Genomic DNA, 115,343 nt, shown 5'->3' on the forward strand with positions numbered 1-115,343 from the left:
AATTCCTCATGCCTCCATTATCCAAGAGGCTCCTGTCCTGAGGGGGGGACATTCTCTCGGTCCCGCTAAGGGATGACATTATCACAGTCCGGCGACACCGAGCCTCGTCTCGGGCTTGACTTTTTTCTCCTTTTCCTGCAAAGTGGGCACGGATGGATTGGGTTTTCTTCTTCGATGTGGCGCTTCGAGGGCATATTTTTCGAGATCGGATTGCAGGGAGGTTGTTTTTGATGTCGCTCTTCGCTTCGGATAAGAATTTGGCGCTCGAGTTGGTCCGCGGGACGGAGGCTGCGGTCATGGCCAGCGGCCGCTGGTTTGGGCGAGGCAGCAAGAACGATGTGGACCGCGCTGCCGTCGAGGCCATGCGCTACATGCTCAACAGCGTCAGTATGAAGGGGACCGTCGTCATCGGGGAAGGAGAAAAGGACGAGGCTCCGATGCTCTTCAACGGGGAGGAACTGGGGCTGGGAGACGGGCCGGAGGTGGACATCGCCGTCGACCCCATCGATGGTACGCGGCTGATGGCCTGCGGCCTGGGCGGGGCCATTAGCGTCGTCGCCGCCGCGGACAGGAACAGCATGTTCAGCCCTCAGGATCTCTTCTATCTGGACAAGATTGTGACGGGGCCTGAGGCCGCCGATTTTATCGACATCGAGGCGCCGGTTCACGTCAACCTGCGCCGCGTCGCCAAGGCCAAGAACAAGGATGTCGAGGACGTCACGGTCGTGATGTTGGACCGTCCCCGAAACGATGCCATCCGCGAGGAGGTCTGTAAACTCGGCGCCCGCATTCGTCTGATCCCCGACGGAGACGTCAGCGGGGCTCTGACCACCTGTTGGACGGATGCCACGGCCGATCTGCTGCTGGGCTCCGGAGGTTCTCCGGAGGCCGTCATCACTGCCTGTGCGGTCAAGTGTCTGGGAGGCAACATGCAGTGCCGTCCCTACTTCCGCAATGAGGAGGACGAGGAGAAAGCCAAGGCTCGGGGCCTGACGCGGCACTCGGTCCTGGAGCTCGAGGATCTTGTGAAGGGCGACAACGTCTTCTTCGCCGCCACGGGGGCCTCGGATGGGGACATGCTGAGGGGCGTAAGGTATAAGGGAAAGCACATCCACACCTCCTCCATCTGTATGAGGGGCAAGAGCGGGACGGTGCGCCACATCTCCGCGGTTCACTCGCCCAAAAAGCTCTCCGAGTTGGGCAGTGCCATCGATTACAGCCCCAAGCATTGATCGGGGACTCGCGTTTTGGGGCGCCCGTCGGGAGGAAGGGGACGGGAGGATGTCGGTAGCTGGGCTCAAGGCCCGTGTGCGAAGGGACGACTGCACGGCTTGCGGCCGTTGCGTGAAGGCCTGTCCTGTGGGAGCGATCGGCCTTCCCGAGGGGGGTGCGGAGGTGAACGAATCCGCCTGCATCGGCTGTATGCGTTGCTACAGGGCTTGTCCTGCCCGAGCGATCGAGGCGGGATGATTCGAGGGGCGCCGCATCGGCGCCCCTCGATGTTAGGAGAAAAAATGTTCACATCCCGAAAGCTTTTATGCCTTGAGTCCCTTTCTGTATTCGGACTCCAACGAGACTCCGTCGAAGGTTCCCATGCGGTTCATCACGGCCAGCGCATCGTCCACAATCTGCATGGCGACGGGGCAGCCCGTGCCCTCGCCCAGCCTCATTCCGAGGTTCAGCAGCGGGGTCAACCCCAGGGATTCGGCGGCGACCGCGTAACCGGGCTCCTTGGAGAGGTGTGAGGCGATCATGTAGCCCTTGGCGAGAGGGCAGAGCTTCGTTGCCAGTACCGCACCCGCAATCGATATGACTCCGTCGATGATGACGGGAAGGCGATGGACGGCTGCACCGATGAAGACGCCGGTCATCGCGGCGATGTCCAGCCCCCCGACGCAGGAGAGGATCTCCAGCGGATTGTCCGGGGCCGGACGATGAAACGCCAGGGCCTCGACGATGACCTTTTTTTTCTTCTCGAACGCCTGATCCGTCAGCCCGCCCCCGCGCCCAACGGCTGCGGCGGGGTCCTTCAGATCCAAAGCTGCCATGATGCAGGCCGACGCCGGCGTGGTGTTGCCCATCCCGACCTCGCCCGTCCCGACGATCTCATACCCCTTGGCCCTTGCATCGCCCACCAGATCGATGCCCAGCTCGACGGCCCTTCGTGCCGTCTCGGGCGTCATCGCACGGCAGCGGGCGAAATTCTCCGTCCCATTCGGCATCAGACGGTGCGAGGCGTCGATTTTGGGATGCGGAGCCAGCTCCTTAACCCCGAGGTCGAGCAAACGGAGTTCGACGCCGACGTGTCCGCAGAGCACGTCGATGCCGCAACCGGACTCGTTGGCATAAAATTCCATCAGGGCCTTGGTGAAGTATTGTGGGGAGCCCGAGACTCCTTCGTCGTAGATGCCGTGGTCGGAGCCGAAGAGAAAATGAATTTTGCGCTGGGCCGTGTTGTGGAGCTGGCCGGTGATGCCGGCCATTCGGATGGCGATGGCCTCCAGTTCTCCCAGGCTGCCGGCGGGCTTGAGAAGGCGGTTTTGATGCTCTGCCGCCGCCTTCATCGCGTTTTCGTCGAGCGGGCGGACAAGGCCTAAAGCCTCGTCGAGGGACAACGCAATTTTCGTGCCGTTCATATCGATTTTCCGGGCTCCCTTCATTTTCCTGAAATTCCTGCCTGTAGTTGATTGTATAATAAAAAAAGAAAAACTGCGGATACGGAGAATAAACTTGATGAACTTCGTTTGTGTCCTGGGCGCGGCTCTGTTGTTGGACGTTCTTTTGGGGGACCCCAAAGGGTTGCCTCACCCCGTCGTCGGGATCGGCCGTTGTGTCCGATTTTGGGAAAAGTACCTCTATCCCAAGCCCGGGCAGGGGGGAGGCCGTCGGCGTGGAGCCCTGTTTTGTGCCGCGGTGCTGGTGACGGTGCTCGCGATCGCCGGACTGTCCATGTCGGTCGCCTCCCTGTTCCCGGGGGGGCCCCTCGTGGTGGAAGTCTACCTGCTTTATGCGGCTCTCGCCTGGCGTTCCCTGAAGGACGAGACCCTGCCGATCGCAACCGCGCTCTTCGGAGGGGACCTCGAAGCGGCCCGTTCGGCGCTGTCCCGCGTCGTCGGACGCGACACCGATCGGCTCGACATGCCCGGAGTGGTGCGTGCGGCCGTGGAGACCATTGCGGAGAACGCTGTGGATGGAGTCCTGTCCGTGTTGTTTTTTGTGGCCCTTGGCTACTTCCTCGGCGGCAGGGCAGGGGCCGTGTCCTGTGCCTGGGGGTTCAAGGCGGCCAGCACCCTGGACTCCATGGTGGGCTACGAAAACGCACGCTACAAGGATTTCGGATGGGCGAGCGCAAGGCTGGACGATGTCCTCAATTTCCTCCCGGCCCGTATGGGCGGCATCGTCACCGTACTTGCAGGCGGCTGTTTGGGCTACCCCCTTTTTCGGGGGGCGCGCATCTTTATGCGCGACAGGAAAAACCATAGAAGTCCCAACAGCGCGCACGGCGAAAGCGCTTTTGCCGGTTTGCTGGGACTCCGTCTGGGCGGCGGTGCCTTCTATGGCAACGTCTTTGCAGAAAAGCCCTGGATTGGAGATCCCCTTCGGGAACCCGTGCCGGAGGACATCCTTCGCTCCCACGTCCTGCTGGATGCGTCGGTCGCCCTGTTCATCCTGCTGACCGGTGCGGCCATGGTCGCCCTTGATGCTTGACTCCGTCATCGTGCATAACCTGGGCTTCCCCGCCGGAGGGACGAAATGACCGATTCGAGCTGGGGCTTCGCGATTCGGGCGCATGGGGCGAACCCGGAAAAACTTTACGCGGCGATGGGGATCCCCATGCCGGGTCGGGTCATCGATTTCAGCACCAACACGAATGCACTGCCCTGGCCGGAGGGGGTGGACATCGATCTGTCCCGTTGCCTTTCCGCCTATCCCGACGACGAGGTCCTCGAACTTCGCTCCCTCGTGGCGGAGCGCGAGGGGTGCGCCCTGGACGAGCTGCTCTTCACCAACGGCTCCAACGAGGCTCTTTATCTTTTGACCTCCCTCTTTTCCGGAAGGCAGGCTGCGGTGCTCCAGCCGACCTATGGAGAGTACCGGCGAGCTCTTGAGGCTTTCGGGGTGACGACGACCGATCTTTTCAATCTTGCGGATGTGGAGAACGTCTTTTTTGATCTGGTCGTCCTCTGCAATCCCTCCAATCCCACCGGAGCGTACATTCCCTTCGGCGAGCTGGAACGTCTTGCCCGAGAGAATCCACACACGCTCTTTGTGGTCGACCAGGCCTATATCGACTTCCTGCTTCCGGAAAGAGAGCGCGTTCTTCTCGATTTTCGTGCTTTTCCCAACCTTTTGCTTCTCCGGTCGTTGACGAAGCTCTACCACCTATGCGGGGCCCGAATCGGTTACGTCCTGGCGTCTTCGGACTGGATCGTACGGCTCAAGGCACGCCAGCCCACCTGGAGCGTCAATGCGGTCGCCCAGGCGGTCTGTTCGGCGTTTATGAGAAATGAGGCCATTCTTCGCGAGACGCGGGCCTTTTACGCGACGGAGACGCCGCGTTTCATGAACGCATTGAGCCGATCCGGGATCCGGGTGCGGCCCTCGCGCGTACATTTCTTTCTGATCGAGACGGACGACGACTCGCGGGTCATTCGCGGACTCCTGGAGCGGGGGCTCGTGGTGAGGCACACGCGCAGCTTTCCCGGCTTGGACGGAAGATGCATCCGCGTGGCGACGCGGCTTCCTGAGGAGAACGATCTGCTGGTCCGGGCGTTGTCCGAGCTTTGACGGCGTTTGCATGAACAAGGAGAGCGATCTTGATGAAGGGAATCATGATACAGGGCACCAGCAGCGATGCCGGAAAGAGCTTTTTGGTGACCGGACTTTGCCGTCTGCTTGCTGACCGGGGCATTCGGGTCTGCCCGTTCAAGTCTCAGAACATGTCCAACAACTCCTGCGTCACGTGGGACGGCCTGGAGATCAGCCGCGCGCAGGCCGTCCAGGCGGAGGCCGCACGGCTTCGGCCCGAGGCCTTCATGAACCCCATCCTTTTGAAGCCGCGCCGGGACACCTGTTCCGAGATCGTTCTGGAGGGACGGCCCTTCGAGGCCCCGGCGGATCGGGAGTATTACCGCACCTTCACGATGACCCGAGGAATCGAGGCGGTCCGGCGCGCGCTGGGGCACATCGCCGGCCACTTCGATGCCGTGGTGATCGAGGGGGCGGGCAGCCCGGCCGAGGTGAACCTGAACGCCACGGAAATCGTGAACATGCGCGTCGCCCGGGAGGCGGACGTGCCTGTCCTGCTGGTGACGGACGTCGACCGCGGTGGTTCCCTGGCCTCGGTCGTCGGAACGCTCGAGCTGCTGGGTTCGGACCGGTCCCGGGTGAAGGGCGTGGTCTTCAACAAGTTCCGGGGGGATCCCGCACTGTTCTCTCCCGCCATTCAATGGCTGGAGGCGCGTAACGGCGTTCGGGTCGCCGGAGTGATGCCGTGGGTTGGGGGGGCCTCCATAGCAGGCGAGGATTCCCTGAGCCTTCGCTGGGGGCGAGGAGGGGGCGGCGCGGATCTCATGGTCGGCGTGGTCCGATTCCCGGGGATTGCCAACTTCACGGACCTCGACCCCTTCGAGTTCGAGCCGGACGTCGAGCTGATCGGGCTGGATGAGGAGACCCCGGCCAAAGTCCTGCGGTCCCTGGACGCGATCGTCCTTCCCGGCTCCAGGAACGCCGCTTGGGATATGGCCTGGCTGCGCGAGACGGGACTGGCCGAGAGGCTGCGCGCGTTCGTGGACGGAGGAGGCTCCGTGTTCGGCCTCGGCGGCGGATTCCAGATGATGGGGCGCCGCTTGGAGCGGCCGGGGAGGGAGACGGGTAAAATCGGCGGCTTGGGCCTCCTTCCCGCGGTCACGGACTTGGGAGAGGAATCCGGCGTGGTCCGCATCTCGGGGAAGGTCAATCCGGAACTTGTTTTGGAGGTCATTCCCGTCGAGGGGTATCGGACTTGCGTCGGCCGGACGCAGGCCGAGGACGGCGTGCCCTGCGTCCCCCTTTTTCTCGCCGAGGGGCGCACGGAGGGACTGGCCTTGCCGGGGCTGCGGGTTGCGGGCACGTCCCTTTGCGGCGTCTTCGAAAACGATCGCTTTCGAGCCCTCTGGCTCAACGCTCTTCGCAACGGGCGCGGTTTGGAGGAACGTGCGGCCGTCGATACGGCGGGGATGAAGGAACGTGCCTACGATACGCTCGCCCGTGCGGTCGAGGAGCACCTTGACGTCGCTTGGATCCTGGAGCAGATGGGGCTTTGAGCGAGCGGCCTCAGCGCACGTTCCCCAGGTGGACGTGAAGCAGTTTTCTCCGTGCCCGGTCGGCCAGTGCGCGCAGCAGTCCGATATCGGTTGGGGGCGCGGCGTAACGCCAGGCGGGAAAATAACGCGAGAGGTGCAGCGGTATGGACGGAGACAGGGAGGCGATCCAGTCCGTCATGGCGTCGAAGCCCTCTTCCGTGTCGACGATTCCGGGGACGACGAGGTGGGTCAATTCCACGTGAACCCCGCCCCGAACCCAGGCGGCTATATTGGCTTTGACGGCCTCGAGGGAGCCCCCGAGACTTTTGTAATGCTGCGGGTCGAAGGACTTCAGGTCGATGTTGGCGGCGTCCGTCCAAGGCCGAAGTTCCGCGGCAACCTGTCCGCTCATGGCGCCGTTCGTGACGAGGACGAGGGCAATCCCGTTCTCCTTCAGCAGGGGGGCCGCCGTGAGAATGTATTCCGCCTGGAGGGTGGGCTCGTTGTAGGTGAATGCGACGGAGGGGATGCCCAGGTTCCGGACCTCGCGCGCCAGTTCCTCCGGCGGCAGGAGGAGCGTCCGTTGCAGCAGACCCTCCGGACTCTTGGGATGGGCGATCTCGTGATTCTGGCAGAAGGGGCAGGCCATCGTACAGCCCGCGCTCCCCAGCGAATAGATGAGCGTTCCGGGCCGCCAATGGACCAGAGGCTTCTTCTCGACAGGATCGACGGCGCGAGAGCAGAAACGCCCCAGCCAAGGAGAGACGAGCGTGCCGGACCGATTTGCCCGAACTCCGCAAAAACCGGCCGTGCCGGGGGGAAGCGTGCAGCCCCGAAAGCAAAGCCGGCAAAGTACCTTGCTTTCCTCGTCCCGGGCCCACCATCGCGGTACGATTCCATTTCTTTCCATAGTCCTTCCCCCCCTCGTTCGTGATGTCTCCGTGCCGCAGGATGCAAAAGACGCCGCTCGACGCGGCGTCTTTTGCGAAAAATTGCCTTCTTGAGCGTTCTATCGGGCGGCCAGCTTCATCTCCTGGATGGCTTGAGCCAGACGGGTCACGCCCTCTTCTATGACGTCGGGCTGCGAATAGGTATAGTTGACCCTTGCGGCATGGATGCCCGCCTCGGGATTGAGGCAGAACGAGGCTCCGGGGAGGATGGCTACCTTCTTCTCCAGTGCTTTTCTGGCAAGCTCATCGCTGTCGATGCCTCCGGTGTTCAGCCAGTAAAAGAAGCCCCCCTCGGGCTTTACCCAGGTGATGCCCTGAGGTGCCAGGTGCTTCCGGAAGCTCTCCTCCATGGCGTCCCGCTTCATCCGATAGTTTTTGATGATGTTCGGAAGATGGGCGTCCAGGTATCCCTTACGGCAGTATTCGTAGGTCAGTACCTGAGAGATGCTGCTGGAACAGAGATCGGTCGACTGTTTGAAGATAGCCATCTGGCGGATGATGCTTTTGGACCCGCTGACCCAGCCGAGACGGACGCCGGGGGAGAGGATCTTGGAGAAGGACCCCGCGTAGACGGTATTGCCCGCTTTGTCGAAGGAGAAGATGCTGGGGAGATGTTCTCCGTCGAAACGCACGTAGCCGTAGGGATCGTCCTCGAAGATGGCCAGGTCGTAACGGTCCGCGATCTCCGCCAGTTCCCTGCGCCGCTCAAGGGTCATGGTGGATCCCGCGGGGTTCTGGAAGTTGACGATCGTGTAGATGAACTTGGGCTTCTTGCCCTCTTTGAGCAGGCTCTCGATGAGGGCGGGCAGCTTGGAGACGTCCATGCCCTCGCCGTCGACGGGAACGCTGGCAAACTGTGCGCCATGGTTGTAGAAGGTCGTCAGGGCGGCCATATAGGAGGGGTCCTCGACGATGACCACATCGCCGGGGTCGATCATGACCCATGCAAAGAGATCCAGGACCTGCTGCGAACCGGTCGTGATCAGAATTTCATCCAGGGAGAGCTCTCGCCCCAGCCTTGGAGCCGTCCATTGGTTCAGAAAGTTGCGAAGCGGGTCGTAGCCCTCCGTCGTACCGTATTGGAGCATCGTTGCCCCATCGCTGACCAGCTTTTCCGCCCCCTCGGCAAACTGCTCGATGGGAAAGACCTCGGGTGCAGGCATTCCCCCCGCGAAGGAGATCATTCCCGGCTGCTTGATCACCTTAAGAAGCTCCCTGACCGGAGAGGGACGCGTCTTGCAAGCCGCCGTGCTGAATTTCTTTTTCCAATTGTCGTTCATTTTGACTCCTCCTTGACGGATAACGGGTTTTCCGGCACGCGCGCCGGAGCACTGCGCGAGGTCGGAGAAGACAAGGCTCCTCGGTGTCGTTGGGTTGAGTATATCATCCGAAGTGGTTTTTAAAAAGATTCACCCTTGCTATTGCCTTCCTTTTTCGATCCTTTCGGCCCTCTCCCGGAGATGTCTGAGGCGACGCTCGGTGGGTGGGTGCGAGTTGAAGCCGCTCCTTCCCGTAGCGTAGCCGTTGTCCTTGAAGCTCTTCATCGCATTGTAGAGGCCCCAGGGGCTGTAGCCCGCCTTGACCGCAAGGTCCATGCCGTAGTCATCGGCCTCGACCTCCTGTTCGCGGCTGAAGCCGCTCTCGGCCAGGTTCATCCCGACGGCCCCGACAATCTGGGCCGCGTCGCCGGCCTGACCGAGCAAAGCGCCAAGGATATTCCATCCGATGTTGCGCTGCATGCCCCGGCTGTAGTGTCCCCGTCGGACGTGCCCGACTTCGTGTCCCAAAATTCCGGCAATCTCGTCGGCTGTCGAGAGGATACGCATCAATCCATAGGTGACGTGAACGGTAAATCTCTTCTGAGATTCGAACTTCACCCAGGCGTTTGGGGCCTCGTCCTTTTCGTAGGTCAAGGCTACATCCTTGATATCGGCGGCTGCGGCGATGCGTCGCCACGCCGCCTCCACGGTCGCAGCGTCGATGGCGGCTACAGCCCTTCCCGGAGTAAGAAAAACTGTCAGGAAAAGCAGCATCGTGAGAAACGACGATACTCGTCTCATGGATACGACCTCCTTGTGTCGATGTTTCCCTTCGGCCCCCCGCGGCTGGGGGGATGTTGCCCCCATTTTATCGCATATCGGATGGCGAGAAGTAAGCTGAATTCGGCAAATTTGGCTCTCGATCCCTGCTGGAGTCCCCCGGTGAATTTTGTGTACGGCAGGAACAGTTTTTTGCTTTTTGGGGCGCATCCGTCACTTGCGGAAAAATATTGCCCCCAATGGACGATATGTTTTCTTTCGGCCCGCGGCACCTCACGGATTTGAGGTGCTCCCGAGCTTTTCAATAGGGGATTCCTGGGTTATACTCTAGGCTGAGTGACTCTCGCGCAGATCATTAACAAAAGCGTGCAGTTCATTTTTGGACGGTGATTGTGTTGGATAGACGTCATGTCGACGAACTCAGCATCCGCTATGTCGAGAAGCTTTCCCTCTACGAGGAATACGCCTCGCGAGTGCGCAATTTGGTTCAGGACCTGATCGAACGGGAGGATATCGAGGTTTACAGTATCGAGGGATGGGCGAAGCCCCCCGTGGATGTGGTCCGTGCTCCGGGCGCGCGAGGGGATGAGAGGGACGTGGAGTTGGGTTCCGTTCCGGACCTGGTTACGGTTCGGGTTCTTCTGCGTTTTCCCGAGGACGTCTATAAGGTGGAGGAGATCATTCAGAGCGAGTTTGATGTCGATCATTCCCGCTCCATCACATCGAGCGGACTGGAGGACCCTTTCCGTTTCGGGTATCCCGCCGTTGTCTATACCCTTGCACTCTCGACGAACCGATCCTCCTTACGGGAGTGGGGAAAGTACAGGGACATCAGCTTTCGGCTGGAACTGCGTACCATGCTGCAGCAGGCTTGGGCCACCATCGCTCCGCGAGTCAATCTAAACGTCGACTCGGTATCCGAGAAGAAACTCAAACGCAGGCTCGTCCGCCTGGCCGCGCTTCTCGAGGAGGCGGACGAGGGCTTCCTGTCCTTGTGGGAGGAGGCCAAGGAGGTTGCCGTCCTGGTCCCCCCGAGCTCGGATTCCGCAGAACTCCGGGAGACCACTTTGACGGCCGAACGGATTTTCGGGGAGGAGGAGCTTTACGCCTTCTTCAAGGCGGAGCCGAACCTGATGAGCCGATGGAACTCCCTGGCGGTGAAGGCCGGTTTTCCCATCTTCGTTCCGGCTCCCGATTACCTGAAGGAGAGTTTTGACTACCTTTATCTCATCCTTAGGACGGCGGGAATCGATACGATATCGGAGGTCCGTCGCTTCCTGGAGGAGATGGAGGAGAACGAACTGGGCTTGCAGCAGCTTCGGACCATACGCGAGGCCTTTGCCAAGGAAAGCTCGGCTTGGAGGGTAGATCCGTTTTCGGCGATCTTCCTCCTCGTTCTGAACCTCAAATGGGATGTGCTGAAGGATAAGGACCTCGTGCACCTGAACATCAAACGGGGCTCCGACCGTATCGGGGGTATCGATTAACCCCGGACAGGAGCGTTCGGGAGAGAGGCGTACGACGTTGATTGTTTGTCTGGGGAGGAATGGACGATGCGGGTCGCAATGCTCTGGATGATCGTCTCCTACTTTATCGGTTCTTTGCCGACGGGCTATTTGGCGGCCCGCATTTTCAGAGGAGTCGACATACGTACGGTCGGCTCCGGGGCTATTGGAGCAACCAACGTGCGTCGCCTGATGGGGCAAAGGTGGGCGGTCTGCGTTACCGTCATTGATATGCTCAAGGGGGCGCTGGCGTTGCTCCTCACCGCGAACTCGGCTTCCTCCGCTCCCTGGATGCTCTCGCTCTCGGCGTTTTGTGTCGTTCTGGGGCACAATTATCCGGTTTGGCTGAAGTTCAAAGGCGGCAAAGGCGTCGCGACGACGTACGGAACCATGTTCTTCCTTTGGCCTTACAACTCCTTCGCGATCGTCCTGATGTGCGGTGCCGTTTGGTATGCGGTCATGACGACCTCCCGTTACGTCTCCCTGGCCTCCATGACCTCTCTGCTGGCCATGCCTTTATTCTTTTGGATGCTGGACGCCCCCCTTTCCTTTATTCTCCTCGCCCTCTTCCTCGCCTTGCTGGCGGTGTTTCGGCACCGCTCTAATATCGGCAGGCTCTTACGGGGACGGGAAAATTCGCTCTGATCCGCTGAGTCTTTTCGTCGTGCTCCATGTGGGCGGGCCTGCAGCTTGCCGCCCCTCCCGTCGTTTTCTTTCGGTGTCCAAGGGCCATTCAATCACTCGAAAAGGCAGTTGTTGAATTTTTTCCGCTCTGTCGGCCTTCTGGCCGTATGGAGCGTTGTTTTGAGACAGGGGGCCTCGGGGTGAGGGAGTTTTGTTTTGCGGCCGTGGTGTTCGCCACCTATTGCATTCAGGGGGTTACGGGGTTCGGAGGAACGGTACTGGCCTTGCCGTTTGCCGTTCGGCTCGTTGCCGATCCGCGCGTGGTTGTCCCCGTCCTGACGCTTCAGTCCCTCATTTTTTGTGCGTGTTTTCTCCTGATGGATCGTTCCGGCGTCGTATGGCGGAAGGTTGGAATCATGGTTTTTTATCTCTCGCTGGGCGCTCCGGTCGGCGTGTTTTTTTTCAAGTCCATACCGCCCTCGACCTTCAAGCCCGTTCTGGGGGCCCTCATCGTCGCCATAGCCCTGTGGGGGATTGCGCGTGCACGGTGTGCCCGTTTGGCTCGTTTCGTTCCGGGGCCCATCCTGAGTCGACTCATGCTTGTCCTCGGGGGCGCCGTACAGGGTAGCTTCGGTTCGGGCGGTCCCTTTGTCATGCTCTACGCGGAGACCGCGTTCAAGGACAAGGGAGAGTTTCGCACCTCCCTGCTGGCCCTTTGGTTTCTCAGTAACCTGATCGTCGTGCCGCAGTATTTTCTGGCGGGAATCGACGTCCCTCAAGTCCTTTCCCTGACCGCCTGGAGCATTCCGGCGGTGCTTGTGGGGCTTATCTTGAGTCTTCCATTGCACAGGCGGCTTGGGCAGAGATCCTTCCTTCTGGTGCTCTACGCTTTCCTTTTCCTGGCGGGGCTGTTCACCCTCCTCGCGGCTTGATCGTGGCGGCCGGCGAAACGGAGGAACGGTTCGTCCTGGACCTGGGGCCGCTGGGGGGCGGGAGCTGTCTGTGCACCGTACGGAGAAGTGTACGCGCCAGGCGACTGCGCTTGATCGTCAACGGTACGGGGCTGACGTTGGTGGTGCCGATGGGGCATCCTCCCCTCCGGGAGGTCGATGCCCTTCTTGAGCCTCATAAAGCCTGGATCGTCAAAAGCCTCGAAAGGGTGCACATTTCATCCGTGGCTCGTCACGCCGGTGACGTGGAGGAAGCCCCGCCAAAGCGGATTCTTCTGAGGGCGCTGGGGGAGGAATGGCGCGTCGTTGCGGCGGATTCCCCCGAGGAACGCCTGTCCGCAAAGGACGGCTTTTTGCGTTTGCCGCAGGACTTCCGTAAGGAGGAGGCCTTCGCCGCCCTAAGGCGCTGGGTGCTCCTCCGGGCCCGCCGGGCTTTGCCCCCTCTCCTGATGGAGCTGGCCATGGAGCATGGGCTCGCCGTGGGAGGCGTCTCGGTCAAGGCAATGAGGAGCCGATGGGGGAGCTGTTCGTCCAAGGGCAATATCAGCCTGAACTCCCGCTTGCTGTTTCTTCCCCCCAATCTGGTGAGGCATGTCCTTCTGCACGAGCTCTGTCACATTACGGAGATGAATCATGCACGGACCTTTCACGACCGCCTGCGGGAGATGGACCCCGAGGCGGAACGCCACGCCGCCGAGCTCAAAGGAGGCTGGGGGTTGGTGCCGCGATGGGCGCGTTAATTTTTTTCCGGGTTCGTCTTCCTCGAGGACATGCAGCGGCCGCAACCGTGGCATCCCTTGGGGCAGGGCCTCGAGGTTCGGGTACGGCAATGGATGGCAAAAAAGATGCAGAACACGGTGACGCAGATCACGATCAAACCCCATGGCATGCGGTCGATCCCCTTCGCTTATTTTTCCAAGACGCGAAAGCAGCCGAAGAAAGTCCTGCTCCGTGCAACCTCGGAGGAGGGGGCTTCATCCCCGATTTCCGTCGCTATCTTGCTTTCAGCCGAGCACCCAGGCGCTCGATCGTTCGGAGCCAGCGGATGACCGGGCTTTCACGGAACTCGATGGCCTGGACGGGACACATCTCGTGGCAACAGTAGCAGCGAATGCATTTTCCGTAGTCGAAGCTCAGAGTGCGGTTGGAATGGATCAGAGCCCCGGCGGCACAGACGGCCTCGCAGCGGCCGCAACCGATACAGCGGGAGGGAACGTGGACCGGACGGGATGTCAGGGCACGCTCCCAAATCCGGGCAAAGGGCAGGCGGGGCAGGAGCCTCAGTCCGCGAGGGGTCGGGATGTCCACGTTCGGAAAGACGTGATCCGGGGCAAAGTCCCCCGCCAAATCGTCCTCGTTCAGGACGCACTGCGGGAGCCCCCTTTTTTTCGCCGCCAGCCACAGGGGAAAGTCCTCCGGAGCCGCTCCCATCATTCGGCCCAGCCAGAGGTCCAGCGCCAAAGCGTCCTTGGAAGCGGCCAGAACCCCGTAGGGTCGAGGCTTTCCGCTCGTCGGCCCCATACCGTCCATGCCGATGATGCCGTCCAGGATCGTCAGGGCCGGGGCGATTCCGTCATGGATGTCCAGAAGCAGGGCAGCAAAACGCTCGCAACTCAGGCCCACGTCGTAATGCCAGGAGGCCTTGCGCCGTCCGACGACGCAGCCAAAAAGGTTCTTCACGCCGAGCGTCAGAAGCATCTGGCCATGCGTCTTCATTTTGGGCAGATTGATGATTGCGTCGGCCTCCAGGACCTGACGGGAGATCTCGATCTTGCGGAATTCGGCGCCCTGTTTCGCGGGCATCGGGACCGGGTCCGTCAGTTCGACACAGGGGATCCCGAGTTCCCGGGCCACACTCATGAACCCGGCCCTCTCGGCTGCGGGCACGAAGGACTCGATTCCCGGACTGTCCGCGATGAAGGGACGACCTCCTGACTCCAGAACCTGCCGGGCTACCGCGCGGACGACCGACGGATCCGTCGTGACACGCCGTTCGGGCGCGTGTCCGGCCACGAGATTGACCTTCAGAAGAACCCTGTCCCCGCGTGCAACGAAACGGCCGATACCGCCGAAGTGCTCGAAGGCCGCCCGGACGGCCGAATCGACCTGGGAAAGATCGTAGCTCGATCGGCGGAGCAACAGAACCTTGCCGGACATCCCTGCCGTGGACACCCCTTTCAGGACTCTGCCCGGAGCTGTTCCCGAGTTTTTCGCTCGGTCTCCCGGTCGATCCGACTGTTGCGGAAATAAAGGGCCGTCTCTATGGCCACAAGCGTAAAGTTGATGGAGTAGGGGATGAGCAGGAAGGCTCGAAATCCGTCGACCAGATAGACCTTTGCTATTCCGGCCGAGTAGCCAAGCAGGATCACCGAGAGAAAACCCAGGCTCTTTCCCCTGGCTGTACGTGCCCTCCAGGATTTGAGGATGGACAGAGGCCAGGCGGCTCCAAAGCAGACCAACATCATCGTCTCCAGAAAATGAACCCAATTCACGAAGGGTGAGCTCCTTTCGGTTCCGCGCTCTCTTTCACGAGGCTGCGGGAGGTCGTTTCGTTCGAGGCCCCATCATAGCACATCGTTTCGTTGAGGTGGAGTGCAGACGCCTCGGCACCTTTTCTCATTTCAATTTCTGGTTTACACTATACAACCGGAGTTCGTCCATTCTACGATGGAAGCGGAGGCGTTGCCGTGCAAGCATTCGATTATTCTTTTGACCTCGACGGCTATATTTCCAAAGAGCGTTTCGCCCGGTTGAAGGCGTTCTCGGCAGACAAGGAAACTCCTTTTGTAGTGCTCTCCCTCGGGGTCGTCGCCGGAAAATACGACAGCCTGAGGAAGGCCATGCCCTATGCGGACATCTACTATGCGATCAAGGCGAATCCGGAAAAGGAGATCCTTAAGCTACTCATCGAACGGGGCAGTTGCTTCGATATAGCCTCTATCCATGAGCTGGATCTGATGCTGAATCTGGGGGCGGCTCCGGACCGGCTGAGCTATGGGAACACGATCAAGAAAGCGCGGGATATCCGTTACGCCTACGATAAGGGGGTTCGCCTCTTTGCCTCGGACTCCGAGGGCGATGTGCGCAAGCTGGCGGCCAACGCTCCGGGGAGTGACGTATTCTTCCGGATCCTGGCGGACGGGAGGGGAGCGGACTGGCCCCTGTCCCGAAAATTCGGAGCCCAACCCGAGGTGATCTTCGATAACATCCTGCTGGCGAAGACTTTAGGGCTGAATCCCAGAGGAATATCCTTCCACGTGGGATCCCAGCAGAAGGACGTGACCCAGTGGCGCATGGCCATCGAAACCTGCAAGGAGCTCTTCGAGGCCACGGCGGATCGGGGAATTGCACTGGATCTGATCAATATGGGGGGCGGGCTGCCGGCGCACTATCGGACCCCGATCGAGGAGACCTACGTCTATGCCGCCGAGATCACGGACTACCTGAGGGAGTTCTTCGGAGACGAGTTTCCCCGAATCATCATTGAGCCGGGGCGCTATATGGCCGGCGACGCCGGTGTGCTCGTCACGGAGGTCGTCCTGGTGTCCCATAAGGAGCGGGAGGGCGGGCTCCCCTGGATTTACCTGGACGTCGGAAAGTTCGGCGGGCTCATCGAGACCATCGGCGAGAGCCTGCGCTACCCCATCTACTCCGAGCGGACGGGGGAGAGCCGGGACTACATCCTGGCCGGGCCGACCTGCGACAGCATGGACGTGCTCTACGAGAAAAATCTGGTCCGTCTTCCCGTGAATGTGGATGAGGGAGACAGGCTTTACGTCTTTACGACGGGGGCCTATACCCAGACCTACAGCTCCGTCTTCTTCAACGGTTTTCCCCCCTTGAGGAGCTACGTCGTCGAGTGACGGACTCAGAGGTCGAGGCCCATCCATCGCACCAGCCAGGGGTAGACCTCCTTGATTGGGGCGGGATTGATGCTGTATACGATGAACGCTCCCATCGCCATGGTGAAGTGAAAAACGGAAAGGAAGAAGCCCCGATAACGATCGGCACGGGCTATCCGTGCCAAGGCGTATTCGCAGCAGACGAAGCCGGTGATGAAATAAAGGGCTTTTCCCGTGGCCGGGTTCTGGGCATAGGCCATGCAGCGCAGGACGCACCAGGCCGTCCAGCCGGTCAGGATCCAGGTGAGGATCAGGGAGATCAGGATTTGGACGAGCAGCGAGATGGGGGTGCCCAGACGTCCCATCGGGGAGGCTCCGTTTTCCATGTCCTCCAGTGCGTCGTAGACGGGATGGAGCAGGGGCATGACATAGCGTGGCACCAGATCCGATAGGGCCCATGTCGCAAATACGAGCCAGCCGGCAAAGTCGAGGTAGTGCACGATAGGCCTCCTTAATATAAAATGGGTCCGTTCCCCTGTCGGGACGGGGGGTTCAAGCCTTGAGGAGGTGAGCAACCTGGAAATATCCGAAAGCATTGCGCGCTATTCCATGGACATGGCCGCCGTACGGGTGAGCAGCGCCGTGCAGGCGTCGATGTTGAAGAACGTGATGGAGCTCGAGCGGGCGACCATGGCTCAACTCCTGCAGTCTATGGGGGTGGGCGGGGCGCTGGACGTCCAGGCGTAGGCGTCTCGCGAAGCTCTTTCGTGAGGGCATATCCCTTTTGGGGGGTGTGCCTTCATCGTTCTCGGTCGCTACGGCGAAATCTGCATCTTGCGTTTCCCGGTGGAACGGGATGAGTTGATGTTGCGTGTCGTTTGCGGAAAGATGTCGTGTACGGGATCGCTTGTGGGGTCTTCCGGATCCCTTGTCAACGGAGGCGATGGGCGGCGGCAGCGGGCCTTCATCTTGGCTCTCTGCCGTTTTTCGGCGTCCGTAGTATCGGGTGAGAGGATGTCGGCAAGCAGGCAAGCCACGTACATCTCGAGAAATTCGTGGAAGGATTGCAGGGATTTTCCGGTAAGCTTTCGGATCCGATTGAGCCGATAGCTCAGGGTGTTTCTGTGGATATGGAGCTCGTCGGCAGTGCTCTGATGATGAAAAAAGTTCTTGACGTAGGCCAGGATCGTCTTTCTCAGGTCCTTGTCGTCGGGGGACAGTTCGATCTGGGAAAGCCGATCGGATACGAAACGCCTTTGCCGATCAAGTGGAAGGCTGGAGAGGAGATACTCGAAACGCAGGTCCTGGATATCATAAACCCCGGGACGACGGAAGAGCGTCTTCCCAAGATGTACCGCCTCCCATGCGCTGCGGTAGGAAAAGGAGAGTTCGGGCACCCCTTCGAAGAAAAATCCGATCCCGATCACCGCAGACAGTTTCTTTTCCGTCAGCTTTTTAAGGACGAGAAGGGAGTTGTCGTTGACTCGCTGGTAGACTTTCTCCTTGTCGTTTCGGATCTGAGGGGAGATGGAGCAGAAAATGGCGTATTTGTCGCTTTTCAGGGAGATGGAAACGTCGTTGGGATGATTGAATATGCCCCTTATATCCATCAGAATGCGATTTTTCAGCGCCTGGATGAAGCTCTCGGCCTCTCCGCCGCTTTCCCAGGAGTTTTTGCCCCATTGTTCACGGGTGAATCGTTTGAAGTGATGGATGTCGAATACGATGGGAACGTAAAGAAAGTCCGGAGCAAAGCCGAGACAGCGGGCTCTTGTCTCGAGCATGCCGAGATCGCTGATGCCGGGGACGTAATTGACGAAGTCGGAGATAACGTCCTGAATGGCATTTTCCTTGAGGAAAGCGGTCTGCAACCGTTGCCGTTCTTTCAGGACCATCTCGATCTGCCGCTTTATGGCCAGGGCAAAAGGACGCACACAACCGGCCTCCCCCAGGACTTCCACGGAGCCCACCACCTCCATGCACGCATCGAACAGGGGAACGGCGATTCCTGAGCCGTCGATCTTCTCTGCATTGTGCTGCAGTGCAGCCCTTTTCCTTTCCTGGGCAGGTTTCTCCAGAAGTGCAAGGCATAGTTTTCGGGGTGTTCCCAGGAGAGACGCGGAGGAGGCGCTGATGACGAGCCCCAGAGCATTTGTGACGATCAGGGGAAAGGATACGATTTGCGTCATGGTGTTGACAACTTCCTGTGCGATGCCTTTGAAGGTATCGGAGTCGAGCATCAATCAAACCTCCTGTGCAAAACGCATAAAAAACGAATTGCAAAGCAATTCATGTCTGTGGATTTTCAACGGTGCAAGACCGTCTTAAATTGTATAACATGACTGCGTTGGGAAACAAGTGTCTCGCATTAATGCCACGATATTCAGATTTTAGGGAGCCTGTTTTCGTGGCCTTTTTGCACAAAAAAGGAGGATAAGCAGAATGGCAAAGGTAGTTAATTCGTGGAATGACTTCGATCCTCTGAAGCATGTCATCGTCGGGCGTGCGGACAATTGTTGCATCGCGCCGTCCGAGCCCGCATCGAAGGCGAAGGTTCCCCTGGACAGCCCCATGCGCGGCATGACCGGCCCCCGTCCTCTGGACACGGTCGAGAAGGCAAACGCCCAGCTCGATAATCTGGTCAAGATCCTCGAGAAGCACGGCGTCAAGGTTGACCGCCCGGAGCCCATCCAGTGGAACCAGGCCGTCGTGACGCCGCACTTCATGACCGGAAGCATGTTCGGATGCATGCCTCCGCGCGACGTCCTCCTCACGATCGGCAGCGACATCATCTGCGCCCCCATGTCCTTCCGTTCCCGCTTCTTCGAGTATCTGGCCTACTCCAAGAATCTGCGCACATACTTCGATCAGGATCCCGACTTCCGCTGGTTCTTCGCTCCGCGCCCCGAGCTGGGGGACGCCAGCTACGACATGCACTACTATGACGGCGACATCACCGAGGACGTGCTGCTCGAGCGCACGGCGAAACTCGAGATGGTCACCACGGAGCATGAGATTCTCTTCGACGCGGCGGATGTCCTGCGCCTGGGCAAGGACCTGTTCATCCAGCACGGCCTGACGACCAACCGCAAGGCCATGGAGTGGATTCGCCGCATGTACCCGGACTTCCGCATCCACGCGGTGAACTTCCCCGGGGATCCCTATCCCATCCATATCGACGCTACCTTCGTGCCGCTGCGTCCCGGTCTTATCCTGAACAACCCGCACCGCAAGCTGCCGGCCGACCAGAGGAAGATCTTCGAGGCGAACGGCTGGGAGATCGTGGAAGCGGCGATGCCCGCCCACAAGGAGCCCCCGGCGCTCTGCTACTCCAGCGTGTGGCTGTCCATGAACTGCCTCGTTCTCGACCACAAGACCGTTCTCGTGGAGGCGAGCGAGGTCCATCAGCTGGAGCAGATGGACAAGCTGGGAATGAACGTCATCCCCGTGCCCTTCCGCGACGCCTATCCCTTCGGCGGCGGTCTCCACTGCGCGACGGCGGACGTCTACCGCGAGGGCAAGTGCGAGGACTACTTCCCCAAGCAGGTGGCGGATCCCACGCTCGTCGAGTTCGGCAAGATGAGGAATGGTTAAAAAGCTGCGATCTGATCTAAAGAAGGTTTCGGTCTAGCATAACGTTTTTGGAGGTTTGCCTGGCTGCCATAGTCATTGAGCTCGACAAACCTCCTTTTTCGTCCGCCAGGCTTTTTAAAATATTTGCTGAATAAGGAGGATGCCATGCTGGGTTCATGGACCTTGGATGCATTCGCGATAGGCAGCGTTATCCTTTTTGCCGTTCCGATCATTGCCTGTATCCGCAGGCAAATTAAACAGGGAAAAGGGAAGTGTGACTGATGACCAGCGTAGCCATTTACAGATGGGCCATCTTTTTTCTGGCGTCGGCCATACTTATTGGAGTGGGCTGGTGGACCAACGTCAGGCTCAAGAAAAAAGCAGCGACGGCTCACCTGTCCAGTGAGGACGAGAAGGCGTTCCTGCTCGGCAGCAACGAGATGGGCCCCTTCATAGCGGCCGGCACCCTTATGGCAACGGGCTACAGCGGCTGGGGCTTTATAGGCTCGCCGGGGACGGCCTATGCCTACGGGACCATCGAGGTTCTTGCGAACTTCTTCTTCGCTCCGGCCATTACCTTCGGCTCGCTCTTCTTCGCGGGCTTCATGCGCAAACATGGCGAAAAATACGGGGCGCTGACCGTGCCGGAGTACCTTGCCAATACCCACAGGGGCTCGCACGGCATGCGCCGTCTCGTTCACTTCTTGGCAGCCATTGCTACCTTCATATTCATGTCGGTCTACATGATAGGCCAGATTCGCGCCGTCGCGAGCGTCGCGTCGGAATGGCTCGGGACGTCGGTCCATATCTCGGCCGTCATCTTCATGGCGGTCGTCATGATCTTCACCATGCAGGGCGGGCTTCTGGCCGTGGCGATCACCGACACGATCATGTGCTGCGGCATGGTCATCGCCTCGGCCATCGTCTACTACGTCATAATGCAGGATGTGTCGCTCACGGAGCTCATCGCCAAGGTCAGCGAGATCAATCCGGAGTTCATGAACCCCACCACGTCGAATCCCTACGGCAATCCCAAGTACAGCGTGTTCCTCGTCTTCGTGTACGCCATGCTCTTCACTACGGTTTTGCCCTACATGTCGGTTCGCTTTCTCGCCATGAAGAAGAATATGAATATCCCGCTCGTCGCGCTCTTCATGGCACCGATGGGGTTTGCCATGAGCTTTGTCCCCATGGTCGGTATCTACATGTTCTACAAGGATCCCACCTGGCCGCAGACCCTGGCGGCTGGTGCTCCGGCGGGCGCGCACGTTGCGGATCACGCGATGCCGGTCTTTTTGAACACCTACCTGTCGCCTGCCGTGGCCAGCATCATATCCCTGTTCATCATATTCGCGATGCTGTCCACCATAAGTTCCGTGCTTCAGGTGCAGGCATCGGCACTTTCGCACGACCTCTTCGTCTCGGCTGCGGGCAGGGAGTCGAAATATGCCAACACCCTCAACCGCGGCGCTGTCGTCGTCACGACGGTGTTGGGCATCGTGTTGACCTTCTTCGCCCCTCAGGGCATGTTGAACCGTATCGCCTACATAGGCACCGGAGGCCTCATCTCGATGCTGGTCGGGCCGACCATAATCAGGACGTTTATCGACGGCAACCTGTTGACCTGTCTGCTCTCGATGGCCACGGGGTTCTTTGCCAATGTCTACCTCGTTATCTACGGCGGGCTCGGATGGGTCGAGGCGCCGATCATTGCAGGCATCGGCGGCTCGCTGGTCTACATGATCGTCGGCTACATCACCAACGGGATGCGCCGCGAACCCTTACCCTTGCCGATCGCCGAATCGACGAACTGACGCCTGGCGTCGGATGGTACCGCGCCGGAAAATGCGCTGTGGGGAGGTATTCTTTCGTCCCCGGCTCTGAAGCGCATTTGCCGGCGTTTTTTAAGTAGTATCCTTATCAGGATTAGGAAAAAGGAGGACGGAGGCGGTATTTGCTGCTTTCATGCAGGCATATGGACCGCCACGAGAAAGAAGCGACATGAAAAAAATTCAGGTGTTCTCCGAAATAGGAAGGCTGAAACAGGTTATCCTCCACAGGCCTGGCAACGAGCTCTGCAACATCTCCCCCGATCTGATGACGGATTTCCTGTTCGATGAGGTTCCGTTCCTGCGGGGCGCGATTGCGGAGCACGACGCCTTTGCCGCCAAGCTCAGGGATTGCGGGGCCGAGGTGATCTACCTTGAGGATCTCGCTTCGGAGGCCATCGAGAACGGCGGGGTGCGCGAGGCGTTTGTGGACGAGTTCATCGGCGAGACCTATGTGACTTCCAAAGACGAAATCCGGATGCTCAAGGATTTCCTGCTGAGCATTCCCAAGACGCGGGATATGGTGCTGCAGATCATGGCCGGCAACCGCCGCACCAGTTTCCCGAAGCGTGAATACACGTCGCTCGTCGACTTCGTGGACACGGAATACCCATTCATCACAAACCCGATGCCCAACCTCTATTTCACGAGGGACTCCTTCTCCATTATTGGTTCCGGCGTTTCGTTGAACCATATGTGGAGCGTCATCCGCAACCGGGAAACGCTCTTTGGGAAGTATATCTTCAAATATCACCCGCGCTTTCAAAACTCCGCCATCCCCTTTTACTACGACAGGGACATTCCGTACAATATCGAGGGCGGCGATCAGTTGGTCCTGAGCGATAAGGTCCTGGCGATCGGTATCTCGCAGCGCACCGAAGCGAGGGCCATCGAGATCTTCGCCGAGAAGCTCTTTGCGGGCCCCGATGGATTCGAGACGATCCTGGCGTTCAAGTTTCCCGCCAAGCGCGCCTTCATGCATCTGGACACGGTCTTCACCATGGTGGACCGGGATCTTTTTACAATACACCCGGAGATCCAGAAGCACCTCGAGGTCATCGCGGTGACGATGAAGAACGGGGAACTGAAGTTCGAGCATCAGGGGCGCGTGCTTGAAGATGTGCTTCAGAAGTACCTGCACCTCGATAAAGTCAGACTGCTGCCTTGCGGAGGAGGCGACCCCGTCGACGCGCCCAGCGAGCAGTGGAGCGACGGATCCAACACCTTCGCCGTCGCTCCAGGCGAGATTATCGTCTATGACCGCAATGTGGTCACGAACAAGCTCCTCGAGGATGCGGGTGCCAAGCTGCACGTCATACCGTCCGCCGAGCTCTCTCGGGGACGCGGAGGGCCTCGATGTATGACCATGCCCTTGTTCCGGGAAGAGATTTAAGCACAAAGAGATTTATCGTAAAATGTAGAATGTCTTCGTGCGTTTCAGAGTTTTTTCATACTATTAACACAGCTCTTGGGTCACGCTCTTACATAAATCAAATTTTATTTGAGGAGGCAACACACGAAATGAGCAAGAATTTGAGAGGCAAAAGCTTTTTGAAGCTCCTGGACTTCACACCGGAGGACGTCCGCTACCTTCTGGATCTGGCCAGGGACTTCAAAAGCCTGAAACGTACCGGGACGCCCCACCGCTACTTGGAGGGCAAGAACATCGTCCTGCTTTTCGAGAAGACCTCCACGCGGACGCGCTGCTCCTTCGAGGTGGCCGGTCTGGATCTGGGGATGGGGGTCACCTATCTGGATCCCGGCAGTTCCCAGATGGGTAAGAAGGAGAGCATCAGGGACACGGCTCGTGTTCTCGGCAGGATGTACGACGGCATCGAGTACCGGGGCTTCAGCCAGGAAATCGTGGAGGAGTTGGCCAAGTTCTCCGGAGTCCCGGTGTGGAACGGCCTTACCGACGACTTCCATCCCACCCAGATGCTTGCGGACCTTATGACCATGGAGGAGCACTTCGGCCATCTCAAGGGGCTGAACTTCGTGTTCATGGGAGATGCCCGGAACAACGTCGCGAACTCCCTGATGATCGCGTGTGCTATGATGGGAGTCAACTTTACGGCCTGCGCCCCCAAGGATCTGTTCCCCAAGGCCGATCTGGTGGAAAAGGCGAAGGAGATCGCCAAGCGTCAGGGATGCACGATCCGCCTGGAGCCGGACGTCAAGACTGCGGTGACAGGAGCTCACGTGCTCTACACCGATATTTGGGTTTCCATGGGAGAGCCCGACGAGATTTGGGAGAGCCGGATCAAGTTGCTCTCGCCCTATCAGGTCAACAAGGCCGTGATGGATATGGCCGATCCGGAGGCGATCTTCCTGCACTGCCTGCCCTCCTTCCACGACAGGAAGACGTCCATCGGAGAGGACATCTACAAAAAATTTGGCCTGCCGGAGATGGAGGTCACGGACGAGGTTTTCGAGTCCGACCGCTCTAAGGTCTTCGATGAGGCCGAGAACAGGATGCACACCATCAAAGCCGTCGTCTACGCGACGCTGTGCTAGAGGAGGAAACGTAATTTTGAGCAGAGTTGTAGTGGCACTGGGAGGCAATGCCCTGGGGCATACTCCCGCAGCGCAGATCGAGGCGGTACGCAAGGCCGCTCCTTCCATCGTCGGGCTGATCGCGGCCGGACACCGTGTGGTCCTGGGGCATGGCAACGGCCCACAGGTGGGTATGATCGACAGCGCTCTGGACTATTCCGCCCACGGAACCCTTAAGACTCCGGAGATTCCGTTGGTGGAGTGCGGCGCCATGAGCCAGGGATATATCGGCTATCACCTGCAGCAGGCCCTGCAGGCGGAGCTCGAGAAGCAAAAAATTGCCAAGGACGTCGTAAGTGTTGTGACTCAGGTGGAGGTCAGTTCTGCAGATCCGTCTTTCAAGGATCCCTCCAAGCCCGTCGGCAATTTCTGCACCAAGGAAGAGGCCGAGCGGATCGGCAAGGAAAAGGGCTGGATCTTTATCGAAGATGCGGGCAGGGGCTACAGGCGGGTCGTTCCCTCCCCGGAGCCCATGCGCATTGTCGAGCTCGACGCCATCAAAAAGATGATGGACATGGATATGGTCGTCGTCGCCGTGGGCGGCGGGGGCATCCCCGTCGTTCGTGACGGCGAACGGCTCAAGGGCATCGATGCGGTTATCGACAAGGACAAGAGTTCCGCTCGGCTGGCTGCGGACCTCGATGCCGACGCCCTGGTGATCCTCACTGCGGTGGACAAGGTCGCCATCCGTTTCAACAAGCCCGATCAGAAGGACCTAGACCGGCTGACGGTCACGGAGGCGAAGGAGTACATCGAACGGGGCGAGTTCGCCAAGGGCAGCATGCTGCCCAAGGTACAGGCCTGTTTGGCTTTCGTGGAAGGCAAGCCCGGACGCAAGGCCGTCATCACCTCTCTGGCGCTTGCCGGAGAAGCCTTGAAGGGCGGCGTGGGCACCGTTATCGAGGGACTGTAGCAAAGCGGAGTCCCTTCCGTTTCTCCAAAGATAAAGCCGGGAACGAGCCTGAGCCTCGTTCCCGGCTTTATCTTTGGAGAAAACTCACGCGTCTTCGACCAAAGGTTTGCTGTAGGTGTACTCCGCATCCCAAGGGAAGAGGATCCAGGTATCCTGAGAAACCTCCATGATAAAGGTATCCACGAAAGGACGTCCCTCGGGTTTGGCGTAGACCGTGGCAAAGTAGGCGTTGGGCAGCAGGGAACGAACCACCTGGGAGGTCTTGCCGGTATCGACCAGGTCATCGATGATCAGCCAGTCTCTGCCGCCGCTGGGCGATTGGATGTCCTTCAAAATGTTGGGCTTTCCCTGGGTCCTGAGCGTGTAGCTCGAAATGCAGACCGTGTCCACAAGTTTGATGCTGAGCTCCCGTGCGATGATTGCCGAAGGGATGAGACCGCCCCTCGCGATCCCCACGATGCGCTCCCACTTCCTTATCCCGTGAAGCCGCGAAGCCAGAATCTTGCAATCCTGATGAATCTTTTCCCAGGATATGGAGCAGGTCTTGTGATAGCGCTCTTCGGAACCCATAACGATAACCTCCGTCAATGATTTGAAAAATTCCCCTCCATCTTTTGGGGAAAACAACGATCAGGAAAATAGCCGTTTGCCCGATGTTTAAGTTCGCTTGTGGAGAGGGACAACCCCCGAAACCTCTCCTGTGAAAGGTGAGGAAAGGCAAGGCATTCCATTTAAAAGGACACGATGCCGGTTCGAGAAGAAGCATAGCATAAGCCAAGGCTTTTGTGTGCTCCTTTTGTCGTTTTTTGGGTTTGTCCTTTGCTTCCGATTGCGATAAAATTATGAACAGCAGCTCATTTCGTTTTAAGGAGGGTTTTGGTTCCTATGAAAAAGCGAGGCCTGTTCATATTCATGTTGTGCGTTTTTCTGGCAGCGGGGGCCGCAGTGGCGGCCGAGCCTATCCCCCTTGAAAAAATCAACCCCAGTTACATCTATATCGGGCCGGTCGGAGACGGCGGCTGGACCTATATGCAGGATGCCGGGCGCGAGAAGACCGACAAGGACTTCCCCGGCCTGAAAAGCACGATAGTCGAGTCCGTCCCCGAGGGCCCGGCCGTCGTGCCGGTCCTGGAGAAGCTCGTTCGTCAGGGAAAATCCAAGCTGATCTTTGCCTGTTCTTTCGGATATATGGATTTTGTGATGGATGTCGCCAAAAAGTACCCGGACGTCACCTTCATGCACGTCTCCGGCTACAAGCGCGCCGACAACGTGGGAACGTTGTTCGGCCGCATGTATCAGCCCCGCTATCTTTCCGGGCTCGTTGCGGGAAGCATGAGCAAATCGGGCAACATCGGCTACGTCGCCGCGCACCCCATTCCCGAGGTCATCCGCATGATCAACGCTTTTACCTTGGGCGTCCGCAAGGTCAACCCCAAGGCTACGGTGAAGGTGATATGGCTGTTCTCCTGGTTCGATCCCGGCAAGGAGAAGGAGGCCGCAAAGGCCTTGATTGACGCCGGATGCGATGTCCTGGGCATGCATGCGGACACCGGCGCCGTAGCTCAGGCTTGCGAGGAGGCCAAGGTGTACGTCGTCGGCTACAACAACGACATGAGCAAGTACGCGCCCACGATGCACATCACCGCACCGATCTGGAATTGGGAGAAAATGTTTGCGCCCATCGTACAGCAGGTTGCGGATGGAACCTGGAAGTCCGAGGCGATCTGGGCGGGGATGAAGGAGGGGGCGGTGGAGCTCGCTCCGTTCGGCCCCGCGGTCCCCGAGGATGTCCGTAAGCAGGTGATGGACGATCAGGAGAAAATCGTAAAAGGGGAGTGGGACGTTTTCACGGGCCCGATCAAGGATCAGAAGGGCGAGGTTCGGGTCAAAGAGGGCGAGAGCATGTCCGATTCCGATATCTGGAGCATGAACTGGTTTGTGGAGGGAGTTTCCGGGGAAATTCCGAGGTGATTGTGCAAGCAAGGGCGCGCCCAAGGCGCGCCCTTGGCTTATGAATTGCGGGCTATAGCAAAAAGCAAAAAACGGAACCCCGAAGGATTCCGCCCGTTTTGCCCGCTCAGGCGACGCTGGCCGCTCTCCTGACAAATCCGGATTTCAGACACTTCGTGCAGACGCGAACCTTGAAGGTCGCTCCGTCGCCCGCGTCGATTCGGACGCTCTGAAGATTGACCAGCCAACGGCGGCGCGTGTGCCGATTCGAGTGGCTGACCGCATTCCCCGTTACGGGACCGCGCCCGCAGCACTGACAGACCTTTGCCATTGCAGTTCCCCTCCGTTTCTGTAACCTCGATCGACAAAGAGGGCTCTGCCCTCTCCCCGATTGATCGCTGCAGAATTTTGACCTCATGGATTTTACCATAACTTTGCCTGAAACGGGAAATGGACGAGGAATTTCTTGAAAAAATTTTTCGCCCTCTCCGCCTGTAAAACGGAGAATTTATCCATTTACAGCATGCCGTAAAAGCTCTATCCTTATCTTGAAAGATCCCCGTACCTGAAGCAGGGGAGTCGTGCCGTCGTGCGTGATGTGGAGGGAGGAGAGGCCATTGTCCTTCGGCAGAAATCTGGAGCGCCTGGATGAGGTGCTGAAACAGCTGGAGTCCGAACCGATGTCCCTGGATGAGGCGTTGGATGTTTTTGAACAGGGCGTATCTCTGGTTCGGGAAAATCGAGAGCTTCTGATGCGAGCGGAACAAAGGGTGAAGATCCTGACTCGCGAGGGGGAGGAGCCCTATGACGGGGCTCAAATCGCGGGTGAAAATGAAAACTAAAGATTGAAAACTAGACTTTTTTGAGCGTTTTTCTACGTTCTGTGCTATGCTTTAGCCACTTATGCAGGAATGTCTGGACAGGATGCTTTGTGCGATCGCTCGGGTGTTCTTTTGCAGTTCCTTTGCGACAAAATTGTGTGGAGGTGTCTGTAATGTCTGCAACGAGAAGGACGGCTACTAATGTGTTGCTGGATACCGCGCTGAAAAATTTTTATGGTGCGGCGGAGGAGATGGGCCTCAAAGATAAGCTGATTTCCATTTTAAGCCACTCCGAGCGCAGGCTTGAGGTCTCCGTTCCGGTCGAGATGGACGACGGTTCCGTTCAGGTGTTCAAGGGGTACAGGGTTCAACATTCCACGGCGCTTGGCCCGGCCAAGGGCGGAATTCGCTTCCATCCCGACGTTGACGCAGATGAATGCGAGGCGCTGGCTATGCTGATGACCTGGAAGTGCTCTTTGGCGGGCATTCCCTATGGCGGTGGCAAAGGAGGGATCAGCTGCGACCCTCTGGTCCTCTCCGTGAAGGAGAAGGAGCGTATGTCTCGGGCTTTTGCGGCTCGGATCGCTCCGATCGTGGGCACCTGGCAGGATGTTCCGGCCCCGGATGTCAACACCGGCGGTCAGGAAATGGTCTGGTTTATGGACACGATCGGCAAGATGCGTGGGCAGGTCGAGCCCGGTATCTTTACCGGCAAGCCGATTTTGTATTGGGGCTCGAAGGGGCGCAATGAGGCTACAGGGCGTGGAGTCGCCACCTGTGGACTGGAATTGATGAAGGTCCTGGGCAAGAATCCCGAGGATATGCGAGTGTCCATTCAGGGCTTCGGCAACGTCGGTAGCTATACGGCGAAGACGCTTGCGGATGCGGGCGCAAAAGTTGTTGCCATCAGTGATATCACGGGAACCTATTATTCTCCCAAGGGCATCGATCTCAAGAAGGCCTTCGCACAGATTCAGTCCCATCCCAAGAAGCTGCTGGAGGGTTTTACCTGCGAGGGCTGCGAGAAACTGGGAATCTCGGATGTTCTTTTCGTGGATTGCGACTTCCTGTTCCCCTGCGCGCTCGATGGCGTTCTGAACGACAAGACGGCGGACAAGGTGAAGGCCAAGTACGTGGTCGAGGGAGCCAATGGCCCTGTAACGCCCGATGGCGACAAAATCCTTGCGGACAAGGGCGTGATGCTCGTCCCTGACTTTCTGGCAAATTCCGGCGGCGTTATCGGCTCCTATTTCGAGTGGGCGCAGAACCTGCAGGGGTTCTTCTGGACGGAGGAGGAGTACAACAACCGCTTGATCCACATCATGAAGGGCAACTTCAAGCGAGTCTGGGACTATGCACAGGCCAAGAACGTCAAGATGCGTCGTGCCGCTTTTATGACCGCCATTCAGCGGGTGGCCGACGTGGAAGAGTTGCGCGGCATTTTCCTGTAGGGTCGGGCTGTAGGAGGGTAGGGCACGTTGAAAGGTAAAGTGTGGGCGGAGGTCGAACGTTTTCGGGACGATATGGTCGAGGCCCTCGGTCGTATTTGTCGGATTCCCGCCGTCTCTCCTCATAATGGGGGAGCGGGCGAGGAGGAAAAGGCCAGAGAGATCGAAAGGCTCGTCAAGGAGCTGGGACTTGGAGAGGTGCGCTGGCACCGGGTCGAGGACGATAAGTCCCCGACGGGCAATCGACCTTCCCTGTTTCTGGAGGTCCCCGGAAAACGGCGGCGTCGCCTCTGTATTCTGACTCACACCGATATCGTTCCGGAAGGGGACCGTTCCCTCTGGACGCTTGATCCCTACCAACCCGAGCTACGGGATTCACGTCTCTATGGCCGAGGGGTCAGCGACAACGGCATGACGCTCATTGCCTCGATCTATGCGCTCAAGGCACTTGCCGAAGCCGGAGTCAGCCCCGAGTTCTCCGTTTGCCTGGTGTTTGCGGCGGACGAGGAGATGGGGAGCAATTTTGGCCTCAAGCCCCTTCTTGATCGCGGACTCTTCCGGGAGGACGACCTCGTGATCGCGCCGGACGGCGGCAACGATGCAGGCGATTTCGTCGAGGTTTCCGAGAAGGCCAACCTGAAGCTTGCTTTTACGGTCACGGGACGTCAGGCTCATGCCAGTCTGCCCCATACGGGACTGAACGCCTGCAGGGCGGCAAATATCCTGGCCGTCGAGGTGGACGAGGCGCTGCACAAGGCATTTCCGGACGAGGATCCGCTCTTCGATCCGCCCGTCTCGACCTTCGAGCCGACCCGCCGCTTTGCCAACGTCCCCAACACGAACACGGTGCCCGGCAAGGAGCGCTTTGAGTTCGACTGTCGCGTTCTTCCCTCCGTCTCGCTGGACAAGGTGCTGGAGGTCGTGGAGCGGGTGCGAAAAGACGTAGAGATGCAGACCGGCGCGTCGATCGAGCTGAAAGTGGGACGAAGCGATGCGGCCCCCCCCACGTCGCCGGACAGCGACATCGTAAAACTGCTCTGCGGCAGCATTCGAGAGGTCCTCGGAATCGAGCCTAAGCTTGGGGGAATCGGAGGCGGTACCTTCGCTGCTCTCTTCCGCAGAAAAGGCATACCTGCGGTCGTGTGGCAACAGGAATGCGCCGGGGTCGCCCATCAACCGGACGAATATACGGAGATCGAGTACCTCGTCAACAATGCGAAGATCTTCGCGATGATGATGATGGGCGGAGCCTGACTCTCCGAGGCCCGGAAAATAAAAAACACTCAACATTCAAGGGGGCCGAAGATCAAGGGCCCCCTTCTTCAAATAGAAGAGTAGAGTCTCGAGCTCCGCTGAGTTATTGTGCGTGTCTCATGAGCGCGTTGTATTGTTCGTCGTTCAGGTCTATGGAATAGAACAGTTTGTAGAAGTCTTTGATCTCTCGTGCCGGATCGGACGTGTATCGGTCGGGGTGGAGCAGGCGTCCCAGCCACTGAATGCCCATCAGGCGATTGACCGATGGAGGATTGGAGACAAAACTGTAGGGGGCGGAGGGAATTTTATATACGCGTCCCTTCTTGACCGCCTGGACCTCGCTCCATATCGCGTCCGTCGTGATCATCTCGTACAACGCGTCGGAATCGGCGAGGACGACCTCGGGGTTCCAGGATAAGACCTGTTCCATGGACACCGTACTGCCGCTTCCCCTGGAGTTCGGTTCGACATCCGCCACGTTGACCGCGCCGACCTTTTCCAGGACCTCTGCGTGGAACGAGCCGCGGGCGTTGGTGTTCAGCCCCGTCTTGCCGGAGGCCCAGTAGACGCGGACCCGCTCGGCGTCCTTCAATTCCTTCCGCACGGAGGCCGCATGATCGAGACGCTTGCGGCAATAGGCGCCGAGCGTCTCTGCGCGCTCGGTATCGCCGGTCAGGGTTCCCAGCAGGGCGTAGGCCTCGGGCAAGGTATCGAGCGTTGCCCGCACGAAGGCCACGGGCATGTTTAATTGCCTTTGCAGGCCGTCCATGTCCTCTCGAATGGTCTTCTTGGCCTCGCCGACGTCGACGACGACCTCCGGGCCGGCGGCGATGAGCGCCTCCATGTTGAGATTTGCGTTCTTGCCGTAAAACTGGCCAAATTTAGGAAGGCCCCAGTAGCGCTCGTTGATGTAAAGACGAGCCTCCTCGGAGAAGTCCGCCGCGATGCCGGCCAGCTTATCCGGGCAGAGGGTGTAGAGAAAAATCTGCGCCAGAGGTCCCGAAGGAGCTACTTTTTGGACCGTCTGCGGAACCGGGACCGTCCGCCCGGCCGAATCGGTGAAGCTGCGCGCCGTCTCCGAGGCCGAGCAAGGCACCGAGCCGATGAGAAGCGCGATCATCGACAAAAGGAACAAACGCCGTAAAGCCTTTCTCATGATGAATCTCTCCTTTCGATCGTGCGATCCTTCCTCAGGAATGCCCTCGTTTTGGGGTGCAGACGACCCCCGTCTTCAAGCGATGAAGCTCCAGCGGGACACCGTACATTCGTTCCAGGATTTCTCGATCCAGGACCTCCTCGGGCAGCCCCATCCGCTCCGTCCGTCCGTCGAGCAGAACCAGAGCCGAATCGGCGAAGGCGAAGGTCTGGTCTGGGTTGTGAGTCGAAACGAGGATGAGGAACCCCTGGCCCGCCAGGTGACGGGCACAGTGCCATATCCGGATCTGATTGCCGTAATCGAGGCTCGAACAGGGCTCGTCCATCACCAGAATTTGCGCATTTTGGGCCAGGGCTCTGGCGATCAGAACCAATTGCAGCTCACCGCCGGAGAGGCGATGGCAGAGACGGTTCGCCAGGTGGGAGACTCCAACGGTATTCATGGCCTCCTCCGCCCGTCGTCTTTCCCGTCGGCCAGGGACGGAAAGGCAGCTCAGGCCGGGGGTGGTTCCCATCAGTACCGCCTCGAAGGCCGTGAGAGGAAGGGCCGCGGGACGTCCCTGGGGAATATAGGCGAAGGCACGGGCCCGTTCGCGGATACTGAGGCTTTTCAGATCCGCTCCCCCCACCTGTATCTTCCCGGCGGAGTAGGGGAGCAGGCCGAGAATACAGCGAAACAGGGTGCTTTTTCCTGCCCCGTTTCGCCCCAGGACGGCCAGCAGCGTCCCTGCCTCGACCGAGAAGGAGACGCCACGGAGGACGCGGCGCGTTCCGTAGTCCGCATGGAGGTTGCAGACGCCAAGATGCCGTTCCGTCATCTCGAGCGCTCCTGTCGAAGGATCAAGTAAAGAAAAAAAGGTGCTCCCGCAAAGGCGGTAAGAATCCCAATGGGCACCTCGCTCGTCGCCATCATCCTGGAAAAGTCGTCGGCTATGGGCAAAAACGCGCCTCCCAGCAAAATGGAAGCCGGAATGCTGCGCCGACAATCGCTTCCGATGAGGGAGCGTGCGAGATGCGGGACGACCAGTCCCACCCATCCGATCATTCCGCTGACCGAGACGCAGGCCGCCGTCACGAAGGTCGCGCAGACTATGGCCGTGCAGCGCACACGATGCACGTGAACCCCCATCGTCTGTGCCTCTTCGTCGCCGACCGACAGCACGTTGATGCGCCATCTCAAAAGGAGCAGGCAGAGCATTCCCAGGAGGATCGGCGGAGCCGCGAAAGAAAGGTCCTGAGATCGGATGGAGGCCAGGGAGCCCATGAGCCAGTAGGTGATGACGGGAAGGGTATTGGCGGGATCCGCTACAAGCTTGAGAAAGGACACTCCTGCAGTGCAGAGGGAGCCGACCATGATGCCCGAGAGCAGAAGTCCCAAGACGGGGTTGCCGCGCACCCGAGAGGCGATCAGGACGACGAGTCCTACGGCAAGCAGCCCGGACAAGAAAGCGCAGACCGAAACCGCCAGGTAGCCGAGTTCCAGATAGAGTCCCAGAGCGGCGCCAAGCCCCGCACCGGCCGAGGCTCCGAGGAGATCGGGGGAGACCAGCGGATTTTGAAATACGCTCTGGTAGACCGCTCCGGAGCATGAAAGCCCTGCACCGATCAGGATTCCCATGAGAACGCGCGGCAACCGCACTCCATAGAGTACCGTCTCCACCTGAGAAGCCCAGTCGGGCGTCAGAGGGAGCAGGGGCGCCGACAAGACGCGCACGACGGTGCCCGGAGCGATGAAATACCGGCCAAGGCCGAGGGAGATGACGGTCGAGGCCATAAACAATCCCGTCAAGAGAAGGAAACGACCTTTGGTGGATTTCATGAGCGTCCCCCCGGGAGGCGGTTGTTGTAGGGGAGGAGAAACTGACGTACAAGCCGCCCCGCCTCTCGTCGTGTTTCCGTCGTCACGGAGAAAAGCCGAGTGCGCGGGCTCGAGAGCAGAGCCTCGCGAAGCTCCCGATGGCGCCGCAGATATTCCTCGGGAAGCCCGAGCGTCCGGGCCAACTTCATGGCGTGAGCGGTGGATTTCAGCACTCCGATGCAGGGCACGCCTCCGTTCAGGACCTCCAGCAATCGTGCGTGAAATGCGTCGAGGAGGATTTCGGCTCCTCCGAACTCGTCGAGCAGAATGAGCCGCTTTTCGGCCGAGGAGGCCAGAAGCGCCAGCCCCGTACCGATGAACACCTCCGCTTGCCACCGCATTCTATCGCCATCACGCTCCAGAAAGATGTTGGGCGCATCCGGAGCGTAGGGGAGTGAGGAATGCCCCGAAAAGTCGGGGGAGGTCAGAGAAAAGGCACGGGTGTTCGCATTTTCGTCGAGCAAGCGCCGTGTCACGAACCCTCCTGCCCAGGAGAGCAATGGCCCCAGTTCCGCCAACAACAGAGTCGTCTTCCCCACCCCCGAGGGGCCTTCGAGAAACAGGTGGCTGCACATCGGGGCCTTTATCTCGCAGGCGGCAGAAGAACGTGAAAACAACTTTGAAAGGCTTCCTGCGCCATTCCCTGGACCACCTTTTCAAATTTTCGGTAGGCCTCCAACAGAGCCCGGCCCTCCGCCGTAAGCGAGGAGCTGCCCCCATTTTTGCCTCCCTGTCGACGCAGGATCAATGGCGTTCCCCATTCGCTCTCCATGTCCCTGAGAATCTTCCAGCCCTTGCTGTAGGACATTCCCATCCTTTGGCAGGCCAGACGGACGGAGTGCGTTTCCTCGATGAGAGAGAGGAGGTCCGAGGAGCCCTGTCCGAAAAAGGGCTTTCTCCGCACCAGACGGATGCGCAGTTCCGGAAAAACGGAGGGCTGCGGAACCTCGGAGGACTGGTCAAAGGGAAGGATTATCCCTCTATCCCGGACTTCGAGGGTGCTGAAAGTCCGGATATGGCGCTTCAGCGCCGCAAAGGGAGGCTGCTCCTCCATCTCCTGGATCTGCAGGAGCTCGGGGATCAGCGCCGTCGAAAGGCCGATGGGATATCCCTCCTTTCCCTCGTGCGTCGGCACGACCGAAGGAGCGTTCGAGGCCAGAACCGCGGCGGCGGCATCCGTGGAGAAAAAGGGGTAGTCCGCCGATGCGAGCAGGACACGCTCGCACTTGCTCTGAAGATGGAGCAGCCCCTCCCTGAGCAGAAGAAAAGAGGGGCTGCCGGACTTGGGAGCGATGCAGAACGCGCTCATATGCGCTACATGTTTTTTCAGGGAGTCCAGACAGTCCGGAGGAGAGACCAGGACGACGAGATCCGCCCCCGCCCGTTGAAAGGTTCGCACTGCCCGATGTACGGGTGACGCCTTTTGTCCTCCTCCGCGAATCGGGGTCATGCCCTCATAGAGATTGGACCCGAAAACGATCAGCAGTGCCCCTGTCGCCATTTCTTTTCCTCCCTCGAGGCCGTTCTCACAAGTTGTTTTATAGAATAACTCGTCTTTGAAATAATAGAGCAAAAAAATGGGGGCGTCAATCGACGGAGTGAGATGGGCTATAAAACAAAAAACAGGAGTAGGTTGGGGCTGCTTGGCGCTCTCCGAGGGCAAAACGCCCCTCGACGATTTCAGTCCCTCGGGGTATGATAAAAGTCAGATTTTCAGTCCGCAAGAAGGGAAGACATTCCGATTGAGAAGCGTCGACTTCCATATCCATCTTTATCCACCGGAGATCATTCGCGATGCGGAGTCCATATCACGACTCGAACCGTATTTCGATGCTCTGACCCACAATCGCGTGCACAAATGGGCCACGGTCGAGGACCTGTTGGCGCGTATGGAGCGCGACGACGTCGAGCGGGCGGTGGTGGGGGGCTTTGCCTTCCAAGATCTCGGACTCTGCCGTATCTGCAACGATTACATTATCGACGCGGTGGAAAAATATCCCGACAAACTGAGTGGCCTCTGTCTTGTCCCCCCTCTGGCACGAGGAGCCGAGGCGGAAGTGTTTCGCTGTGCGGAAGCCGGCTTGCTGGGGGTGGGGGAGCTCTTCCCCGAGGGACAGAACATCGACATCGCGGACCGCGATCAAACGTGGCGTCTCGCCGGAATCCTGCACGAGGCCAATCTCTGCGTGCTTTGGCATACGGCGGAACCCGTCGGACACGCCTATGTCGGCAAGGGGAATGTCGGGCCGAAAGAGGCCGCCGCGTTCTGCATGAACCACCCCGAGGTCAAGACGATCTTCGCGCACTTAGGCGGAGGCTTGTGGCTCTACGAACTGATGCCCGAGATGCGCCTCTATCTCAGAAACGCCCGTTACGATCTGGCGGCGTTGCCCTGGCTCTACGAGCCCGCCGTACTCAGAACGATCGAGAGCGCCGGAGTTGCCCATAAGTTTTTGATGGGGACCGATTTTCCCATCTTGGACTCCTCCCGATACGAGAGGATCTTTGCAGCTTCCGGTGCCGCTCCGGAGGTCTTGGAGCGTATCGCACGGGGGAATGGCTTGGAATTCCTGGCTTCCCTTGGACGCAACGGCAGGGGAGTGCAATATTGAACTCATCGGTATTCCGCTCCCTGCAGTCGCACAATTTCCGGCTCTTCATGAGCAGCCAGATCGTCTCCATGACAGGGATATGGATGCAGCGCATGGCGACGGTCTGGTTGGTGCTGTCGTTGACGGATTCTCCCTTTCTTTCCAGCACCAACGATTTTGCCAGCCAAGTCCCCATTCTTGTTCTGGGGCTTTTCTCCGGGGCTCTTGTCGACCGTATCGACAAGAGGCACTTGATTCAGGCGACTCAGTTTATGCTTCTTCTCCTTGCCCTGCTCATGAGCTTCTTGACCCTGAGCCGCTACGCGACCTATCCGATCATCCTTGCGATCAGCATCGTGCTGGGAGCCATCAACGCCTTCGACATGCCCGCCCGACAGGCCTGTATCAGCCAGATGGTCGATCGCCCCGAGCATCTGGCGAATGCCATCGCCTTGAACTCCGCTGTGTTCAATCTGTCCAGGGTCATCGGACCGACCGTGGCCGGATTCATCGTGGCGGGTGTAGGGGAGGGCTACTGCTACCTGCTGACGGGTATTGCTTTCATCGCACCGATCTATGCGCTGTCCGTCATGCGGCTGCCCCCTCAAAGAGCACCGGAACGCCGCGTCAACGTGGGAGAGTCCATTCGGGAGGGACTGGCTTACGTCGCCGGCAACGGGCACCTCAAAATCGTTCTGCTTCTGGTATGCGCGGTCAGCTTTCTGGGGATGCCGATCTACGTTACGTTCTCGGCCTTCGTCAAGATGGTCCTGAAGGAGGATGCCTCCTTCTTCGGACTCGTCCTTGGAGGTGTGGGACTGGGGGCTTTGTCTTCGACGATCCATATCGCCGCCGCACCCAACATACGAGGCCTTCCCAAAAGAATCCTTTGGGCCCTTATCCTTATGGGCATAGGGCTTACGGCCATGGCTCTGATCCGAAATCGATGGGTTCTCATCGCGATGGCCATGCTGGTCGGCGGAGGGTTGGTCTACTCCACGACGGGCTGCAACACAATGCTTCAGACCTTCATCTCCGATGCCATGAGAGGCCGTGTGATGAGCCTTTACGTCATGGCCTTTTCCGGATTTGCCCCTCTGGGCAGCCTCGCCGCCGGCATCATCATGAACCGCATAAGCATCGTCGGAGCCATTTTTTCGCAAGGTGCGGCCTGTTTCCTTATGGCGCTCATCTACCTGTGCGCCGTCGAAACCCTGGATCGAAACATCGACCGCATCTATGGACGGTAGGCACCAACCAAATATCTTCTGCGGGCTTGAGTAATTTATAATGTCCTATAATGTATCTTATGTTGCATTCAGTCTGGCATAAATGAATGAAATGCTTTAGTTCCATTTTCCTTCAATTCTAAGACAAGTACCTTCAACAACCAGAAGGGAAACAACTTCTTCTCCCAAAATAAACATTCCTGCAAACAATGGTAAAAAATCTATGGAGCTGCTTTCCCACGCTTGAATAAACCAACCGCCAAATGACAGCAAAATCGCGATAAGAATGAAGCCGCACAATTTTATTTCAGACAGAACAAACGCTACCTTGGCCCAGAAAAGACTATGAAGGAAAACTACCTGCAGTAGGAGGAAAAAAACAACCCCTAACGACACATATAAGATACCCCTGACAACCTCAAAGAGGTTAAAGAACCATATGATCCAGAAAAGCATGTGCAAAGCCAAAAATAAAAACTCGATCTCATGTTCAAATATCTTTCTAGGCCAGAGAATTCCTTTCACCTCTCTTTTTTGCTCCAACCCAAGACATGTGCGATAAATGACGGCCATGCCAAGAAATGTTCTCATGAGGATACTCACCCAAAGAGAAACATCCACGAATGTAATGTCATGTGCAAGATAATTTTTAACGAATCCAATAACCCCCAAAAGCCCTCCTAGAGAAAACACCCAAAAACACAGTCTTCCCCAAAAGAGCCTGTTAAAGAAAACAACTTCTATCAAGGAAAAAAGCATGACAACAACAAAACAAGCAAAAAGGAATCTCATACTCCAAGGGAAGGGCTTTATCCGTCTAAACATCAAGTAAACAAAAGGAGTCACTACCCAGAGACACAAGAAAGAGAATTCAACCTTGCCCTTAAGAGGTGGATATTTTGACAGATGTCTCACGCTTATTATGGACATCAGCGTCTCCCTGCATTTCAGCTAAATTGAACTCAGAGGCGAATTTTTTTCAGATTTTGCTGCGCCTGAACGACGGCGGAGATCGTCGAGGCCATAGCGCCGACCTTGTTCGCAGCCTGATGCATGACCTCAATGGCCTCGTCCATCTCTGCGGACGTTTGATTCAGCTTGTCCCCGGAGTCCCGAATCATCGCCTCCATGGATTCCATGGTGGACTTGTTATTGGACAGGCAGTCGGAAAAGGAAGAAAGGGTGCGCTGGATGCTCTCGAAAAGGGAGTCGATGCTGCGCATGCTCTCCATAGTCCCATGTACGGACCCGGATATCTCGTTCACCTTGGCGTCGATGGATTCGGAGGCGTCCTTGGTCTCCGCCGCCAACTCCTGAACATTGCGGGCGACGACGGCGAATCCCCTGCCGTGTTCGCCTGCGCGCGCGGCCTCTATGGAGGCGTTGAGGGCCAAAAGATGGGTCTGTTTGGCGATACGTTGGATGTTTTTGGAGATCTTGCCGATCTCCAAAAACAGCTCCAAGGTCTTCAAGGTAGCGTTCAGGGTGTTTGAGACGTTGTCGCTCATGCCCTCGAGGGTCGTACCCGATCTTGCCATTTCCTCCATCAGGTTGGCGTTGATCGTGTTTATGGCCTCGACCCCCTGCTTCGCATCCCGACAACCGGCTTCGAAGTTCTCTCTCAAAGCCTGCAGAAGCGCATAGAGACGGGAGAAGCGATCGGACGTATCCTGGACCTGATCCTCCACCTTGAGGACGCGTGAAACGAGCACCTCGTCCAGCTGGGACATGAAGGAGTCCATCTGGACGTTGACAAAATAAGCTCCGGCGAGAGACCGTATCAGGGGCAGATTCTTCTGTGCCATGGGGCTTCTCCCGTTGCGTCAATGCCCGTAAATCTGGTCGACGATATCCGATCCGCATCGGAGCCCCCCGAACCAATCGAGAAACCTCTTGACGTTCTCGCGCCCTTGGATCACGGCGCCGTGTTGGGGGGCAATCATCTCGATGTCCAGAGAGGACACGCGGCGCACCCAGCTTCGGCACGCGGCGTTGGAGGCCATGTAGCGCCGATGGAAGGCCTCCATGTACGGAAGATGGCTGTCGAAGTTTTCCACGACGGGATAGCGTTTCCCCTTCGGAAAAAGAGCCGCCCCGATATCCCCCGTGAAGAGGATCTTCGAGAGCGGATCGTACAAAGAAAAACAGCCCGTAGAATGAAGAAAATGGGAGGGGATCATCAACAATTCATTTCCTCCCTCCAGGCTGAGGCGCCCCCCCGCATCGGCGATGGGAACGATGCGCCGTTCGTCATAGACCCCAAAGTGTGGGAGGAAGCGCACCCAGAGTTCCGAGATGTGAACGACGGCCTTTTCCGCCATGGAAAGCCACAGCGTGATCCCCGACGAGACGTCGGGGTCCTGATGGGAGTAAAAGATATGCCGGATATCCTTCAAATCGACGAGTTCGGCCACGTTTGCCAGCACGCGCGGAAAGACGTGGGCTCCTCCTGGATCGAGAAGGACGATTTCCCTTCCGGAGGAGACGACGTACTGATTGGTCTGGACGGCCATCCCCTCCTCCTTTTCCTCCCACCCCAACATGATGAAGTGGTGGTTTTGCTGATCAAAAAGAGCGAAGGATTCCAACTGCTGCACAAAAATGCACCTCCCCCGAACGGAAACGCAGGAAACGCTGCAAAGACCCTTTCAGCAACGGCTCATGCCTCGAAGAGCTCGGAGAGGATCTCCGGAACCCTTTCGATCCTCTTGACCCGGGTCACGTTGCTTCCGCAGAAGAAAAGCCCTTTTTCCCAATTCCCCTTATAGGCGTCGACCAGGGCCGCGGCAATGCAGAAAGTCTCGCGGGTCTTGCGATAGCGGCAGTGGGTCAGGCAATTGGCAAAGCAGGGGTTGCTGGCCACCTCCCCTTCCAGATACTTGGCCACGAAGGGATTGCGTATGGCCCTGCCGGGAAGCCCCGCGGGGCTGTGAATGAGCACGACATCGTCCTCGGTGGCGTCGATGTAAGCCTGCTTGAAGCGATCCGAGGCGTCCCCTTCTTCGGTGCAGGCGAAACGGGTCCCCATCTGGACTCCTTTGGCCCCAAGCCCGAAAGCCCGAATAAGATCGCTGCGGTCCCAGATCCCTCCCGCCGCGATGACGGGGATGTCCGAGCGCATCTCCTCGGCCACGAAACGCACCACTCCGGGCACCGCCGTCTTGAGAGACAATGCCGGATCGTAGACCTGCTCCATGGTCATGGCCCCCAGATGTCCGCCCGCCGTCGCGGGTTCCTCGACCACAAAGGCGTCGGGAAGGCGTCCGTATTGCTTCTCCCAGCGGCGCGTGATCAGGCTGGCCGCTTTTGCGGAGCTGACGATAGGCACCAAGGCCACGTCCGGAAAGTCTTTGGTGTATTCCGGCAGTCTGAGGGGCAGTCCTGCCCCGGAGATAATGATATCCGCCCCGCCCTCCGCAGCGGCACGAACCTGCGTGTCGTAGTCCGTCAACGCCACCATGCAGTTGACGGCAAGGATCCCCTCCCCGGCGATGGAACGGGCCTTCGCCAGCACTTCCTTGATCACGATGCTGTTGGCTTCGAAATAATTGTGCTTCGCAAGGCTGAAATGCGGTGAATCGTGGCAGAGGCCGACGCTCGCGATCGTTCCGATGGCGCCGCATCGGGCCACGTGTCCCGCGAGGTTCGCTCCAGAGATACCGACGCCCATCCCTCCCTGGATCAGAGGATAGCGCGCCTGATATTTTCCTATCCTTAAAACCGGCATGCCCGTGATCACCTTCAGCCCCACTCCTTTAATCTGTACGAACTTCACGATGCGAGGGACGAGAACACGAAGAAAAGCGACCTTCCCCCAGGAGGGTTACGGTTTTCCATCCATATCTCGCCGGCCGGATTTCCCGTTCGTTCCAAAGCACCCGGCATGCCCTAAAGTATAGCATGAAACGGACTCAAGGCCTTTGTATATCCCAGCTTTTTCGATTTTTTCGCATCAAGCGAGGCTTTTTTGCATTACAGCGGCGTCGTATCTCTCCTTTCTCCCTCCCCGGCTCCATCTCGAAAAAGAGGGGTAGAGGCGCGGGATGGCTGCAGAGTCGCCGCGCCTCGCTATTTGCAGGGACTGTACCCACAGCTGAAGCAATAGGCGCAGCCGGAGATCATCTCCATGGGCGAGCTGCACTCAGGACAGAATGCACCGCCCTCCCTCACGTTGCGGGCAACGTCTCCCCTCTCGATCAGCTTCTCCAACAGGAGCGCTATGGCGTCCGGAATGGAGCGGGCCACATGTTCGTCGTCAAAGCCGAACATCCAATACTCCTTTCCGGAGAGTCCTTTCAGCGTATCGATGAAGTCCTCCAGCTTGCTCCCCGAGCGCAGGCCGATGGAGATGACCCGAGAGAGGGCCTCCGTCATGGCCTTGAGCTCCGAACCGCTCTTTCCGACGTTGATGAAGATCTCAAACGGGTCGTTGCCGTCGAAGTTCAGCGTAATGTAGATGCTGCCCCAGGGGGTGCTTTCCTTGATGGTCTTGCCGAAGACGACCAGGCCGGGGCGGGCCTTGACGCTCTGGCTGGCGAGCGTCTTCTCCTTCTCGTCCCCCTTCTTGATCTCTATCGGCTGGTAGGAGCGCGATCCGTCCCGATAAATGGTGATCCCCTTGCATCCCAGAGCATAGCAGGATTCGTAGACGCGCCTCACGTCCTCCACGGTAGCCGCGTTCGGAAGGTTGACCGTCTTGCTGATGCCGCTGTCCACGATTCGGGCGAAGATCCCCGTAACCCTTACATGCTGGGCCGTCGAGATATCGTAGGCGGTCACAAAGCTCGTGTCCGACAAAGCCCCCGTGGTTCGATACTCCTCGCGCTGTTCCTCCGAGAGCAGTTTGTGCCAGAACTCCCTCTGCTCGGTGCCCGAGCCGTCCACCTTCGCAATGTGACGGTTCCACGACCAGGCAAAGTTGGGCTCGATCCCCGAGCTCGCGTCGAGGATCATCGATATGGATCCGGTCGGCGCGATGGAGAGGCGCCGGCTGTTCCGGAGCCGGCCGTTCACGAGATTTTTCAAAACGGCCTTCGTCTCATGGAAGGACAGCCCGGAGACGGGGCTGTCGAGTTCCGACAGCGTGTTGACCAAGGTCAGAGGAATCGTCTCGGACTCCTTCATATGAGACAGAAGCTGCGCGCACTCCTCCTTCGAGAGGCGCTCGAACCAGGATTCGCTGAAGAGAGTCCCCTCGCTGAAAAGGGCCTCCCCTCCCTCGATCTCCTTTTTGAACGTTCTGAAGAGATCTTGGACCAGCGCGTGTTCCGGGAAGGGATCCTTGCCTCCGTCGCTGACGATCTGAGCCGTTGCCGCCAGGGCGGAGGCCGCCAGGGCCCCCCCAAGATCCTTACAGTATTGCTCGAACTCGGGGCTCCCGTACACGATTCCCTGAAGGATCGAGGCGTCGGCCAGCCCCATGATGCCCAGTCCGACGGGACGTATTTTTCGGGTTCGCTCCCCGATTTTGGGCAGAGGATAACTGCATGCGTCGATGACGAGGTCCAGATAGTACATCGACCGGAAGACCTGATTCCGGAAACCCGCCCAGTCGAACACCCCGTCCTTGACGAAGACCTCCACGTTGATGGAACCGAGGTTGCAGCTGGTGTAGTTGGGCAGAGGCTGCTCTCCGCATGGGTTGGTGGACTCGATCTCCCAGTCGGGATCCATTTTCAGAAGGTTGTCCTGACGGGCCCTGTCGATGAAGAAAACTCCAGGGTCCCCGCGCTTCCAGGCACTCTCGGAAATCTGTTCCATCAATTCCCGTGCTCTGAGCGTGCACACGACGCTCCCGTCGGCGCGGGAGTGCAGATCGAACGTTCCGTCGCGAGCGGCCTCCTGCATCAGCTTGTCCGATACGGCAACGGACACGTTGAAGTAGGAGAGCTTTCCGTCCTCGGTCTTGCAATCCACAAAACGGCGAATGTCCGGGTGGTCGTCGAACAACATGCCCATAAGTGCGGCGCGTCGCTTGCCGCCCTGCACCACGACGGCTCCCATGGTGTTCCAGGTCTCCATGAAGGAAACCGGTCCGGATGCCTTTCCCCCCGTCCCCCCGCCGATCTCGGAGCCAAACTCCCTTAGATGACCAAAATTGCCTCCGACTCCCCCACCGAACTTGCTGATCACGCTCGCGTCCTTGACGGATTCGAAAATTCCTTCGATGCTGTCGGGGATGTTGATGACGAAACAGGCAAAAAGCTGTTGGTTTTTGGTCCTCGAGGAATGGATGAGGACGTAGTCCTCGAAGGACATTGCATCCGCCCTCTTGTAAAGGACTTCAGCGAATTGGGGCTGGACCGTCAATCCTGCCGAGGAACTGAAGAGGCAGGGAGAATTGAAGAGAAAGCGGCGATTCAGAATGTCGCTGGCGATATTCTTCTCGAGGGTTCGAAGCCATTCCACGGCGCTCGGGTCCTCGGAGTCCAGATAGAGGGTCTCGGCCGAGGCGATGGTGCGGGCGATGCGCCGGGCAAACTCCTCAAAACTCCGCTCCTTTCGAAGCGCGCCGATGGAGGCGTCGTAACGCTGAACGAAATAACGCTGCGCCAAAAGCCACATGGCGTTCTCCGAAAGTCGGGGGTCCGATGGAGTCTCCAGATGTTCCGGAGCGATGTGCGTGTCGAAACGTTCTTTAAGCAAATAGTCCAAGATTCAACTCTCCTTTGGGCAAAGGTCCGCAGGAATTATACATGAGGGGGCAATGGACGACACAGAAACCCCGATCTCACGATCGGGGTTTCTGTGTCGTTTGCTTCCCGAATCTTATTCCATTTCCCGATCGGCAGCGGGCAACCTGCAATTTAAGCCCGGCGCGTGCTCAAACGACGACGCATACGGTTTTTTGGGAATTGGATTGATGCGCCAATCCAAAGAAATGGAAAAACGAGGCTGTCATTATCGGGCAACCGCCATCCAGACGATTTCCTGCCCTGCATAGTCCCCCTCGGCGGGCAGAATGTCCAGCCCCGCAGAGCCTCTGAGCTTCAATTGCTTGGCCTTTGCGGCCAGCTCGTCTCTGAAGGCGACATCCGCCACCGTGCCGAGATAGAGTACCCCGTCCTTCTTGAGAAGGACGACAGCCATATCCATCTCCTTGGCGATCTCCTCGAGAGCGGCGGCGTCGATCTCCGGATTGGCCTTGAATGCGGGTTCCGCGACTGTTTTGACGTTCAGCAGACGATCCAGAGGCGAGGGTTCCGAGGCCGACTTGAACTGGGAGGCGGCCTTCACGATCCGGGCCATCAGCCCCTTGTCCGCGGGGACATCGACAAGCGCGTGCTCGGCGAATGCGGTATCGAACCGGGGGGTCCATACACCGATGAAGGGTATGGACAGCTCCGCACCGAGCACGTCCTTTACGAGGCCCAACATCGCCGGATGCAGGTTCGCAAGGAGGTCGTGAAGGGGAGAGCTCCGATCGTTCACAGCTCCGTTCAGAAACGCCTGGATCGACTCGAAGTCGATGAAGGAGGTGCCCATCGAGGTTTTCTCCAGGAGGTCCTTCAATCTCTCCGAGAGCTCGGGAGCCTTGGAGAGGCTTTTCGGATCCTGCGTGCCCAGGAAGAAGGTCTCCCCCTTGATTCCCAGAAGGACGGGAGCGGGGAGCATCTGGGGATCGACCTGAAGCATCTTGTGCCATTCGGCCATCTCCACGGGAGCGGTGGGGACCATCATCGAGAAATCCTCGTGCTGGGTGACCTTCTCGAAGATCGAAAGGGCCGCGCCCTTCTGGCCGGTAACCGCAAGATACAGGCCCGGCATCTTGGCCCCGGCGAAGGAGGAGCTTCCGCCGCAGACCAGGGAGATGCTCCCCGAGAGAAGGTCCTCGATCTCGGTCTCGGTGATGCCGTAGCCCGCGAGCTTCTTCATCCCCTTCTTCCATACTTCTGCGATCTCGGGATAGATTTCGAAGTCCGACCCCTTGATGGACAACTTCGAACTGAGCGCAAACAAGGGCCTGCCCGCTCCGGTCAGGAAGACGTCTCCTCCGGGAACCGGGACCAGCCGCCGCAGGCGATCCACATAGGCTTCGCTGAGGGCTTCTTCGACATTGGCCCAGAGGGAGACGATGAAGCGATCCGGCTTTTTGTCGAAATTGTACTCGACCTCCAGGGGGGCTTTGAAATATTTTTTGAGCACGTCCAGATCGAGGTCGTCGGGCTTTTTGTCCTTAGCCCCTTCTCGGGGCTTCTGCTCCATGGCAATCTTGACCAGGGCCGAAAAGTCGATGTGCAGGCGGGCAAAATCCTTGCCCTCGTGACGCGGTTTGACGGCAAGGCGATCCTCGGCTCCCTCGAGAGCCTTCAGGCTGTCCTCGAGATTTTGGGCGGAGAGACCGATGAGAAGAAGGCTGTCCTTGGCCGTAACGGCAACCTGACCGTTGATCAGAAAATAGGAGCCCTTTGTTCCCTTCTGAGGGACGGCATTGAGCAGAGGACCAAGAGCCAACGCTCCGTCGCCGAGGATGAGGGACGTGATGTCCTCCGGCTTGGCCTTTCCCTCCTCAACGAGCTCCAATTTAGGCTGAAGCTCCGCGGGCAGAGCCATCGCAACCTGGAGGAACGGGACGAGGTTTTCGTCCATTCCGGTGACCAGAGCCGTGGTTTTTACGGGCATCTTGCTGACGATGGCGGCGGCCATTCGGAAGCCGTTCAGGCTGTCCTCGTCCATAAGCGGAGCGAACAGCTCTATGTTCTTGTCGGAAAGGATGGTACGGGCCAATCCTCCGAGGTCGTCGACGTTCAGCACCGCATAGATGGAGTTGGCCGGTTTTGAGCTCAACGCCTTATCCGGCGTGGCCCCCCAGGCTGCGGACGTAAAAAACACCGCAAGCAACACAAGCCCCCCCAGAATTTTTGCCCGAATTCCAGACATAGCGAACAGCCTCCTTAGCCTTGACATAAGAGTCGGGGATGAGGAAAGCTCCTCATCCGGGAAAATGACGCCCGCAGCCTATGCCTCGGCATAGGCCGTGTAGATCTCCAGAAAAGATTCCGCCTTCAGGGAGGCTCCCCCCACCAGAGCTCCGTCGATGGCCTCCATCGAAAGCAGCTCCTTGGCGTTTGCACCCTTAACGCTGCCCCCGTACAGGACCGCGGCATCGACCCCACCCTTCGCGAGGCCCGCTATCAGCTCCTTGCTCCAGGCGCAGACCTCCTGTGCCTCGTCCGCGGTCGCGGATTTCCCGGTTCCGATGGCCCACACCGGTTCGTAGGCGTAGACGATCCGGCCCAATTCATCGGCGGACAGAGGCTCCAAGGCGGAGCACAACTGGCGCCCCATCACCTCGAAGGCCCTGCCCGACTCCCGCTCCTCCAATGTCTCTCCGTAACAGAGGACGGGCGTCAGACCCGCAGCAAGACATGCCTTCGTTTTTTGGGCGATGAGGCCGTCGCTCTCCCCAAAGATATGGCGCCGTTCGCTGTGTCCGATGATGACGTGAGTTGCGCCGCACTCCTCGACCATGGGTATCGATACCTCGCCCGTAAAGGCGCCCTTGGGTTCGAAATGGACGTTCTGCGCGCCAAGAAGCGGGGCGGGACCCTCCATGGCCCGTATGGCCTCGCCCGCCGCCCAGAGCGCGGTGAAGGGCGGAAAGACAGCGACCTCCAACGCCTTTCCCACCACGGCAGCGAGAGGCTTCGCGCTTTTTTCGAACTCGGCGAAAAAAGCCAGAGTTTCTCCCCGCGTCATGTTCATCTTCCAGTTTCCATAGAGTCGAATCTTTTTCACAGACCCAACCTCCTTTTCTTGGGCAGTTCTGCAAATCAACGGATCTCGAAGGGAGCCATACCGGGAAGCTTCTTTCCCTCGCAGTACTCCAGGCTCGCTCCGCCGCCCGTCGAGACGTGAGAGACCTTGGAGTCGAATCCGAACTCCCGCACGGCAGCGGCGGTGTCCCCTCCTCCGATGACCGTCACCGCCCCATCCTTTGTGCAGTCTGCGACCGCCTGACACAAGGCCTTGGTTCCGCCGGCGAAAAGAGGATTTTCGAAGACCCCCATCGGCCCGTTCCACAGAACCGACCGGGCTCCTTTCAGGGCCGAGGCGAACAGCTCTATCGTCTTCGGGCCGATGTCCAGCCCCATGAGCTCCGCAGGCATAGCGGAGGAGTCGGCAATTTTCGTCTCGGTGGCGTCCAGGCCGGAGGCGACCACACTGTCCAGAGGAAGGAGCAGCCGGACTCCCTTGGCCTTGGCCTCTTCCAGGGTCTCCCTGGCGAAGTCGAGCCGATCGGTCTCGCAGAGGGACCTGCCGATCTCGAGTCTTTGGGCCCTCAGGAAGGTGTAGGCCATCCCCCCGCCAACGAGGATCGTTGTGGCCTTGTCCAGAAGGTTGCCGACGACATCGATCTTATCGGAGACCTTCGCCCCCCCCAGGATCAGGACATAGGGCTTTTCAGGGTTTTCGCTGACGGCCCCGAGCATCTCCCCCTCCTTCACAAGGAGGTCCCCGGCGAAGGAGGCGAGTAAAGGGATCACCCCGCTGGTGGAGGCGTCGGCCCGGTGCGCCGCACTGAAGGCGTCCATGACGAAGACGTCGAAGGGCTTCGCCAGCTCGGACGCAAAGTCGGGATCGTTCTTCTGTTCCTCGGGATGAAAACGCACGTTCTCGAGAAGGACGATCTCTCCCCGGGGCAGTGCCTCCATGGCGGCCCTCACCTTGGGACCAACACAGTCATCGACGAAGCGGACCCTCACACCGTAAGCGTTTTCCACGTCCGGGGCGATTTGCCTCAGGGAGAGGGAGGGATCAACCCCTCCCTTGGGGCGTCCGAAATGGGAGACCATCGCTACGGAGGCTCCCCCATCCAGAAGTCTGCCGAGGGTGCTCCAGTGAGCCCGGATTCTGGCGTCGTCAGAAACCCTTCCGTCCTTGAAGGGGACGTTGAAGTCGACCCGAACCAGTACTTTTTTATTCTCTATGTCCTTGCGCGCGAAGGTTTTCAACTGCATTTCCGTTCCCTCCCTGCGGTTCGTTTTTCGTGGGCTCGTCTCGTTTCATCGCCATGTTCTCGGCGTATTCGATCAACCTCTGCCAACGATATTTTACCGTACTTTTGGTGATCGGAGGCGAGAGCCCCTCCCCCAGTTCCGAGAGCGAGACCTCAGGGTGATTCAGTCGGGCCTCGACCATCTGCCGCATCGGAGGGGGGAGCTGATCGAGCATCCCGGCGTCCCGAATCTTCAGGGCGAGCGCCATCTGTTCCTCCGCAACCCTGAGCGTCCGTTTGATGTTGGCCGTATCGCAGTTTCGGATCCTGTTCGCCCGATCCCGCATCGACCGCATGATGGCCTTGTCCTCCATCCGGAGGGAGATTCCCGTCAGCCCTATCTTGCTGAGGAACGTCACGATCTTTTGCTGATCTCTCAGGATCAGCTCATGAGTTCCGTGAAGCAGGCGCTTCTGCCAGGCCATTCGGGTCCTCTGCAGGATCCCCTTCAGAATTGCCGCAACGGCCGGAGAGGCCACGCGCAGAACCAGATAGTAGCCGGACTTGGGGATGTAGAGTCCTCCGCACCCTCCCCACAGACCACGCAGCCAGGCCCAATGAGGGGCGGCCAGAGGAACGGTATCCGAGAGCGCGGTCCCGTAGGACTCCAGCTCGTTCCGAAACCCGTCGGGCAATTGAAGCTGCACTCGGCCCTTCATGTCATAGGGCACAGAAAGGGCGTCCGCAACGTTCCATTGGGCGGCCCATGTGCTCTTTCGCCAGAGCCGGAGCAGCCGACGAACGGCCCAAAGCCTGGCGGTTCCCAGACGGAGGGGGTCGCCGCGATCGGAAAAAAGACCCGAGAGAAGTCCGGCGCACTCCCCGTCCACGAGCGGGGAGGGTTCGACGGGATAGGCACTCCACTCGTCCCAGAGCTCCTCGACCAAGGAGTTCAATCGGGTTCTCCAAGCTCCCGGCAGAGACGGAAGAGAACGGCCGCCAATTTCTGGGAATCGTGCCGCAGAAGATTGGACTCCGTCACCCGCATCATGGGGACCTCGATACAGGTGCAACCCAGCCGACGCAGCGCACTTCGCTGATGCCGATCCAAGTAGAGGGGTTCCGCACCGTCCCGGCGGTACGCACAGACGATATCGTCCGGTATGGGATCGCTGTTGACGATGATGTAATCCGGAATCGAGCCCAAGGCTGCGGCGACCCATTCGAGATGTTGAAGGACGTTCATCCCCTCGGTCTCCTCCGGCTGGGTCATCAGGTTGCAGATGTATGCCTTCGGCGCATGGGATTCCCTCAGCCTGTTCGCGAAGTCGGGCAGGAGAAGGTTGGGGATCACGCTGGTGAAGAGGCTCCCGGGTCCGAGCAAAATCATCTCCGCGCCGTCCACTGCTTCCAGCACGTCATCGAGGGGGCGGGCGTTCTGGGGTTCGACCCAGATCTCCTTGAGGTGGCGACCGTGCCGGGAGATGTCGAGCTCGCCGCGCACGCGCTCTCCGTCCTCGGTCGTGCCGACAAGGGCTATGGCCTCTGTGGTCACGGGCAAAACCTTGCCGCGTATGGCCAGAAGATGGTTCATCTGCTCGACGGCAAGCCGAAAATCGCCGCAGAGCTCCGACACCGCCAGAAGCAGCAAATTCCCCAAGCTGTGGCCGGCGAGTTCGCCCCGATCGAAACGAAAATCCAGCAGCCGCTTGAGCGAGTTGTCGTTCTCCGCCAGGGCCACCATGCAATTTCGAACATCTCCGGGCGGCAGAACCCCCCATTCGGTGCGGAGCCGACCGGAGCTTCCCCCCTCGTCCGTCACGGCGACAACGGCCGTGATATTTCGGGTGAAGGCCTTCATTCCCTTCAAAAGCGTCGAAAGCCCGGTTCCCCCGCCGACGGCGACGATGGAAGGCCCCGAGGACAGCCGGCGTGCGATGGCCCCCTGGAAAGGGTCTGTGGACCTGGCCCGTCTGCCGCGAAAAGGACGGACGTCAAACACCACCATCAGGAAGAAGGTCGTGAACACCCCCAGCGCAAAGCCTAGAGCCCAATCGATCACCATGACTGCACCCGTGCCTTGTCCCTGTGGATGATCCCGACGCCGCCCCGAAGGTCCTCGTAGCGTCGGTACAGCCATTCCGCAATCGCCACGGAGCGATGCCTGCCCCCCGTGCATCCGATGGCTACGTGCAGTTGAGCCTTGCCCGTCTCCAGATAGCGGGGCACGACAAAATCCAGAAAACGGCCGCTTTGCTCCAGAAAATCCACGGTCTCGGGGAAGGAACGGAGATAATCCCGGACGGCATCGTCCTCCCCCGTAAGGTTTTTCAGCTCGGGAACGTAGAAGGGATTGGGAAGGAAACGCACGTCCAGGACATAATTGCTGTCCTGGGGAACACCGTACTTGAAACCGAAGGAGCTGATGATCAGCGACGTTCCGTTTTCCGCATCGCCGCCGAATTCCTTGAGCAGGCGTTGCCGGTGCTGATGGAGGTCCATGAAGGACGTGTCGATAACCACGTTGGCCTGTTCGAGCAAAGGCGCGAGAAGTCTGCGTTCCCTACGTATTCCCTCCTGGATGGAGAGGTTTTCTCCCAGGGGATGGCGGCGGCGGGTCTGTTCGAAACGGCGGATCAGAGCCTCGTCCGACGTGTCCAAAAAGATGATCCGCACCCGCGGCATCGTGCTTCTGATGTCCTCGACCACCTTGAGAAATCCATCCGGGAGATCGACATTGCGGATATCTATCGTGGCGGCCACTCCCGTCTGCGATGCCTCACGATGTCCGGCCAACAGAAGGAAAAGCTGCGGCAGAAGGCTGGGAGGTATGTTGTCGATGGCGAAAAAGCCCAGATCCTCAAGTACCTTCAGAGCCGTAGTCTTGCCGGCTCCGGACATGCCCGTCACAATAACGAACTGTTTGACGCCCTCCGTATGCTCCTTCAAATCTTCCCCCCCGATCGGACTGCCGCCGGATTCCTTCACGGGCCCGCCAGGATATTGTACACGCCAAGGTGAAAGAAGGGGCCCTTTTTTCTTTTCCTCCCCTTGCGCCGTTCTAAAAACCACCCTTAAAACCACCCCAATTCAGCGCCTTTTCCGTCCTCGCCATGAGATATAATCATGCGCAAGCAAGATTTCTTCCGTTGACCCTTATTCCGTTTTACAAGAAAAAGGAGGATGGAAATGCGATTGAAGCAGGTTTGTCTCGTGCTGTTTCTGGTGCTGTTCTCGTGGGGGGCGGGCCCCGGAGAATGCGCTCTTCCCAAGGGCGTGCAGAGCTTTGCCCCCACGGGAAGAGTTGCGGACAACGTCTCCTTCCGTATCGTCTTCAAGGAACCCATGGTTTCTAAGAGCGAGGTCGGCAAGGCCATGGCCCCCAAGGATTTTCCCTTCAAGGTCCTGCCGGCGATCCAGGCCGAGGGCAAATGGCAGAATCCGCGAACCTTCACGGTCCGTCTGCTGGCGCCCCTGAAGAAGGGGACGGCCTATTCCGCCGAGCTCCGCGAGGATCTGAAGAATCTCAAAGGAAACGCGATCGGCTCCGGGACGTTCCGCTTTCAGACCGACTCCCTCGTCCCCGAGGGAGTCCGGGGGGCGATGGGACCCAACGGTCAGGCCGCTCTCATCCTGGATTTCAACATGCCCGTGGCTCCCAAGCGTCTGAGAGGTTTTTTGAGCGTACTGGACGAGTCGGGTAAGGAACTCTCTTACTTTTTTGGGGGGGAACACCCCTCCAGGACCATACGGGCCTCGGTCAATCTCAGGGACACAAGCAAGGCGCAAAAGCTGTTTGTGAAACTGAGCAAAGGACTGACCCCCCAGGAGGGGGACCTTGGGCTGGAGGAGGACCGCGTTTTTTCCGTGCTCTTCAAGCCGACGCTTCTGGTCCACCGCATGGCGGGCGAAGAGGGGGCGATCTCGATCCGCTGCAATTTCGAGGTGGACCTCGAGGCCGCGAGGGACTTCATCGCCGTGGAGCCGTCCGTCCCCTTCACCCTGAACTCCGGATACGACGGGGAGTTTACCCTGAACGGCGATTTCGGGCCGAGGAACCGATTTGTCCTCACCCTGCGCAAGGGACTGCCCGCCAAGAGCGGCGGTGTCGTCCTCGCGGAGGATTTTACCCAGGCCGTCATCATGCCGGACCTGGAGGCCTCCGTCTCCCTGCCCTCTCCCGGAATGTACCTGACGGCGACCGGAGGGGGGAGGATTCCCCTCGAGCTGGTCAACGTCAGAAAGCTTCAGGTGGATTTGTGGCGCCTCTACGAGAATAACATCCCCTACGTCATTCGGGGGAGTTACGACTCCTTCCAGAGGGATCTGGCTAGACGCGTCTACAGCAAGGAGTTCGAACTCTCCCTGCCTCTGAACGAGCGGGTGCGCCGGGCTCTCTCCCTGGAGGAGCTCGGGGGGGGCAAACGAGGGCTTTTTCTGCTCTCCGCCCGGGACCTGGAGGGAGAGTATTGGGAGGAACAGACCCAGATCATCAACCTGAGCGATATGGGCCTCGTGGCCCGCGTTTGGGAGGACGGCCTGCTGCTCTGGGCCAACACGCTCTCCTCCATCCAACCCGTCGAGGGAGCTGAAGTACGCATTTACAGCAGTTCCAAGCAGGTGATTGCCGAGGGGAAGACGGACGCGGACGGAATCTTCACGGTCCAGAGGCCGGAGCCCTGGGGGCAGGCGGAGGACGAGTCCCCCAGCCTGGCGGTCGTCAGCCGCGGAGACGACATCACCTTCGTCCGACTCAGCCGGGGGCTGATCTCCCAGGAGACCTTCGAGACCGCCGGTCGGCCCTGGCTGCGGTCCGGTTACGACGCGGCCCTCTTCTCCCCCAGGGACATCTACCGTTCGGGTGAGGAAGCGCAGTTCAAGGCGATCGTTCGCAACACCGACGTGATGCCCCCCAAACCCTTCCCCGTGCTCTTCATCGTGCGCGACCCCCTGAACCGAAAGGCCCGACAGGAGACGGTGCTCCTCAACGACGAGGGGGGGGCGCTCCTCACCCATGCGCTTCCCTCGAACGCCATGACGGGGCTCTGGAACGTCTCGGTCGTCGTTCCCGGCAAGGAGGACGAACCTTTGGCAAGGATGGGTTTCCACGTCGAGGACTTCGCTCCGCCGCGCATCGAGGTGAAGACCGAGACGGACTCCAAGTATGCGACTCATGGGCAAACAGTAGCGGTGGACGTCCTCGCCCGCTATCTTTTTGGTGTCGAGGGCGCGGGATTGCCGGCCAGGATGTTCTGGTCCGCCCGGTCGTCCGGGTTCGTTCCCACCCGCGCTCGGTGGAAGGGCTACAGCTTCGGAGACGATTCGAGGAAGTTCTCGCCCGTCGAGGGCGAATTCGACGAGGTGGTGCTCGACGACTCCGGCAAGGGGCAGTTCAGCCTCACGCTCGACGCCGACTGGCAGGCGCCGTCGACGATCGCACTGAACATGAGGGCCGAGGTCCAGGAGGACGGCGGACGGTGGGTCTCCAAGTCGCTGACGCTCCCCTACTATCCCGCCCCCTGGCTTCTGGGAATTGCGGCGCCCGAAGGGGTTTTGGCCGTCAAGAAGGATCTGGACTTCAAGATCGCAGCGATCGATCCCGAGGAAAATCCCGCGGATCCCGGCGAGCTCACGGCGACCCTTTATCGCGTCTCCTGGAACTACAACCTGGTGGAGCTGGACGGGTATCGGCGCTGGCAGAGCTCCGAGGAGCTGACTCAGGTCGAGGAAAAATCCGTCTTCCTGAAGGATGGCACAGGAACGGTATCCTTCAATCCTAAACGATGGGGCACCTATCTGGTCCGGATTGCCGACGAGGGGGACAACGCCCGTGCGGCCTACCGCTTCTACGCGGACGACCCCGAGTACGCGGAGCGCGGCGGCTCTCAGTTGCTCGACCGGGTTGAGATCGATCTGGACAAGGAGTTTTATAAGGCTGGGGAAACCGCCAGGGTGACGCTGCGCTCGCCCTTCGAGGGGTTGTTGCTGTTCAACGTCGAGGGGGCCAAGGAGATCTCCCGCAAGGTGCTGAAGGTCGACAAGGCGGAGACCGTCGTGGAGGTCCCCGTGACCGCGGACATGGTCCCGAACGCCTGGTGTACCGCATGGCTCATCCGTCCGGTCGTCGAGGAGGAGGCCTGGGGGAGCCATCGGGCCGTCGGTGTGGCGTGTCTGAAGGCGGATCTGGCCCCCTATCGCCTGGATGTCGCCATGGAGGCACCCGAGAAGGCGGAACCTGCCGTAAGTCTGCCGGTGACGCTGACGCTCAAGGATTTCGAGGGAAGGCCGGCGAAGGCCGAGGTCTCCCTGGCGTTGGTGGACGATGCCGTGTTGGGGCTGACGGGCTACAGGACCCCGGACCTTCTGCACCACTTCTGGGGCCTGAAGGAGCTGAACTCCCAGGGATACGACCTCTATGATCTCCTCGTCCCCGTCGAGTCCCGTGGGACGGAGCTCCTGCATCCGGCGGGAGGTGCGGTCATGGCGGCACTTGCCGGTTCGGACACCGCCCAGCGCTTCAAGATCCTCTCTCTGTTCCAGGGCGTCCTCTCCGCGGACGCGTCGGGCGTCGTGAGGACGGAGTTGGCCCTGCCGGAGTTCAGCGGGCGCGGAAGGCTTTTTGCCGTCGTCGCCTCGGGCAACCGATTCGGGATGGCGGAACAGAAGGTCCAAATCGCCCGCAGCGTGGTGACGGAGGCCGACCTGCCCCGCTTTGCAGCGCCGAACGACGAGTTCAAAGCCCCGATTACGGTGTTCAACACCTCCGAGGAGAGCCGTGACGTCAAGATCGAGATTCTGGTGCAGGGCGGATTGAAGCCCGCCGACTCGGAAAAGGTTCTCTCGATCGGTCCCAAGAGCTCCGTCCGATGGGAGACCTCCGTGAAGGCACTGGACCCCGGAACGGCGGTCTGGAGCGTCCGGACCTCATGGGTCGAGGAAGGCGTGGAGAAATCTTTCGCTCAGGAGATCGAACTGCCGGTCCGCTCTCCGTGGCCCGTCGTCGCAAAATCGGGCTCCGGAACCTTCGAGGCCGGGGAGACCCGCATCGACATTCCGAAGAAGGATTTCGCGGGCGAACCCCTCGGCAGCCTGACCCTTGCGGACTCTCCGACCGTGGACCTCACCCGGGCCGTCTCCTATCTTTTGAACTATCCTCACGGCTGCCTGGAACAGACTCTCTCCGTCGCCTGGCCCTTCCTGGTGCTTCCCGAGGCCGTGGCTCAGATCGATCCCCTTCTCGTCAACAACCTGCTGGTCAAGAACAAGGTCGACACCGCGATCGCCCGGATTCAGGCCATGCAGCTCTACGATGGTTCTTTTGGGCTGTGGCCTGGAAGCACCTCGACCTACAGTTGGGGCAGCGTCTATGCGGCGCACTTCCTCACCGAGGCGCGCAAGGCGGGCGTGAACTACCCCGAGGAGATGCTGCAAGGGGTCCTGAACTGGATGAAGCAGTTCCTGGCCTCCCTTCCCGGCAACCGTTATTCCACCGAGGAAAAGGACGACTTCACGGCCAAAGCCTACGCGGTCTACGTGCTGGCTTTGAATGGGGAAAAACCTCTCGGCTGGATCGAATATCTGAAGGAAAACCAGATCAATATGTGGCCGTCCGGCCCCATCTGGCTTGCGGGCGCAACGGCCCTGATCGAGGGGCGGCCGGACGCGCTGCGTGCGTTGGGCACCGGAGAGGGCGGCAAGGCTTCTGCGGAATCCCGATACGCGACCCTGGAGTCCGAGGTGCGTAATTCCGCGCAGCTCCTCTCCCTCTGGACGGAGGTGGACCCCGGGGCCCCCGAGGTCGGGACCTTGGTCGCGCGTCTCCTGAAATACGGGAAGGAGAACCGCTGGTACGGTACTCAGGAAAATGCATCCGTCATGATGGCCCTGGGTCGGTACAGTCTGAAGGTCGGCTCCGAAAAGTCCCAGCTCGAGGGAGCCGTGCTCGACGCCGAGGGAAAGGAGCTGCTTCCCTTCAGAAGCGGTGCATCGTCCGCGATCGCGTTGGCCGATCTTCCCGCCTCCGGCGGTCTTCTCTCCCTCAAGGGAACCGGCAGGGGGTACTACAGCTGGACGATCACGGGAACGCCGAAAGAACGCCCCGATCCCGAAAATCGTGGATTGGAGGTGCGAAGCGTCTGGCTCGATGAAAAGGGAAAGGAGCTCGACCTCGGGAAGCCCGTCCCCCAGGGCACACGGATTCAGGTAGAACTGACCTTGAATCCCGGTTTGCCCATCGGCAATCTGGCCGTCTCCTGTCTGCTTCCCGCGGGGCTGGAGCTCGAGAACCCGAGATTGTCGGACGCGGAGGAGGGGGCGCAGCCTTACGGCGTCCGCAGCGACATTCGGGACGACAGGCTGCTGATCTTCTTCGACCGCCTGTCCGGTCAGACGACGTACCGTTTCCAGGTCCGTGCCGTCACGAAGGGAACCTTTACCGTACCGCCCATCTCGGCGGAGGGCATGTACGATCCGGATGTCCACTTCATCGGCGAGACGCCCGCCGCGCTGACCGTTAAGTAACGAGCCTCATGCAGAAGGGGGGCCCCCGTGCAGGGGCCCCCCTTCTGCATGAAGACGAACGCAGCCCCGCCGATAAGGCGGGGCTGCGCAACAGAAAAGCGAGGAATCGTTTAGTCGAACTCGCGGCGTTCCTTGATGCGGGCGGCCTTTCCGCTCAGTTTGCGGAGGTAGTAGAGCTTGGCGCGTCGCACCTTGCCCAGACGCTTGACCTCGATCTTCTGGATGGAGGGGCAATGGAGGGGGAAGATCCTCTCGACTCCCACGCCATTCGAGATCTTGCGAACCGTGAAGGTCTCGCTCAGCCCACCGTGCTGGCGGCCGATCACGATGCCCTCAAACACCTGGATGCGCTCACGAACGCCCTCCGTCACCTTCACATGGACGCGAAGAGTGTCGCCGGGGCGAAAATCCGGCACCCCCTCCGTCTTGACATACTTCTGCTCGACAAGGTTCAGTATATTCACTTCCGCAGTTCCTCCTTCAGGAAAACAAAAGATTCAATTCAATTTTCAGTTCACCGCGCTCCCAGAAAACGATCCAAGGCAACGGCGACACGGATCGTCAGAGGGAGCGTCCCCTCCGATCCGAAGAGGCCGGTCCAGAGAACCTCGGGGCCCAACTCCCCGCAATCTTCCGCGGACTCGGGGAACAGAAAAAGCACGGGACCGCCACACCCCAGACAACGGCGCTTGACCTCCAGGCCGTGCAACGCTCCGTCGCGTCGCTCGTTCAGGACCGCAACCTTCAAAAGGTCCTTGTCCTTCTCCTTCCGTTCGATCCACTCGAGAGCCCGCGCCAAAGAGCCGAAAACCTTTGGCGCGAACTCCTCGGGGAGGCCCGATATCGTCTCGAAGGCCCCGGGGTTGGGAACGATGAAAACCGGCCGTCCCAAGCCGTAGGTCCGACATAACTGAACGACTTCGAAGACGTGTCCGGAGACGAAGGGAGCATCGTCCCCGATCAAGGCCAGATAGGCTCCTCCCCCGAGATAATCACGGATCGCAGCCCGGGAAAGAAGGTCGGGCCGACGGGCCAAAGTTCGTTCCACGGCCCGGGTACGCCGCCAAGCCCGGATATCCGCGGCGTTTCCGCCCAGCAAAACTTTAGGAACATCCATCCCCTCCCAGGAGGCCGGCCGGGTATAATGGGGGTGGTCGAGCATTCCCCTGTAAAAGGAGTCCTCCGCAACCGCCTCGCCTCGGCCGACAACCCCCGGCACCAAACGGGACATCGCGTCGACGATAGCCATTGCGGGAATCTCCCCGCCGGTCAGAACGCAGTCCCCCACCGTTACTTCGAGATCCACCTCGCGCTCGACGAAGCGTTCGTCCAGCCCCTCGTAATGACCGCAGAGAATCACCACGTGGTCCTGGCTCGCGAGGGTCTCGATGACCTCCTGAGTCAATACGCACCCCTGTGGCGAGGGATACACCACGAAGGGACGAGCGGCCTTACCGCATTGCGAGGCAAAGCTCAGAGCGTCCGCCAAGGGCGGTGCGGCCAGGACCATGCCCCCCGATCCAAAGGAGTAATCGTCGATCTGACGATATCCTCCTCGACCGAAATTTCTGAGATCGACGAGATCCACGCGGACAAGCCCTTTTTTTACAGCTCGTCCCAGGATGCTTGTCGAGAGAAAATCCCCGAAGAACTCGGGAAAGGCGGTCACGATAGTGACATGCATCAATCCCAAAGCCCCTCGATCAGAGAGAGGCGTATCCGACCCTGCTCAAGATCGATATCCCGAACGAATTCCTCCACCGCCGGTACGTAATGCAACCGTCCGTCGATCCCCCGAATTTCGTACGTCTCGCAAGCACCGGCCGAAAGGATATTCTCGACCGTACCCAGGGGATGGCCCTCCATGTCCTCCACACTCAGGCCGATGAGGTCATCGATCCAAAAGCGTCCTTCCGGCAATTCGACGCGGTCCTCGGCCGCAATGAGAATCTGGGCACCCGATACGGCCTTGGCCTCATCCCGATCCCGAAGATCGCTTTCCAAGATCAAAGTGTCCCTGCCCTCGTTGAAACGAATGCGTCTCACCTCGAGCGTCCGCAAAAAAACGTCGCCCCTGTAGAGATCGACGGTATCCATCCTCTGAAAACGCTCTGGAAAATCCGTCAGGGGAACTATGGACAGCTCTCCTCGAATCCCATGGGGCGAGGAGACGCGTCCGATGACGACCTTACCCTCGGGAGGCCCTCCGGGGCTGGTCCCCTCACTCCTCGACGATGTCGACATCCACCCGCTCTCCGGCTTTGACGGCGGCCGCTTTGGCCAAAAGCCGAATCGCGTTTATCGTGGCCCCCCGTTTCCCGATGATCCGTCCGACGTCCTCATGGGCGACGCGAATCATGACCTTGATCCCATTTTCCTCCTCACCGCACTCCACGCTGACGACCTCCGGCTGAGTTACGAGGTATTTGGCGATAAACTCGACGAGCTCCTTATAATTGACCATTGTGGCACCTCCTACTTTTTTTGCAGGTGTATTAAGGGGTTGTTAAAGGGTAAAGGCTTTTCCAGACGACTTTTGCATCTATAAAATGGATTGGGGCGATGGGGCGCATCACACCCCTGACCGAACCTCCGATTCAGACGGGCTAGCGGGCCTTGGCGCTCTCAAATTTCTCCCAGATGCCCTGTTTCTTCAAAAGTCCTCTGGCCGTATCCGAGGGCTGGGCTCCGACGCTCAGCCAGTAGAGCGCGCGATCCTCGTTGATGGCCACGGCTGCCGGGTCCGTCATGGGATTGTAGGTCCCGATCAGTTCGATAAACTGACCGTCCCGAGGCGAACGCGAGTCCGCAACCACCAGCCTGTAAAACGGGGCTTTCTTCCTTCCTTGACGCGACAAACGAATTCGTACTGCCATGTGTGGAACACCTCCTGAAAAAATCGAAAACGATGCGATATGCCATTCCAAAAACACCCTTGTCAAAAGGGCAAGACCCAAACGAGAGGAGCGCTCCCGACCGTCTCAACCTCAAAAAAAGCGTCCCGACCTTCCGAAGAGGGAGCGAAGATTGGGGCCTTTCCCCCCCGAAGAGAAGGTCTTGAAGAGTTTTTTCATCTGCTCGTACTGCGCCAGCAGCTGATTTACCATTTGAACGGACGTCCCGGAACCCAAAGCGATGCGCCTTCGCCTCGAGCCCTTGATGATGCGGGGATTGAGACGTTCGGCGCGCGTCATGGACTGAATGATCGCCTTGTTGCGGCGAAGGATGGAATCGTCCATCTGAGACGCATCCAACCCTTTGATGCGCCCCACACCGGGGATCATCTCCATCACCTTGCCCAGGGGGCCCATCTTTTCGATCTGCTGGAACTGAAGCAATAGGGTTTCCAGTGTGAACGCCTTGCCCTTGATGCTCTCGGCTATCCGGGCGGTATCCTCCGCACCGGCGGCCTGGACCTTCTCGAGCAGGCCCTGAATATCCCCCATGCCCATGATACGGCTCGCCATACGACGGGAATCGAAGACCTCCAGGGCATCCGTCCCCTCTCCGACCCCCGCGAATTTTACGGGAACGCCCGTCGCGGCCCGTATGGCCAAAGCCCCGCCGCCGCGGGCGTCGCCGTCCAGCTTGGTCAAGACCAATCCCGTCAGGCTCAACAGTTCGTGGAAGGAGCGTGCGACGTTGACGGCCTCTTGGCCCATCATCGCATCGACCACCAGCAATTTTTCGTGCGGAGGCAGCGTCCCGGCAACGGAGGACAGCTCCTCCATCAGTTCCGGGTCCACATGAAGCCGCCCGGCCGTATCGAGCAAAATCACATCGTGCAGGCGGGAGGCTGCATATTGGGCCGCACCCCGCACGACCTTCAGGACATCCTGCTCCCCTTTTTCCGGGCCGAAAAAAGCGACCTTCGACTGCTCGGCCAGAACCCGCAGCTGATCCACGGCGGCAGGACGGCGAAGATCGCAGGCCACAACCAGCGGGCTATGAGAATCCTTGAGGCGTCGGGCCAGCTTGACGGTTGTCGTCGTCTTTCCGCTGCCCTGAAGGCCGACCATCAAGACCACGGTCGGTGGTTTCGGAGCGATGGCGAGTGGAGCCGGATCCCCCATGAGGGCGATCAATTCCTCGTAGACGACGGTCGAGATGTGCTGCGCCGCGGAGATGGATTCCAGGACATCGAGCTGCACGGCCCGTTCCCTGATCCTCTCGACAAGCTCACGGACAACCTTGAAGTCGACATCCGCCTCGAGGAGCGATTTGCGTATCTCCCGGAGCGCGAGATCGACGTCGGCCTCGGAGAGCTTTCCCTTACCGCGCAGCCGGGAAAGCGCGGACTCCAATTTTGTTTTCAGGGCCTCGAACATCACATATCGACTCCTTTAGCAGGGAGCCGCCTCTTCGAGGGCGTCAGCCCTCGAATGGCGTGCTCTTCGCTATCTCGTTCAACGCAACAATTTGCGTTGAACGAGGCGCAGGGAGTAGTTTCACAAAAAACAGTTCTGAGATAACCGCACTTCCCGCCACATTCTCGCCTCAACCGCCGCGTTGGCTCAACGAGGCGCAGGGAGCAGTTTCACAAAAAAACAAAAAAACAGTTCTGAGACAACCGCACTTCCCGCCACATTCTCGCCTCAACCGCCGCGTTGGCCGAACGGGGCTCAGGGAGTCATTACGAGTAAATGGCCTCGACGCGGACAAAAGCACATTCTCTCCGCTGCCAAAACTTGGTCCGACATGTCTCTCCGCACCCTTTGACGAGAAAACCGAGCGATCGACGCAACTCGCTGCGTCTTACCAGGTTCGTTGACCCTCAGATCGGGAAACGAACTTATGCGTCGACCCCTTCCGGCCTTGAATGAAGGACCTCAAGCTCTTGTTCCAGCTCCCGAATCCGTCCTTCCAGACGTTCGACGATCTCGGCGAAACTCAGCTCTCGCTCGATGGTCTCAAGCCGATCCATAATACGCCGAACCAGGATATGCACAGCCTGGCGCGTCACCCCGAGGAACTTGGCAACCTCGGCAGGCGCGAGGTCCGAGAAGTAGAGCATTTCGTAAACGCTCCTCTGACGCTCCGTCAAAAGAGGAGAATAAAGGTCGTAGAGCGCATTGTAACGTATCCGCCGTTCCAGACGTTCCCTGTCGTCGTCCCAAGCGGCCATATTGCATCCTCCCCTTGCCCGGAACGATCGAGCTTGATCTGGATTTCTCCAGGCTACCAGGAATTATAGAGACTTCCAAATATCTTGTCAAGTAAATTTGTTTTACGCCCTGAGCGTTTCGGAGGTGCCCGAACTCAAGTTCAGATGGATTCCTTTGCGGGCTCCAAAGCGAGCGAGACGGGACAAAGGACCAGAGCGAATGACAGGTACCACAAGAACCAGTCCAACAGGGGCGACAGGAGCGGATCCGTGCGCACGTCCGCCAGAAACCATCGGGCCCCGAAGGCGTAAACGACCCCGAGGATCCAAGGCAGAAAGAATTCGGGGCGAAGCTTGTTTTGCACCCATTCGGCATCAATTCGAAAACGCAGTCCCCACAAAGTCAGCCAAAAGCAGGGGGTAAAGACGGCGGACAGCACCAGAACCTTCAAGATTCCGCGGCCGGACCACAGGTGCGAAAGTCTGGGCCAGCCCAAAAGTCCGATCAGAAATGTGCTGGCCACAACCAAAAGGACGACCTTCGGCCTATCGAAGTACTCCTCCACCTCGATGTCGGGCTCCCAACGCTGAGACGTCCGTCTGGGCGGGGTGCAGCCCTCGAAGTTCTTTTCTTTCTCGGGAACATAGGTCGCGGAAAAAGCGGGCTCGGGCTCCGGATCCGGCTGTTTGACGGTGGGGCGAAGCAAGTCTTCGTTGTGATTCCAGAGTCCCCTGCTCCGATCATATTGCCAGCGCGTCTCCGGATTGCCCAGCACCCTCCACGCCTCAAGCACGTCCTCAAAATGGCGCACCGCAGAAGGGTCGGGATTCATGTCGGGGGCATAAAGCCGGGCCATCCTTCGAAATGCCATCTTGATCTCTTGGTGGGAGGCCGTCTCCAGGACATTCAGCACAGTATAATAGTTCTTGAAGCTATCCAATGGACCTCCATCCTTTCTGATCCCCTTCAAAACGGATAGGTATGACAAAGGACCGAATCGACCGGCATTCCTCTTCCGGCTGCCGCAAAAATGTCGGAGCTCAGAAGATTTCCCGTCTCAAGATCCTTCGTTCTTCGAGCGCACGCATCAGAGGAAGGCCTACAAGATAACAGGCCCCGGCCTGACCCAACCCCACGTAGAGACAGGTGGGCAAGAGAGGAGTTTCGAGAAGAATGTGCAGCATCCCTCCGATCATCAGCATATTCACCAGAACGGGGGGCAGTCCGGCCAGCCACAGCGTGGGCATACGGCGGCTCAAGACCGCAGCCAGGAGGGTTGCCCCGGTCCCCACGATCACGTCGAGCGCCCCATACCCCCCGAACAGATTGGCGACCAGGCATCCCACGGCCAGACCGGGAACCGCCTCGGGAAGAAAATAGGGCAGAAGCGTCAGCCCCTCGGAGAGGCGAAACTGGACCGGCCCGTAAGAAAGCGGTGCCAGCGAGACGGTAAGAACGGCGTATAGAGCGGCGATCATGCCGCCCGAGGCAATGGTTCTGAACTTCATCGAACGATAGCTCCTTGCAAAAAGTCTTGCACCCTTCCTCCTATTTCGCTATTTCGAGTGGGGAAGGAGATCAAAAAAACTCGACCGTCCCTCCCAGCAACGGGACGAAGCGACAGTAGTCGTACCAGGTATCCGTGCAGCCACGGTCCTCCTTCCGACGCACGAGAAGTCTTTGCCCGCCCGTCGTCACATCCTTGGGCACAACCAGCCGCCCCTCCAGTGCGAGCTGTTCCTCCCAGAGGGGTTCCACCCGCTCGGAGGCCGCCGTAACGATGATACGATCGTATGGGGCTGCATCGGCGAAACCCATGCGGCCGTCGCCATGGATGACATGGACGGCAAATCCCAGGTCGGAAAGACGCTTTCGAGCTCGTTCCGCCAGGAAGTCGATGCGTTCCACCGACCAGACTTGAAGCCCCATAAAGGACAGAATCGCGGACTGGTATCCCGATCCGGTCCCGATCTCGAGGACCTTCATACCGCTTCGTGCCTCCAAAAGCTCCGTCATTCTGGCCACGATATAAGGCTGGGAGATCGTCTGCCTGTCGCCTATGGGCAGGGGCCTGTCGATATAGGCGTCCTCCGCATACCGACGCGGGACGAAGAGGTGCCGCGGCACCGAGGCCATAGCTCTCAGCACCGCCATATCGCGCACGTTCCGGGGGATCAGCTGCTCCTCCACCATCTTGGAGGCATCCAAACGCCAATCATTCATTGCCCTTCCTCCAGTCGAAGGAGAGTTCCCCTTCTTCCGGGTTGACAGAAGGTTCACTCTGCCCAAACGGTCACGACGGGAAAACCGGAACGGGAACGTTCGATTCCAAATCGGGGCGCCAGAAAACTTCCAAGGGACTCCACGGATCTGGTGCTCACCCAAAGAGGCAGGTCCGCCTCACCAGGATCCATGACGAAAAAACGCGCATCCTCCAAGGATCGGACGAGTGCCGCTCGATCCTCGCCCCGAGGCGTTTCGATCTGCACCAGGAAGCCGAAGGGGGGCAATTCGAGGGCTTTGCGATTGCTCAGCTCCTCACGCCAGAAACAACCCCACCCCCGCATCAAGGTGTCCCGCCAAGTACTGCCGCCCAAACGCCGGCCCTGAACCAACACGATGCGTGCCCTCTCCTCGGAGGGGGAGCGTCCCCTCCAATAGGACTCCCAGACCATGCTGTAGGCATGAAATCGGGCACCGTATTCGGCCTTTCGGAGTTCGGCGTCCAAATCCAGCCAAGCCGCCAAACCGACGTCCAGAGAATCGCAGAGCGTCAAAGCGCCGCGCGTCCCTAAAATCAGAGATGGAACGGCTTTTTGCCCTCTATGATGTCCTTCCTCACCGAGGATGATCGGATGACCACGGATAAAGCGGCCGGCCATAGTGGCGAGGGCTTCGAGCCCGGGCCTCCGCCCGGTCCAAAGAGAACCGCGACAGACAGAACAGGAACGCTCGAGGGACGTCCTGAGGCCGCATCGAATACAGCGCAGCCCCTTGCTTTTGCCTTCGACGCGCACGGTCCCCCCGCATCGGGAACAACGCACGGGGGTCCCGCAGTCCGAGCAGAAGACCTCTGCTGCCTCCCCCCGCCGATCCAGAATCCAAAGGACGTTACGACCTTCCTCAAGGGTCGATCGGGTTCGGCCCAGGAGCGACAGGGTCAGGGGCAGCGCACCATCGATCCCGCGGACATCCGCCTTCAGAGAGCGCTGCATGTCTACGAACACGAGATGCCGGCGGTCGGGCAACTCCATACATTCGGGGGACGTCCTGGAAAAGGTCTTGGAGGAGGGCATCCGTCCACCGAGCACCAGCTCCGCTCCCAGCCATCCTGCCCGCCGCCCCGCCAAGCTCCGGGCCGAGATGCGCGGCGGCCGCTGAGCGATATAGCCGGGGTTTGCCTCGTCGTCCACGATGATAACGTCGGGACGGAGAGGGGCGAAAACAGCCCCCGGCCCTCCGACGACGATCGGTGTCGCGCCCTCTCGAACCGTCCTCCAAGCATCCCAGAGCTTTTTCCCCCCTGTGGAGGGCCATAGAAGCGCCTTCGATTGAAGATGGGAAGGAAGCCCGGCAAAAAAAGTCCGCGCCATTCCCCTCTCGGGAAAGAGGACCAAGGTGCGCTCTCCCCGCTCCATCGTCTGGATGTAGCGGTCCGCTCGCCTCCCGTCCCAGGGGATGAAGCAGGACGACTCCCGAAAACCCTTTGCGGAGGACGACAGGGGATTCCGGACGACAAGAAGTTCCCCCTTCAGAAGGGGGGGGGGACAGAGGGCCTGAAGGGCCAGACCCGTTCCACACAGAAAGGTCCGCCCCATCCAGAGGGCCAAATCCCATAGATCATCCCCCAGAACGTTTTTCTCGTCAAGGACTTCGGCAACAGAGCGCAAGTTCCGGGGAAGCTCGCTCTGGCCGGCTGGCCCCAAAACAAAGCCCACGCGAACGCCTCTCCCCAGGGGGACCCGAACCCGAGCCCCAACGGTCAAGGGACGATCCGCGCCATAGGTCAGCGAAGTCCACCATGGTCCTGGGACGACGACATCGACGAGATGGGGCACCTAGATCATGCCCCGCTCCGAGAGAAGCTCCCAGACGGAGTCCGCGACCTCCTCCTTACTCCCCGAAAATATGGTCTCGGCATCTCGGGAGAGCACGCGCACCGTATTGGTATCCGTGCCGAATCCACAGCCGGCAGCCGAGACATCGTTGGCCAGGATCAGATCCAAGCCCTTCCGCTCCATCTTCGCACGGGCGTTCTTCAGGAGATCGTCGGTCTCGGCGGCAAAACCGATCAGCGTTTGGTCGGGTCTTTTGCGCCGCCCCACCTCCGCCGCTATGTCCGGGTTCTGTACGAGCTCAATGGAGAGGGTCTCCCTCCCCTCCCTCTTCACCTTATGCCCGGCCCGATCCTTGGCGCGGTAGTCCCCCACCGCAGCGGCTTTGACGACGCACGTTGCCCAATCCAGGTCCTCCAACACCGCCCCGTACATCTCCTCGGCCGACACCACACGGCGTACGTCCAAGCCGTGCAGAACTCCCGGAGCCTCGACCGGCCCCAGAATCACCCTCACCTCGGCGCCCCGATACCAGGCTGTTCGAGCCATGGCAAGCCCCATCTTGCCGGTACTGGGATTGGAGATGTAGCGCACCGGATCCAGATATTCCCGGGTCGGCCCGGCCGTAACCAGGAGACGGACCGCATTCAGATTCCGAGCGGGAGACAGGGCCCGGAACACCTCCTCCAGGATCAGCCCCATCTCGGGCAGACGTCCCTTGCCCTCGTAGCCGCAGGCCAGGCTGCCGAACTCGGGATCCACGATCCGAACCCCTCGCTCCGCGAGAACGCTCAGGTTATGCCGCGTCGCGGGATGCTCGAACATGTGGACGTTCATCGCCGGAAAGAGAAGCACGGGAACCTTCGCGGCGAGCAACGCCGCAGCCACCAGGCTCTCTCCCTTCCCTTGGGCCAGATCCGATGCCGTATTGGCCGTACAGGGCGCGACGACGATGACCTCCGCCCAGTCCGTCAATCGGATGTGGGGGATCTCGTGCCCTCGCTCACAGGAGAGAAAATCCTCCTGAAGCCAGACCCGTCGCCCCGAGAGGGTCGAGAGCACAAGAGGACTGACCAGCCGCTCCGCCGCACGAGTCATGAGAATCTCCACCTCGCACTCCAACTTGCGGAGCCGGCTGACCAAGTCCGGAATCTTATAGGCCGCGATGCCGCCCGTCACGCAGAGCAGGATGCGCCGGGCCCGCTTCCAGCCGATCATGCCTCTTCCGGGACGGCCTCCGGAGAGCTGCACCTGTTCGCGGGAAACTCTCCCTTCTCCACCTCCAGTAAGGCCATGGAGAGGTATTTCTCGTTGGCAGGAAGCCCGTTCTCAACCGTTTTGTGCTCGCTGAGCCAGCGGGCTCTGGCCGCGATCAGGGCCGTAATTTCGTATTTGTTGTCGGTGTTGCACTTGTTCTCGAGCGCGTCGAGATCGTAAAACTTCATTTCCGTAACCCGCCTTCCCTGTAACTCAAAATGATCCTCCTGAGGCCCTCGGAGGCCCGGTCCAGATCGTCGTTCATCAACACATGATCGTATTTCTCGGCCTGCTGCAGCTCTCGTTTGGCGCTCTCCAGACGGGAGCGAAGCTCCGACTCCGTCTCCGTGTGCCGTCCCCGGAGCCGCCGCTCCAACTCCGCCTCGGAGGGGGGAAGGACAAAGATCATTACGGAATCGGGAACGAGGGAACGGACCTGAAGCGCACCCTGCACATCGATCTCCAAGAGAACGTCGTGCCCGGCATCCAGCTCACGCTCGACATCCTCCCGGAGCGTTCCGTAACGGGGCCCCCCATGCACCCGAGCGTGTTCCAGAAACAGCCCCTGTTCCGCCATCCGCGTAAACTCGTCCTCGGAGACGAAGCGGTAATCCACCCCTTCGCGATCCTCGGGACGAGGAGAGCGCGTTGTGCAGGAGACGGAATAGGCCAGTCCCTCGATGCCCTTCAGGGCCTGGGTCCGAAGCGTTCCCTTGCCCACGCCGCTGGGACCGGAGAGCACGAACAGCCTTCCTCTGTGTCTCATAGACCATGACCTTCCATTCCGTCACTCCACGTTCTGAATCTGCTCGCGGATCCTTTCGAGGCAGGATTTTGCCTCGACGACCCCCCACCGAAACTCCGCGTCGCCGACCTTGGAGCCCATCGTGTTGACCTCTCGGTTCATCTCCTGAATCAAAAAGTCCAGCTTGCGCCCCTCGGAGATGTTGCCGTTGGCCGTCTGCCTGAATTTGGAGATATGGGCGGCCAATCGGGCCAGCTCCTCCGTAACGTCCCAACGGTCGGACAGAAGGGAGACCTCCTGGGCAACACGGGACTCGTCCAGATCGAGGCCAAAACGCTCCGTCACCTTTTCGATCCGTGTCCTGAGGTTCTCCAGAGCTTCGGCGGAGGAGCTCTTCCATCGCTCGGCCAGAAGCGCCGTCACCCCTTCGAAGTTCCTCAGGTCCTCCTCGACCACCGCCAGCAGCTTCGATCCCTCGGAGCGCTTCATCTCCATGAGCGACAGTACGGCCTCCTTCAGCAGGCCGTCCCATACCTCGGGGTCTAGATCGGCCCCCTCCGCAAAGCGGGGGGTATCACAGATCCCCGGCAGGGAAAGGAATGCGGTCAGGCCGGATGGAGCTTCGAGTCCGCGCTCCTTGGACAGGGCTTCGATCCTCTCGAAACAGAACAGAAGCGCCTCCTCGTCCAGAACCGGATTCTTGGCCCCCGGATTCCAGGCTATCTCCGCAGAGAGGCGAACCTTCCCCCGTCTCACGAGAGAGCGCAGGGAGGAAAGCATGCGGCTCTCCAAGGATGCGAGTTCGCGGGGCAGACGTACCGAAAAATCCTGATAGCGATGGTTGACCGACGTCAACTCGAAGGTCACGGCCCCCCAGGAAAATTCCCGGGTCGCACGGCCGAACCCCGTCATACTTAAAAACATTCCAGCCTCCTCAATCGATCTATCCCGGACGGAGTGCCCAACACCAAAATTCCGTCCCCGTCTTGCGCCTCCGCGCAAGCCAAGGCCGGCCCAATATTCCGGAGTTCCGTGTCGCCCGCTCCCTGCTCCGCCCTGAAGGGAGCTCAAAATCCTCGTATCAGCGCTCGGGAAAGGTCAGCGCATCGAACGAGGCCGGACGGGTAAACCACTCGTTGCGAGAGGCCAGCATCCGCTCCACGGACTTCAGGAGCTCCCGCAGTCCTTCGCCATGAAGAGCGCTCACTCCGGCAACATCCTCGCCCTTGGCCCTCAGCCACAGGGCAAGGGATTCGGCGTCCTCCGGCGAAACGGCGTCCAGCTTGTTGAGGACCAAAATACGAGGTATTGCCTCGCATCCTATATCCGTCAAAGTATCCACGATCACCTCATAGGTCGCCATCGCCTCGGGATCGGAGGCATCCAGCAACATCAACAGGAGCTCCGCCTCGCGGACTTCCTCGAGAGTGGCCCGGAAAGCGGCCACGAGGGCGGGCGGCAGGTTTCGGATAAATCCCACGGTGTCCGAGAACAACACCGCGCCTCCCCCCGGAAGGACGATACGCCGCACCGACGTGTCGAGGGTCGAGAAAAGCCGGTCCTCGGCGAGAATTGAGACATCCCCGGAAAGCGTCCGCAACAACGTCGACTTTCCGCTGTTCGTGTATCCAACCAAGGAGATGGTCGGAATCCCCCGTTTGCGCCGTCGGTCCCGAACGAGCCGGCGCTGCCTCCGGACGTTCTCAAGTTTCCTCGTGATCTCCCGAACCCGCCGTTCCAGCCGACGTCGGTGGCGTTCGAACTCCGTCTCTCCCGGGCCCCGGGTACCGATTCCCGCGCCTGTCCGCGACATCTGGAGCCCCAGCCCTTTGAGATGCGGGATCTCGTAGCGGGTCAGGGCCAACTCGACCTGCAAGCGGGCCTCCGCCGTAACCGCTCGCCGTTCGAAGATCTTCATGATGACGAACGGGCGGTCCCAAACCGTAGCGCCCGTGAGTTTCTCCAGATTGCTCTTCTGGATGGGAGAGAGCCGCTCGTCGACCACGACGTAACGGGCCCCGCGCGCAAGACAAAAGAGACGCACATCCTCCGCCTTTCCCCTGCCGATCAGACAGGCGGGGTCGGGCTTGTCCCGACGCTGCATGACACTTCCCACCGACTCGATGCCCAGGGAAGCCAAAAGCAACCTGAGCTCCTCCAGCAACACCTCGGGGGAATCCTCCCGATCCGGAAGCGAAAGCCCGACCAAAATCGCTCCTGAGCGCAGGGGTCCCTCCCTCCGCTCAGGGCGCCGACGACTCAAGGCTCCTCATTGCGGCCGTCAGCTCTTCCATGATGACGGTCCTCCCGTCCCTGCTCCCGTAGACCTCGGGAGGGAAACGCAGGGGACGCCCGAAGGTCACGGTGATCTTGGCGGGGCGGATGAAATGAAGGCCCGGCGGCATGGCGTCGAAGCTCCCACGAATGTACGTCGGAAGAATCGGGGCCCGTTCGCGCATGGCGATCAGGGCAACTCCCCCTTCCAGGGGCTGAAGCTGCCCATCCAGCGACCGGCCCCCCTCCGGAAAGATCAGGACATCGCTGCCCTCGCGATAAAGCTTCATAAAACCCTTGAGGGCTCCGGCAGCGGAGGCGTTATCGGCTCGAGAGACCGGTACGGCCCCAAGTGCCCGGATGGCGCTCCCCAGAAACCAGGAACGAAAAAGCTCCTCCTTGGCAAAGTAGCGGAGCCGCCTGGGGAAAAACGCCCCAATAACGACAGGATCGAGATTGCTGGCATGATTGCAGGCGACGATCATCCTGTCGTCGGGATCGAGTTCCTCGATCCAATTGACGGAGCAACGATTGTATATCCTCAGCGCGATGCGGAAGGTGTTGCGGACCAACCAGTAAAACCAGGGATTGGGTCTCATGGCGCACCCCTTTTCCTTTCGAGGACGTCTCGAACATGTCGTTCCAGATGCTCCAGAACCTCGTCCTCCGTCATATCGGAGGTGTCGACGAGCACCGCACCTTCCGGACAGCGCAGAGGGGCGATCTCCCGAGAGCTGTCGATACGGTCCCGCTCGCGTATCCGCGACAGAATATCCTCGAAGGACACGGCCTCGCCCCTTCGCTGCAGCTCCAAATAGCGCCGGCGGGCTCGAGCCTCCGGGGAGGCCGTCATGAAAAATTTCAGGGGCGCCTCGGGAAAGACTACGCTTCCCACATCGCGCCCCTCCGCAACCAAGGGACCGTACCGCTCCTGATCTCTCTGTAGGTCCAGCAGGGCCTCTCGCAGACAACCCAACGCCGAGTAGGCCGAGACGATTCCGTCCACGTGAGGAGTCCGTATCGCGTCACTTACATCCTCCCCGTTCACCAGGACCCTCTCGCCCCTCAACTCGACCGAAATCGTTCTCAGCGCCCTCCGAAGTTCTTCCGTTTCCGCGGGGGCAACGCCCCTCCGATCCAGCGAAAGGGCAAGCGCACGATAAATTGCCCCCGTATCGAGATAACGAACATTCAGCCGCCGGGCCAACCGCCGGGCCACGGAACTCTTTCCCGCCCCGGCAGGACCGTCGATCGTCAGGACCCAAGCCACGCCTAAAGGCCCCGCATGTCCGCCATCTCCTGAGCCGCCTTCCCTGCGAAGTCCACGAGATCGGACATCAGGGACTCGAAATTGGAGACCCCCAGCCGCTCCAACGGCTCGGGGAACATGTAGGTCTGGAGACCATCCGCCCCCAAACCGATCCCCAACATAAGGCACATCGCGTTGGCCACACTGACGACATCCAAAAGCGGCTGATACTGCGCGTGCTCCTCCGGAAGCTCGTTTGGCTTGTGATGATAGGCGACGGCATGCTGATAGCCCTCGGGAAGATCCCACCGCTCCACCAGAATCGCACCCACCATCGCGTGGTCGAAGCCCAAAACGCGGAACTCGGCCTCCGTGAACGGCAACTGTTCCTCCTCCACCATCTTGACGATGATTCCGTATCCGAAACGTACGTAGTCGTTCAGGACGACCTTTCCGATATCGTGGAGGAGCCCGCCGACATAGGCCTCCTCGGGAGGCACCTTTCCGGTGGTCTGCGCGATGTAGCGGGATGCGTAGGCCACGGTCAGAGAGTGGCGCCACAGCTCCCCTCGATCCAGTGCATACCCGGAAAGCCCCTTGTCCATAACGGAATAGACCGTAGCCGCCAGGACGATATTGCTGACGTTTTTATACCCAAGGAGGGATATTGCCTCGGAGATGTTCGATATGTTGCGCGTCATTCCGTATGCGGCGGAATTTGCCAGCTTCAGAATCCGCAGAACCAAACCCTCGTCTCTGGACAGGCTTTGAGCGACATCCGAAGCGCTGCTTGTAGGGTCGTTGAGCTTGCGCAGCGTCTCCACCACAAACTGAGGGAAGGATTTTATCTCCTTCATTTTGTTGATGATGCGTGTCTTGATCAGTTCCCTTGAACGCTCGTCGATTTCACTCACGGACATGTCCTCCTTGCGTGAGGGCTATACTGCGCCACCTTCGAATATTTTAGTGTAGAGTTCGGAAAAAGACAATTCTATGAACTCGCCGGCTCGAAGATTTCTCAGAAACATGGCTCCGATGCTGCGCCGTATCAGAGTTTTTACCGAAAAGCCGGCCAGGTTGGCCATCGTGCGGATCTCTCGCTTGAGCCCCTCGCCGATGACGATCTCGATCCACCGTCCCCGAGGTTCTCTCTCCATCAAGGAGAGGGCTATGGGACGGATGTGGCGCCCCTCGATCTCGAATCCCCCCCGCCATCGCTCCAGCTGCCGTTCGTTGATCTCGATATTGAGCAGGGCCTCGTAGCCCTTACGGATATTCTTGGAGGGATGAAGGACGCTCTGAACGAGCATCCCGTCGTTCGTCAGGATCAAGAGCCCTTCGCTCTCCCGATCGAGCCGGCCCGCGGGATAGACGCGCTCCCGACGCAGGCGATCCGGGAGAAGGTCCACCACTACGGGATCGTATTTGTCCGTCACCGCACAGACCACCCCCACGGGCTTGTTCATAGCCACATAGACCGGAACGGAGAGGGCCAGCTTCCGGTCGTCGCAACGCACATCGTCCCTCTCCGGGTCGACCGCAAAGTAAGGAGCCAGAATAATTTTTCCATTGACCCGAACCCGGCCCGCGAGGATCACGGCCTCGGCCTTGCGCCGTGACGCAACGCCGCAGGCCGCCAAAAAAGCGTTAAGGCGCATCCGTCATCTCCCCATACTCGGCCGGCTCCGAGGAACTTTCCTCCCCGGAGCCGGTGAGATCGTCCAGAGGGTCGGCCCCGAGCTCTCCCAATTCCTCCAGGCTCGGCAGGTCCGCGATAGCCTCGAGTCCGAAGATCTCCAGAAAGCGCGGCGTCGTGCGATAGAGCAGAGGCGATCCGCTGGCCTTCTTGCGCCCGGCGATGCGTATCAATCCGTGACTCAAGAGGGTTTCGATAACCCGCTCGGAACGGACTCCGCGCAACTCCTCCACCTCGGCCCTCGTGACGGGCTGGTTGTAGGCGATCACGGCCAGAGTCTCGACCGCGGCCCGGCTCAGCCTTACGCGGCCCTTTCGGGCGGAATCCCTGAAGAGGGCGAGCACCTCGGCAAAGTGGGGGTTGGTCTCCAGAACCCACCCTCCGGCGACGGAGCGAACCACCAACCCGTGCGAGTTGCCCAAGTGATCCGACAGCTCCGACAACGCGGAGGAGACCTCCCCTGCCGACACCCCGAGGACGGTCCTCATCTCCCCTTCCGGGACGGGCGAAGAGGCGAGAAAGAGCAAAGCCTCGATCTGGGCTGCCAGCACGGACAGGCGAGAAGCTTGGCCGTCCGCCCCTTCAATTTTTTGCAAGGATCTTGACATCGGAAAAAAGATTCTCCTGCTCTATGCTGATCTTTCCCATACGACACATCTCAAGGAGAGCAAGCAACGTAACCACCAGCAATTTGACGGATCCTGCGGCCCCGCACAAAAGACGAAGCGACAGGACGGATTCTTGGGTCAGCCGTTCCTCCAGTTCCTCGATTCGGCTCTGAATCTGGGATTCCTCAGGCAGAGCCTCGGGGACCCCATCCCAATCCACGGCGTCGGCCTCCTCCCACAGCCTTGACCTTTCCTGTCTGTGGGTCCGCGTATACCGTTCGAAGAGTCCCCACCAGATTCGGGACAAAATGTAGAGGTCCCCGATATCGTATTCCAGCTCTCCGGCCGCGGGAACGTCGGAGTCCTCGACGATGCGCCGAAATCGGCGCAGTTCCGCCTCACGCCGATCCCAAAGCCATCGTGCCGCTTCCCTGTAGGGGCGGTAGCGCGCCAAGGTCTCGAGAAGGGCCTCCTCGTCGAGACCGGAATCCTCGTCGTCCGGGCTCGTCTCCTCGGAGAGGTCCGGTAGAAGCGAGCGGGTCTTCTCCAGCAGGAGCCCCGCCACCATAAAGAAGAACTCGGCGATCGTTTCGACCGAGGCGGAGCGCGTGCGGGCCAAGTAAGCGCCGTAAATACGGACGAGGTGGGCCACCTTGATGCGGGATGCCTGCATCTGCCGGCTCTCCACCAGATGACAGAGCAGATCGAGCGGACCGGAAAACCCTTCTATGGAGACCTCAAAGGTCTCTCGCCGCGCACTGCCTTCCAAATCCCGGGGAGCCCCCTATCGGGAGAAAGCCGGCAGAAGTCCCATGGCCGGATAGAGGCTGTCCATGGTCTCCTGCGCCGCAGCCCGCGCCCGCTCCGCCCCATGGGCCAGTATGTCGTCCAGAAGCTTCCGGTCGTTTGCGTATCGGGACCGCCGGTCGTGGATCGGCGCCATCATCGCCTGGATATGAGCATTGAGCCTTTTTTTACAGTCCACGCACCCGATCCCCGCGGAGCGGCAGCCTACCGCGATCTCCTCGCGCTCACTCATATCGGGGTTGAACACCTTATGGAGGTCCCAAACCGGGCACTTGTCGGGATCGCCCGGGTCCGTCTTCTTAATGCGGGCCGGGTCGGTGATCATGACGCGCAGCTTGTTCCACATCGACTCGGGGGACTCCGAGATATGCAGGGCGTTGCCGTACGACTTGCTCATCTTGCGTCCGTCGGTCCCGGGAACCTTGGGCGTCTCGGTCAGCAAAGCCTGAGGCTCGACGAGGAGTCCCTCGCCAAAAAAGTGGTTGAAGCGCCGTGCGATCTCCCGGCTCAGTTCCAGGTGCGCACTCTGGTCCTCTCCCACCGGAACGCGGTTCGCCCTGTAGAGGAGAATGTCGCCCGCCATGAGGACGGGATAGCCCAGAAACGCATAGGTGCTCAGATCCTTGTTCTTGATGTTCTCGATCTGCTCTTTATAGGTCGGGTTGCGGTAGAGCCAACCCAGGGGGGTGATCATGGCGAGGGCCCACCCGAGTTCTGCGTGCTGCGGGACGTGCGATTGAATGAAAATGGCGCACCTCTCGGGGTCGAGGCCGACGGCCAGCCAGTCCAGCAGGGTGTCGTAACAGAACTGAGCGGTGTTGGCGGACTCGGCGTAGTTGGAGGTCAGCGCATGCCAGTCCGCCACAAAATAGTAGCACTCGTACTCGTTCTGAAGCCGTACCCAGTTGTTCAGTGCGCCGGCCATATGCCCCAAATGCAGCGGGCCTGTTGCCCGCATCCCGCTCACGATCCGTCCTTTCACCTTTGACCAACCCCTTCGTTCTGCAATTCAAAACCCCTCAGTTGATGGATGCGGAGGATGCCCCTAAAGCCGCAGCGGCGACGAAAGCCCTCCCGACTCGATCAGGACCGTCTCCAGCCCTCCCGGTTCCGCGAGACGCCGCGCGAGTTCTCCCAAAGTCGCCCGCTCCATCTCCGCGTGATCGACCACCGCGACGGGCATTCCCCCACGGTCCGCATCCAGCAGGGTATGATATTTCACGTCGGCGGTGACGAAGAGATCGGCGCCGACACTTCTGGCGGCGGTCCAAAATTCCGCCCCCGCCCCCCCGCAAAGCGCCACTCGCAGTATACTACAAGACTTCGGGAGGTAGCCATTGATCCAGGTCAGACCCCAGGCTCTCTTGATTCGAGCAAGAACTTCGGCGGCCGGCAGGGGCTCGGGCAGCGTTCCGCAGACGCCCAGACCGCTCAGGGGATCGAGAACGGAGGTCCCCTTCAGCCCCAACAACCGAGCCAGCTCCCAACTTACGCCCCCCTCCGCAGAGTCCCAGTTGGTATGCGCCGCAAGGACCGCCATCCCACGCTGCACGGCGGTCCGCACGACACGCCCCGGCCCGTGGGAAAGATCCAGGCTTTTGATCGGAGCAAAGAACAAAGGGTGATGAGTCAGCAAGGCTTCGCATCCCCGATCCGCAGCTTCGTCCAATGTTTCGGGAAGTGCGTCGAGGGCCACACCAAGCCTTCGGACCTCAAGGTCGGGGTCGCCGATCATCAGCCCGACGTTGTCCCAGTCCGCCGCCAGGGAGAATGGCGCCACCTCTCCGACCCGCTCCAGCAATTCCCGAACCCTCATGCCGTTCCCCTCCAAATCGCGACATAAAAAAAGCTCCCACAAAGTAGGAGCAAAAACGTCTATGGTGGGCCCACCTGGACTTGAACCAGGAACCTTCCGGTTATGAGCCGGTGGCTCTAACCACTTGAGCTATAGGCCCTGAATAATCGACCGCAGCCGAACAAAAACAGTGTGTATTTTAACCTTTATTCGACCCTAATGCAACCGACGGGGCAACCGGTCTCCGCTTCTCTGACGGAAGGGTCCTCGGTCTCCTCCTTCAGGACTTTTGCCGTACCCGATCCCTCGTCCAGGACGAAACACTCCGGACTGATCTGAGTACAGACACCACAACCGATGCACGCCGACCGATCCAAGAATATTTTCATCGTCTTTTCTCTCACCTCCAGCTCAGTCGGCTCAAAAATCTGGCTTATTGTATTATGTGGATGTCCTGTCGTCAAATTTACGGATGGCGGGATACACAAAAGCCCCTAAATAAATCTGGAGTCATTCCTGTTGGACAAGATTTGCTGCCCTTTTCGTTCGGGAAAAAATCTTTTGGGCTATAATAGCCTTGGTACTGCTTTTCGAAATCAAGAGGGAACAGAAAACAGGGGCGCTTCAGAAGAACGGGATCTGGACGGGATTCAGGTCCGTCCCGGAAGATTGGGGCGGGTATGTTTTTTGTCGCTTGTTGTCGCAGCAGGTTTGCAGCTGGAAAAGAATCTTTTTCGGGATCCCCGGCATTCTGCCCCGTAACGCTAAGGAGAAGCCTTGCCATGTCGTCCTTCCAAAAAAACTTAAAGTCGATGATCATCGTGCTGTTTTTGTCCCTCCCCTTCCTCCTCTGCTCGCAGCGTTCGTCAGAAGCGCTTTCTGAGCCGCAACGTCGGACCTTCACGTGTACGAAGGACCGGGATGGGGACGCCAAGGTGCTTTCCGAACTCTGTTTTTTCAATGATTTGACCTCGGCGGATGTCCTTTGGGCCAACGACCGTACGGCCGAAAGCCTCACCGAGGGAACCGTGCTCGTCATTCCGAAGTCCAAAGGGGACATTCTGGCGGTCTGGCAGTCGGTACAGAGGAGAAAAAAGGACGTATCGGCTCCTTTGGTCTCCGTCAAGCTGCACGGCGTTCCTCTCCATGCCAGGCGCGGGGAGGGAATGCCCCCTCGCTCCGAGAGAAAGGATGCGTCCTCTATCGTCAAGCCGGAGGCATCCCCTCCTCCAAAACGGGAGTCGGCCGTCGAGATTACCGCCCCGGCTGTGCGCGGCGGTACGCCTCAGGAGAGGCTGAATGCGGAGAGGAAAGCACCCATTCCCCCATTCGAGCCTAAAGGGAAAACCGAAGGGCCCATGAGGATCGTTATATCGGGAGACCATGTCTCCTTGGTGAGACGGCCTCAGGCACTTGCGGACTTGCCTCGACCGTCCGCCTCGGTCGGCCTCCGGCGAGAGACGATCCTCGACGGTGTTCGTACCTCTCCCAGGCATCCGAAGGGCATCGGGCCCCTACCCCAAAAGATGCTTTGGCCCGTGGACGGGGCCGTCTCCTCGGGATTCGGAAAACGCGGCAGGCGCGCTCACCATTCGGGCATCGATATTCCCATGCCCAAGGGGACACCCATTCGGGCTGCGAAGGATGGCGTGATCAAACAAGTTGTCTCCGCCAAGTCACGGGGCTTCAGGGGATATGGAAATGTAGTGGTCATCGATCACGGCAATGGGCTTTCCACGTTGTACGCACATTGCCTGAAATACCAGGTCAAAAAGGGCCAGCGGGTACGCCAAGGGGAAACGATCGGCACCGTTGGACGTACCGGGCGAGCCACAACCAATCACGTCCATTTCGAGGTCCGGGTTCACGGTAAACCCGTCAACCCCATTCCCTATCTGCTTCCCAGACACTAGTTGAAGGGGCTGAGCCCGATCTCTTCCCGCCACGGCCCGTTCTCCCGGACAATCCCAGACTCCTCACTGAGCGTCCTCCACAGGCCGCGCGAGGCGCGTCACCAGGATCTGATCTATTTTGTAGTTGTCGATATCCATGACCTCGAACTTGTACCCGCCGTACACGATAAAATCGGTGCGGTGAGGGATTCGCCTCAGCATATACATGAGGAAGCCGCCGATTGTCTCGTAATTCTCCGACTCGGGGAAGGTCTCGATGTCGAACACGCGCATCACGTCGTCGATCGGGGTCGCTCCCTCCAGAAGCCAGGAGGATTCGTCTCGTTTGATGATCTGCTCCTCCTCGCCCACCAGGTTCCCCATCAGCATCAGCATGATGTCCTGGAGCGTGATGATCCCGACGACCAAAGCATATTCGTTGAGCACGACGGCCAGATTCTCGCCCCTGCCCTTGAACTGGTCCATGGCCTCGGCCAGGGTCAGAGTATCGGGGATGATAAGGGGCGGACGAATGTTGAATCCGGAGTCCAGCCGAAGGCTTTGTCCCTTCACGAAGCGTTCCAAAAGTTCTTTGGAGTCCACGCAGCCGACGATGTGATCGATGTCCTTGTCGCACACGATGTAGGTGGAATGCGGTGCCGAGGCAATTCGGTCCTTGATATGCGCTTCCTCCTCGTGGAGATCGAAATAGACGACATTCTCTCGAACGGTCATGGCGGAGGTCACGGTGCGTACATCAAGTTCGAAGACGTTGTCGATCAGGTCCTTTTCCTGCTTTCTCAGCAATCCAGCCATCGTTCCCGCCTCGACCATGGCGTAGAGGTCGTCCGATGTGATGTCGTCCCGGCGCGACTCGGGCAGTCTCAAGGCTTTGCAGATCGCGTTACTCAGGGCATTGAATACCCTTGCCAGGGGCCCGCAGACAAGGATAACCCGCCGCATGCCCTCGATCAGCCTCAGAGCTACGGCCTCGGGGACCGCCATGGCTATTCTTTTGGGGATAAGATCGGCGAACAGGACAAAGAAAAGAGTGACCCCCACAAAGGGAATCGCCGAGGCAACCTGTCCCCTGAGGCCGGGAGAGAGAAAATCCGGGAGCCTCTTCAGGATCATGGGCGCGAGAAAGGAATCCCCTACGATTCCCGCCAGAATGGCCACAGAGTTCAATCCGATCTGTACGGTGGTGAAGAACAGCCCCGGCTGTTCCTGAAAACCGATGATTCGAGCGGCTCGGGCATCACCGGCATTCGCGAGCGCATTCAATTTCATCCTGCGGGATGCCGCCAGGGAGATCTCGGAAAGAGAGAAGAAGGCACTGATCGCCGCTAGGGCGACGAGAATTAGAGAACCGTAAACCATCATCGAGGATTTCCTCCCGCTCAAAGCGTTCCAAAACAAAAACAGGAGCGTTTGGGAACTTTTTTCAATTATACCCCACTATGGCCCACACCTGCTTTTCCGAAGTCTGCGGGAGTTCCTCCGTGCGCTCTCTTCGAAAACAAGGTAGAATAATGCGTTCAAGATAGGAAACGCAAAGGAGACGAGGGAGTAAAGGTGACTGGCAAAATACGGCTTCTGGGGCGCACCGTGCTGTGGATCGCCTGCGTCGCAATCGCGGTCGGCTATCCTGGGTACAGATTTGCCCGAGGTTACATCGCTGGAACTTTGAACGAACAACTGCGTTCCGAAACGGCGAGCATTCGTCAGGCCCTGGAGACGGCCGTGCTTCAAAAGAGCGTTCTCCTCAAAAAGTTTGCCCTGGAGGCGGGGGGCTATTGCCGTTCCGGGGACAGGGCTGCCTGCATGAGCCTGCCGGAACGCTACGTCGCTGCCTACGCCCCTGCAAGGGGGTTGGGGCTCCATTTTCAGGAAGGCACCTTCAAGGATGGAAGCGGCCTTGCGGTTTACTCCTTTCGGGACGAGGGCCAGCCCTCAACGATCGAGGGGCCATCAGGCGACATGAAGACCTTTTCTCAGAAAAAAGAAGCGGATCAAGTGGCGTGGCTCCCGTTTCGTCTCCACCCTCTGACGGGGACTCCGACCATGACCGCAGTCTACCCCGTACTGACGGCGGATGGAAGATGGAGGGGAACTGCGACATGCGACATGGAGATATTCGAACTTCAAAAGCTCTTGACTGCACGAGGTTTGCCCGAATCTCTGACGGTGGACCTATTGGACGAAAAGGGGATCGTGTTGGCAAGCACCCGGCCCGCTGCCCTGATGCGTCCTGTGGGTCAGAACGCTTCTCAGAATTTCGCGAGGACGGTCACGACCGTGCTGTCGGAACCCGCCGGTGCGCTGAGCTACACCGAAGGAACGGTAACGATGCGTCTCTTCTTTGAATCCTTGCCGGGGACGGGCTGGCGAATTCTCATAAGAACCCCTGCCACAGAAGATCTTCGGAACGTAAAGTGGTTCTGGAAGAACGACCTTCGCATTTATTCCTGCTGCGGCTTTCACACCGTGAGACGAACCGAGGCGTCGAGGGGAAGCGAGGAGGCCGTTCCCCCCGATGCCCCAAGACCTCCTCGGTTCGACGTCCCTTTAAAAGGGCGACGTTTCGGCCCCTCCGCCCCCGACAGATGAAATCTTGAGGGCAAAGAACGCTAAGCCTCTATGGACAGGTCCTCTTCATTGTTCCTGGGAAAGGTCGAAGTCCAGGTACGGATGGGCAGGCCCCAGATCTTGATGAAACCGGCTGCCGCCGCATGGTCGAAGGCATCTCCCTCGGAGTAGGTCGCCAAATCGTGTTTGTAGATCGCCTTGTCGGCCTTCATGCCACGGACGACGGCCTGTCCTTTGAAGAGGCGGACCTTCACTGTACCGCTCACGTACTTTTGGGTCTCATCGATGAAGGCATCGATGCAGTCTTTGAGGGGAGAGAACCAATAGCCCTCGTAAGTCAGCTCGGCGAACCGCACCTCGAGTTCCCTTTTTGTGGTCAACACCCGCTTGTCCAGAGTTATGGTCTCGAGGGCCCTGTGGGCGTTCAGCAATGTAATGGCAGCGGGACATTCATAGACCTCGCGGCTCTTGAAACCGACAAGCCGGTCCTCGATCATGTCGATGCGCCCAACACCATGGCTTCCCGCCAAATCGTTCAGTTTCAGAATAAGCCCGGCTCCGTCCATCCTCTCCCCGTTCAGCGCAACCGGGATTCCGCGCTCGAAGGTGAGCTCCACAAAATCCGGTCTTTCCGGGGCCTCAAGGGGGTTGACCGTCAGTTGGTAGGCGTCCTCGGGCGGTTCGTTCCAGGGGTCCTCCAGCATTCCGCACTCGATGGCCCGTCCCCAGAGATTCTCGTCAATGCTGTAGGGCGCGCTTTTCGTCGCCTGGGCAGGGATACCGTGACTGATGGCGTACTCCACCTCGGCCTCCCGGCTGAAATGCCAGTCCCGTACTGGGGCCAGGACCTCCAGCATGGGGTTCAGGGCCGTGGCGCAGACCTCGATTCGCACTTGGTCCTGTCCCTTGCCGGTGCATCCGTGTGCCACAGCGCTGGCCCCTTCTCTGTGGGCGATGTCCACCAGCATCTTGGCAATCAAGGGGCGGGAAAGAGCCGAGGTCAGGGGGTAGGTCCCCTGATACATCCCGTTGGCCTTCAGGGCGGGCCAGACGTACTTTTCGACAAAAGTTTTTTTGAGGTCGAAAACATAGGCTTTGACGGCCCCACTGTGCAGCGCCTTGTTCTTTGCCGCCTGAAGGTCGATCACCCTCTGGCCTATGTCCGCAGTCATCGTCACCACGTCGTACCCCTGCTCAGAGAGCCAAAGCACGGACACCGAAGTATCCAAACCACCGCTGTAGGCGAGGACGACTTTCCCTTTCTTCCCCATCGTCCCTTCAACTCCTTTCCTGAATGAAACAATCTCATCGATGCTAGAGGAGCCCGGACCGAATTCCGCGTTCCTCCGGCATAGAGGGCTTGGCACAACGTTCTGCCCTGAATAGGGCAGAGGAGCGCCGCAGGACGCTCCTCGCTGAAAGATGGATGCCAGTATAGGCGATTATGAACGCCAAGTCAATGGTTTCTTTATGTTTTACTTTTGTTTACAAATGAAGTTCGGCACTCGGGACGAGATCCTCCGCATCAAAAAGGTTTGCCGAAGGGCAACAGGCTCCACAGGAGCCTGAGAATCGGATTGAAGAGGAAGTTGATAATGCCGGTCAGCAGGAGCACCAGAAGAATGATCATGCCGTACTGCTCCAGCCAGTAATAGTGCCTCAGGTATTTGAAGGGCAAAAAAGCCTGAAGGACCTTGGAGCCGTCAAGAGGCGGAATCGGGATCAGATTGAAGGCGGCCAGTCCCATATTGATGTTGATCATCTGAGCGAGAACCGTAAAACCGGCATCGCCCAAAAATCGGCCCCAGGTTTGACCGTAAAAGCGAAGAAACAGCACACAGACGATTGCCGTCAGGACATTACCCACCACCCCCGCCAGGGAAACGATGACCAGATCGCGCCGCGGATGGCGAAAATAGCGAGTGTTGATCGGCACGGGCTTGGCCCAGCCAAACCCGACGAAAAGAAGCATGAGCGTTCCCACCAGGTCGAAATGGTCCAGCGGATTCAGCGACAACCGCCCCGAACGTTCTGCCGTGGGATCCCCCACCAGTTTGGCTGCATAGCCGTGGCAGAACTCGTGGAACGATATGGCCCACAACACGGCGGGCAACGACAGCAAAAGCATCATGGGATTCTGGAAAAGCCTCAAAACGTTCACTCCTTCCCGAGGTCGGTCCCCGGAATTTACCGCCGGCGTTCAGCCCCGTCTTCAAGCGACGACGCCACCCATTTTACAGATCCGGAGAGGAAATCGCCCCCGCAGATTCCTCGGTAAAAAACGCGGCAAAAGTTCATTTCCTCCGCTCCAGATGGCTTCTGACGTAGTCCTCCTCGTCCGCAAGGGTCACTATCTCCCCGTCCATTCGGGCCAGACGTATTCCCTGGAGCACCTCTCCGATCTCGGGGCCGCAAAGCCCCACCCTGACGAGGTCGTCCCCGGTCAGCTCGCCTCGCAGAGGTCTCCAGGAGAGCAGGTGCCGAACGACATGGCGGCGGGACTGCCCCCGTTTCATGCAGGATATCCAGAACAAGAGGGGCACCGGACCATACGGTTTGAAGAAGAGGTAGACCTCCGAGTTCCTCGGATTTTTTCTTCCCCCAAGAAATTGCTCGACCTGTGGCCAGCAATCGAGACAGATCGACATCTCCCGCCTCTCCGCCGGGCTCAAGCTCAACCGATCCATCGCGGCAAAGCGTACGCTCTGGGGGGACTCCAGCAGTACCGCGGCCATGCCGGGCAGCCACTCCATCCCCTTGAAGTCGACTCCGATCCTGCGGGCCCTCGGAAGAAAGCGCTCGAGGACACGGAGCCTGCGCTCTATGGATGGACCAAGACGAAGGCCGGGGAACAGAGCCTCCCAGACCCCCAGCTCCTGCATCCGCAGAACGATTCGGCGAAAGCGCGCCTCTCCGGCATCGATCTCGAGCTCCGCGCGTACCCTGGGACCGGACAGTCGCCCCAGCAAACCTCCCCGAAGGGCACCGTGGAGAAGACGCAGCGTGTTGTCCTCGAACTTCAGTCCCAATCGCTGCTCCAAGCGGATGCCCCTGAGAATGCGAGAGGGATCCTCAACGAAACTGAGGTTGTGGAGGATGCGAAGAATTCCCTCCCGCAGATCCTCCCGACCGCCGAAGTGGTCCGTCAGAGTGCCCCAGTCCCCCTCGCTCAGGGAGACGGACATCGCGTTGATGCTGAAGTCGCGGCGAGCCAGGTCCTGCTTCAGGGAATCGCTGACCACCGTCGGCTGGGCCGCCGCATACTCATAGAACTCCCGGCGGGCCGTCGCAATGTCCACCTTCAGTCCGTCCGGGAAGGTGATCGTTCCCGTTTTGTATCGCCCGTGCACCGTGCCGCGGCAGCCCGGCTCGTCCCAACTCCCGACCAGCTTCTCCGCGTCCCCCTCCACTGCAATGTCGATATCGACGTTTTTCACCCCCATCAGGATGTCGCGGACGGTGCCCCCCACCAGATACGCCCTCATCCCCATGGCCTCCGCCCGGGCTCCGATCCGACGCAACAGGCCGAGTTCCGCCCCGGAGAACGAGGACTCGAGCAGTGCAGCGATCCCCTCCATCCAGAGAAAACCGGACCGCAAAGCCGTCTCGCCGGCCGGCTGAAAGTTTCGATAGAGGGCGCGGACGAGGTCCGCCCGGGTCAGAATCCCCACCAGCCGGCCATTGTTGAGCACCGGCAACCGCTCGAAGCTATAGGTCGCCATCAATCGGTGGGCCTCGTCGATCGAGGCCTCCGAGGAGATCCCGATGACGCCTTCCGTCATGAAATCGCGGATGCGCGCGCGGTCGAACCCGTGCAGGTGAGCCTTATCCAGGTCCTTGCGCGTCATGATGCCGACGACCTCGCCGTTTTCCAAGGCGACGGGCAGAGCCTGATGTCCGAACCTCAGCATCGTTCGATAGGCCTCGTCGACCATTGCGTCGGGAGAGACCGCCAGCACGGGTGAGGTCATGACGCTCGCCACATCCAGCATGGGAGGAATCCGACGTTTCAGGTCCTCCTCCAGCTCCTCAAGCAGCTCCTGCGGCTCCCGCTCCAAGATCGTGGCCGAACCCGCCTGGATATGTCCGCTGCCGCCGTAGGGGGTCAAAAACTCCTTGACGTTCAGCACCCCGGGAGAGCTGCGAACGATCAGGCTGACCTTGCGCCCTCCGCTTCGCACGGCCGAAAGCGTGACGTGGGAGTCGCAATAATCCCGAAGGCGGTGAACGAAGAGCGACAAACCCTCGACGTATTCCTCGGTCTCCGCCCACGTGGACAAAACCTTGGCCCCGTTGACATAGCTCTCTCGCGCATTTTCGGCCAGGACGTCCAGCAGGTGCCGCTCGCTTGCCGGCATGGAGACCTCCGCACGAGCCAGGATGCGCGACAGGTCCGCTCCCATCTCCCTCAGACGCGCCACGGCCAGGATGTCCCTGGGGGTCGTGGACTCGTAAGTCAGAGCCCCGGTGTCGTCGTAGATCCCCAGGGCGAAGAGCGTCGCCTCCTCCGGGGAGATCCTCTTTCTCTCCTGGATCAGCAACTCGACGAGCATCGTGACCGTAGCCCCTATGGGCAGCCAAACCATCTTCTCCGCGGGAAGATCGTCCGCCGTGGGAGGGTGATGGTCGTAGACGTGTACGCTCACATCCTGCCGGCCCGCGAGCGCGGCGAAGGAACCGATGCGGCTCCGAGCGCGCGTGTCCACCACGACCATCAGGGTGACCTGATCCATGGGGACGGTCTTGGGCTTCAGAATGTTCCATTGGCGCCCGTAGTGGGCCATGAAGTCCCGCACCTTGCGGTTCATGGCACCCGGGGGGCAGATCACCGCATCCGGATAGAGTTTCTGAACGGCGATCATGCTGGCCAGAGAGTCGAAATCCGTGTTCAAATGGCTGGTGATCAGCTGCATTGCAGGCCTCCTCCTTCCCCCCGGCCGCCTACGGTTTGCTCGTAAACGAACCGGACGGCGTGCTCGAGCTCCTCCACGCTGCCGTCGTTGCGCACCACGAAGTCGCTTCGGTCGGCACGCTCCTTCGAGGGCAGGAAGAAGGACTCCCGTCTCAGAAGCTCCGCCTCGCCCCACCCCCTTCCGCGGCAACGCATCACCCGAACCTCCCAGGATGCGGTGACGAACACCGTCGCCGTGACCCACTCGGGAACGCCCCCCTCGAAGAGCATCGGGATCTCCGCAACGACCCAGCTTCGCTCGGAGTTCAAGGAGTTCACACGATGGGCCATCTCCGCCCTCGCCAGAGGGTGGAGCAGGGCACAGCCCCAATCGTAGTCGGCCCGAGAGGAGAAGAACCGTGCGGCGACCCGAGCCCGAACGACACGTCCCTCAAGGTCCAGGATTTCCGAGCCCCAGCGGCCGACGGCGGCTGCGACGACATCCGGCCGCCCCCAGAGCTCGGCCACAATGGCGTCCGCGTCCAGCCGTACGCCGCCCATGCGCTCGAAAAGGCGTGCAACCGTGGACTTACCAGCCCCGACGTCCCCGGTAATGGCCAGTGCCGTAACTGCCATAGCCCCGTTTTCCTCCGTATCCGTCCCAATTTCCCCGACGTTCCTCCCCTCCGCGGTCGTCCAGATTTTTGTACGCGTCGGGGATCTCAAACAGGAAGCGGGAGAACCCTTTGTCGAGCGTCGTCCCATAAAGACGCCGGCTGCGGGCCGCAGTGAGGTAGAGGCGTTCCTCCGCCCGTGTCATCCCCACATAACAGAGCCGGCGCTCCTCCTCCATTTGAGAGGGGTCGTCCTTCGCCCGCGAGTTCGGGAAGACGTCCTCTTCGAGCCCCACGAGGAACACGACGGGAAACTCCAAGCCCTTGGCCGCATGCAGCGTCAGCAGGCCGACGGAGCGACGGTCGTCGGGATCCTGAGCGTCCGCGTCCGTAAAAAGGGCCGCCTCGGCCAGGGATTCGGCAAGGTCTCCCTCGGGGACGACGGAGCGGAGTTCCATGACGTTGTCGATGCGGTCCTCCCAATCCTCCGGATTCTTCTCCCTCAGAAAATCCTCGTAGCCCATGTGGTTCAGCACGTAATCGACCGCGGCCCCCACGCCGCGCTCTGCGGCCCTCAGAAGTCCTGCCATCTGTCGGCCGAATAGGGCGACCGCCCCTCCGACCTGTCCTTTGACCGGAAAAATCCCCTCACCCACCGCACGCCAGAAATCCCCGGCCGGCGAGGCGGGCACCGCACCCGAGGCCTGCCACCCGGACCATTCCTCCCGTTTCTTCGGCCCCATGCCCTTGATCGCAAAAGCGGCCACACGCTCGAAGGAGGTCCTGTCGTCCGGGTTCACGGCCAGTTTCAGGACCGCGAGGACATCCCGGACCTCCTTACGCTCGTAAAAAGCCGTTCCCCGGACAATTCTATAAGGGATTGCCGCCTCCAGCAGCTTTTGTTCGTACAGGCGGCTCATGGTGTTCTGACGGTACAGAATGGCCATATCGCCGTAGTCGTAGCCATGATTCACCTTCAAACGTCCGATCTCCGCGGTGATGAAGCTCGCCTCCTGAAGATCGCTGTTTGCGAGCAGGGTATGGACCTTCTCCCCCTGCCCCCGTGCGGTCTTGAGCTCCTTCTCCTTTCGTGCGGAGTTGTTGCGGATCAGGGCGTTCGAGGCACCCAAAATATTGCCCGTCGAACGGTAGTTCTCGTCCAGAATGATGGTGTGGGCGTCTTTTTGCCCCGCCATCCCCTTGAAATCCCGCTCGAAGTTCAGGATCATCCCGATATCCGCGCCGCGCCAGCCGTAGATGGACTGATCCGGATCGCCAACCACGTTCAGCCGGCAGTCCGGTCCCACGAGGTAGCGGAGCAGCAAGTACTGAGGCCGGTTGACGTCCTGATACTCGTCCACCAAGAGCCAGCGGATCCGCTCCCGCTCCGAGCGTTTCACCCCCTCGTCCGCAGCGAGGATCTGCAGGGGAACGATCATCAGGTCGTCGAAATCCACCGCTCCCCGGTTTCTCAGCTCCCTGCGGTACTCGTGGGCGACGTCCAGGTACAGGCCCTCCAGAAGGGGCTCCCGGCTCCCCGGCGACCAGGCCGCCCGATCCCTGGATATGGCGTCGAGAACCGAGGCGGGTTCGATATCCTTGGTGTTGACCCCCATCCGCTCCAGGATCTGTTTGACCAGGGCACGGCTGTCCCCGCGATCGAAGACGGCGAAGCCCGGCTTTACCCCCGCCTGGGCCTCGGCGGCCTCCCGGTTCCGGAACAGAAACTTCAGGCCGAAGGCGTGAAAGGTGCTGACGCGCACCTCCTCCGCCCCGGAGGAGACCAAGGCCGAGACGCGCTCGCGCATCTCCCCGGCGGCCTTGTTCGTAAACGTCATTGCCGTGATCTCCCAGGGCTTTGCCAGCCCCTCCGCAATCAGCCAGGCGACCTTGTGGGTCAGGACCCTTGTCTTCCCGCTGCCCGCCCCGGCCAGGATCAAAAGCGGCCCGTCTACATACGTCACGGCCTCTCGTTGCCTGGGCGAGAGGCGTTCCAGAATGTCCTTGTCCGACATATCCTCTTCTCCTTAACTATCAATCCTCGAACCCGTCAAAGATCCTCCTCCGGGCTTGTTCCGCCGCCTTCCACCTCCATGGAGTCGATGGACAACTCGAGCCCGGACAGGAGCTCCACATCCGGGCTGCCGCACCTGGGACAGACGAAGGCCGTACTTTCGCTGCCGGTGTCTCGGCCACAGGCCCTGCACCGAAAGACGATCGGCAGGGACAAAATCGACAGTTCCGCCCCTTCCGTGGCGGTCCCCCTGGAGACCACGGAAAAAGCGAAGGCCACGAGCTCGGGGTTGGCCCTTCTCAGACCACCGACCTTCAACACGATACGGCGAACGCGGGTCCAGCCCGCCCGCTCGCAAAGGCCAAGAATGGCGTTGTTCACGGACTCCGTCAAGGCCAGCTCGTGCAAAACGGCATCCCCTTCCGCGCGCTACGAAGGACTCTGGGCGGCCAGGGCCGACAGGGCTCCGATGAAGCGCTCCGTCGTCTCGGAGTCGAAATCCAGGCCCTTCCGGGCTCTCAGCAACTGAAGAAGGATCTGCTCCGAGGCGGTGTCCAGATCCCGCAGATCCCCCAGGGAGGAGAGGTAATCGGCTATCATGATAGCCAGCCTCAGAATGGAGCTACCCAGCGGAGTCCTTCGGGACTCGTCCTTCGGATCGAAGGGTTTGCGGTGAAAGCGGATGATATCGGCAATCCCCCGCATCCGCTCGATCCTGGCCAGCAACCTGGCGGACTGGATGGAGTAGTCCTCGAACTCGTGGAGGTCCGGATCGGAGGATTCCTTGAGCCGCTCCTGGTAGATCGAGATCTTCCCGAGGTTATGCAGGAGCCCCGCCGCCCGCAACTCCCGCAGCGCGCCCTCGGTAAGCCCCATCGCCTTGCCTATCTGTAGCGCGATGGAGGCGATCTGTTCGTTCCTGCTGGCAATCTCGGACTCCTGGGCGAGCAGAATCTCGTAGAACATCTCGACCATGGCGTCAAAATCGTGCTCCAGCCTGCGCTCCAATTCCACCTCCTCGGTACGGTCGAAGAGAATTTCCATAAAGAGCCCCGTATTCCGGCCATCTGCATCGAGAAGGGGAAAATCGACGATAGAGCTGTAGAGGACCGAACCGAAGCGCGGCGCCGTTGCCAAGGGCCTCTGGACCTCTTCCATCGTCTCCCGACATTGATCGAGCATGCAGTCCGGACAAGGGCCGCCGTAGCCGAAAAGCTCGTAGCACTTTTCGGGGAGAGGCCCGCACTCCCTCCGTCCCAGGGCGGACTTCAGGATCCCATTGACGTGGACCAAGTCCCTGTTCCCCCTGACGACGAGGTAGTTTAATGGGACGTTTTCCATGATCATCCGGACATATTCGTGCTGTACGACCCGAGAAAAGGGCAGAGGACGGCGCATTTCACCAGCCTCCGGCGTCGGACAGCTCTTCCGTGTCCAGAAGCTCCAGCATGGCTTGAGCGATTCGAGGATCGAATTGGCCTCCGGATCCCCTGAGGAACTCCGCCTTGATGTATTCTCGATCCCGGGCATCCTTGTAGGATCGACGCGAAGCCATGGCGTGAAAGGCATCGGCCGCCGAGATGATGCGAGCCTCCCAGAGGATGTCCTCGCCCTTCAGACCGTCCGGGTAACCCTTTCCATCATAGCGCTCATGGTGCGAACGTATGATGGGGCCGATGTCGCGAAAACGGTCGAGCCTGGCGACCATCTCCGCGCCACGTGGCGAATGGACCTTGATGATCTCAAATTCCTCGTCCGTCAATCGGCCGGGTTTGTTGAGGATATCCCAGGGGACCCCCACCTTTCCAATGTCGTGGAGCATTCCCGCGACCTCCATCCGGAACTCCTCTTCCCTGGGCATACCCAGTTTTCGAGCCAGAGCCAGGCTGACGTCGCGCACACAGCGGGAATGCCTTGCCGTGTAGGCGTCCTTGGAGTCCAGGAGCTGGGCCAAAATGTCGATCAGGGAGAGAAAATCCTGTTCCAGGCGGTCCCGATACTCCAGGATGCGGGTCTTGTCCACCAGGAATTCGATCACTTTCTCGACCCGCCCGTTCTTTTTTACAGGAACGTCATGAATCTCCAGCACGACGGCGGAGCCGTCCTTGCGGGTCTGTCGCCGCATGGAGACCACCTTCTCCCCGCTCTCGAAGACCTTCGCCATCATGCAGCCGGGGCAGGGTCTGTCCTTGCCCGTCAGCTCGAAACAACGCTTCGAACAAATCTCGTCCTTCGAAAACGCCAATGTGCTGGCCAACCGATCATTGACATAGTGCACGTTGTAATTCCGGTCCAGCAGAGCGATGCTCGTCGGGGTCCGTTCTCCCATCAGCTGCAGCAGTTTTTCCCCCGCTATTTTCTCGAAGTCGAGGTTGAAAACAGAATCCGTCATCACCTCAGATCGTCCTCTCCGTCACGCTTCCCCACCCCTCGGCACCCCAGACAGCCGCACGCAAAAATTCATCCTCTAGGCGGGCGTGCCGAGGTTCTCGAGACGAAGGGACAGCTCCTCCCATCGTCTGTAGGCCCCCTCGAGCCCACGCTCGATCGTGTTCCGCTCCACCATGAGTTCCCGCACCCGTCCGGAGTCCGCGAGCACCTCGGCATCGCTCAACGCGGCATCGATTTCGTCTCTCCGTGTCTCCATGTCCTCGATACGCCCCTCCAAAGGGGTCAGCTCCTTCCGGATTTCGCGCCGCTCCCGATCGAGACGTTCCCGTTCTTCGGCAGCCTGCCGACGGATGGAACGCGTACTTCGCCCAAAGCGGATATTCTCCGTCGCCCCCTCGCAGCCACCGCCCAAAAGCGCCTCCCGTCTCTCCAAAAACCAGGAGTAGTTGCCGGGATAATCGTAGACCCGTCCGTCGCGGATCTCTAGCACCCGCTCCGCCAACGCGTCCAAGAAGTGGCGGTCGTGGGAGACGATGAGGAGGGTCCCTCCGTACTGCAGCAACGCGTTCTGCACGAGCTCCTTGGTGCTCCGGTCGAGGTGGTTGGTCGGCTCGTCCAGGATCAGAAAATTGGTCTCCGCCAACATGAGCTTGAACAGGGCCAGACGCGCTTTCTCCCCTCCCGACAGCACGGAGACGGATTTATGGATGTCCGAGCCGGAGAACAGGAACGCGCCCAACAGGCTGCGGCGGCTGACATCGTTCAGGATCGACGGGGCCGATCGGGCCTCCTCCCAGATCGTGTGAGAGTAGTTCACATTCTGGGCGCTCTCCTGGGAATAGAAGGCCCGTCTCACATTGTGCCCCAGACGCACGGTACCGGACGTCGGAGCCTCCACCCCGCTCAACAGCCGGAGCAGCGTGGACTTGCCCGCGCCGTTGACGCCCACGAGGGCGACGCGCTCTCCGCGATTGACGGTAAAATCGAGCCCCTCAAACACCCGATTCTCCCCGTAGCTCTTGGAGAGCCCCCGGACCCCCAGGACCTCCCAGCCGCTGTCCGGGGCCTCCGGAATGCGAAAACGGACACCCTTTTCGGGCCCGTCGATCACGATCGCATCCATCTTTTCGAGCTGTTTCAGACGGCTCTGAACCTGGGCGGCCTTGGAGGACTTGTAGCGAAAACGGTTGACGAACCGTTCGATTTCCTCCACGCGACGCCTCTGTTCCTCGGCCGTGCGCTCCAGCCGCTCACGAGCGCACTCCTTCTCGACCAAATACCGGTCGTAGCCACAGGGATAGAGCGTCAGATGCCCGTGCTCGAGCTCCGCGATCTGCTCGGTCATGTTCTCCAGAAACCGGCGGTCGTGCGACACGGCGACGATGGCCCCCTTGTGGGCGCGCAGCCACCCCTCCAGCCATTCCATGCTCTCGGTGTCCAGATGGTTCGTCGGCTCGTCAAGAAGCAGCACATCCGGGGCCGAAAGCAGCAGGGCCGCCATGGCGATGCGCATCTTCCACCCCCCGGAGAACTCCGAGCAATTCCGCTCCCCGTCCTCCCGGGCGAACCCCAGGCCGTGCAGGACTCTTGAGGCCGCCGCCTCGAACCCGAAGCCTCCCAGGTGCTCGAAGCGCCGTTCCAGGCGGGCGTGTTCCTCCAGAAGGCCGGCGAGATCGCGCGAGCCCTCGTTCGTGGCGGACAATGCAAGCTCCGTCTCTCGCAACCGCGCCTCCAGGCCGGCAACGCCCACCCGTTCCTTCAAAAGGTCTACGACAGGGATGGATTCCAGCTCCACGAGGTCCTGAGGCAGATAGCCGACCCGCAGTCCCTTGGAGCGTTCGACTTTGCCTCCGTCCGGCTCGACTTCCCCCGCCAGGATACGAAGCAGGGTAGTCTTGCCCGCCCCGTTGTTCCCGACAAGCCCCATGCGGGCGCGTTCCCCGATCAGGCAGCCGACATCGTCGAAGATCACCTTCTCCCCGAAAGACAGTCGAAGTCCCTTGATGTCGATCAGACAAATCCCTCCCGTGTTCTCTTTGAGCCAAACCCCAGAAGTATATACCAACCGAGAGGAGCTCAAAAGCGGACTTCAACTTACGTTCATGTCCAAGGGGTTCTGAAGGAGAAAGAGGAGGAAAGAGAGCAAGTCCTCTCGGGGCAACGGTTTTTCTGAATTGAACAAGAATGGGCTCAGCAAAAAACGCGCACCTCGACAGCTCCGGATTCTCGAGGGGGCCGCAGCGCCATCACCAAGGCGTCTCGTCGTCCTCTCGCGTGACGGAGTTTATCGTCCGGCCGGAGAACCCTCTGGCCCGCAGCCTGCCGATGATCCTCTTCAATTCCATGCCCCGGTCGAGCCAATCCCCCACCAGCTCACGAGCACGTTCCTGTTCGTCCACCTCCGACAAGGCCATGCGGATGTCCTCTCGAGAGACGCCGCGACGGGAAAGCTCATAGTCGATCCGGTCGTTTCCCCACCCCTCGTGCCCCTCGGCAAAAAGCCGCGAGTAGGCTGTATCGTCAAGGAGCTGCAACATACGAAACTCCTCCAGCAACCCCTCCGCCTGCTCGGACGCGAGTCCGCGTTCGAGCAGGCGTTCCAGGACCTCCCTTTCGGTGTGGGGTTTCCTTGTAAGGAGGCGCATAAGCCAGGTTCGATGTCCATTCAGTCTCTCTTCGTCCAGAAACAAAAGTTTTCTCTCCTCACGCGGTTCCTGCAAGGTTCAAAACATCCCCGAGCCGTCTCGTCAATTCCTCCCTGAGCGGGGATTCCGCGGCAAGCTGCGGGTCCCGTAAAAGAAGTTCCCGGGCTTCTTTCCGTGCCAGGGCGAGTATTCTTCGATCCCGCACCAGATCGGCGACGCGGAAATCGGTGAGTCCATGCTGCCGGATCCCACAGAGTTCCCCCGGCCCCCGCTGTTTCAGATCCGCCTCGGCCAGAGCGAAACCGTCCGAAGTCCGGGCCATGATCTCGAGGCGAGCCTCCCCCTCCGGCGAGCGCGTCGGCCCATCCAAAAGGACGCAGACGCTACGCGCATGGCCGCGCCCTACCCGCCCCCTCAACTGGTGAAGCTGCGCCAGCCCGAACCGACCGGCGTCCTCGATGATCATGAGGGTCGCATTGGGGACATCCAATCCAACCTCGATCACGAGCGTCGAGACCAGAAGATCGACCTCCCCCGCCGTAAAACGGTTCATGATCGAGGCCTTCTCCTCCAGGGGAAGACGCCCGTGCAGCATGGCGATGCGGAGCTCGGGCAGCGCCTTCAGAAGGAGGGCATAACGGGAGGTGACCGCTCTCGCCTCCGTTCCCTCTTCCTCCTCGATGACGGGGCAAACCCAGTAAATCTGCCCCCCGCTGCGGACGTGCTCTCGGATCAGTTCCGTCAGGGCTGTCTCGTTCCCAAATCCGGCACGCCGGGTCTCGATGGGCCTCCGCCCGGGAGGAAGCTCGTCCAGTACGGAGACCTCCAGGTCGCCGTAGACCGAAAGGACCAGGGTCCTGGGAATCGGCGTCGCCGTCATCACCAGGACGTGGGGCATCGTCCCCTTTGCGATCAGATTCTTCCTCTGGAGGACGCCAAAACGATGCTGCTCATCCACGACCACCAGCCCCAGATTGGAGAAGGAGACCTCGTCTCCGAGTACGGCATGGGTACCGACGACAACCTGTGCCCCGCCCTCCTGCAGCGAGGCCCGCACGGAGCGGCGCTCGGCGGCCCTTTGCCCTCCGGTCAGAAGGACGGTTTCGATTCCCCAGGGGGCAAACATATGGCTGAGTCTAAAGTAGTGCTGCTGAGCCAGAATCTCGGTCGGGACCATGAAGGCCGACTGAACTCCGGAATCCGCTGCGGCCAGGATGGCCGCAGCGGCGACCAGGGTCTTTCCCGACCCCACATCCCCTTGGAGCAAGCGGTTCATGGGAGTGCAGGACCCCATATCCCGCAAGATTTCTTTTACGGCTCGCCGTTGGGCCCCCGTGAGGGAGAAGGGAAGAGAAGCGCCCATAAGGGCCTCGAAACGCCGCCCCGGCTTGATGGGACGTGCGTCCGAGGAGGCTTCGTGTCGCCTGCGGCGCAACAAGAGCCCTGTCTGAAGAAGAAAGAGCTCGTCGAAGGCCAATCGGTTTCTGGCCTTCAGCCATGAATTTCTGTCCTCGGGGTGATGCAGTTCGTAAACCGCCTCCGAGAGCCCCCTCATGCGGTGCCGTTCCCGGATCGAACGCGGGAGAAAATCCACCAGTCCGCCCCCATAGGCATCGAGTGTCTCATCGATCAGACGCCTCAGCCATTTTTGTGCGAGTGACGCCGTGAGGGAGTAGACGGGAACGATCCGTCCGACGGAGCGAGGTCCCTCTTCCTCCTCCAGAATCTCGAACTCGGGGTTGGTCAGCTGGAGGCCGCCTCGATGCTCCACTTTTCCGTAAAGGGCCAGTCTGGTTCCGACGGCCAGCTGCGTCGCAAGACGCTGGCCGTTGAACCAAACGGCGCGAACCCTGCCGGTCTCGTCGGCCAGGAGCACCGAGATCGGACCTCCACAATATGCGGGGGCATGAAGCGAAACGACTTCCGCGATCAGCGCGGCGGTCGCGTCGGCACGCAGGTCCCGCACGCACACGAGCGTTCGGCGATCCTCGTAGCGTCGAGGGAAGAACAGGAGCAAATCCCTCACAGTAAAAATGCCCAGGCGGGCAAGGGCCTGGGCACGCTTTTCTCCTACACCGCGAAGGAACCGAACCGAAGAGGACAAATCCGTCATTTCAAGATCAAACACAAGGTCGATGGACCCGTATCGGGAGAGCCGGAAATCCCTTCAGGTTTTCCCAACGGGAGAGCGGGTTTGGACCCCACGTCATTCCCCCCGGCCAGCGTGAAGGATCAATTGTCCTCCCTGTCGCGAGACCAACGGGAGAGCGAAAGGGAAGGAGTCCCCTCTTCACTCGAGGGAGTCCCCTCCGATTTTTCCGCCATCTCCAGCTCGAACTCCTGCTGAGCCTTGTCCACCATCTGGCCGAAATCAATCAAAAGGGAGACGGTATCCCTCAAAAACTGCTGCTTTTGTAGGTTCAGGAACCGCAGCCTGCTCTCGTAAGCCTCGACCTCACTGGAGGATTGCTCGATGGTTCGGCGGGCCTCCATGCGAGCGGAGACGAGCATCTCCTCGACCTGCTCCGTCGCCTCTTTTTTCCGGGCGGCAATATCCCGCTCCAGGTTTTCCCAGCGCTTCTGCGTGTCCTGTCGCACCTGCTGGGCCTCCTTCAGGATGTCCGAGGCTGCCGCCCTGGCCTCCTGCAGGATCTGTTCGGCGGAGCGATTGGCCTCATCGAGGCGATCCTTGATCTCGAACTCCAGTTTTTCCAACCTGGACTCCGATTCGGCCAGCCGGTTTTCGGCCTCCTGCCGAGCCTGATCCAAAATCTGTTCCGTCTGCAGCCGAGCCTCTTCCTCCATCTCTTTTGCGCTCTTGCGCGCCTGAATCAGAGCGTCCTTGATCATATCGGTCATGGACTCCTGCTTCTTGACGTAGTCTTCGAGCTCCTGTATCCGCCGTTCCCGCTCGTCGAGACGCACGGAGTAGGCTTCGAGGTCGTCCGCGATCTGGTTCAGGAATTCCTCGACCTCCGGAATCGCATAACCTCCGAAAGAGGCCTTCTTGAATGCTTTTACCTCAACGTCCTTGGCGGTCAAAAGGTCCGACATTTTCCAGCTCCTCCTCAGCCCACTCCTCGAACATGCCCTCGTGTGGCGTCACGACGTAAAGTGCGGGTTCGATGTACTCCATCCGCCCCTTATGGGCAAACGCCACCCCGCCCATAAAGTTGATGAAGGGACGCCCCTCCTCCTCGAAAGTCTGGGGGTCGAGCTCATGAAGATCCAAAAGGATCATCACTCCATCCAACAGGGCATCCCGAAGCCTGAGCTTGATCTCCTCGGAGGGGACCCCCTTGAAAAAGACCATCCTCAAAGGGGCCAATGCAGGCCGAACCTCTTCCCTTCGACGGGCTTGAAAGGACTTGTGGGACGATTTTGGCTTTTCCTCATAATAATCCTCGGATTCCTCGTAATCCTCGTCGCCATAGAACCCCAAGAGCTGCATCAACTTCCTCACGCGTCTACTCCTCCTCAGAACAGGCTGTCAGGATATGCCCGTGCCTCCGAATATCTGTAAAAAGCGTTGCATCCAACGCAGCTTCCCCAGAGAGCCCGTCCCGTTCATGAAAAGAACCGGACCGGGATGGAGATTTGAGCCGGCCCCGTATCGATTTCGGAGGGGGCGTCGGCAATCTCCTGAAATTCTACATGTCTCCCCTGTTCGATTGCGCCCCTTGATGGGGGCGGCCTCCCACAACAAATATAACATTTATCATGGGAAAAGTCACAAAAAAGGGTCAGCGAACACCAAAAAGAGCCGTTCCGACGCGTACCATCGTACTGCCCTCCAGGATGGCCCACTCGAAATCCCCACTCATCCCCATGGAGAGAACCGGCAGGGCCAAGCCGGAGGAGGCCCGGGCTTTCAAAAGCAGTTCCCTCAAAGAGGCAAAGGCCGTTCTCACCCGAACCTCATCCTCCGTCAACGGGCCTATCGTCATCAGCCCCTGCAAGGCGAGACGAGAGGATCGAAGAACGTGGTCCAACAACCTTGGGAAGTCGTCCGGTGCCGCCCCCGTCTTGCTTCCCTCCTCCGCAGTATTCACCTCGATGAGGACGGGAAGCGTGCGATCGAGCTCGAGCGCTATACGATCGAGCGTGGAGGCGATCGCAATGGAATCTACGGAATCCACGCTGTCAAACAACTCTATCGCCTTACGAGCCTTGTTCCCCTGCAGATGGCCGATAAGACGCCACTTGGGGCCCGGATCGGCACCCCATTCCTTTCTCTTGGAGAGCGCCTCCTGAACCCGGTTTTCTCCGAAGGCGTCGAGCCAAGGCGCGGCCTCGCGCATCTCCGCTACCGTCCTTGTCTTGGTCACCCCCACGAGGCAAACCTCGGAGGCGTCCCTGCCGGCACGCTCTGCGCAGCGAGCGATCCGCTCCTTGACATCCAGAATTCTGTTCTCAACAGTCATGTGCTTCCCCCCTACCAAAGCCTGATGACAGCGGATGGGGTCTTGTCGGCATCCAGAATCAGCTTGTTTCCGGGTGTCACTCCCTTGGTGATGAAAAAATGCCTGTCATCGGCGGGAAAACCCTCCACATCCTGGGATACGACTCGGCTACCCTGTACGAGAAAAACCAAGCTCCTGCCGTCCCGGACGATTACGGCCGTGTCCGGGACCATCACGCCCTGAAGATCTCCGGCAACCACACGGCAGGAAAATGCACGGGAGCGCAAAAAAGAGGGCGGAAAAAACGGCAGGCGGAGACAGACCTTGATCTTCTGTCCCGCAAACTTTACGGCCACGACCTCCGCATTCCTGTCCTTGTCCTCCGAGGCGAGACGTATCCGGATCGAGGCGTCTCTGCCCTGAAGACTGCGCTCCAGCGACGGACTTCGGTCGAGATAGGCAATGCATCGAAGAACCTGAGGTTGAGGCACGAACTTGCCCAAGGGCGCCCCCTTGCGCAACTGGGTGCCGTTCTCCAACAAAACTGCAGATCTGAAAAACGGAAAAGGGGCGAACTCCGGCCAGAGGCGGGAGTAGACCCAAAGGCCTTCCTGACCGTCCAGGGCAGGGAAAAAATACCCCGGAGCCGGGACCCTAACGGCCACCCCGTCCAGGGCCGCCACGGTCTCCCCCTTGGCCACCCTTCGCGGAAGAGGCGAAAGGTAGGTGAGAACTCCATCCTTAGGAGCGTGAATGACCTGCTCGTCCCACAGAAGGATTCCCTCGAGCGGTTGCTCTTCAAGATAGCCGACCGCGGAGGCCTCGATCAGCTCGGGATGGAGCTGTTTATACTGTTCCAGCCAGACGAGGTAGGATTTGGCGGCAAGGGCAAAAATCGACAAGAATGCCGCGTAGTAAACCAAGCGCCCCAGCAGTCCGACCCTTCCCTGCAGTTCCATGACGTACGGCCCCTTTACCCTTTTATTCCGCGCCCAGTCAGCCGGCGATCGTTGCGCTTCGGATTTTTCGCTTCCCACCTCCACGTTCGGCCGTTGCCTCCAGGACGCCGGGAGGAAAAGCCGTGCCTTCCGGATACGACGGACAAGTCGGCAAGACGTTCGAGATGATGAAAGCTTTGCGAAGCGGAATTTTCGTTTTGAAATGAAACGGAGCCCGGCCTCGACAAGGCTTTTCTGCAAAAGACAAAAAGGGACAGCCTTGGAAAGGCTTCCCGTATCATGAATTATACATGATTTTCCTCGACGGAAAGAAAAAGTCGATAGGGCATTTCAATTTTTCCAGCGATTGTGCATCCAGAACCAAAGTTCCGGCCGAGGGGCGATCATCTTCTCCAGGGCGCGGTTGACCTCCAGAGTCAGCAGCTCTGCCCTGCGACGCCTGTCGCGCTCCTCGGGGACGGGCAGAGGCGGAAAAAAACGGATGGTGTGCCTGAAGGGCGCCGTTCGATAAATGCCCACAGGGACAATAGGGACCGAGGCCAGCAACGAAAGCACGGCGGGCCCCGTCGTGTTGGTGCAGTCATGCCCCATGAAGGGCAACCGTACCCCTCCCAGCCAGGAGATATCCGCGAGAAGGGCGATATGAGCCCCCTCCTTCAACAGACGGACGAACTCCAAGGTCGAAATTCCCTTCGGCAACAGACCAATTCCGGAACGCTCCCGATATTCCCGCACCAAATCGGAGATCTCCCGATCATGGATCTCCTGTGAGACGACGTAGGGGGAGGGCCTCTCCGCTGCCCTTCGAAACTGCGCGTACCAGGCCGCCAGGAGCTCCCAATTCCCCAGGTGAGCACTCACGAACAAAGCGCCCCTTCCCGGGGCCTGGAGTGCCTCCATGTGATGCCCTCCCTCGACCGACTCGACCCAATGCAGGGCCTGGGAGGGGTCCCGCTGCAGGGCCAGAAGCTCCGTCACCGTCCAGGCCAGATGTCCGTAGAGCCTACGCCGCATATCCGTTCGCCACGCCCGGTCCTTCTCCGGATGAACGAGACTTAGGTTGGCTTCGATCCTCCGCTTGCGTGGAGAAAAAAGCCTCAGGAGGCCGTTCAGAAAAGCGGCAACCGCCCTCCCCCGCCATCCGGGCTTGGCCGCTGCCTGAAAAAGCCTCAGCGTTCGGATGGCCAGACTCACGCGTTCCCCTCCAGGACCGATTCGTAGAGAGCCTCAAGAGTGTCGGCGCTCTCGGCGGCGGAGTAGTGCGTCTTTATGAAATGCCGGGCGGATGTGGCTCGGGCGCGCCCTTGATCGGATAACGCCCGCTCCATGGCCTGCCTCCACGCTCCCTCCTCATCCTCCTCGACGATGAAACTGCCCTCGCCTCCCAGTAAAGAATGCAGATATGAGGAATCCCGACCAACGACGGCAAGCCCCTGAATCGTGAGCGCCGCGGCGAGCAGAGCGTCGGAGGGGCTGCCGCCGGAGAGGAAAAAACCGCTCTTGGCGGAGGCTGTGTTGAAGCGCTCCGACCGCAGATCCACGATGCGACACCCCAGGTCGGTGACGGCCTTTCTCAGGTTGGGTGGCGCATCCCGCCAGTTGAGGTAAGCCGCCTCGGAGCGTTCCGTGGCTGGCTCCTCCGCCTGGGGAAGACGGGATTCGAAGGTCGGCTTGATGATGGACTCGCCGTCGCCGGCCTGTTCCGTAAAGAGCCTTGAGGGGTGTCCCCTCCAGGCCGGGGAGGGGGCCCAGGAGGTGTGCACCGTCCTGGATCGCACCCGAACCAATCCCCACCACAAGGGGGGAGTCCCCCAAAGGTGCCACAGGGATCCTCCCGAGAAGACCAGCCGCATACGCTCCAGCCCCGTCAGCGCCCTCCAGGAGAGGATGCCGTCCACGCAAAAATCGGTCGTCCCACCATCCACGAAAAGCGAAACAGAAACGTTTCGCGCCCTCAGTGCAGTGGCCATGTTTCCGATCATCGCGCGCTCCCAGGGGTGGGCGATTTTCGACACATACCAAATGCAGGGGATCATCCTCGCCTCCGTCCCCCTCCTTTCTCGGGGAAAGAACTCATGTACTCTAGGAAAACGCCGCCAGATGGAAACGCTTTCGTCCGATCCGGACGAAGAGATAGCGGCCGGCTCCCAAATTTTCGCGGGTTATCATGGCTCCCTCGTCGACGATCCGGACCCCGTTCAGGGACACCCCGCCCTGACGGATCGCTCGTTTGGCCTCTCCCCGGCTCTCGCAGGCCCCGCAGGCGGTCAGCACGTCCAGCGCTCCGGCGGGCAGGGAAAGCTCCAGGGACGAGAAGGGAACCTCCTCACGGAGGGTGGCGTAGGCCTCCTCCGTAAGATCCGAAAGGTCAACGTCCGAATCGAACAACACGGAACTGGCCTTGACGACGCCACGAGCCGCCTCCTCGCCGTGGACGAGGCGCGTCGTCTCGAGGGCCAGCCGGCGCTGGGCCTTTCGCTCCTCCGGACGGGCGGAGTGCTCCTCGATGACGGAACGGATCTCCTCGAGGGGCAGGAAGGTGAAGAGCTTGAGGAGGCGCTCGACATCCCGATCGTCCGTGTTGACCCAGAACTGGTAGAAACGGTACGGCGTGGTGCGCCTGGGGTCCAGCCACACCGCACCGGCCTCGGTCTTGCCGAACTTCGTTCCCGATGTGGTCAGCAACAAGGGCTGCGTCAGGCCGAAGACCTCCCCACCCAGGGATTTCCTGACATAATCGGATCCCGCAAGCAGATTTCCCTGCTGGTCGTTTCCGCCCATCTGCAGTCGGCACCCGTAAGACTCGTAAAGATGCCTGAAATCGATGGATTGCAGCAGCACATAGGAAAACTCGGTGTAGGAGATGCCCTTCTCCGGGTCCTCGAGCCGGCTTCGCACGTACTCCCGGGCAATCAGGTTATTTACGGAAAAATATTTGCCGACGTCGCGCAGAACATCGAGGAAGGAGAAGGACGACAGCCAGTCGTAGTTATTGAGCAGCAGGGCGGAGTTCTTCCCGCAGTCGAAGTCGAGAAAATGCGCCAGTTGGGCTCGGACGCTCTCCACGTTGTGCCGCACCTCTTCCACCGTGATGAGGTTGCGCTCCTTGCTCTTGCCGGAGGGATCGCCGATCAGGCCCGTGCCGCCGCCCGCCAGGGCGATGGGGCGATGTCCCGCGCGCTGGAGCCATGCGAGGGCCATCAAAGGGATCAGGTGTCCGACGTGCAGGCTGTCCGCCGTGGGATCGAAGCCGACGTAGGCCGTGACCATCCCCTCGTCCATAACCTCGCGCAGTCTGTCCTCCGCACTGCACCACTCCACGTAACCGCGGGCCCGCAAAACATCAAAAGCCTTCTCCGACATCCTCGACTTCCTCCCGTTTTCTTTACTATCTGGAGCGCAGTTGCCTGTATTTCAGGCCTCTCGACCGACCCATTATAGCGAGAATTTCTTTTTTTGTCCCCCGAGGCCGTGCCGGACGGGGATGGAGGCCACGGCTCAGAGCCCCGGCTTTTTCCGGGCGGCCGCCTCCAGGAGCGTCCGTGCGGAAAAGAGGAGGTGCATCACTTCCTCGGCATCGGACAGGACCTTCTCGTCCCCGCGCAGCCGCTTCAGAAGAAGCTCAATGTCCTTCAGGGCCGCACGCGCCCTGCTGCGAGGTGCCGCAGCCTCGGCGGATACGCGTTTCACCGGGACATCCGGATCGATCAGGAATTCCTGACCGGCGCTGGGAACGATTCCCCGCATGCCGTTCTCCTGCAGCGATACCGAGAGGGCCTGAGAGGCCTCCGGCTCGCCGTGCGTGACGAAAAACAGGGGATTTGTCGTGAAATTGCCGGCCCAGGCAAGCAGGTCGTCCCGGTCCCCGTGCGCGGAAAAACCACCGATCGTATGGACCTGAGCCTTGAGGACCACGTCCTCCCCCGCAATCCGCAGCTCGGTCTCTCCGTCGACGATGCGTCTTCCCAGCGTTCCGTATGCCTGATAGCCCACGAAAACGATATGATTCTTGGGATTCCAGGCCCCGTGCTTCAGGTGGTGCACGATGCGTCCGCCCGTGCACATGCCGCTTCCCGCGATGACGATGCCGAACGGGACATCGTTGAGTTGCTGTGAATCCTCGGAGGTCAAGACGTTTCGAAACCCCCTGGGGGAGAAGAGATCTACTCCCGACGCGGCGTGGCGCCGAACCTCCTCGGACAGGGTGTCGCCATAAGCACGGTAGAGTTCCGTCGCCCGGACGCCCATGGGGGAATCGAAAAAAATGGGGACCTCGGGAAGGATCCCCTCGATCTGCATCAGCGAGAGTTCGAAGAGGAGGCGCTGGGCCCGATCCACGACAAAACTGGGGATCAGCACCTTGCCCCTGTCCTTCAGGGCCGTCAGGATCACGGCCCTGAACTCCTCCCGGGTCGCCTGGTCGTCCTTGTGCAGCCGATCGCCGTAGGTCGATTCGATCAGGACGTAGTCGGCCTCACGGATCACCGAAGGCGCCCGGTCCACTGCCGGAAACTGCTGGCCGAGGTCCCCGCTGAACACGATACGCGTCGTTCCGCCCCCCTCCCGAAGCTCGAAGGCGACGGAGGAACTCCCCAGTATGTGTCCGGCATCGTGCAGGGAAAAGACCACGCCATCCGAGGCGGAAGTCCTCGCCTCCCACTCCACCGGTCGCAGAAGTTTCAGAGCCCCATCGACGTCGCTCTCGTCGTAGAGAGGCTCGATCGGCGGCAGGCCCTTGCGGAGCGCCTTGCGGCTCCGCCATTCCGCCTCCTCCTTCATCAGATGGACGGAATCGTGCCAGAGGATCTCGACCAGGCGGGCTGTGGCGGGAGTCGTCCAGATGGGCCCCTCGAAGCCCTGCCGGACAAGGTAGGGGATGCGCCCGGAGTGGTCCATGTGGGCATGGGTCAGAAAGACCGCGTCCAGCTCTCCCGGACCGAACGGAAGGGGCTCCCGGTTCCTCTCGTCCTCGTTCGCCCCCTGATGGATGCCGCAGTCCACGAGAAAACGATAGCCGTCGCAATCAACGCAATAGCAGGAGCCCGTGACCTCGCCTGCGGCTCCGACAAAACGTATCTTCACCCTATCCCTCCTATGCCGAGGACACGACGGCCGCTCTCGGCAGGATGCCCAGAACCCGCGTGCCCTTGCCGATCTCGGATCGGACCTCGAGTGTTCCTCCCATGAGGGACATCCGTTCCGTCATGTTGGCCAGGCCCCGGTGTCCCTCCACCCGCAAGGCTTCATGGTTGATCCGGGCCTCGAAGCCCCCTCCGTTGTCCCGGATGTCGAAGAAAATTTTTCCATCCTGTTCGTAGACCTGAGCCCGGACCTCCGAGGCGTTGCCATGCCGAACGGCGTTGGAGACCGCCTCCTGGAAGATTCGGACGAAGGCCAGGGTCTGTTCGGGGCCGAGGTCCAATCCGTCGTCGATATCCGTCGTCACCCGAATGTCGTAGTTCTGCGACAGCCTTTCGGCCAATTCGGTCAGAGCCTGAGAGAGCCCCAGATCCATCCACGGCGGAGCCAGCTCGTCGCAGAGGCCGCGCAGCTCCCGAACGACGGTCTTGGCCAGGAATTCGGTCTTCTTGATGCGCTCCTGGGGGGCCTCCTCCTCCAGGGACATGTGAATCTGTTGAAGCAGGGCCGTGATATCCTGCAACGGCCCGTCGTGAATCTCTCGGGCCATGTCCATGCGTTCCTTCTCCTGAACCCGAACGATGTCGCGCACGTAGCGGTTGCGCAGTTTGTCCCGCTCCACGGCCGCGCGGGCAAAGCGCATCAGAGCGCTGTGAACGCTCTCGATCTCCTTGACCGCCCCCGGACCGAGACGGTTCGGGATGTCCTTTCCGACCCTGAGATCGTCGATCTCGGCGACCAGAGCCTGAAGGGGCGCGACCAGCCGGCTCCAGAGCAGACGGATGGCCCAGAAGCTGCCTAGGGTCATCAGCACGATGAGCACGGGCCAGAGGCGTCCCGCCTTGACCAGCCCCCCCAGAAGCTGGTCCCAGGAGACCGCCGCAACGACGTAGCCCTGTCCCCGGCTGACCGGATAGATAGCCAAAGTGTATTGGGCGCCCTGCTTGTCCTCCACCCGGGTCGCCGTGCCGATAGGAAGGTTGTCGTGCCATATCGCGGCAATGTTCATCGCACCGGGCGAGGCCATGATGATTTTGCCGTCCGCCCCGATGTGGGCAACCCAGCCGGGAATGGACGGTCCCCAGGAGAATATGCGGTAGCGTGTGGCGTCCCCGAAGAACTCGGGGGGAAGTTCCCAGAGCTTGGCATCGGAGCTCAGGCGGTAGGCCATGCTCTCGGCCAGATCCTGAACGTAGGACCGAACCGCCGCCTCCATCGCCTTTTCCTGACTGACCAGGGCGAAGGCGGCCAGGAGGACGACGGCCACGGAGGGCAGGATCAGGGCGGACAACAAAAAGGCCAAAAAGTGATTCTTCGGCCTGAGAGAATTTAAAACGGTTCTGCGGACCCGCCTCAGCATGATGGAGGCGCCCTTACTTCTCGTCCTCCAGAAGTTCCTCGAGGGTCACGACCCCATACTTCAGAGCCAGCAGAAGGGCCTCCGTCTTGTTTTTGGAGCCCAGCTTGTCGTAGATGGAGGCCAGGTGGGTCTGTACGGTGCGCTCGCTGATGAAGAGGCGGCTCGCCACCTCCTTGCTGGAGAGCCCCTTCGCCGCCAGAAGCAGGACCTCCCGTTCCCGGGCGGAGAGCTGCTCCGGGTCGAAATCCCTCTCTCCCATGACCGATGCGACCTCGGGGTCCAGGTAGAGCCCACCCTTGGACACCGTAGCGATCGCCGCAGTGAGCTCCTTCGGGCTGACCGTCTTGAGAACGAACCCGCGTGCCCCGGCGCGCAGCGAGGCCATGACGTACTGCTGCGCGTCGTAGGACGTCAGCATGATCGTGGCCGTGGGAAGCCCCTCGGACTTCACTTTCTGAGCCACCGAGACGCCGTCCATTCCCGGCATCCGAATGTCCAGCAACGCCACGTCGGGCTTCAGGTCCTGGATCATCTCCCAGGCCTTGACTCCATCCTCCGCCTCCCCGACCAGATCGAGAGAATTTTCCCGCCGCAGAAACTCCGCGATGCCCGCCCTCGTCAGAGGGTGGTCGTCCGCCAAAACGATTCTGACTGCCATCGATATCGTTCCCTTCGTTCTTGAGGTTTTGCTCAGACTACCCGTATCCGGTTCCTCGGACAAGGGCAAAGCTACTGAAGGACGCATCCGGTCACAGTCCTACATCCTTTTCGATGGGGCGAAGCGCCAGGATGGTCTCCTCGATGACCGTGTCGAGAGGCATGCCCATCCGCTCGGCGCCGGCACTGATGACCTCGCGATTGACCCCGCGGGCAAACGCCTTGTCCTTCCACTTTTTCTTGACGGATTTGAGCTCCAGGTCCGATAGCGAGCGGGAGGGACGAACCAGGCCGGCCGTGATGATCAGCCCCGTCAGCTCGTCGATGGTGAAAAGGGTTCGCTCCAGGTCGTTGGAGGGCTCGACGTCGGTACAGATCCCGTAGCCGTGCGACTGGACGGCACGAATGATGTCCTCGTCGACGCCTGCCTCCCGAAGCAGCTCCGGAGCCAGATGACAGTGCCGTTCCGGGGTGTCCGCTGTCCTCTCCCAATCGATGTCGTGCAGGAGCCCCACGACGCCCCAAAGCTCCTCGTCAGCGCCGGCCCTGCGGGCGAAATGGCGCATGGTTCCCTCGACCGCCAGGGCGTGGCGGATGTGGGACTCGTCCTTATTGTGCTCCCTCAGAAGCCGAAGTGCGGTCTCTCGATCCGGTCTCATGGTCTTCCCCCTCGAAAAAAATGAAATCCTCCCGATCCTGAAAGTCCAAGCCGCTCCATGGGAAACGTCCCTCCTACGCCGGGGCGGTCAGAGCAGCTTCCATCCATCGTCTGGCCTCCTCCACCCTCTCCCCGGGGATGGGCTCGAAGGTCACTCCGGCCTCCTCCCTCAGGGTCTGTGCCAGCGGGTCGGGATAGGGGTGGAGGTACCGCACCCGGACGATGCCGGAGTTGAGGATGATCTTCGTGCAGAGGGAGCACGGCTCGTGCGTACAATAGATCGTGCCCCCATCCGTGGCGATGCCCATACGGGCGGCCTGAGCGATCGCGTTCGCCTCGGCGTGGGATCCCCGGCACATCTCGTGCCGCTCACCCGAGGGAATGTTCAAAGCCTGTCTCAGGCAACCGGTGTCCAGACAGTGCCCCGCCCCCATCGGAGCCCCATTGTATCCCGTGCTCACGATCTGCCGGCCGCGAACCACAACCGCACCGACCCTGCGGCGCAGACAGGTGCTCCTCATCGACGCCATCAGGGCGATGGCGATGAAGTAGGTATCCCAATCCGGTCTTGCGGCGGACATGCCATCAGCTCCCATCCACAGTTTTTACCCCGCCGGGAATTTCGCCGGCATGACAAGGTGTATTATAGTATCTTGATTCGTCCCCGCGTAGGGGAGTTTCCGGGTAAAATCTGCGGGGTCCGGCCCGCCGGGAAAGGAATGACAATCGTTTGTACCGCATGCTACGCCCCGTTTTGCTGGCCTGCATGGCCCTGTTTCTCTGTATCGAGTGGGGCCCCCTGAACGCCGAAAGGGCCCGATGGGGCATCGCCTCCGGCGACCCCTTCGTCCCGGAGATCGCCCTGACCTTCGACGACGGGCCCCGAGAACACGGGATGCAGGAGCTGATGGCCGCCCTGTCGCCGTTCGGCGTCCAGGGGACGTTTTTCCTGGTGGGAAAGTTCGCCGATCGCTACGCCTCCGTCACCGCGGCCCTGCACGCGGGGGGACACGCGATCGAAAACCACAGTTTCACGCATCCGAAGCTCTACACCCTCTGGGTGGAGAAGATCGTGAGGGAGACGGAGCGCTGCAACGAGGTGATCGAGGCCCTTGGGATACGCAGGCCCCGCTTCATGCGGCCGCCCGGCGGCTCCTGGAACCTGAAGGTGCTGAACGCCATGAGGCGCATGGATATGCGCCTCGGCCTCTGGAACATCAACAGTGCCGATTACACGGGCAAGTCGGCTGAGGATATCACGGCCCTCATTTTGCGCAAGGCCGCCCCCGGCGCCATCGTTTTGATGCACTCTGGAGTTCCTCAGACGGTGTCGGCGCTTCCGGGGATCGTGCATGAGCTGGAACGACGCGGCTACCGTTTCGTGAGCGTCCAGGACCTCTGGAACTGCGGAGCCATTTAGGAAGGAGCACATCGAAAAGTGTTTACGGTGAAGGAGGCGCGTCCGGGCGACGCCCTGAAGGGCATCGCCCGCATGAATCCCTCCGATATGGAGGCGCTGGGCCTCTCCGAGGGCCAGATCATCGAGATCGTCGGGAAGAAGACGACGGCCGCCCGGGTACGGGCGTGCGAGGAGGACTGCGCGGAGGGCTCCCTGCAGATCGATGGCCTGATGCGGGAGAACGCCCTCGTCTCCCTGGACGACACCGCCGAGGTGCGGCTTGCGGCACACCATTTTGCCGGAAGCGTCTCCTTGCAGCCCCTTGTCGCCGGTCCCCTGACCGACAGGGAGCGCGACTCGGCCTACATTCTCTCGCTGTTGGAGGGACAGCCCCTCACGGCCGGCGATCGCGTCCGGCTGAATCTCTTCGGAACCCGCATTTGCGACTTCATGGTCGCCGAAACGACGCCGGGCGGCGCGGTCGTGGTGAGCAAGTCGACATATCTGAACCTCCTCAAACCCGCAAACGTCGCTCGGCCCCGCAGGATATCCTATGAGGACATCGGCGGTCTGGGCTCTCAGATCCGCAGGGTGCGCGAGATGATCGAACTGCCGCTGCGTTTCCCTCAGGTATTCGAACGGCTTGGCATCCAGCCTCCCAAGGGAGTGCTGCTCTACGGGCCGCCGGGTACGGGCAAGACGGTCATCGCCCGAGCCGTGGCCAACGAGACCGATGCCTGGTTCACGCACATCTCCGGGCCCGAGATCATCGGAAAGTTTTACGGGGAGAGCGAGGAACGCCTGCGCAACATCTTCGAGGAGGCCCAAAGCCGTTCCCCCTCCATCATCTTCATCGACGAGATCGACGCCATCGCTCCGAAGCGAGAGGACATGGGGGGCGAGAAGCAGGTGGAGCGACGGGTCGTGGCCCAGCTGCTGGCATTGATGGACGGACTCGAGTCGCGCGGGCAGATCATCGTCATCGGAGCGACGAACATACCCAACTCCCTGGACCCGGCGCTGCGCCGTCCGGGGCGCTTCGACCGCGAGATCGCCGTACCGATCCCCGACCGCAAGGGGCGTCTCGAAATTCTGCAGATCCATACGCGCGGCATGCCGCTTTCGGGGGACGTCGATCTCAAAAGGGTTGCGGACCTCTCCCACGGATTCGTCGGAGCGGACCTCGAGGCCCTGGCGAAGGAGGCGGCTATGGCCTGCGTCCGGGATATTCTTCCCTACGTCAATCTTCAGACGCAGGAGATCCCCTACGAGAAGGTCGCCTCCCTCGAGGTGCGGATGGGACACTTCATGGCCGCCCTGATGGAGATCGATCCGTCGGCCATCCGGGAGGTGTTCGTGGAGATTCCCGACGTCTCCTGGGAGGACGTCGGCGGGCTCGAGGAGATCAAGGAGGAGCTCATCAACGCCGTGAGCTGGCCCCTTCAGCATGCCGAGCTCTTCGAGCGCTACGCGGTCCAGCCCACGCGGGGCATCATGCTGCACGGCCCCTCCGGAACGGGAAAGACGCTTCTGGCCAAGGCCCTGGCGAAGGAGAGCGGGGTCAATTTCATCTCGGTCAAGGGTCCCTCCCTCATGTCTCGCTACGTGGGCGAGTCGGAGCGGGCGATCCGGGAGGTCTTCAGGACGGCCCGTCAGGCCGCGCCATCCATTCTCTACTTCGATGAAATCGAGTCCCTCGTCCCCATCCGCGGCCGAGAGGCCGGAGGCTCGGCCTTCACGGAACGGGTCATCGGGCAATTTATGTCCGAGATGAGCGGCATCGAGGACCTTCAAGGCGTCGTCGTCCTGGCGACGACGAATCGGCTGGATCTGGTGGACCCCGCCCTGCTGGTCTCCGGGCGCTTCGATCTGGTCCTGGAGCTGCCCCTCCCCGACGCCGCAGCCCGAGAGGAGATCTTCCGCATCGAGCTGCGGCAAAAGCCGCTGGCCCCGGATATCGACATCAAAGCTCTGGCGGCCCTTACCGAGGGGACGAGCGGTGCGGATATCGCCTTCGTCTGCCGCAAGGCGACGACCGAGGCCATCAAGACCCTCATGCTGGAGGGGCACGGCGAGCTTCGCCTGGAGCGGCCCCATTTCGATACGGCGCTCCGAGAGCTGGGCAAGCGCGAGCGCTGAGAGGTGCGGCGTCCTGAAGGGTCCCCCCGCACCTCCCAGATCCATCAGGACGCCTTCATCGCCTTTTTTGCCCGTCGTCGATCTCCTCCCCGGCAAGCCCGGCGCATTCCTTTTCGACCCCCGCCAGACGCGCCAGGCCGCGGTCGACCACGACAACGACGTCGGGATGGAGCTTGAGCGCCGTACAGGGGACCTCAGGGCAAACCCGGTCGTCCTGGAGCAGGGCCCTCAGGGGCTCCGCCTTGGAGGGCCCATGGACGAGCAGCACGATTCTGGCGGCGTTCAGAATATCTCCGATTCCCATCGTCACGGCCTGGGAGGGAACCTCATCCAGAGAGGAGAAAAAGCGCTGGTTGTCCCTGCGGGTGCCCTCTTCCAGGGTCACGACGTGGGCCCAGGGAGCGAAGAAGGGAGCAGGCTCATTGAACCCGATGTGCCCATTGCTCCCGAGCCCCAGCAATTGAAGGTCCCGGGGCCTGGAGTCCAGAAATCCCTGGAACTCCTCGAGCATCTTGTCCCGAGGCAGGGTTCCTCTCGGCACACAGGTTCTGGCCTTGTCGATGTCCACGTGATCGAAGAGCTTGTGGTCCATGTAGTGGCGGTAACTTTGGACATGGGAGGGCTCGAGCCCGACGTATTCGTCCAGGTTCACCGTGGCGACGGAACGGAAGGACAGCCCCTCGGCGTCGTGACGCCTCCGGAGTTCCGCATAGACGCCCTCCATTGAACCGCCGGTGGCAAGCCCGAGACAAACATCCCCCCGCACCACGACCTCCGCGACGAGTCCGGCGACGATGGAGCAGCTCTCCTCGTGATCCCCGGTGAGAATCACGCTCAGTTTTTTCCTCAACGTTAAACACCTCCATGATCAAGCGGACGCAAAACCCTCCGCCTCACGATTGGCACCAGTATATACCCATCCCGGGACGGCGCGTCCGCCGCAACTCTCAAAACACGCCGCAGGGCCTCTTGATCGCCGGTTCGATTCCGCAGGCGTTATACTTATGTCTACGCACCCCGGAGCCGCCAAGGCCATTTTCCGCGGCACGAAAATTCTCGCACACGAAGGATGATGCTTTTCAATGCCCCTCACCACCGAAACGAGCAACGAACGCACCGCCGAACTCGACGCCATGTCTTTGGGAGACATCCTGGCCGTCATGAACGATGAGGACGCGCGGGTCCCCGAGGCGATACGCAAGGCCCTGCCCAGGATCGAGGCCGCGGTTCGGCGGGCCTTCGCGTCCCTGAGACGAGGGGGGCGGCTGATCTATCTGGGGGCCGGCACCAGCGGTCGCCTTGGGGTGCTGGACGCCGTGGAGTGCGTACCGACGTTCGGAGTCCCTCCCGACCGGGTACTGGGGCTGATCGCCGGAGGCTCGGAGGCCATGATGCGCGCGGTCGAGGGCGCCGAGGACGACCCGGCCTTGGGCGTGGCCGACCTGAAATCGATCTTGCTCTCGAAGGAGGATACCGTCGTGGGGATCGCGGCCAGCGGCCGGACGCCCTACGTCATCGGAGCTCTGAAGTACGCCCGCAGCGTCGGTGCTGCAACGGTCTCCCTCTCCTGCAACGAGGGGGCTCCCCTGTCTCGGGTCGCCGACGTCCCCATCGAAATCTCCCCCGGCCCCGAAGTCCTGACCGGCTCCACGCGACTCAAAGCCGGAAGTGTCCAGAAGATGGTCCTCAACATGATCTCGACCGCCTCCATGGTTCTGTGGGGTAAGGTCTACAAAAACCTGATGGTGGACGTGCGGGCCACAAACGAGAAGCTGAGGCTCCGGGCCGAGAACATCGTGATGGCTGCTGCCGAAGTCGGGCGGCAGGAGGCACGCCGAGCTCTTGCGGACTCCGGAGGTGACTGCAAGCCGGCCATCGTCTCCCTGTTGCTGCACTGTTCCGACGAGGAGGCGCGCGAGACCCTGAAAAGAGCGGATGGACGCGTGAGAACCGCGATCGAAGGCAACTGACATCGATCGCGGCTTGCTAGAGGAGGCTTTTTCATGAAACTGCTCACCGGCGGCAGGGTGATCGAGGGTAAAACGCTGAGGGAAGGTCATGCGCTCCTCTTCTCGGATCGGGTGCTCTCCTGTATCCCGGAGGATGCGGCCGACGGGATCGACGCCGAGCGCATACACCTGAACGGGGAATACGTCTGTCCGGGACTCGTGGACATCCACGTTCATGGCGCCCGGGGCATCGACATCATGGACGCTACGGACGAGGCCGTGGACAATCTGAGCCTCGCCATGGCGCGGAACGGGACCACCGCCTTCGCCCCCGCTTCCGTGACCGCGCCGATGCCCGAACTCGAGGCCGCGGTCGAGGCCGTACGCCGGGGAATGCGACGGTCCCTTCCGGGCGCGGCCCTGATCGGCATCCACCTCGAGGGCCCATGGATCGAGCCGGAGATGAAGGGGGCGCATCCGCCGGAATGGATTCTCGCGAAACCGGATGCCGAGTGGGTGGCCGAGCGTGCGGACGCCATACGCATCCTCACCTACTCGCCGATGCTCGATCCCGATCATGCGTTCTTGAGGCACCTGCTCGAGCTCGGCATCGTCCCCTCGCTGGGACATACCACAGCCGATTTTGACGCGGCGCGTTCGGCCATAGAGGCCGGCGCCAGGTCGATCACGCACCTGTTCAACGCCCAGATGGGACTCCATCATCGGCGCCCGGGGATGATCGGGGCGGCTGCGGTGACGGAGGTGATGTGCGAGCTCATCGCCGACGGCCACCATATCCGTTCCGAGCTCTTCGAGCCCCTCTGCCGTCTCATCGGAACGGATCGGCTGATCCTGATTACGGACGCCATCCGATCCGCCGGACTGCCCGACGGGGAATACGACTTTGCGGGCGGTCGGGTTCGGGTCGAGGACGGCCTGCCCGTTCAGCCGGACGGGACGATCGCCGGCAGTTCCCTGGCCCTGAACCGAGCGGTGCAAAACTTCCGGCTCGCCACGGGACGTCCCCTCCCGGAGGTCATCGGCATGGCGGCGCGAAACCCGGCCCGCCTCCTTGGGCTGACGCGCAAGGGCAGCCTGGATCCGGGGTCCGATGCCGATATCGTCTGTCTGGACGAGGATCTGAACGTGGCCATGACCTTCGTCGGCGGGAGACGGGTCGTCTAGGCCGATTCGCCGAAGCCAAAACGAGAGGGCCCCCGGTCCGGGACAGCCCTCTCGTTTTGACTTCGGCTCCAATCCGCCCCTTCGCCCAAGATGGGGCTACTTCGCCGGCAGAACCTCCAGCCAATAGCCGTCGGGATCCTGGATAAAGTAGATCCCCATCTTCTCGTTCTCGTAGCAGATCCAGCCCCTCTCCCGGTGAAAGTCCCGCATACCCTCGAAATCGTCAGCCCTGAAGGCCAGGTGAAACTCCTGATCCCCCAGGTCGTAGGGCTGCGTGCGCTCCTTCAGCCAGGTGAGCTCCAGGGTGAACCCCTCCTTGCCGTCCCCGAGATAGACGATGATGAACGCCTCGTCCGTGATACGCCGTACCTCTTTGAGCCCCAAGGCCTCCTCGTAAAAGGCCATGCTCCTCTCGAGGTCCAGGACGTTGAAGTTGAAGTGGCAAAAATGCGCTTTCATTGCGGCACCCCCCTCAAAAAAATGCAACAAGGACGATCGGCTCGGCGCTAATCCTCATCCTCGTCCGAAACCACCTGTATCCGCAGCTCCTCCAGCCGCGCCTCCTCGACGGAGTCCGGGGCCTTGGAGAGGAGACACTGGGCCTTTTGCGTCTTCGGGAAGGGCATAACCTCCCGGATGGACTGCCCGCCGCAGAGCAGGGTCGCCAGCCGGTCCATCCCCAGGGCGATGCCTCCGTGGGGGGGAGTCCCGTAGGAAAGCGCCTCCAAAAAGAAGCCGAAGCGCCGCTTCGCCTCCTCCGGCGATATCCCCAGACACTGGAAGGCCCTGGATTGTACGTGCGGATCGTGAATGCGGATGGAGCCGCCGCCCACCTCGTTGCCGTTGAGCACGCAATCGTAGGCACGGGCCAGGGCACGACCGGGATCGGACTCCATGAGGTCGAGCTCCTCCAGCACGGGGGAGGTGAAGGGGTGGTGCATGGCTGTCCAGCGCTTCTCCTCCTCGCTCCACTCGAAAAGCGGGAAACGCGTAACCCAAAGGAATCTCCAGGCCTTATCGTCCAGCAATCCCCGGGATTTGCCCAGGTCCAGGCGCAGAACGCCCAGGATCGTACAGGCCTTGGCGCGGTCGGCATCGGCCACCACAAACAGGGCATCGCCATCGTTCAACCCGGCAAGCACCCTCAGGCGAGCCAGTTCCGACTCGGAGAGAAACTTGACCAGGGGCCCTTTGAACGTCCCCTCCCTGAGCTGAAACGCCGCCAAGCCGGAGGCCCCGAACTTCTTGGCCCTCTCCTCCAGGTCGGCGAGCTCCTTGCGAGACAGGGAGGCTCCGCCGGGAAGCGCCAGGGCGCGCACCACGCCCCCCTTCGCGATAAGGGCGCGGAAGGGCTCGAAGGAGGATTCCGCGAACACCGTTCCCACGTCGCAGAGTTGCAGCGGGATGCGGAGGTCGGGCTTGTCGCTGCCGTAGAGGTCCATGGCGTCCCAATAGGTCATGCGGTCGAAGGGGACGGGGATGTCGACCCCGAGAATTTCCTTGAAGAGTCCTTTCATGTAGCCCTCGATGAGCTCCATCACATCGTCCTCGACGACGTAGCTCATCTCGATGTCGACCTGCGTGAACTCCGGCTGTCGGTCGGCCCGCAGATCCTCGTCCCGGAAACACCTGGCGATCTGATAGTAGCGGTCGCAACCGCCGATCATCAGAATCTGTTTGAAGAGCTGAGGGGATTGGGGAAGCGCATAGAACGCTCCCGGAGTGATCCGGCTCGGGACCAGGTAGTCCCGCGCCCCCTCCGGAGTCGCCTTCGTGAGCATGGGGGTCTCGACCTCCATGAAGCCACGCTCGTCCAGGTATCTATGGGTGAAGGCATTCATTCGGCTGCGGACGCGGAGGTTGTGCTGCATCCTCTCGCGGCGGAGATCCAGGTAGCGATAGGTCAGGCGCAGGTTCTCGTCGACCTTGTCGGTCCCCTCCCCGACCTCGAAGGGCAGAGGCGCGGCGGAGGACAGAAGCAGGAAGTCCTCCGCCACGATCTCCACACGCCCCGTCTTGAGGGAGGGATTCTCGGTCCCCT

Annotated in this window: 108 protein-coding genes and 1 tRNA gene (1 of these 109 running past the window's edge); 29 read left to right on the forward strand and 80 right to left on the reverse strand. The window is 60.2% G+C overall.

Going from position 1 to position 115,343, the window contains the following annotated elements; genetic code table 11:
- The first annotated feature begins 230 nt into the window (after positions 1 to 230).
- A complete protein-coding gene (gene glpX, locus EII26_RS02330; RefSeq protein WP_124887537.1) occupies positions 231 to 1,232 on the forward strand; it encodes a class II fructose-bisphosphatase in 1,002 nt (333 codons plus the stop codon).
- 49 nt (positions 1,233 to 1,281) lie between these two features.
- Positions 1,282 to 1,470: a 4Fe-4S binding protein gene (locus tag EII26_RS13530; RefSeq protein WP_124887538.1), complete on the forward strand. Its 189-nt coding sequence runs from the start codon at positions 1,282 to 1,284 to the stop codon at positions 1,468 to 1,470.
- 65 nt (positions 1,471 to 1,535) lie between these two features.
- On the opposite strand, the gene cobT is transcribed toward EII26_RS13530, so the two are convergent.
- Positions 1,536 to 2,636: a nicotinate-nucleotide--dimethylbenzimidazole phosphoribosyltransferase gene (gene cobT, locus EII26_RS02340; protein WP_124887539.1), complete on the reverse strand. Its 1,101-nt coding sequence runs from the start codon at positions 2,634 to 2,636 to the stop codon at positions 1,536 to 1,538.
- Between the two features lie 97 nt (positions 2,637 to 2,733).
- Between cobT and cbiB the strand changes: the two genes are divergently transcribed.
- The 3 genes from cbiB to EII26_RS02355 are packed head-to-tail and all read left to right on the forward strand — an operon-like array spanning position 2,734 to position 6,305.
- Entirely contained in the window at positions 2,734 to 3,708 is a 975-nt protein-coding gene (gene cbiB / locus EII26_RS02345; protein WP_124887540.1) for an adenosylcobinamide-phosphate synthase CbiB, read from the forward strand.
- A gap of 45 nt (positions 3,709 to 3,753) precedes the next feature.
- Entirely contained in the window at positions 3,754 to 4,788 is a 1,035-nt protein-coding gene (locus tag EII26_RS02350) for an aminotransferase class I/II-fold pyridoxal phosphate-dependent enzyme (protein ID WP_124887541.1), read from the forward strand.
- 32 nt (positions 4,789 to 4,820) lie between these two features.
- Positions 4,821 to 6,305, forward strand: a complete 1,485-nt coding sequence (locus EII26_RS02355; RefSeq protein ID WP_124887542.1) for a cobyric acid synthase — start codon at positions 4,821 to 4,823, stop codon at positions 6,303 to 6,305.
- A gap of 10 nt (positions 6,306 to 6,315) precedes the next feature.
- Here the strand turns inward: EII26_RS02355 and EII26_RS02360 are convergent, their stop codons facing one another.
- From EII26_RS02360 to EII26_RS02370, 3 genes are all read right to left on the reverse strand, one after another.
- Positions 6,316 to 7,194: a radical SAM protein gene (locus EII26_RS02360; protein ID WP_124887543.1), complete on the reverse strand. Its 879-nt coding sequence runs from the start codon at positions 7,192 to 7,194 to the stop codon at positions 6,316 to 6,318.
- 99 nt (positions 7,195 to 7,293) lie between these two features.
- Positions 7,294 to 8,514: an aminotransferase-like domain-containing protein gene (locus EII26_RS02365; RefSeq protein ID WP_124887544.1), complete on the reverse strand. Its 1,221-nt coding sequence runs from the start codon at positions 8,512 to 8,514 to the stop codon at positions 7,294 to 7,296.
- Positions 8,515 to 8,652: 138 nt separating this feature from the next.
- Entirely contained in the window at positions 8,653 to 9,294 is a 642-nt protein-coding gene (locus tag EII26_RS02370) for a M48 family metalloprotease (RefSeq protein ID WP_158612105.1), read from the reverse strand.
- A gap of 374 nt (positions 9,295 to 9,668) precedes the next feature.
- Here EII26_RS02370 and EII26_RS02375 point away from each other — a divergent pair, with 374 nt between their 5' ends.
- The 4 genes from EII26_RS02375 (at position 9,669) to EII26_RS02390 (ending at position 13,092) form a co-directional block, all read left to right on the forward strand.
- Positions 9,669 to 10,760, forward strand: coding sequence for a RelA/SpoT domain-containing protein (locus EII26_RS02375; protein WP_158612106.1), 1,092 nt, complete (start codon positions 9,669 to 9,671; stop codon positions 10,758 to 10,760).
- A gap of 66 nt (positions 10,761 to 10,826) precedes the next feature.
- The gene (gene plsY, locus EII26_RS02380; RefSeq protein WP_124887547.1) at positions 10,827 to 11,423 is read left to right on the forward strand and encodes a glycerol-3-phosphate 1-O-acyltransferase PlsY; all 597 of its coding nucleotides are present in this window, start codon (positions 10,827 to 10,829) and stop codon (positions 11,421 to 11,423) included.
- 179 nt (positions 11,424 to 11,602) lie between these two features.
- On the forward strand, positions 11,603 to 12,334 hold the full coding sequence (locus EII26_RS02385; protein WP_158612107.1) for a sulfite exporter TauE/SafE family protein: 732 nt from the start codon (positions 11,603 to 11,605) through the stop codon (positions 12,332 to 12,334).
- A gap of 2 nt (positions 12,335 to 12,336) precedes the next feature.
- The gene (locus EII26_RS02390) at positions 12,337 to 13,092 is read left to right on the forward strand and encodes a M48 family metallopeptidase (RefSeq protein ID WP_158612108.1); all 756 of its coding nucleotides are present in this window, start codon (positions 12,337 to 12,339) and stop codon (positions 13,090 to 13,092) included.
- A 253-nt stretch (positions 13,093 to 13,345) separates the two neighbouring features.
- Here EII26_RS02390 and EII26_RS02395 read toward each other — a convergent pair whose 3' ends face one another.
- Both EII26_RS02395 and EII26_RS02400 read right to left on the reverse strand, forming a co-directional pair.
- The gene (locus EII26_RS02395) at positions 13,346 to 14,524 is read right to left on the reverse strand and encodes a DUF362 domain-containing protein (protein ID WP_124887550.1); all 1,179 of its coding nucleotides are present in this window, start codon (positions 14,522 to 14,524) and stop codon (positions 13,346 to 13,348) included.
- Between the two features lie 5 nt (positions 14,525 to 14,529).
- Complete coding sequence (locus EII26_RS02400; RefSeq protein WP_124887551.1) at positions 14,530 to 14,844, reverse strand: hypothetical protein; 315 nt, start codon at positions 14,842 to 14,844, stop codon at positions 14,530 to 14,532.
- A 195-nt stretch (positions 14,845 to 15,039) separates the two neighbouring features.
- Between EII26_RS02400 and EII26_RS02405 the strand changes: the two genes are divergently transcribed.
- On the forward strand, positions 15,040 to 16,215 hold the full coding sequence (locus EII26_RS02405; protein ID WP_124887552.1) for a type III PLP-dependent enzyme: 1,176 nt from the start codon (positions 15,040 to 15,042) through the stop codon (positions 16,213 to 16,215).
- A 5-nt stretch (positions 16,216 to 16,220) separates the two neighbouring features.
- On the opposite strand, the gene EII26_RS02410 is transcribed toward EII26_RS02405, so the two are convergent.
- A complete protein-coding gene (locus tag EII26_RS02410) occupies positions 16,221 to 16,694 on the reverse strand; it encodes a hypothetical protein (protein WP_124887553.1) in 474 nt (157 codons plus the stop codon).
- 67 nt (positions 16,695 to 16,761) lie between these two features.
- Between EII26_RS02410 and EII26_RS02415 the strand changes: the two genes are divergently transcribed.
- Positions 16,762 to 16,941: a putative motility protein gene (locus tag EII26_RS02415; RefSeq protein WP_124887554.1), complete on the forward strand. Its 180-nt coding sequence runs from the start codon at positions 16,762 to 16,764 to the stop codon at positions 16,939 to 16,941.
- A gap of 68 nt (positions 16,942 to 17,009) precedes the next feature.
- On the opposite strand, the gene EII26_RS02420 is transcribed toward EII26_RS02415, so the two are convergent.
- The gene (locus EII26_RS02420) at positions 17,010 to 18,434 is read right to left on the reverse strand and encodes a helix-turn-helix domain-containing protein (RefSeq protein ID WP_124887555.1); all 1,425 of its coding nucleotides are present in this window, start codon (positions 18,432 to 18,434) and stop codon (positions 17,010 to 17,012) included.
- A gap of 202 nt (positions 18,435 to 18,636) precedes the next feature.
- On the opposite strand from EII26_RS02420, the gene EII26_RS02425 reads away from it, so the two are divergent.
- The 5 genes from EII26_RS02425 (at position 18,637) to arcC (ending at position 25,062) form a co-directional block, all read left to right on the forward strand.
- On the forward strand, positions 18,637 to 19,788 hold the full coding sequence (locus EII26_RS02425) for a serine/threonine protein kinase (protein WP_124887556.1): 1,152 nt from the start codon (positions 18,637 to 18,639) through the stop codon (positions 19,786 to 19,788).
- 260 nt (positions 19,789 to 20,048) lie between these two features.
- Complete coding sequence (locus EII26_RS02430; protein WP_124887557.1) at positions 20,049 to 21,581, forward strand: sodium:solute symporter family protein; 1,533 nt, start codon at positions 20,049 to 20,051, stop codon at positions 21,579 to 21,581.
- Positions 21,582 to 21,768: 187 nt separating this feature from the next.
- Positions 21,769 to 22,989 (forward strand): arginine deiminase, encoded by a 1,221-nt coding sequence (gene arcA / locus EII26_RS02435; RefSeq protein ID WP_124887558.1) that lies wholly within the window; start codon positions 21,769 to 21,771, stop codon positions 22,987 to 22,989.
- Positions 22,990 to 23,117: 128 nt separating this feature from the next.
- Positions 23,118 to 24,110 carry an ornithine carbamoyltransferase gene (gene argF, locus EII26_RS02440; protein WP_124887559.1) on the forward strand — a complete coding sequence of 331 codons (993 nt, stop codon included), beginning with the start codon at positions 23,118 to 23,120 and terminating at the stop codon, positions 24,108 to 24,110.
- A gap of 16 nt (positions 24,111 to 24,126) precedes the next feature.
- Positions 24,127 to 25,062, forward strand: coding sequence for a carbamate kinase (arcC, locus tag EII26_RS02445; RefSeq protein ID WP_342447294.1), 936 nt, complete (start codon positions 24,127 to 24,129; stop codon positions 25,060 to 25,062).
- A gap of 84 nt (positions 25,063 to 25,146) precedes the next feature.
- Here arcC and gpt read toward each other — a convergent pair whose 3' ends face one another.
- Positions 25,147 to 25,632, reverse strand: coding sequence for a xanthine phosphoribosyltransferase (gpt, locus tag EII26_RS02450; RefSeq protein ID WP_124887561.1), 486 nt, complete (start codon positions 25,630 to 25,632; stop codon positions 25,147 to 25,149).
- Positions 25,633 to 25,947: 315 nt separating this feature from the next.
- Here gpt and EII26_RS02455 point away from each other — a divergent pair, with 315 nt between their 5' ends.
- Positions 25,948 to 27,033, forward strand: coding sequence for a BMP family ABC transporter substrate-binding protein (locus EII26_RS02455; RefSeq protein ID WP_124887562.1), 1,086 nt, complete (start codon positions 25,948 to 25,950; stop codon positions 27,031 to 27,033).
- A gap of 106 nt (positions 27,034 to 27,139) precedes the next feature.
- Here the strand turns inward: EII26_RS02455 and rpmB are convergent, their stop codons facing one another.
- Positions 27,140 to 27,343 carry a 50S ribosomal protein L28 gene (gene rpmB, locus EII26_RS02460; RefSeq protein ID WP_124887563.1) on the reverse strand — a complete coding sequence of 68 codons (204 nt, stop codon included), beginning with the start codon at positions 27,341 to 27,343 and terminating at the stop codon, positions 27,140 to 27,142.
- Between the two features lie 286 nt (positions 27,344 to 27,629).
- Here rpmB and xseB point away from each other — a divergent pair, with 286 nt between their 5' ends.
- The 3 genes from xseB (at position 27,630) to EII26_RS02475 (ending at position 30,535) form a co-directional block, all read left to right on the forward strand.
- A complete protein-coding gene (gene xseB / locus EII26_RS02465) occupies positions 27,630 to 27,854 on the forward strand; it encodes an exodeoxyribonuclease VII small subunit (protein ID WP_158612109.1) in 225 nt (74 codons plus the stop codon).
- Positions 27,855 to 28,006: 152 nt separating this feature from the next.
- Positions 28,007 to 29,284, forward strand: coding sequence for a Glu/Leu/Phe/Val family dehydrogenase (locus EII26_RS02470; RefSeq protein WP_124887565.1), 1,278 nt, complete (start codon positions 28,007 to 28,009; stop codon positions 29,282 to 29,284).
- Positions 29,285 to 29,311: 27 nt separating this feature from the next.
- Positions 29,312 to 30,535, forward strand: a complete 1,224-nt coding sequence (locus EII26_RS02475; RefSeq protein ID WP_124887566.1) for a M20 family metallo-hydrolase — start codon at positions 29,312 to 29,314, stop codon at positions 30,533 to 30,535.
- A gap of 103 nt (positions 30,536 to 30,638) precedes the next feature.
- Here the strand turns inward: EII26_RS02475 and EII26_RS02480 are convergent, their stop codons facing one another.
- From EII26_RS02480 to EII26_RS02500, 5 genes are read right to left on the reverse strand one after another with little or no spacing between them, the layout of a single operon-like run.
- Positions 30,639 to 31,670 carry an ABC transporter substrate-binding protein gene (locus EII26_RS02480; protein WP_233572557.1) on the reverse strand — a complete coding sequence of 344 codons (1,032 nt, stop codon included), beginning with the start codon at positions 31,668 to 31,670 and terminating at the stop codon, positions 30,639 to 30,641.
- 55 nt (positions 31,671 to 31,725) lie between these two features.
- The gene (locus EII26_RS02485) at positions 31,726 to 32,508 is read right to left on the reverse strand and encodes an ABC transporter ATP-binding protein (protein ID WP_124887568.1); all 783 of its coding nucleotides are present in this window, start codon (positions 32,506 to 32,508) and stop codon (positions 31,726 to 31,728) included.
- A complete protein-coding gene (locus EII26_RS02490; RefSeq protein WP_199735024.1) occupies positions 32,505 to 33,479 on the reverse strand; it encodes a FecCD family ABC transporter permease in 975 nt (324 codons plus the stop codon). The genes EII26_RS02485 and EII26_RS02490 overlap by 4 nt, the downstream gene beginning before the upstream one ends.
- A 26-nt stretch (positions 33,480 to 33,505) precedes the next feature.
- A complete protein-coding gene (locus EII26_RS02495) occupies positions 33,506 to 34,123 on the reverse strand; it encodes a nucleoside-triphosphatase (protein WP_124887570.1) in 618 nt (205 codons plus the stop codon).
- An 8-nt stretch (positions 34,124 to 34,131) separates the two neighbouring features.
- Entirely contained in the window at positions 34,132 to 35,049 is a 918-nt protein-coding gene (locus EII26_RS02500) for an NTP transferase domain-containing protein (RefSeq protein WP_124887571.1), read from the reverse strand.
- Between the two features lie 241 nt (positions 35,050 to 35,290).
- Here EII26_RS02500 and EII26_RS02505 point away from each other — a divergent pair, with 241 nt between their 5' ends.
- Positions 35,291 to 36,160, forward strand: coding sequence for an amidohydrolase family protein (locus EII26_RS02505; protein WP_233572558.1), 870 nt, complete (start codon positions 35,291 to 35,293; stop codon positions 36,158 to 36,160).
- Complete coding sequence (locus tag EII26_RS02510) at positions 36,157 to 37,389, forward strand: MFS transporter (RefSeq protein WP_124887573.1); 1,233 nt, start codon at positions 36,157 to 36,159, stop codon at positions 37,387 to 37,389. The genes EII26_RS02505 and EII26_RS02510 overlap by 4 nt, the downstream gene beginning before the upstream one ends.
- A 96-nt stretch (positions 37,390 to 37,485) precedes the next feature.
- On the opposite strand, the gene EII26_RS02515 is transcribed toward EII26_RS02510, so the two are convergent.
- From EII26_RS02515 to rapZ, 11 genes are all read right to left on the reverse strand, one after another.
- Positions 37,486 to 38,283: a hypothetical protein gene (locus tag EII26_RS02515; RefSeq protein WP_233572559.1), complete on the reverse strand. Its 798-nt coding sequence runs from the start codon at positions 38,281 to 38,283 to the stop codon at positions 37,486 to 37,488.
- Between the two features lie 47 nt (positions 38,284 to 38,330).
- Positions 38,331 to 39,173 carry a methyl-accepting chemotaxis protein gene (locus tag EII26_RS13590; RefSeq protein WP_124887575.1) on the reverse strand — a complete coding sequence of 281 codons (843 nt, stop codon included), beginning with the start codon at positions 39,171 to 39,173 and terminating at the stop codon, positions 38,331 to 38,333.
- An 18-nt stretch (positions 39,174 to 39,191) separates the two neighbouring features.
- Positions 39,192 to 39,965, reverse strand: coding sequence for an MBL fold metallo-hydrolase (locus tag EII26_RS02525; protein ID WP_233572560.1), 774 nt, complete (start codon positions 39,963 to 39,965; stop codon positions 39,192 to 39,194).
- A gap of 62 nt (positions 39,966 to 40,027) precedes the next feature.
- Positions 40,028 to 41,095: an NAD(P)H-dependent flavin oxidoreductase gene (locus tag EII26_RS02530; RefSeq protein WP_124887682.1), complete on the reverse strand. Its 1,068-nt coding sequence runs from the start codon at positions 41,093 to 41,095 to the stop codon at positions 40,028 to 40,030.
- 341 nt (positions 41,096 to 41,436) lie between these two features.
- Entirely contained in the window at positions 41,437 to 44,022 is a 2,586-nt protein-coding gene (locus tag EII26_RS02535; RefSeq protein WP_233572561.1) for an adenosylcobalamin-dependent ribonucleoside-diphosphate reductase, read from the reverse strand.
- Positions 44,023 to 44,268: 246 nt separating this feature from the next.
- Positions 44,269 to 46,248 carry a hypothetical protein gene (locus EII26_RS02540; RefSeq protein ID WP_124887576.1) on the reverse strand — a complete coding sequence of 660 codons (1,980 nt, stop codon included), beginning with the start codon at positions 46,246 to 46,248 and terminating at the stop codon, positions 44,269 to 44,271.
- A 78-nt stretch (positions 46,249 to 46,326) separates the two neighbouring features.
- Complete coding sequence (gene tpiA, locus EII26_RS13355; RefSeq protein WP_233572562.1) at positions 46,327 to 47,106, reverse strand: triose-phosphate isomerase; 780 nt, start codon at positions 47,104 to 47,106, stop codon at positions 46,327 to 46,329.
- Between the two features lie 35 nt (positions 47,107 to 47,141).
- Positions 47,142 to 48,329: a phosphoglycerate kinase gene (locus tag EII26_RS13360; RefSeq protein ID WP_124887577.1), complete on the reverse strand. Its 1,188-nt coding sequence runs from the start codon at positions 48,327 to 48,329 to the stop codon at positions 47,142 to 47,144.
- A complete protein-coding gene (gene whiA / locus EII26_RS02555; protein ID WP_124887578.1) occupies positions 48,289 to 49,263 on the reverse strand; it encodes a DNA-binding protein WhiA in 975 nt (324 codons plus the stop codon). Before whiA ends, EII26_RS13360 begins: the two co-directional genes overlap by 41 nt.
- Positions 49,260 to 50,372, reverse strand: a complete 1,113-nt coding sequence (locus EII26_RS02560; protein ID WP_124887579.1) for a gluconeogenesis factor YvcK family protein — start codon at positions 50,370 to 50,372, stop codon at positions 49,260 to 49,262. Before EII26_RS02560 ends, whiA begins: the two co-directional genes overlap by 4 nt.
- Complete coding sequence (rapZ, locus tag EII26_RS02565; protein ID WP_124887580.1) at positions 50,366 to 51,256, reverse strand: RNase adapter RapZ; 891 nt, start codon at positions 51,254 to 51,256, stop codon at positions 50,366 to 50,368. The genes EII26_RS02560 and rapZ overlap by 7 nt, the downstream gene beginning before the upstream one ends.
- Before the next feature lie 246 nt (positions 51,257 to 51,502).
- On the opposite strand from rapZ, the gene EII26_RS02570 reads away from it, so the two are divergent.
- Positions 51,503 to 56,827: an Ig-like domain-containing alpha-2-macroglobulin family protein gene (locus tag EII26_RS02570; RefSeq protein WP_158612111.1), complete on the forward strand. Its 5,325-nt coding sequence runs from the start codon at positions 51,503 to 51,505 to the stop codon at positions 56,825 to 56,827.
- A gap of 110 nt (positions 56,828 to 56,937) precedes the next feature.
- Here EII26_RS02570 and rplS read toward each other — a convergent pair whose 3' ends face one another.
- The 27 genes from rplS to EII26_RS13050 form a co-directional block, all read right to left on the reverse strand.
- Positions 56,938 to 57,291 carry a 50S ribosomal protein L19 gene (rplS, locus tag EII26_RS02575; RefSeq protein WP_124887582.1) on the reverse strand — a complete coding sequence of 118 codons (354 nt, stop codon included), beginning with the start codon at positions 57,289 to 57,291 and terminating at the stop codon, positions 56,938 to 56,940.
- 50 nt (positions 57,292 to 57,341) lie between these two features.
- A complete protein-coding gene (trmD, locus tag EII26_RS02580; protein WP_124887685.1) occupies positions 57,342 to 58,511 on the reverse strand; it encodes a tRNA (guanosine(37)-N1)-methyltransferase TrmD in 1,170 nt (389 codons plus the stop codon).
- Positions 58,511 to 59,071 (reverse strand): ribosome maturation factor RimM, encoded by a 561-nt coding sequence (gene rimM, locus EII26_RS02585; protein ID WP_124887583.1) that lies wholly within the window; start codon positions 59,069 to 59,071, stop codon positions 58,511 to 58,513. The genes trmD and rimM overlap by 1 nt, the downstream gene beginning before the upstream one ends.
- The gene (locus EII26_RS02590) at positions 59,049 to 59,291 is read right to left on the reverse strand and encodes a KH domain-containing protein (protein WP_124887584.1); all 243 of its coding nucleotides are present in this window, start codon (positions 59,289 to 59,291) and stop codon (positions 59,049 to 59,051) included. The genes rimM and EII26_RS02590 overlap by 23 nt, the downstream gene beginning before the upstream one ends.
- A 142-nt stretch (positions 59,292 to 59,433) precedes the next feature.
- Positions 59,434 to 59,703, reverse strand: a complete 270-nt coding sequence (gene rpsP / locus EII26_RS02595; RefSeq protein WP_124887585.1) for a 30S ribosomal protein S16 — start codon at positions 59,701 to 59,703, stop codon at positions 59,434 to 59,436.
- A gap of 111 nt (positions 59,704 to 59,814) precedes the next feature.
- The gene (ffh, locus tag EII26_RS02600) at positions 59,815 to 61,155 is read right to left on the reverse strand and encodes a signal recognition particle protein (protein ID WP_124887586.1); all 1,341 of its coding nucleotides are present in this window, start codon (positions 61,153 to 61,155) and stop codon (positions 59,815 to 59,817) included.
- Positions 61,156 to 61,619: 464 nt separating this feature from the next.
- Positions 61,620 to 61,952 (reverse strand): sigma factor-like helix-turn-helix DNA-binding protein, encoded by a 333-nt coding sequence (locus EII26_RS02605; RefSeq protein WP_124887587.1) that lies wholly within the window; start codon positions 61,950 to 61,952, stop codon positions 61,620 to 61,622.
- A gap of 140 nt (positions 61,953 to 62,092) precedes the next feature.
- Positions 62,093 to 62,872, reverse strand: coding sequence for a J domain-containing protein (locus tag EII26_RS02610; RefSeq protein ID WP_158612112.1), 780 nt, complete (start codon positions 62,870 to 62,872; stop codon positions 62,093 to 62,095).
- 100 nt (positions 62,873 to 62,972) lie between these two features.
- Positions 62,973 to 63,440, reverse strand: coding sequence for a QueT transporter family protein (locus EII26_RS02615; protein ID WP_124887589.1), 468 nt, complete (start codon positions 63,438 to 63,440; stop codon positions 62,973 to 62,975).
- A gap of 70 nt (positions 63,441 to 63,510) precedes the next feature.
- Positions 63,511 to 64,155, reverse strand: coding sequence for a protein-L-isoaspartate(D-aspartate) O-methyltransferase (locus EII26_RS02620; RefSeq protein ID WP_124887590.1), 645 nt, complete (start codon positions 64,153 to 64,155; stop codon positions 63,511 to 63,513).
- A 53-nt stretch (positions 64,156 to 64,208) separates the two neighbouring features.
- Positions 64,209 to 65,990 carry a primosomal protein N' family DNA-binding protein gene (locus tag EII26_RS02625; protein ID WP_158612113.1) on the reverse strand — a complete coding sequence of 594 codons (1,782 nt, stop codon included), beginning with the start codon at positions 65,988 to 65,990 and terminating at the stop codon, positions 64,209 to 64,211.
- On the reverse strand, positions 65,991 to 67,205 hold the full coding sequence (gene coaBC, locus EII26_RS02630; RefSeq protein ID WP_124887592.1) for a bifunctional phosphopantothenoylcysteine decarboxylase/phosphopantothenate--cysteine ligase CoaBC: 1,215 nt from the start codon (positions 67,203 to 67,205) through the stop codon (positions 65,991 to 65,993).
- Positions 67,202 to 67,432: a DNA-directed RNA polymerase subunit omega gene (locus EII26_RS02635; RefSeq protein ID WP_124887593.1), complete on the reverse strand. Its 231-nt coding sequence runs from the start codon at positions 67,430 to 67,432 to the stop codon at positions 67,202 to 67,204. Before EII26_RS02635 ends, coaBC begins: the two co-directional genes overlap by 4 nt.
- Entirely contained in the window at positions 67,429 to 68,010 is a 582-nt protein-coding gene (gene gmk, locus EII26_RS02640) for a guanylate kinase (protein WP_124887594.1), read from the reverse strand. The genes EII26_RS02635 and gmk overlap by 4 nt, the downstream gene beginning before the upstream one ends.
- A 21-nt stretch (positions 68,011 to 68,031) precedes the next feature.
- Complete coding sequence (locus EII26_RS02645; RefSeq protein ID WP_124887595.1) at positions 68,032 to 68,913, reverse strand: YicC/YloC family endoribonuclease; 882 nt, start codon at positions 68,911 to 68,913, stop codon at positions 68,032 to 68,034.
- 157 nt (positions 68,914 to 69,070) lie between these two features.
- Positions 69,071 to 70,198, reverse strand: coding sequence for a GTPase HflX (hflX, locus tag EII26_RS02650; RefSeq protein ID WP_233572563.1), 1,128 nt, complete (start codon positions 70,196 to 70,198; stop codon positions 69,071 to 69,073).
- Positions 70,199 to 70,232: 34 nt separating this feature from the next.
- A complete protein-coding gene (locus EII26_RS02655) occupies positions 70,233 to 70,862 on the reverse strand; it encodes a lysophospholipid acyltransferase family protein (RefSeq protein ID WP_124887596.1) in 630 nt (209 codons plus the stop codon).
- Positions 70,859 to 71,533 carry a (d)CMP kinase gene (cmk, locus tag EII26_RS02660; RefSeq protein WP_124887597.1) on the reverse strand — a complete coding sequence of 225 codons (675 nt, stop codon included), beginning with the start codon at positions 71,531 to 71,533 and terminating at the stop codon, positions 70,859 to 70,861. The genes EII26_RS02655 and cmk overlap by 4 nt, the downstream gene beginning before the upstream one ends.
- 2 nt (positions 71,534 to 71,535) lie before the next feature.
- Positions 71,536 to 72,426 (reverse strand): HDOD domain-containing protein, encoded by an 891-nt coding sequence (locus tag EII26_RS02665; protein WP_124887598.1) that lies wholly within the window; start codon positions 72,424 to 72,426, stop codon positions 71,536 to 71,538.
- A gap of 24 nt (positions 72,427 to 72,450) precedes the next feature.
- Positions 72,451 to 73,170: a pseudouridine synthase gene (locus EII26_RS02670; RefSeq protein ID WP_124887599.1), complete on the reverse strand. Its 720-nt coding sequence runs from the start codon at positions 73,168 to 73,170 to the stop codon at positions 72,451 to 72,453.
- Positions 73,160 to 73,759, reverse strand: coding sequence for an SMC-Scp complex subunit ScpB (gene scpB, locus EII26_RS02675; RefSeq protein ID WP_342447295.1), 600 nt, complete (start codon positions 73,757 to 73,759; stop codon positions 73,160 to 73,162). Before scpB ends, EII26_RS02670 begins: the two co-directional genes overlap by 11 nt.
- 31 nt (positions 73,760 to 73,790) lie before the next feature.
- A complete protein-coding gene (locus EII26_RS02680; RefSeq protein ID WP_124887601.1) occupies positions 73,791 to 74,585 on the reverse strand; it encodes a segregation and condensation protein A in 795 nt (264 codons plus the stop codon).
- Between the two features lie 15 nt (positions 74,586 to 74,600).
- Positions 74,601 to 75,605: a tryptophan--tRNA ligase gene (gene trpS / locus EII26_RS02685; RefSeq protein WP_124887602.1), complete on the reverse strand. Its 1,005-nt coding sequence runs from the start codon at positions 75,603 to 75,605 to the stop codon at positions 74,601 to 74,603.
- A 63-nt stretch (positions 75,606 to 75,668) separates the two neighbouring features.
- Positions 75,669 to 76,439, reverse strand: a complete 771-nt coding sequence (locus EII26_RS02690) for a Nif3-like dinuclear metal center hexameric protein (RefSeq protein ID WP_124887603.1) — start codon at positions 76,437 to 76,439, stop codon at positions 75,669 to 75,671.
- Positions 76,440 to 76,501: 62 nt separating this feature from the next.
- Positions 76,502 to 76,578, reverse strand: a tRNA-Ile gene (locus EII26_RS02695).
- Positions 76,579 to 76,624: 46 nt separating this feature from the next.
- Positions 76,625 to 76,807, reverse strand: coding sequence for a ferredoxin (locus tag EII26_RS02700; RefSeq protein WP_124887604.1), 183 nt, complete (start codon positions 76,805 to 76,807; stop codon positions 76,625 to 76,627).
- A gap of 77 nt (positions 76,808 to 76,884) precedes the next feature.
- Positions 76,885 to 77,238: a hypothetical protein gene (locus EII26_RS13050; RefSeq protein WP_158612114.1), complete on the reverse strand. Its 354-nt coding sequence runs from the start codon at positions 77,236 to 77,238 to the stop codon at positions 76,885 to 76,887.
- Between the two features lie 706 nt (positions 77,239 to 77,944).
- On the opposite strand from EII26_RS13050, the gene EII26_RS13655 reads away from it, so the two are divergent.
- Positions 77,945 to 78,331 carry a M23 family metallopeptidase gene (locus EII26_RS13655; protein ID WP_446718748.1) on the forward strand — a complete coding sequence of 129 codons (387 nt, stop codon included), beginning with the start codon at positions 77,945 to 77,947 and terminating at the stop codon, positions 78,329 to 78,331.
- 63 nt (positions 78,332 to 78,394) lie between these two features.
- On the opposite strand, the gene EII26_RS02710 is transcribed toward EII26_RS13655, so the two are convergent.
- On the reverse strand, positions 78,395 to 79,693 hold the full coding sequence (locus EII26_RS02710) for a hemolysin family protein (RefSeq protein ID WP_199735026.1): 1,299 nt from the start codon (positions 79,691 to 79,693) through the stop codon (positions 78,395 to 78,397).
- 192 nt (positions 79,694 to 79,885) lie between these two features.
- Here EII26_RS02710 and EII26_RS02715 point away from each other — a divergent pair, with 192 nt between their 5' ends.
- On the forward strand, positions 79,886 to 80,920 hold the full coding sequence (locus EII26_RS02715) for a cache domain-containing protein (protein ID WP_124887606.1): 1,035 nt from the start codon (positions 79,886 to 79,888) through the stop codon (positions 80,918 to 80,920).
- Positions 80,921 to 80,940: 20 nt separating this feature from the next.
- Here EII26_RS02715 and EII26_RS02720 read toward each other — a convergent pair whose 3' ends face one another.
- The 23 genes from EII26_RS02720 to EII26_RS02830 form a co-directional block, all read right to left on the reverse strand.
- Positions 80,941 to 82,170, reverse strand: coding sequence for an argininosuccinate synthase (locus tag EII26_RS02720; RefSeq protein WP_124887607.1), 1,230 nt, complete (start codon positions 82,168 to 82,170; stop codon positions 80,941 to 80,943).
- Positions 82,171 to 82,424: 254 nt separating this feature from the next.
- Entirely contained in the window at positions 82,425 to 83,030 is a 606-nt protein-coding gene (locus EII26_RS02725) for a site-2 protease family protein (protein WP_124887608.1), read from the reverse strand.
- Between the two features lie 163 nt (positions 83,031 to 83,193).
- A complete protein-coding gene (locus EII26_RS02730) occupies positions 83,194 to 85,812 on the reverse strand; it encodes a CBS domain-containing protein (protein ID WP_124887609.1) in 2,619 nt (872 codons plus the stop codon).
- The gene (coaE, locus tag EII26_RS02735; RefSeq protein WP_124887610.1) at positions 85,803 to 86,426 is read right to left on the reverse strand and encodes a dephospho-CoA kinase; all 624 of its coding nucleotides are present in this window, start codon (positions 86,424 to 86,426) and stop codon (positions 85,803 to 85,805) included. Before coaE ends, EII26_RS02730 begins: the two co-directional genes overlap by 10 nt.
- Positions 86,380 to 88,419: an ATP-dependent helicase gene (locus tag EII26_RS02740; RefSeq protein ID WP_124887611.1), complete on the reverse strand. Its 2,040-nt coding sequence runs from the start codon at positions 88,417 to 88,419 to the stop codon at positions 86,380 to 86,382. The genes coaE and EII26_RS02740 overlap by 47 nt, the downstream gene beginning before the upstream one ends.
- Before the next feature lie 35 nt (positions 88,420 to 88,454).
- Entirely contained in the window at positions 88,455 to 88,811 is a 357-nt protein-coding gene (locus EII26_RS02745) for a hydrogenase maturation nickel metallochaperone HypA/HybF (RefSeq protein ID WP_158612116.1), read from the reverse strand.
- A gap of 36 nt (positions 88,812 to 88,847) precedes the next feature.
- A complete protein-coding gene (locus EII26_RS02750; RefSeq protein ID WP_158612117.1) occupies positions 88,848 to 89,816 on the reverse strand; it encodes an HD domain-containing phosphohydrolase in 969 nt (322 codons plus the stop codon).
- Between the two features lies 1 nt (position 89,817).
- On the reverse strand, positions 89,818 to 90,810 hold the full coding sequence (locus EII26_RS02755; RefSeq protein ID WP_124887614.1) for an HD domain-containing phosphohydrolase: 993 nt from the start codon (positions 90,808 to 90,810) through the stop codon (positions 89,818 to 89,820).
- Positions 90,811 to 90,885: 75 nt separating this feature from the next.
- Positions 90,886 to 92,781: an ABC-F family ATP-binding cassette domain-containing protein gene (locus EII26_RS02760; RefSeq protein WP_233572564.1), complete on the reverse strand. Its 1,896-nt coding sequence runs from the start codon at positions 92,779 to 92,781 to the stop codon at positions 90,886 to 90,888.
- A gap of 274 nt (positions 92,782 to 93,055) precedes the next feature.
- A complete protein-coding gene (locus tag EII26_RS02765) occupies positions 93,056 to 93,454 on the reverse strand; it encodes a regulatory protein RecX (RefSeq protein WP_124887615.1) in 399 nt (132 codons plus the stop codon).
- Positions 93,455 to 93,512: 58 nt separating this feature from the next.
- Positions 93,513 to 95,567 (reverse strand): ATP-dependent DNA helicase RecG, encoded by a 2,055-nt coding sequence (gene recG / locus EII26_RS02770; RefSeq protein ID WP_124887616.1) that lies wholly within the window; start codon positions 95,565 to 95,567, stop codon positions 93,513 to 93,515.
- 119 nt (positions 95,568 to 95,686) lie between these two features.
- A complete protein-coding gene (locus tag EII26_RS02775; RefSeq protein WP_124887617.1) occupies positions 95,687 to 96,508 on the reverse strand; it encodes a DivIVA domain-containing protein in 822 nt (273 codons plus the stop codon).
- Positions 96,477 to 96,917, reverse strand: coding sequence for a cell division protein SepF (gene sepF / locus EII26_RS02780; RefSeq protein ID WP_124887618.1), 441 nt, complete (start codon positions 96,915 to 96,917; stop codon positions 96,477 to 96,479). The genes EII26_RS02775 and sepF overlap by 32 nt, the downstream gene beginning before the upstream one ends.
- Before the next feature lie 280 nt (positions 96,918 to 97,197).
- Positions 97,198 to 97,878, reverse strand: coding sequence for a YggS family pyridoxal phosphate-dependent enzyme (locus EII26_RS02785; protein ID WP_124887619.1), 681 nt, complete (start codon positions 97,876 to 97,878; stop codon positions 97,198 to 97,200).
- An 11-nt stretch (positions 97,879 to 97,889) separates the two neighbouring features.
- Positions 97,890 to 98,816, reverse strand: a complete 927-nt coding sequence (locus EII26_RS02790) for a hypothetical protein (protein ID WP_124887620.1) — start codon at positions 98,814 to 98,816, stop codon at positions 97,890 to 97,892.
- Positions 98,817 to 99,146: 330 nt separating this feature from the next.
- Positions 99,147 to 100,010, reverse strand: a complete 864-nt coding sequence (locus EII26_RS02795) for a lysophospholipid acyltransferase family protein (protein WP_158612118.1) — start codon at positions 100,008 to 100,010, stop codon at positions 99,147 to 99,149.
- Positions 100,007 to 100,831 (reverse strand): glycosyltransferase, encoded by an 825-nt coding sequence (locus EII26_RS02800; RefSeq protein WP_124887622.1) that lies wholly within the window; start codon positions 100,829 to 100,831, stop codon positions 100,007 to 100,009. The genes EII26_RS02795 and EII26_RS02800 overlap by 4 nt, the downstream gene beginning before the upstream one ends.
- 67 nt (positions 100,832 to 100,898) lie before the next feature.
- The gene (gene tyrS, locus EII26_RS02805) at positions 100,899 to 102,179 is read right to left on the reverse strand and encodes a tyrosine--tRNA ligase (RefSeq protein WP_124887623.1); all 1,281 of its coding nucleotides are present in this window, start codon (positions 102,177 to 102,179) and stop codon (positions 100,899 to 100,901) included.
- A gap of 135 nt (positions 102,180 to 102,314) precedes the next feature.
- Positions 102,315 to 103,898, reverse strand: coding sequence for an MBL fold metallo-hydrolase RNA specificity domain-containing protein (locus EII26_RS02810; protein ID WP_124887624.1), 1,584 nt, complete (start codon positions 103,896 to 103,898; stop codon positions 102,315 to 102,317).
- Positions 103,899 to 103,908: 10 nt separating this feature from the next.
- Positions 103,909 to 105,315 (reverse strand): sensor histidine kinase, encoded by a 1,407-nt coding sequence (locus EII26_RS02815; RefSeq protein ID WP_124887625.1) that lies wholly within the window; start codon positions 105,313 to 105,315, stop codon positions 103,909 to 103,911.
- A 13-nt stretch (positions 105,316 to 105,328) separates the two neighbouring features.
- On the reverse strand, positions 105,329 to 105,973 hold the full coding sequence (locus tag EII26_RS02820; RefSeq protein WP_124887626.1) for a response regulator: 645 nt from the start codon (positions 105,971 to 105,973) through the stop codon (positions 105,329 to 105,331).
- Between the two features lie 91 nt (positions 105,974 to 106,064).
- On the reverse strand, positions 106,065 to 106,631 hold the full coding sequence (locus EII26_RS02825) for an HDIG domain-containing metalloprotein (protein ID WP_124887627.1): 567 nt from the start codon (positions 106,629 to 106,631) through the stop codon (positions 106,065 to 106,067).
- 73 nt (positions 106,632 to 106,704) lie between these two features.
- Positions 106,705 to 107,211 carry a deoxycytidylate deaminase gene (locus tag EII26_RS02830; RefSeq protein WP_124887628.1) on the reverse strand — a complete coding sequence of 169 codons (507 nt, stop codon included), beginning with the start codon at positions 107,209 to 107,211 and terminating at the stop codon, positions 106,705 to 106,707.
- Between the two features lie 158 nt (positions 107,212 to 107,369).
- On the opposite strand from EII26_RS02830, the gene EII26_RS02835 reads away from it, so the two are divergent.
- Together EII26_RS02835 and EII26_RS02840 are read left to right on the forward strand one after the other, a co-directional pair.
- Positions 107,370 to 108,050: a polysaccharide deacetylase family protein gene (locus tag EII26_RS02835; protein ID WP_124887629.1), complete on the forward strand. Its 681-nt coding sequence runs from the start codon at positions 107,370 to 107,372 to the stop codon at positions 108,048 to 108,050.
- 18 nt (positions 108,051 to 108,068) lie between these two features.
- A complete protein-coding gene (locus tag EII26_RS02840; protein WP_124887630.1) occupies positions 108,069 to 110,168 on the forward strand; it encodes a CDC48 family AAA ATPase in 2,100 nt (699 codons plus the stop codon).
- A 55-nt stretch (positions 110,169 to 110,223) separates the two neighbouring features.
- Here the strand turns inward: EII26_RS02840 and EII26_RS02845 are convergent, their stop codons facing one another.
- Positions 110,224 to 111,018: a glucosamine-6-phosphate deaminase gene (locus tag EII26_RS02845; protein WP_199735028.1), complete on the reverse strand. Its 795-nt coding sequence runs from the start codon at positions 111,016 to 111,018 to the stop codon at positions 110,224 to 110,226.
- Positions 111,019 to 111,250: 232 nt separating this feature from the next.
- On the opposite strand from EII26_RS02845, the gene murQ reads away from it, so the two are divergent.
- A complete protein-coding gene (gene murQ, locus EII26_RS02850) occupies positions 111,251 to 112,138 on the forward strand; it encodes an N-acetylmuramic acid 6-phosphate etherase (RefSeq protein ID WP_124887631.1) in 888 nt (295 codons plus the stop codon).
- Positions 112,139 to 112,171: 33 nt separating this feature from the next.
- Positions 112,172 to 113,302, forward strand: coding sequence for an N-acetylglucosamine-6-phosphate deacetylase (nagA, locus tag EII26_RS02855; RefSeq protein WP_124887632.1), 1,131 nt, complete (start codon positions 112,172 to 112,174; stop codon positions 113,300 to 113,302).
- Positions 113,303 to 113,398: 96 nt separating this feature from the next.
- Here the strand turns inward: nagA and EII26_RS02860 are convergent, their stop codons facing one another.
- Positions 113,399 to 113,761: a VOC family protein gene (locus EII26_RS02860; RefSeq protein ID WP_124887633.1), complete on the reverse strand. Its 363-nt coding sequence runs from the start codon at positions 113,759 to 113,761 to the stop codon at positions 113,399 to 113,401.
- Positions 113,762 to 113,808: 47 nt separating this feature from the next.
- On the reverse strand, positions 113,809 to 115,343 hold the 3' portion of the coding sequence (aspS, locus tag EII26_RS02865) for an aspartate--tRNA ligase (RefSeq protein ID WP_233572566.1). The gene runs 301 nt beyond the window's last position; the window shows 1,535 of its 1,836 coding nt (coding positions 302–1,836); its start codon lies beyond the right edge, outside the window — the gene reads right to left on this strand; the stop codon is at positions 113,809 to 113,811.

This window comes from Fretibacterium sp. OH1220_COT-178 (genome assembly GCF_003860125.1).
Lineage (GTDB): Bacteria > Synergistota > Synergistia > Synergistales > Aminobacteriaceae > CAJPSE01.

Excerpts from the sequence above, each read along its gene's own strand:
- EII26_RS02755 (WP_124887614.1), bottom strand. The coding sequence starts at position 90,810 with ATGACGGATTCTGTTTTCAACCTCGACTTCGAGAAAATAGCGGGGGAA.
- EII26_RS02690 (WP_124887603.1), bottom strand. The coding sequence starts at position 76,439 with ATGAGGGTTCGGGAATTGCTGGAGCGGGTCGGAGAGGTGGCGCCATTC.
- rpmB (WP_124887563.1), bottom strand. The coding sequence starts at position 27,343 with ATGGCAAAGGTCTGTCAGTGCTGCGGGCGCGGTCCCGTAACGGGGAAT.
- EII26_RS02455 (WP_124887562.1), top strand. The coding sequence starts at position 25,948 with ATGAAAAAGCGAGGCCTGTTCATATTCATGTTGTGCGTTTTTCTGGCA.
- EII26_RS02815 (WP_124887625.1), bottom strand. The coding sequence starts at position 105,315 with ATGCTGAGGCGGGTCCGCAGAACCGTTTTAAATTCTCTCAGGCCGAAG.
- EII26_RS02655 (WP_124887596.1), bottom strand. The coding sequence starts at position 70,862 with ATGAGACCCAATCCCTGGTTTTACTGGTTGGTCCGCAACACCTTCCGC.
- EII26_RS02485 (WP_124887568.1), bottom strand. The coding sequence starts at position 32,508 with ATGACGGAACGGCATCTTGGCGTCTGCAACCTCCATGCGGACTACGGA.
- nagA (WP_124887632.1), top strand. The coding sequence starts at position 112,172 with ATGAAACTGCTCACCGGCGGCAGGGTGATCGAGGGTAAAACGCTGAGG.
- EII26_RS02830 (WP_124887628.1), bottom strand. The coding sequence starts at position 107,211 with ATGTCCGCCGCAAGACCGGATTGGGATACCTACTTCATCGCCATCGCC.
- EII26_RS13590 (WP_124887575.1), bottom strand. The coding sequence starts at position 39,173 with ATGGCACAGAAGAATCTGCCCCTGATACGGTCTCTCGCCGGAGCTTAT.
- EII26_RS13050 (WP_158612114.1), bottom strand. The coding sequence starts at position 77,238 with ATGATCATCGACTTTAAGTTTTTTTGGAAGGACGACATGGCAAGGCTT.
- EII26_RS02420 (WP_124887555.1), bottom strand. The coding sequence starts at position 18,434 with ATGCTCGACTCCGATACCTTCAAAGGCATCGCACAGGAAGTTGTCAAC.
- EII26_RS02530 (WP_124887682.1), bottom strand. The coding sequence starts at position 41,095 with ATGCCGGTTTTAAGGATAGGAAAATATCAGGCGCGCTATCCTCTGATC.
- EII26_RS02820 (WP_124887626.1), bottom strand. The coding sequence starts at position 105,973 with ATGGCAGTCAGAATCGTTTTGGCGGACGACCACCCTCTGACGAGGGCG.
- trmD (WP_124887685.1), bottom strand. The coding sequence starts at position 58,511 with ATGCATGTCACTATCGTGACCGCCTTTCCCGAGTTCTTCGGGGATTTT.
- EII26_RS02835 (WP_124887629.1), top strand. The coding sequence starts at position 107,370 with ATGCTACGCCCCGTTTTGCTGGCCTGCATGGCCCTGTTTCTCTGTATC.
- EII26_RS02720 (WP_124887607.1), bottom strand. The coding sequence starts at position 82,170 with ATGGGGAAGAAAGGGAAAGTCGTCCTCGCCTACAGCGGTGGTTTGGAT.
- murQ (WP_124887631.1), top strand. The coding sequence starts at position 111,251 with ATGCCCCTCACCACCGAAACGAGCAACGAACGCACCGCCGAACTCGAC.
- EII26_RS02790 (WP_124887620.1), bottom strand. The coding sequence starts at position 98,816 with ATGGAACTGCAGGGAAGGGTCGGACTGCTGGGGCGCTTGGTTTACTAC.
- EII26_RS02500 (WP_124887571.1), bottom strand. The coding sequence starts at position 35,049 with ATGGCGACAGGGGCACTGCTGATCGTTTTCGGGTCCAATCTCTATGAG.
- EII26_RS13655 (WP_446718748.1), top strand. The coding sequence starts at position 77,945 with ATGCTTTGGCCCGTGGACGGGGCCGTCTCCTCGGGATTCGGAAAACGC.
- EII26_RS02430 (WP_124887557.1), top strand. The coding sequence starts at position 20,049 with ATGACCAGCGTAGCCATTTACAGATGGGCCATCTTTTTTCTGGCGTCG.
- EII26_RS02495 (WP_124887570.1), bottom strand. The coding sequence starts at position 34,123 with ATGTGCAGCCACCTGTTTCTCGAAGGCCCCTCGGGGGTGGGGAAGACG.
- EII26_RS02700 (WP_124887604.1), bottom strand. The coding sequence starts at position 76,807 with ATGAAAATATTCTTGGATCGGTCGGCGTGCATCGGTTGTGGTGTCTGT.
- EII26_RS02775 (WP_124887617.1), bottom strand. The coding sequence starts at position 96,508 with ATGTCGGACCTTTTGACCGCCAAGGACGTTGAGGTAAAAGCATTCAAG.
- plsY (WP_124887547.1), top strand. The coding sequence starts at position 10,827 with ATGCGGGTCGCAATGCTCTGGATGATCGTCTCCTACTTTATCGGTTCT.
- gmk (WP_124887594.1), bottom strand. The coding sequence starts at position 68,010 with ATGAGACACAGAGGAAGGCTGTTCGTGCTCTCCGGTCCCAGCGGCGTG.
- EII26_RS02425 (WP_124887556.1), top strand. The coding sequence starts at position 18,637 with ATGGCAAAGGTAGTTAATTCGTGGAATGACTTCGATCCTCTGAAGCAT.
- EII26_RS02540 (WP_124887576.1), bottom strand. The coding sequence starts at position 46,248 with ATGTCTGGAATTCGGGCAAAAATTCTGGGGGGGCTTGTGTTGCTTGCG.
- cbiB (WP_124887540.1), top strand. The coding sequence starts at position 2,734 with ATGAACTTCGTTTGTGTCCTGGGCGCGGCTCTGTTGTTGGACGTTCTT.
- EII26_RS02560 (WP_124887579.1), bottom strand. The coding sequence starts at position 50,372 with ATGGTGATCGATTGGGCTCTAGGCTTTGCGCTGGGGGTGTTCACGACC.
- rimM (WP_124887583.1), bottom strand. The coding sequence starts at position 59,071 with ATGTCGACATCGTCGAGGAGTGAGGGGACCAGCCCCGGAGGGCCTCCC.
- coaE (WP_124887610.1), bottom strand. The coding sequence starts at position 86,426 with ATGGCAGTTACGGCACTGGCCATTACCGGGGACGTCGGGGCTGGTAAG.
- EII26_RS02365 (WP_124887544.1), bottom strand. The coding sequence starts at position 8,514 with ATGAACGACAATTGGAAAAAGAAATTCAGCACGGCGGCTTGCAAGACG.
- EII26_RS02670 (WP_124887599.1), bottom strand. The coding sequence starts at position 73,170 with ATGCGCCTTAACGCTTTTTTGGCGGCCTGCGGCGTTGCGTCACGGCGC.
- EII26_RS02350 (WP_124887541.1), top strand. The coding sequence starts at position 3,754 with ATGACCGATTCGAGCTGGGGCTTCGCGATTCGGGCGCATGGGGCGAAC.
- EII26_RS02860 (WP_124887633.1), bottom strand. The coding sequence starts at position 113,761 with ATGAAAGCGCATTTTTGCCACTTCAACTTCAACGTCCTGGACCTCGAG.
- EII26_RS02605 (WP_124887587.1), bottom strand. The coding sequence starts at position 61,952 with ATGGCCGCTTGGGACGACGACAGGGAACGTCTGGAACGGCGGATACGT.
- EII26_RS02635 (WP_124887593.1), bottom strand. The coding sequence starts at position 67,432 with ATGAAGTTTTACGATCTCGACGCGCTCGAGAACAAGTGCAACACCGAC.
- gpt (WP_124887561.1), bottom strand. The coding sequence starts at position 25,632 with ATGGGTTCCGAAGAGCGCTATCACAAGACCTGCTCCATATCCTGGGAA.
- EII26_RS02370 (WP_158612105.1), bottom strand. The coding sequence starts at position 9,294 with ATGAGACGAGTATCGTCGTTTCTCACGATGCTGCTTTTCCTGACAGTT.
- EII26_RS02355 (WP_124887542.1), top strand. The coding sequence starts at position 4,821 with ATGAAGGGAATCATGATACAGGGCACCAGCAGCGATGCCGGAAAGAGC.
- glpX (WP_124887537.1), top strand. The coding sequence starts at position 231 with ATGTCGCTCTTCGCTTCGGATAAGAATTTGGCGCTCGAGTTGGTCCGC.
- arcA (WP_124887558.1), top strand. The coding sequence starts at position 21,769 with ATGAAAAAAATTCAGGTGTTCTCCGAAATAGGAAGGCTGAAACAGGTT.
- EII26_RS02645 (WP_124887595.1), bottom strand. The coding sequence starts at position 68,913 with ATGTTTTTAAGTATGACGGGGTTCGGCCGTGCGACCCGGGAATTTTCC.
- EII26_RS02590 (WP_124887584.1), bottom strand. The coding sequence starts at position 59,291 with ATGGTCAATTATAAGGAGCTCGTCGAGTTTATCGCCAAATACCTCGTA.
- EII26_RS13360 (WP_124887577.1), bottom strand. The coding sequence starts at position 48,329 with ATGCAGTTGAAAACCTTCGCGCGCAAGGACATAGAGAATAAAAAAGTA.
- EII26_RS02725 (WP_124887608.1), bottom strand. The coding sequence starts at position 83,030 with ATGATGCTTTTGCTGTCGTTGCCCGCCGTGTTGTGGGCCATATCGTTC.
- cobT (WP_124887539.1), bottom strand. The coding sequence starts at position 2,636 with ATGAACGGCACGAAAATTGCGTTGTCCCTCGACGAGGCTTTAGGCCTT.
- rpsP (WP_124887585.1), bottom strand. The coding sequence starts at position 59,703 with ATGGCAGTACGAATTCGTTTGTCGCGTCAAGGAAGGAAGAAAGCCCCG.
- recG (WP_124887616.1), bottom strand. The coding sequence starts at position 95,567 with ATGACGGATTTGTCCTCTTCGGTTCGGTTCCTTCGCGGTGTAGGAGAA.
- EII26_RS02750 (WP_158612117.1), bottom strand. The coding sequence starts at position 89,816 with ATGCGCCGTCCTCTGCCCTTTTCTCGGGTCGTACAGCACGAATATGTC.
- coaBC (WP_124887592.1), bottom strand. The coding sequence starts at position 67,205 with ATGATCGGCTGGAAGCGGGCCCGGCGCATCCTGCTCTGCGTGACGGGC.
- EII26_RS02825 (WP_124887627.1), bottom strand. The coding sequence starts at position 106,631 with ATGAGACCGGATCGAGAGACCGCACTTCGGCTTCTGAGGGAGCACAAT.
- EII26_RS02620 (WP_124887590.1), bottom strand. The coding sequence starts at position 64,155 with ATGAATGATTGGCGTTTGGATGCCTCCAAGATGGTGGAGGAGCAGCTG.
- EII26_RS13530 (WP_124887538.1), top strand. The coding sequence starts at position 1,282 with ATGTCGGTAGCTGGGCTCAAGGCCCGTGTGCGAAGGGACGACTGCACG.
- EII26_RS02740 (WP_124887611.1), bottom strand. The coding sequence starts at position 88,419 with ATGTCGGACAAGGACATTCTGGAACGCCTCTCGCCCAGGCAACGAGAG.
- argF (WP_124887559.1), top strand. The coding sequence starts at position 23,118 with ATGAGCAAGAATTTGAGAGGCAAAAGCTTTTTGAAGCTCCTGGACTTC.
- tyrS (WP_124887623.1), bottom strand. The coding sequence starts at position 102,179 with ATGTCGGAGAAGGCTTTTGATGTTTTGCGGGCCCGCGGTTACGTGGAG.
- EII26_RS02615 (WP_124887589.1), bottom strand. The coding sequence starts at position 63,440 with ATGAAGTTCAGAACCATTGCCTCGGGCGGCATGATCGCCGCTCTATAC.
- EII26_RS02360 (WP_124887543.1), bottom strand. The coding sequence starts at position 7,194 with ATGGAAAGAAATGGAATCGTACCGCGATGGTGGGCCCGGGACGAGGAA.
- EII26_RS02710 (WP_199735026.1), bottom strand. The coding sequence starts at position 79,693 with ATGATGGTTTACGGTTCTCTAATTCTCGTCGCCCTAGCGGCGATCAGT.
- EII26_RS02765 (WP_124887615.1), bottom strand. The coding sequence starts at position 93,454 with ATGCGCCTCCTTACAAGGAAACCCCACACCGAAAGGGAGGTCCTGGAA.
- ffh (WP_124887586.1), bottom strand. The coding sequence starts at position 61,155 with ATGTTCGAGGCCCTGAAAACAAAATTGGAGTCCGCGCTTTCCCGGCTG.
- EII26_RS02470 (WP_124887565.1), top strand. The coding sequence starts at position 28,007 with ATGTCTGCAACGAGAAGGACGGCTACTAATGTGTTGCTGGATACCGCG.
- EII26_RS02785 (WP_124887619.1), bottom strand. The coding sequence starts at position 97,878 with ATGACTGTTGAGAACAGAATTCTGGATGTCAAGGAGCGGATCGCTCGC.
- EII26_RS02730 (WP_124887609.1), bottom strand. The coding sequence starts at position 85,812 with ATGCAGCTGATCACCAGCCATTTGAACACGGATTTCGACTCTCTGGCC.